We start from the raw sequence: 115,343 nt of genomic DNA, 5'->3' as shown, positions 1-115,343 counted from the left end.
AATTATTTTCTATAAAATTAACAATCCTCAAGAATTCCGGTTCTAATGACTCTAACTTAATATTGTTGAACTTATCACTATTGATAACTTTCAAAATTTTTAGTGCGGATAACTTAATTTCAAAATTTTCATTATGAATATGTTCCAATAGGAAAGGTTCATCGCTATTCTCATATAAATTTTCCATCATTTTAAAAAAAGCAATTTGTTCTTCTTGACTTCGCATATCAAAATTGTTTTTTAAAACTTCTTTGGCTTCCAAGACAATTAAATGGCTTAACACAAAAATTACGTCTATTCTTATATCTTTATTTTTATGCTCTAACATATTAATAAGCTCATCTTTTGCTTCAAATTGATTGTAAATTTTAGCAAGTTTTAGAGCGAATACAACAACTGAGTCATTTGATGATTTCAACCATGGTTTAATATCAGGAATTTTTTGATTATCAAATCTTTGAAGCACTTCCAGTAATTGAATTTGATCCCATTCTGACAAGGGAGTTTCTAAAACATTCAAAAAATCGAGTCCTTCGAAATAAAATAAATTAACCATATACAATTGCATTTCTTTACGAACCTCTCTTTTTGGATGGTTTATGTAAATAATCACTTCATCGTGAGCTTCTTTTACTTGAAATTGTCTAAGTTCTCTGATTCCTTTAGCAAGACTATACCATTTTTTACTTCTCAGTTTAGGTAAAGTATAATCTATAAGTCCGGTTTGAAAATAGAGTTTTTGAATAGATTCTGCCATTTCTCCAGATATTTCATTTTTTAACTTCAATAACGTTGAAATTACAATCTTTCTTTTGAACGGTTCAACTATGCATTTTTTTAATTTGTTAATGATTAATTGTTGGTCTGAGCTGATTTCCTCTTCTTCATTTCCAGTATATAAATAGGTTACTAGATATTGTTCATATTCATTTTGATATTTTGCCACAATCTTTTCATTTTCTCTCAAATGGCCTCTTAAATATTTCAGGTAAAATATTAGAGGAACTATAGATACAAAAAAAACACCACTTATAATCCATGCTAATTGGATAATGAATGGAGATTGTTTAAAGTATTCAATCAAATGTTGAGTTTCGTTCATCTTATTTACCTGTGGTAATTTGTTTAAAAAATTAGCGTAATAATTTTTTTATTCTGATTACCAGTTCGTTAGGGCTTAAAGGTTTACTCATGAAATCAGTAGCTCCCATGTCAAAAGCTTTAAGAACCATTTCCTCTTGACCGGCTGAAGAAAAAACGATTATTGGAGTTTTCATATTTAATTTATTTCTCACGTGACTGATTACCTCTAGTCCGCTAATAAAAGGCATCATAATGTCGGTCAGAATCAAATCAGGATTGTGTTCTTCTATTAAGTCGACTGCTTCCTTTCCGTTCACTGCGATTAATAGTTTATATCCTTCTTTTTCTAATTGGTACTTCAGTAGCAATAAAAGAATAGAATTATCTTCAGCCAAAACAATTTTTTTAGCAGTATTCATCGTCTAATTGTTTTATTTGGGTTAATAATTAAGATTTAACATGTTTAATTTTTTTACAGGAATTATGAAACTCTTCAATATGAATTAGCAATTTTTCTTCACCAAATTTCTTTACCGTTGAAGTTTAATAACCGCCATTTTTTTTCAAAAAGAATTTCTTTCTTGAATTGATTGATATCAGATTTGATACCTTCTTGGTCTAAAGAGGAGAATAAAAACGATGTTAAAAAAACATTCGTTTTAGTTTTTGAGAATTTTATTCCAGACTTGTATAATTCATATCTCAACTGATTTGTAATTAATGGAATAATTAAAATCAGAATAAGAAGAATCAAAAAGAGTAAAATAAAATGAATTAAATGGGGCGGGTTTAAATTCATTCTATGAGTAAAGTTATAACATTGTGGTATTTAAAATTGTAACGAACGACAAAAATAGTTAATTTTAATTAATTTTTACTACAAAGAAAAAGTTAAATGAGTGACTCTTTTTTAGTTTATTATAGTAATAAATAGATAAATTAAAAATCCTCAAAAACACCTAATCCAAATAAAGCAAAATCATATTTTACAGGGTCATTTGCATCGAATTCCCGGAGTTTTAAATCCAATTCAGCTAATGCTTTTCCATCATTTTGTTTTCGTGTCAGTATTCCCAATTTTCGCGCGACATTTCCGGAATGTACATCCAAAGGACAGGACAATGAAGCTGGAGAAATAGTTTTCCAGATTCCTAAATCCACTCCTTTATTGTCTTTACGCACCATCCACCGGAGAAACATGTTGACAAGGGTAATTAGCGTAGCTAAGTAAAATTATCTTTCAGATATATCTTCATTAATAGTCCAACCAAGATATGTCGCACCATTTAATTGAACTCGGACTTCAATATATTTTCCTTTGGAAGCTCCAATTATAATAAAAGTTGATTCTGGAATATCACAAATAACTTTGCCATTCCCATGTGGTTTTGATAATATTGTTTTACTATTTTTTGTTATAGCATTTATAGATATTTTAGTCAAACTGTGTTTTTCATTTGGGCTTTTGATTTTGTCATAAACAAATGCACCGACACAACCGATAAAAATATTTACAAAAAACCAGTTCATAGCTGAAAAATTTGCTGAATTAAAATCAGTGGTTTGAAGTAAACTTTTTATTACATCATTACTAATTTCACCAACTTTGATAAAATTCTCAATTATCTCGTTATAGTTATTAATAATAAATTCGAAGGTGTATAATGAAATAGGTGTTGCAACTGCAACTGCAATTTCCTGTTTTAATGCTTCATCAAATTGTGCTTGGATATTAATTAAATCTTCATCTTCAACCTCTCCAATCTCAGTCATTATTTTGCTAACATTTGCAACAAATCTATCTTTAGATTTATTCAAAATTGCTTTTTCGTGAATAAATTCAGAAGATTTAAAGACTTCATTATTTTGAGACACCCCCAAAGCATTAATTGTAGAATCAACTATATTCGATTGATTTGCATAATTATACCAGTTCGTACCAAAAACACTAATTATTGAATCTGGAATCTTTGGTCTATTATTAAATGCAGCTAACATTGAAGCAGTATTTCCCATTACTGCGTTTAATATGGATGAGTTTTGATTATTTTTTTCCATCCATTGTTGCTGTAGAGTAACCATTGGACTTGCTAAAGAACTAAGATTAAAAGCAAGATTGGCTTTTGGAAAATTATTTATATAATGGCTTATAGCCATCGTTATTGGCATTCCAACATAGCCAGGAGTTTTTGGTGGTTTATTTAGAGTTTCCCAAAGCTGTAATGAGTTTCCAGTAATAGCTTTTAACATAAGGTCTTCATTACTTTTTTGAGCCCAACTGGCAATATGGAGTTGACTTGATAATGCCGTAATAGAATTCATATTACCACTGTGTGACATTAGTTTTTTATAATTACCGTACCCACCAAAAAGTTTATAAAAATCATCCATTATTTGAAAGTTAATTATTCAAATTTACGATTAATCGATTAGACAAGCAATTTATAAATAATAGTTTCTATATATGAATTAAAAAGCATATCCACAATTTTATATAAGTCCAACGATAAGTCTCTTTTATTGACAATAAGGTCAATTAAAAAACATTAACAAAAGCACAATGGATTATATTTGCAAGGAAATAATACCTTAAAGCTTTCTATTATGGTTGTCCCAGAAAATGAGTTAAAAGATTTTCTCGATTCTAAAGTACTCCAATATAATACAATTGACTTCATTGAACCAGACCCAATAAGTGTTCCTCATCGTTACTCTTTAAAAGAAGATATAGAAATTTCAGGATTTCTTGCTTCAACTATTGCATGGGGAAATCGAAAAATGATTACTAAAAATGGTCATAGGATGATGGATTTATTAGGTAATTCACCGTATGATTTTGTTATGAGCCATGATGATTATCAATTGGAAAGATTAGATGGATTTGTTCATAGAACATTTAACTCGGATGATTTTAAACATTTTATCAATGCATTAAAACACATTTATACTAACAAAGGTGGCTTAGAAAATATATTTACTCAAAATCAAACAGAAATTTCACTTCAACCAGCTATACATGCCCTTAATGAAGCTTTTTTTGAAATACCACATTTATCCAGAACAAGAAAACATGTTGCTGACCCTAATAAGGGTTCCGTTGCAAAAAGAATTAATATGTGTCTTAGGTGGTTTGTTAGAAATGATAATTCTGGAGTTGATTTAGGGATTTGGAAAAACATATCCCCTTCAAAGCTCTCTTGTCCGTTAGATGTACATTCAGGGAATGTGGCTCGAAAACTAGACTTGCTTACCCGAAAACAAAATGATGGGAAAGCCTTAAATGAACTCGATGACTCATTAAGATTATTAGACCCAAATGACCCAGTCAAGTACGATTTTGCTTTATTTGGGTTGGGTATTTTTGAAGGTTTTTAACAAACCTTCTGTTGAGCTTCTTTTGAAATACACAATAGTATATAAAAAAAATCTTTAAACCACTTTTGTACCAACAAACAAAATCACTATCAATCAAAAATATAATATGACACAAAACGAATTAGATAGAGCTATATTTGAATATGATATAGTTAAAACAAATATCCAACAAACAAAAGTATTTGGTTATGAAATACAATTATCCTCTTTTAATTTTATGTGTGCTAGAACCGATAGACATAAAGAAACTGACAAACTGGGTGTGAATTTTCAAACTGATTTTCTTAATGAAACTTATAAAGACTTTTTAGAAAACGAAAGACCAATTAAACCAACTTTAAATAAAATTAAAAAATGGTTTGATGAATTGCTAATCACTCAAAAAGAAACTATTGACTGGGATGGAATGTTTTCGTCAAACACTGAAAACCTTGGCGAAGTATTGAGAACCCATTACGATACAATGCCCCACAATATCTATTGGAAAATGGTAGCAAATTGTTATGTAAGTTCAAGTTTCGCTCATACAAACAGTGCTTTGATTTTAAGATATCTTAATGATACTCGCCCTGAAAAAGAGCATTTGATGGATGAAGAAGAAAGAGAATTTTTCAATAACCTACCTGATGAAGTAACCATTTATAGAGGCTGTACAAAAAAAGAAATTAAATCAGGTAAATTCCGTATTAGCTGGACGCTTGATAAGAAGGTTGCCGAATTTTTCGCATTTGAATATATAAATCTATCACATGAAAATTCTTTAGACAAAGACAAGTCATTATGTGATGTCATTGAAAAGACAGTAAGTAAAAAAGATTTACTTTGCTACTTTGGCGGTCGTGAAGAAGCTGAGGTTTTATACATACCAAATAAATAATACATAATATTAGTGAACTAATACAAATGCAAATAGACAACTTGAAAAGTGAAATTGCAGTATGGAATAACTTTTCAAATACAGTTTCAAAACTAGAATACGTTTAATGTGAATTTTGATACGTTCACTAATTCAATTTTCAGAATTAACTAAAATATTTCTACATTTATCAAATGATTAGAACCATTATAATTGATGATGAATTTAACGCTAGAGAGTTTCTGGGAAAACTTTTGATTCGTTATTTTCCTGATAAATTTTTAATTCTTGATAAATGCGAAAGTGTTGATGAAGCAATTGTTTCTATTGAAAAGTATAATCCAGAATTAGTTTTTCTTGATGTTCAGATGCCTAATAAAAATGGTTTTCAACTTTTTAAAGAGTTGAATAAAGTTCAATTTGAAGTGATTTTCACTACAGCACATTCAGAATTTGCCATTGATGCTATAAAATGTAGCGCATTGGATTATTTGCTAAAACCAATCAATTATATTGATTTATTGGAGACTATAAAAAAATATGATGACAAACAAAATAAGGCATCGCAAGAAGAAAAATTAAGATTGCTTTTAGAAAATATTGATACTGGTGGCTCGGAGTTTAATAGGATAGCATTACCAACGGAAAACGGATTTGAGTTACTTAAGACTAACTCAATTCTTTATTGTGAAGCCGATAGTAATTATTGTAAAATTGTTTGCTTAGACGGTAGAAATCTTGTCTTATCTAAAACTTTAAAATATATTGAAGAACTACTTCCAAGTTCTATTTTTCAAAGAATCCATAAATCCTATTTAGTAAATCTTAATTACGTTACTCGATTTAATAAAACGAATGAACTTCTTGTAGAACTATGCAATGGAGAAACATTACCAGTATCAGTTAGAAAAAAAGAAGAATTTATAAATGCTATTATTCAAAAGAAATAAAATACTGCTTATAGTACTTCTTTTTGTTGAGATAGCTTTTGCTCAACAATTTCCGTCAACCAATTTTTCTACAATTGATGGATTGTCCAATAATAGCGTTTATTCCATATACAAAGATAGTCGTGGTGTTCTTTGGGTCGGAACAGCAAATGGATTATCAGCTATTCAAAACGGTTCGGCAAAGAATTATTTTACTTCCGATGGATTGGCTCATAATAGTTGTTGGGCAATAATTGAAGATGCAAATCATAACATGTGGTTTGGTAGCCATGGTGGAGGTTTAACCTTTTATGATGGTCAAAATTTTGTGGTCATAAATCAAAAGAATGGACTGATTCATGATAAAATCAGACGGTTATTTATTCACAATAATCTTCTTTATGTAGGAACTGAATTTGGAGTTTCTGTTTTAGATATTAAAACACATAGAATCATTTTTAGCAAGAAAATAGTTGGTTGTAGAAGCCTATTTCAAGTTATGGATTTTGTTGAAATAAATTCTAAAATCTATTTTGGGACTTTTAATGATGGATTTTGGAGAATTGATTTAGGGACGAAAAGTATAAAGCTTATAAATCACAAACAACCTGATATATTTTCACTTCACAAGAAAGATGATAGTCTATTTATTTGTCGTGGAGATGGAATTGATAAAGCTATAAGTAAAATAAGTATTAAAGATTACTTAGCGGATAAGGATTCCAATATCAATTTTGGGAGTAGTATTTTCTGGAATTTTGCAACCGATAAAAGAGGTGTCACTTATTTAGCTGCCAATGCAATTAATTTTGCTACTGGAGGAATCTTTAAAACTGTCAACAATAAAATCATCAATCTCAACAATGAGTTCGGAGTTGAAACTTCAGAGGTTTGGAGTCTGTATTACGATTCCCAAACAGATAATCTTTATGTAGGGACAAATAATAAAGGTTTGTATAAGATTGATTTAAAAGAACAAATCAAATATTATCCAGCTTCGTTTTATAAAAAAACAAAATTAAATGTTGTAAGTCTCGAAAATAAGCAAAATCAAAATCTCATTCTACATGATGATGGATTGCTTTTTTTAAAGGGAGAAAAAATCACTAAAGAAATCACGAAATCAATGTTTTGTGATTTTATGCGTAATTGGCTTCGAAGAAATGATGTTTATCTGAATTTTGACCAAAATGTAAATCTTAATGAAAAAAGATTGAAAGATTTGGAATTAAAAGATGTTCAAGTAATTAATTCCGTTATATGGGTAAATTCTACGATTGGATTGTTTGGAATAAACAATGAAGGACTAATAAAGATATATTATCCATTTTCTGTTAGTGCTTTTGGCTTTATAAACTCCAATAAAATAATTTACCAAATAGCTTACGGTAAATTCTATAAGTCAGATGATTATAAAGACAATAAAGGTTTCGAAATATATGAATTAACAGACGAAAATACTCCAAGAGATGTCTTTTCGATTTTGCCTTTAAATGGTAAGCATTATATGTTTTCATCATCTGGAGGATTATATACTTTTCAAAACGATAAACCTTATTCCTATTGCTTTAATAAAATTTGGAACGAGAAAGAACTTGTTCAAGCCAAAATCAATAATAAAAAAGAACTTGTAATTGCAAATTCATTTGGAGATGTTTTTATTATAGATGTTTCAAAAGGATTCAAAATAATCAAGAAAATCGACCGTAAACAATTAATTGGAAATTCAATTTCATTTTTAGAATGTTACAAAGACTGTTTATTTATTGGGACAGAAAAAGGACTGAATGTCTATAAAAATGGTACAGTTCGTTTAATTGATAAGGAACAAGGATTGGTAGCTAAGACTTTTACTTCTTCAAATATTAATGGGACAGTTTTGACAATGGGAACGCAAGACGGTTATTATGATTTTGATTTTAAAAATTATATTTCTACCAAAAACATTCCGAGAAAAATAAAAATTACAGGAATTGAAGTCAATTTTGAAGCAATTAATCAAAAGCGTTTTAAATGGTTTGGCTATGATTCTAACCGTATTAGACTTCCTTATAATGAAAATACAATATCAATAGCTTTCGAACCTCAAAATGCTCAATACCCAAATAAGTTAGAATACCGCTACAGAGTAATAGGATTGACAAATTCGAATTGGAGCAAATGGACAAAAGATAAAAATGTTAATCTTACCTATTTGCCAAATGGGAACTATAAAATAAGATTAGAAACTAAAGATTTATTTTCTGGAGCAATATCTTCCAATGATATTTTGAAGATTCAAATCACACCTCCTTTCTGGAAAACATGGTGGTTTTTGTTAGGAAGTTTTGTTTTTATTTGCATAGGTCTTTATGTGATTTACAGGAATCGTATTCGTACAATTAAAAATCAGGAACGAGCAAAGGCAGAAGTACAAAAACGTCTTGCTGAAACCAAAATGGAAGCCTTACAAAGCCAAATGAACCCACATTTTATCTTTAACGCTATGAATTCTATTCAGAACTATATCATCGATAATAACACCGATGATGCGTTAATGTATATGGGAGAGTTTTCAAAAATAATTCGTCAAACACTTAATAATTCATCGGCTCAACGAATTGCATTGTCCAATGAAATTGAATACTTGCAGTCGTATATTAAACTAGAAAATATGCGTTTTAAAAATCAAGTTGAATTTGAGTTGATTATTGATGAAGAACTGGATTTGTTTGAAACCGAAATTCCTCCAATGTTGATTCAACCATTTATCGAAAATGTATTTGTTCATGCCTTTGATTCTCATTCTGTAAATCCAAAATTGATACTTTGGTTCAAACAGCGTGATAATTATCTTTTTTGCGAGATTATCGATAACGGAAAAGGTATGATGTCGGGAGGCTTAAATAAACTTCATGCTTCAAAAGGAATTGATTTAGCCAAAGAACGTATTGCTTTATTTCAAGAGGATAATGAGAATCCAATATCTATTTCTTCAAATCCAAATGAAGGGACTACAGTAGTTTTGAAACTTCAAAATTGACTAATTCTCAACGGTTAATCATAAAATCTTTACGGAAACTAATTCTTTATTTCTTTCTTTTTTGTTAGGTGTATTTTTGAAAAAACATTAACATATAAAACAAAATAAAAATGAAAAAAAAATTTCTACTCTTATCCATTCTTTTAATGACTTTTTTGTCTTGTTCAAAGGATGATTCAGATTCAAATACAAATAATTCTGAAAAACCGTCATTAAGCTTTACACTAAATAATGCACAATACGAACATGATTCCGCAATTTCTGAAATGTATTGGGAAAAAAGTACTACTACAACTACGAATGTCAATGAATTTATAATAGTTACATCACCAAAAATAAAAGGTGTTCCTTGTGATTTTTTAGAAATGCTTACTTTGGAAATTAGAACGACTGATAATGTATTAGTTGTAAATAAAACTTACGGTTTATACACAGATAACATGGCTGCATTTATACCGCTAAATGACCCAGCACTCTGTTATAAAGAGGTGAATTTATGGAGCAAAAGTGGAACATCTGGTAAAGTAAAAATAACAAGTTTTGACGGAACAGTTTTAAAAGGAGAATTCAGTATAAGTAATTTAACCAATGACGGTGGATATCCATTGGGCTACTGTAACAATACTAAAATAGTAGAGAAAATATTCAATATTACAAATGGTACATTTACGGCTGTTCCGTAGTTTTTTTAGTACTGATAAAAAAAACATAGAATTCTGTGGATTTTTATTTGTTTAGATGTCTATAAAAAAGAGTATTGCTAATTTAAGTAATACTCTTTTTTTTGCTTTTACTAGTTTCTTGCAAAGGTTAAAAAACACCCAAAACTTTAACATTATATAGAAAAACAAAACTTCGGAAGTGTTTTCAAAAGTCAAGCAGTTCACTTACAGTTATTTCAAGTCCTTTGCTTATTTCAAGTAGATAGAGATATGTAGGATTGAATTCTCCAGCTTCGACTTTGTGAATAGATTGCTGGTCTTTTAAAATACTCAAACCAAGTTTTGCTTGTGATAATCCACGAGCCGTCCTCAATTGCTTAATACGCAATCCCAAACGCTTCAATTCACAAGTATTATCCATAGCTTCTATTTCAAGCCAATTTGGGGATAATGCTTAATTTTTTTAACATACTATAATATGTTAATTGAATTTTTAATTATGTTTGTGAAAACTTTAAAACCTAACGTTAAATCAAGAAAATTAGACGATAACTAATTCTTAATTATTTGACAATTAATTTGGTGTAGGTTTGAGATGAATTATAAAATTTCATTATAGAAAAAATATCAATGTAGTGTGTCAAGTTAGCTAGTCGTAACCCATTAAACCCAGATGAAACAATCAAACTTTGAGTTTCCTTTCGTAAAAATCCCTTCACCGATGGACAAAAATATTATGTATATAGCTAAATTAAAAAAAATGAAAACAAGTTTATTATCAGTTCTTTTTATCTTTTTATTATGGAGTTGTAAAAACGAAACAAAGATAAAAGAGCCATCGTTTAAAATGGAAGCTCCTTTGAGTAAAAAAGTTTTTCCGCTATCAAAACCAATCAAATTAATTCAGAGTGAAGCTTTTGTCAAAAAATTATTTATTGATGAGTTTTCAAATTTATCCTTAAAAAAATACAAATGTAGACCTCAACCAAACGGCATAATATACGGTGATATAAATGGGGATAATAACAGAGATGTCTTGGTTAGATATAGTGTTGAAGATGACGAACAAAAAACATGGGTTGCTTGTGGATGGTTAATAGCTTTTTCAAATGATAAAAAGGAATTAGATAAATTTATTTACTTCGATTGGAGTAGCGGTCAAGGTGCAAGAAATGATTCTGATTTAGGATTTCCAGAATCAATTATCGATGGCGAAATAAAATCTACTCTTGATGTATATGCGTCGGAAGATGCTAGTTGTTGTCCTTCAATTAAAAGAGAGATTACTTATCGATTGGATAAAGAATTATACACCTTGGATTCTCATTTTGTTGATACTAAGGAAGCCTTCTCAACTGATGAGTAAATACTTTTAAAAGTCTCTAAATATGATTAATACACAAGAACATGCAAAAGTTGTAAAAATAACTATTTAACGAACAAAAAAACAAATTATGGAAAGTAAAAAAAATGATTAAAAAAAAATTAAGAGATAGTTTGTTGGAAAATGGAAACCAAAATGATGCCGAATTAATTTCACAAGCCCAAGCCCAAGAGGAAAGTGAAAAGGATATTGTTTCTAAATCAGAGGATAATTCAATAATGTCAAAAGAAGAGGAATAATCACTAAAAAAATGAATTATGTGTATATACTATGAAAGAATAGAAAATATTGAACAACCCAACTCTCCTTTTCCCTTAATTACGGTTGAACACAAATGCAGTAAAGTATTTGTTAATGAACTAGGACAAGAAGTGAGAATTGTAGATTGTACTTGTTTTAAGTCATTTACAGATTGTGAGTATTTTGAAAATAAAAATAACGAACAAAAATAATCTCTAAAATAAATAACGAAATTAAAGAAAACCTTTTGGCTATGAGCAAGCAAAAAATTTCAGAATTAACTAAAAAGCTAAATGATGAAATTGTTCATATTCAAATAGCAACAAGTCCTGACGATTTAACTAAAATTCAAGTTAATTGTAAGGTTTTTATTAAATACTTAAATAAGAAACTTGCAAAAATGACAAATTAAGTCTTTATTTTCAATGGAGACTAGAAACCATTTTAAAAACGGGGCGATACCGAAAAGCCAAACGAGTAGGACTTTTTAATGATAATTAATAAAAAAAATGAAAAATACAATTATAATTTTCATTACAATAATCTTGTCTGCTACTTTGGTGACAAGTTGCAAAAACAAATATTCGGAAGAAATTGAAAAAAGTTGTTTAGACTGTTCCGAAACTATAATTCGTAAATCAGATTTTATTTTGGTTACAAATAAAAATGGCGAAAGCAATGTATTCTCAAAAAACCAAATGAGTTTTGTTTTGTCTAAATGGTATCTAGCAGAATATGATGAAGGTTCTTTTTATGATGATATTACTTTTACTATTGATGGAAGAAGTGTAAGTTGCAGTGATAATAATTATACAAAACTTTCCGATGATTTTCTTTTGACCGAATTAAATAGTTCATCGTATTCAGGGAGTAGCTCATCATCAAGCAGTAGTTCATCATCATCTAGCAGTAAAACTTGCTCGTGGTGTGGTAAATCTTTCAGTGGAGAGCATTATACACATCTTGGAAAAATGACTGATTGCTATAGCACTAATTCTTCATCTTCAATAGGAAAATATTGTTCTATGAAATGTTGTAGCGAAGCTAGAAGAAGCTCTTGCCCAACTTGTAGGTGATTTTATAAAGCATTATCCTATTTATTATTTTATTTTTTTATACAAATATTTTAAATTATTAAAAAAAAATCATTATACCAATAAACCTCCAAGAATACATGTCTATCATAGTGAAAATCAAATTAAAGACAAAAGCTTTTTTTGACTACAGTAATTCTTAAAAAGAAAATTAAGGAATTAGATTGTCTCGAATTATGGTAAAAACAACACAAAAATTAATTATTTAAAATTGAAATGAAAAATAAAATAAGCTCAAAACAATTATTCTTTGTTTTGTTATTACATTTTTTGAACATATCTAGTTCAATAGGACAAACTGTTAATACTAATGGTAAAACTGATTTCTCAATCCATGAAGTAAAACCAAAAGAGACCATATATAGTGTTTCAAATATGTTTAATATAAGTGCTGATGAATTGATAGAACTTAATCCTGAACTTAAAAAAGAGGGAATTCAGTTGGGGATGTCTTTAAAAGTACCTGTTGCTAATAAAGAGGGGGCAAATCAAGTTAAAAAGGAAACCTTTAATAAGGTACTTGATGTTTCGAGTTCTGTTAATAGTCAGAATCAGAACACACAGTCAAGTTTTATTGGAGAATTAAATCCATCTATACAAATCGCTAAAGTAAACAGTGAAACTGAAATTTTAGATTTTGATAAAGGAATAATGATTTTATATTCAGTAGAAAGTTCCAATACGCTAAAAAGGGGAACAATTGCAATATCTCTCGTTGATTTGTCATCTAAGCAATTTGGAAAAATTTCGGTTAAACAAAAACTGTATATACCTATAAATCTCGGTATAGAATGGAATGAAAGAAAAACATATAATCTTTCCACTTTCAATTATAAAGTTATTGACTTTGGAAGTTATTTGGTATTTATTGATTATGAAAACATGAAAATATCATCATTCGAAGCAGGAACTAATCCTCCTATTTCTGTTGTGTTTGATAAAAATTATTATCGACCAACAAAACAAGTTTTTTCGAATGAAAAAGGAGAGTTTATTATTGAATATGAAGGATATGTGGGAAATAAAAAAATATTTCAAAAATTTAACAAATCAGGAGAACAAACAGATATTATTAAAAAAAATAAAAACTTCATTCCAGTTTGTTCTTATTATAGAGGAATAGGAGGGCAAAGAACTTATATTGAACAAAACCCAGATTGTGCTTTTAATAACACAATTCTTCATGCTTATGCAAGACTGCCAATATTATTTGATTCAATGGGAAAAAACTTGTCTGAAAAAATAAGGGAAAATGAGAATACTGCTTTTATCCAGTTTTATAAAGGGTATTATAGGGATAGTGAGAGAGATAATTCTTTTGTTTATACGTATAATTTTGTATTTGACAAAGAAAGGATTCATACTGCTTTTATTTCATCAGATTTAAAACATATTTTAATCAATAATACATTTATTTATTCATTACCCGAAATTGAAATAACGCAATGAGACTATTTTTATTATTATTTATTTTACCAATAATAGGTCATACTCAAATAAAAATAGATTTGAGAGAAAAATCAATTAATGATTTAACTAATGATGTCAATTATGAAAATATATCTGCTCCTCCAGAAGGATATAAAATTTCTCAATCTTATTCTGAAAACAATGGATATTATGAAGAAAATACTCGTTTATTCAAGTTAGGATGTCCTATAATCATTACATGTAAAAACAAAACAAAATTAATTACAACAAATTTTGCTGGTGATTTGTTTTTTTATGACTTACCAACTGGCAGATTGGAAAAAACTATAGCATTTTCGAAACTTGGAATTGCAATGTTAAACACAACAGGCTCTAACAAGAACTCAATAATTACAAGTTTATCTTTAACTGACAATGAGCAATATTTAGTCATAAAAACATATAATTTTAATGGGACAAAAGATAAATTTATTGATTATTACATTTTAGATTTAAACAATACAGAATCAACAACATCCTCTCGACTAACTGGATTATATTCGCTTTATTCATTTCCAAAAATGGAATTATTAAATGAAGCAAAAATCTTAAATACTAATCCAAAATATTTTCAAGAAAAAGCAATATCAAAAATACAAGAATTAAGTAGTTCAAAGAAAAAATTCAAAATGAATAAACGATTTGATGGGATTTATTTTACTGCCAATAATTTTGTCCCTCTGAAATTTATTAATTTGGGAGACAAAACACACTTTGACGCTATTGATTTTTTTACTAACCCCCAAGGTCGTTTTAAACGAAATACAACAATTAACAATTTTTCAGATTTTACAGAGACTGTTTCAAATAATTATTTATTGAATGACTTAATTCAAAATTCAAAAGGAACATTCGCTTTATTCGGTACTAGTTATGGCTCTAAAAATAATGCAGTCTTAACAAAAATTGACGACCTATTAAACAATGTTGACGGATTATACGATAAGGCAATCTCAGAAATAAATTCATTTTTCAAAGCAAATGTAATTGGAAACAATTCAAAAGTAGTTGAATATAAAAAAGACAAATTATATCTTAAATATGAAGATGATAAATATTATTTTATTAGTCCATGGCTAGACCAAACTAACAAATGCGATAAAGTGTTAAATATTTGGGGAAATAGTTATGAATGGAAATATTATAAAGCAATAACCGAATTGAATAGTTTAAGTTTAAATTTTCCAATATTTTTTGATAATAATGCAATTGGCAAATATACTTTTATGGGTTGGATAGAGAATAAATTATCTATTTATAATTTATCTCTTAGTCAAATAAATAATTTTGAAAATCCACTTACTGAAAATCAATTAACATTTCAAAAAACATTTGCAAATATGATTGATTTCAATCCATTACTTCCACAAAACAATAATTCGGAAACAGTAGTTGAAAAACAGCCATCAAAAGACATTGGAGAAAGGCATTGTGAGGTTTGTGCTGGAACTGGTATTGTGCCAGACAAAGTTCGTAACGGATATATTAGAACATTTCAAAGAAATCCCTTAACTGGTAGCCCTGTAAAATGTTTTAATTGTAATGGGACTGGGAAATACACATTAGTAACGGGTGATTATGAAAAGAAAAAAATCATACAATTTGATAAATGGGCATTAAAAGATGTCAACGTATGCAATTCAAACAAAATTATAATTGTATTTGAAACTAATAAAAGGACTTTTTTTCAGGAAAGCAGAGGAGGATATTTGACAAAAGGTAAATTAGTTAGTGACGAAAAATTAAATTATAGTTTCATTATAGATAAAAGTGGTAAAATAATTTTATCAAATAGTTCTGATTTAAACATTGCAGAAAAATGCAGTAATTACGCCCCAATTTATATTGGACAATAATTGTATTTCAAAAGCATATAATTACAAATAAAACCAATAAATTTTAAATATGAAAAAACTCATAATATTTATTACTCTTTCATTTTTATTCATTTCCTCAGGTTGTCGAAATGATAAAAATACTAAAAATGAAGTGAAAACAAATTTTTCAAGTTGTCAGGAGGTAATTTCTTATGTTAAATATAGAGGATACCAATCTTTACAAAAAGAATGGGGTGAAGCTGAATTAGGACATATTGGACTAGATAATGAAGGAGAATTTCAAATTGATATAAAATGGAATAAAGTTAGAGTAAATGGAAAAACAGTTGAGTTTACTTTTACAAAAGACGAAACATCAAATACACCATTAACTTTTGTGAGTGCATATTGTGAAAATTCCGATTCAGAAAATTTAAATAGTGAATATTCAACATCCAATAGTAACAATAATGTAAGAGAAACTGATAGTCAACAAGTGACCTCAAATACTAATTCAGAGCCTATTGAAGATGATAATGATATGAGTAGCAATATAAAATCAGCAGAAGAACTTGAAGTTGTTGATAAAAAATTAAACGTTGTATATAAACAAGTTATGGCAGTTTTAAGCGAAACTGAAAAAACTGCATTAAGACTTAAGCAGAGAAAATGGATAAAATATAGAGATATTTCTTGTGAAGAAGAAACAAAAGACATGAATGGTAGTTTGTACAATGCTTTTTTAAATAATTGTGAAAAAGAGAAAACAGAGAAAAGAATTGAAGAATTAAATGAAATTCTTGAATCTAAAGGATAGCATAAAACCAAAAATTAAAGTTGACTTTTATAATAAAAGAAATTACCTAAAACGAAAAAAAATAAAAAACATGAAAAAAAGATTTAGCCTTTTAATTATGGTAATAGTTATTATTGCTTCCTGCAATAATTCCAAAAACGATAATTTAACAAGTAAAAAAAAGGAAGCAACAATTTCCAACAATCCCAACGAGAAGAAGATTGATAGTAAATATATTACTTATCTTCAAAAATATGAAGACCCAGATTCACAAGGGTCACATGAAATTAATTTACAAAAAATCGGCAAAAATGTTTTTTGGGTTACTTATTATCATGAAGCTGGCACTAGACAAGAATATTATTGGAAAAATGAAAATAATTTATTAGTTCCTTGTTTCATATTTGAATATGGTGGAATGGATTGGGATTCTAGTTTAGAATATTATTTTGAAGATATTAAAACAGGTAAAAAGAAAGAAGGAACTGCTTCTGAAGCAGATATTCTTAAATTGAAAGAAAATTTTATCAAAGAGAATTTTAAAAGTAATTAGAGAAGTAAAAATCATAGATTCCCCACTTTCTTAACCTTTGCAACAGTTCCAAGAGACACATCATACAATTTCACACATTCTCTTACACTATAGCCTCGTTTAAGACCAAATACAACTTTTTGATATTTTGATAAAAATTGGTCGTTTTTTTCAGAGCTATTTTTGGGTCTCCCGCAATGGATATTATTTGCTTTGGCTTGTTGCATCCCTGAGCGAATTCTTGAAATTAAGGTTTGTCGCTCGTTTTTCGCAAATAAGCTAAGTAAGTTGGTTAAAATTTCAGTTTGGAATGACACCTCTCCTTTTTCGTTTAAAGTCTCAGAATTTAGGTCTTGAAAATAAATGCTAATTCCTAGTTGATGAAGTTCATCCAGTAAACAAAGAGTTTGTGTATTTGACCTTCCTAATCTCGAAATTTCAGTACAAAGGATTTTTTTAAATTTTCCTTGTCTAGCTTCTTCTAATAATTGTTGAACTCCTAAACGTTCTTTATTTGATTTCGCTCCAGATATTTTTTCTGTAATTATACTCACAACTTCATAGTCGAGTTTATCGGCTACTTTTTTTAAATCGCTTATTTGTCTTTGGAAATCCATCGAGTCTAAACTTACTCTTCCGAAAATTGCAACTGGTGTTTTCATATTTTACTGTTATAAAAAAAGGGTTACTGAATTTTGAGGTTGTTTTACTGGTCTCAAAGGTTATTTTTTGTGCTTTTGCTGTTATACAAAAAGGTAAACCTTTATTTATAACACTTTGCAAAGATTCCAGGGATTTTTTTAATATGCAAGTAAAAGCTTGATTTTCCTGGGTTTGTGATATTTATATTAAAAGATAGATATGGAAATTAAATTAAAAACAGGAAGAATAGTTGAGGTCGAAGCTTTCAATATGAGCAAAACTTATGGAGGGCTATTAGTAGGCGAACCAAATGAAGCCATGAATGATAGCATTATTGGTTTAATAAGTTATTCTAAAGACTGGGGGAATCGAAAAGCCGTATTAAATAAGGAGGATATGTATGTTTCGAAAAACATTTTGAAACCAATAATCTATTCTGTTTGGCTTACTTCCGATGTTGTACCAGATGAATCAGAAATAAATGATGCTAGTTCTATTGTTTTATTATGGTTTGGTATTGAGTCAGAAAATAAATCAATTCGAGATATTATTACAGATGGTATTGATAATATTGACTGGGATAAAAATGCTGAAAATATTCAATATTAGTAGTTTTTAAAAGAATTACTAGAAAAGTAGTGAATAAATGCGTTTCACATTAATGAAAATAAGCAACTCGCTTTCGGAACATTTGGATTGATGTTACTATGTATAGGAACATATTTTTTGGCTGAAAAAATTTAAAAAATATTTTTTAAAATATGTGTCATCTTGAATATTATATCCAATTTTTGGCTGGGAAATTTTTATCGAAAACCTCCGTACCCTATGTTTTCGTATCATGGGGGGAGGACTTAAGAGGCGGATAACGGGGGAAGGAAGGGATAAAAAATGAAAAATACTAAATTAAATATCGAAGTTGAATTATTTGATTATGATAAATTTACAGTAAACTATCAAATCTAATAAAGTATTTATTCTATCAAAATGATTGTTATCATGGTATAAAAGCTTGTGTTTTTCAGTATCTGTTTTGTTAAATAGCTTTTGAAGCAATCGATAGATTTCTTTGATTTTAGCATAAAAAAGAGGTGTTTTGAAATTAGGTTAACTAGTAAATGCAGGAGCATCTAGTGCATTTTGGTACATCATAAAAATAGGGTCTTTTTTATGTACGAAAAAGCTTTAAATTTTAATAAAAGTAAGGATTTTTCAATTTAGCACTTGACAATATCAGGAGTTATTCGTATAATTATGAGTATTTGGTTTTTATCTCATTTGAAGCCAATTTTAGTCATTAAATGATAAAAATTGTATTTCGATAAATCTTCAGATATTTATAAAAGTAGTCAGAAATGATTGCCTTGGGTGCTGGGATAAAAGATAGGCATATCTCCCAGCTTCTCTCACCAAGTAAAAATGAGAGAACAATAACGAGAGAATAATATTAACTTTTAATGCTAACTATTAACAAGTTTAAAAATGGTAAAAACCCTTTTATAGACAAAAACGTAACGATTGATGAAGCCCTTTCAACAATCAAACATGGTGATTCTAATTTACAAACAATCTTAGACATCAGAAAACTTGGTAAATCATCTCCAGTTTACCAAAACATAAAAACAAGTAAGCTCCCAACATTCCGCTTTAACTTTAAATTCATCGGTAAAGCTTCCAACGAAACAATACACGTGCCTACTGGGCTAATATACATTGACGTTGATGATACTACTGATATTGATTTAACTAATCCATACATATTTGCTTGTTGGAAATCACTTTCAGAAACAGGATTAGGAATATTAGTCAAAGTTGATGGTTTATCTCTTACTAACTTTAAAGATACATATCTAGCCATTAGTAATATACTAGGTATCCAGACTGATAAAGGGGCTTGCAAAGCTACTCAACAGAACATATTGTCTTATGATGCTAATCTCTACCAGAACAAAGATTCACTTACTTTTCAAGCAATTAATAAAAAGGTATCATTTACTCCTATACTGGAGGGAGAGAAGAGAGAAAGACTTATAACAGTAGATGACACCTTTTTACCATCAGATAAAATAAGATTCAATAATATTGATGATTACTTTAAAGGTACTGATGGTGATTATATTGTATTTGATGAGAAGAAAAATTTATGTATCCCATTTATACCAAAAAGAATTGAAGTTGGTCAACGAAACAGAACCATGTTTGGTGTAATATCTCAATACGCACTTTTGAACCCAACTAAGGAAATTGGTTTTTTAATGGCATGTGCCAACGAAATCAATAAGCATTTTACTCAAAAATATGAGCAAGATAAAATCAAATCAATAGTAGCTGGTGTTATTAAAAAACGTAGTGAAGGAACACTTTTGTCATATTTGAATAAAGAAAGAAGAATCATCTTCAATCCAAATAAAAAAATAACTAAAGAAGAAAAACAAAAAACTACTGCTGTATTAATGGGAAAAATTAAAACTGATAAGACACAAAAATCTATCAATGACACTATTGAGGACTGGGATTTTCAAAGTGATGGTAAAATAACCCAAGAAAAAATCAGTAAAAAGCTTAACAAAAGTCTAGCTACCATTAAGCGTAACTGGTCTCCATTTAAAGAATTAGTTTCAGAATTAAATAACAGCTCTAAAGAAGATTTGATACATTAAAAAAAGACCTAAAAGAAATTTGGAATCTGAAATTCATGAATGAAGTTACTGAAGAAATTAGAAATTATATTAACTCGCAGATTGACTATTCAAATGAAAATGGCTCTTACATAAAATTACAGCTATTAAAATAATGAAATTAAAAAGATAAAAAAATGAACTCAAAATTATTAAAACTTAAAACTATTGGGAGTACTGAAAAATTAGTGCTTATGCTCATACTGGATTTTCCTTCTATTGGAATATTCAATCTAAGAGCTGGGGACATGGCAAAAGAACTTGGAACTACCAGAAAAATAATTCTTGAAGCAGTAGATAAATTACTTGTAGTTGGATATATCAAAACCAAAGTAGTTTCAGAATGTTATTCAAGAACAACCGAATTAACGCCAGAATTTATGTTGTTGATTAATGATGATGAATAAAAGTCAACACAACCTTTGACCATTTGAACAAAGGTTTAAAAGTTGGATAAAAAGTTTAGATTCAAAGTCAATTCAATAAGAATTATAATTTTATATTTGAAAAAAATGTAATTTATGGCTGAATCAAATATAGAGTGGACGGACGTTTCGTGGAATCCGACCACTGGGTGTACTCATTATAGTAGTTCAAAGAACGGTGGTAATGAGTGTCTAAACTGTTATGCTGAAACATTGACAAAACGATTGAAGGCTATGGGGCAAGATAGGTATAAAATGGGGTTTGATGTCGTGGTTGAACATGAAGACGCATTAAAAGAACCTTATTCATGGAAATCCCCCACTACAGTTTTTGTCAATTCTATGAGTGATTTGTTTCATCGTGATATTTCTGATAATTTTCTTAGAAAAGTTTTTAAAGTAATGAATGAAACGCCACAACATACGTATCAGATATTAACCAAAAGACATACTAGATTTGAAAAATTACCAGATGATTTAATTTGGTCTGAAAATATTTGGATGGGTGTATCTTGCGGAACACAGTATTCTACTAGAAGAATTCCTGCATTAGTTAAATCCAAAGCAAAGCATAAATTTTTATCAATTGAGCCATTTATTCAAGAGATTTCAGAAATCGACTTGACTGGCATAGATTGGGTTATTGTTGGCGGGGAGAGTGGAAATAATTCCTATGAACGTGAAAAGAATGAAAAAGGCGAAGACAAATTTCAAGTTATTGACGGGAAGGTTGTTTATACTAATGTATTAGACGACAATGGTAACAAAATAATTGAAAAGGTAATTCGTCCAATGAAAGAAGAATGGGTTAGAATTATAAAAGATAAATGTGAAAATCAGAATGTGCCTTTTTTCTTTAAGCAATGGGGGAAAACTAAAAATAATCCAAATCCAAATGACCCTACTCTTAATAAAGAACATCGTTATTACGCAAAAGCTGGATGTCAATTAGATGGAAAACTTTTTCTAGCAAATCCAACAATAAAAAATGATTCAATTCCTAAGATAAATATCTTCGGTGATGAGTTTTACGTCATGGATGAGTTTGAAGAATTGAATTCAATTTGGGAATTAAAATCATATCTACCATTGATGAATAAAGAACTTTACTCACAGTTAAAAGATAATATTAAGAAAAATGGTTTAAATGACCCTATTTTATACATGATAACTTCAGAAGGAAAAAAACTTGTTATTGAAGGACATACAAGATTAAAAGCATGTATTGAATTAAATAAAAAGAATATCCCAGTCAAAGAGATAAAGGAAGATTTCAAAAATCTTGATGATATAAAACTTTGGATGGTCAAGCATCAGTTTCAAAGAAGAAATCTTTCTAGTATTGAGAAAATACAATTGGCTTACTTATCTAAAGATACTATTGAAGCTACTGCTAAAATGAATTTGTCTAAAGGCGGAAAAAACACTGAAGTAACCGACCATGTTGATACAAATGCAGAAATAGCAAAAATTGCTGGGGTTGGAAGAACGACTGTTATAAGATATTCAAGTGTTCTTGACAAAGGCTCAAAAGCAATTATTGATAAGTTAAATAAAGGAGAAATCAGTATATCATCAGCATACAATTCAGTTAAAAATACTCCAGAAAAAACGATTAAACCAAAGATTAAAGTTGAAAGAGAACCTACTGATATTAAACATTATATGTCAATTGATGTTGCTACGGAGCATTTAAATTCTGGATTTATTGAAGGAATAGTTATTCTGAAAAATAAGGAACAAATTAATTTAATGAATAATATACAGAAGTCAAAATTTGGTGTTATTATAGTCGATTAAATTGATAATTAAAAATAATTTCATAAACCTTTGTTCAATTGAGCAAAGGTTTTTTTTGGCAAAACAATTAATCTTATAAAATAATTTCACACTACCTTAATTACCCTTAATAAACTATTTAATATATTTGTGAAAAAGGAACAACATGTTAGGAATATATACTCGTATTTCGGGAACTAAAGCTATTGGCAAAGATACTTCTATTGAAATTCAGACTACTGAAGGTATTAAAGTTGCTATCAGACTTGGAATGAAATATAAAATTTATTCTGATGTTGGTATCTCTGGAACTACAGAAGAGATTGAAGGAAGACCCTCATTTGCAGAAATGATGAAAGATATTGATAAGGACAAAATAACAGCTGTTTATGTGTTTGACCAATCAAGACTTGAAAGAAACTCTAATATTTGGCAAATATTCCAGTATCAAGTTAATAAAAAAGACGTAAAATTTTATCCTAAGGGTGTTGAAACAGATTTAACAGACCCTGCAATAAAATTTGTTACAGGTATTCAATCTTTAGCCAATCAGCTATTTGCCGAACAGACAAGAGAAAAAGTTAATCTTACATTTGACAAACGTGCATCTGAAGGTAAAACACACGGTGGTTTACCGTATGGATATGAAAAAGGTGCCGATGGAATGTATCAAATAATTCCAACAGAAGCTGATGTTGTCCGTAGAATATTTAATTTAAGTCTTGCTGGAAATGGTTCTTATACTATAGCTAATATATTGAATGCTGATAACATACCAACCAAGTTTCAGAATGTAAGTAAGAAAGATTCTTTTATTCGTTTAGATGCTTATACTGGTGAAGAAATTGTATTTAAAAAATCTTCAATACAATGGCGAGGGAATGTGATATATGATATGTTGAAAAACACAGTTTATAAGGGAACTCGTGTTTGGAATCGAAAGCCAAAAGGGAACAAACAGCGAATCGAAGCAAGTGTTCCATCAATTATATCTGAAGATTTATTTGATAAGGTTAATCGAAATCTTGCTAAAAACAAACAAAAGGTAGGTAAACGGAGCGAGTTTAAATATCTATTAAATGGTTTGATTGTTTGTGGACATTGTGGAAAAGAATATCGTGGTAAAAAAAGAATTGTTAATAAAGATTCAGCATACAAATGCATTCATCAAGGAAAATGTCCAGAGTCAAGAGGCATATCAATTGTAAGATTTGAAAATTTCATTATTCAGCATTTATTTGTAAACAAAAACTTGAAAGACTTGTTGCTAAACCTGCCTATTAATAACGACAATGGAGTTGTTTTAAAGGATAAATTAGGTAAGTATGAAGAAGAGCTTAAAAAGAAAATTAAGCTAAAGCAAAAACATTTAAGCTGGTTGGATGATGAAGATTTAGAAGATGATGAATCAATTAGAGAACAGTATAAAAAAAATTTAAAGGTTATTGATAATTTAAAAAACAATATTGAAATTTTAAAATCAGAAATACTTGAATCTGATTCAAATTTTGCTAAATTAAAAGTTGAAAGTGCTGTTAGTGAATATAAACTTACATCTGGTTTCGATGATACTAAACGATTAATACATAGTTTAGTAGAAAGAATAACAGTTAATCATACTAAGCTGGAAAAAGGAGGGTATTTTTATATACTTATCAAATACAAAGGTTTCGAGGAATACTCAGCTTTTACTACGGATTGGTTTTCTGTAAAATGGGATTGGATGTATTATGCACGTGGAAAAGCGACTAATGAAGCACAACGATTACAAGACATTGAAGACCAAAAGGCTGTTTACGATTTCAAGGGAATTGAATATACAGATGAAGATTTTATTGATTTTGAAGCAAGTGAATCCGTTACAAGAATGGTGGATGAAATAGTTCTTGACAATAATAATCTGGTCACATTTAATTAAAACTACAGACTACCATAATTAACCGCTTAGATATGTTAATTCGCTTGGCTGCTGAATTATTCAAGGGATCCGAAATGTGTTTTTGGGTTCTATACTGATGTGGAATTTCGAAGAATGTTTTTTTGAATTCTGAGATGCTTTTTTGCATAGTTGCTAATTCTTGGTTTTTAGCATATACGGATTCTAAGCCATTATGGTTTTGATAAATGTTTTTTAGGCTTCTAATAAAACTGGCAAAATCCTGTCCGTTAAAAGTTCTATGAACGAAATTTTCTAGTCGTTCCAAGTCATTTTCGGTATGTGACATAACAAAATCATAAGGAGCATTTCCCATTAAATCCATCATTTTATGAGAATTTTTGATAATCATTTTACGATTTCCCCAAGCAATTGTTGCACTTAGAAAACCAGCGATTTCAATATCTTCTTTTTGTGAAAATAAATGCGGAATTTGGACAGGATCACTTTCTATGAAGTCAAGCGTGTTATATTGTACAACTTTTTCATCGAGGAAAGATTTGAGTTCGGAGAAATTCATAATTTGGACATGGATGACGCGGATTGAACAGATTTGAACAGATTTGAACAGATTTTGTTTTTATCTTAATACTGATTAACAAACTCTCACAGCTGTTTAATCAGCCTATTTATATTATTTTGATAGTAAAATAGTAATTATTGAACTTATAGGACTACATAAAACGAATAAAAAATAATCAATTTTTTTGAAATTTTTAAAGTTGGTTAAATAAGCAATTATTATTATTATTATTGTAATTATTGATAAAGCAAAATAGCAAAGGATGTAAATACCTCCTCCAAGAGCACTTGAAGTATTTTTTGTTTGATTATTTATATGCCAGACAAAATAATTAATTAACAAAAAAAATAGTACCATAAAGGTTCTAAGAAATATCATCGTTCTATTTTTTTGACCACTAAATTACTACAAACTGAACACTGATTACTGACCACTAATTTGTCCATCAACCATTACTAATTTTCTATCGGCCATATTGGCTAGTTCTTCATTGTGGGTTACAATGACGAATGTTTGTCCCAATTCATCACGCAATTTAAAAAATAATTGGTGCAGGTTTTCAGCAGATGCTGTGTCAAGATTTCCCGAAGGTTCATCGGCAAAAATGATTGCGGGTTTGTTGATTAATGCTCTTGCGACTGCCACACGTTGTTGTTCTCCACCGGAAAGTTCATTGGGTTTGTGGTCCATACGGTGGGAAAGACCGAGGTAGGTTAGTAGTTTTTCGGCTTCTATTTCTGTTTCTACTTTGGATTTATTGGCAATAAAAGCGGGAATGCAAACATTTTCCAACGCCGTAAATTCAGGTAATAATTGATGAAATTGGAATATAAAACCCAAATTTAAATTTCTGAATTTGGACAAGTTTTTGTCGTTCATAGTCAGAATATCTTCATCATTAATGCGCAATTCAATTCCGTTTTCAACGGTAGGTTTATCTAAAGTTCCAAGGATTTGCAAAAGTGTTGTTTTCCCAGCACCCGAAGCACCCACGATAGAGACAATCTCTCCTTTTTGAATATGTAAATCAACTCCTTTCAACACATGCAGTTGATCGTAATATTTATGTAGATTTTTGACTTGTATCATTTTCAAACTATTTTCACAAAGAAACAAAGATTTTAATGATTATTAAATGGTTCACAATATATTTTCCCTTCACAAATTATAAACTTTAGTTAATAGGGATTAATCACTTCCAATTATTAGATTAAATTTGGTTTTAGATTACGTTACTAATAACCCAAAATCAGATTTTTTGTAAACGAAATAAACTTATAAATGGAAATTGAAGAAGGAATGGAAGTTGTCACTTTTGCCGGCGGTTGTTTTTGGTGTACCGAAGCAGTTTTTTTAGAATTGAATGGCGTGAAAACGGTGGTTTCGGGATATATAGGCGGAGATACAATTAATCCCACCTATGCGGCTATTTGCAATGGCGATACCGGTCACGCAGAGGCGATTCAAATTACTTTTGATCCCAATAAAATAAGTTTTGGGGAATTGTTGGAAATATTTTTTGCAACGCATGATCCCACTACTTTGAACCGTCAAGGAAATGATATTGGTACACAATACCGCAGCGAAATATTTTATAATAATGAAAATCAGAAAGATTTAGCCGAAGCGTATATTGCTTTAATGACGAGAGAAAATACGTTTGGGGAACCCATTGTTACTGTAGTTTCACCGGCTGCATTATTTTATGAAGCCGAGGATTATCATCAGAATTATTACAATCAGAATAAATTGCAAGGGTATTGTAGTTATGTAATTACGCCAAAAGTCGAAAAATTAAAGAAAATATTTAAAGACAAACTTAAAAATTAATTGGCATTAGATTTGTATGTTTTGTAATAAACAATTCTAAAAAAATAATGATAAAAAAAGTACAAGTTGACCAAATAGATAATAAAAACAGAAATCTTTTTCTGGGTTTGTTATTTGATGCAATAGGGATGTTATCGTTTGCTGTTCCTTTCGTTGGAGAATTCTCTGATGTGGTTTGGGCGCCAATTGCAGGTTATTTAATGACTACAATGTATAAAGGAAATGTTGGTAAAGTAGGCGGAGTAGTTACCTTTCTAGAAGAAATTTTGCCATTTTCAGATCTTATTCCCACATTTACGTTGACATGGATTTATAATTATCTGATAAAAAATAGAAACGCCCAGTAATTGATGCGTTTTTTTATTCTTTGAAAAGAAATCCAAATCCCATTCGTTTCAGCATCTTTTTCTCGAATGCCCAAAAGAATTTGAATTGCCCAAAAATAAATCCTATTAAGACTAAAAGCACTTGATATATTGGGAAAATTAATACTAATCGGACAGGAGTGAGCCAATAACCTAAGTCTGATTTTGTAATTCCCAACCAAAAACAAAATGGCTTTGATAACCAGGCTGAAGCTGAACCCGTAATTGCAAAAACAATAAATATAATTGTGAGTTGGAAATTGGTTTCAATTCCCCAACGTTTTTTTAAATCGCTCATCTTTATTTATAATGATTACAAATATAGTAACATTATCTTGAGGGAACATTACCAAAGAGTTTTTGTTTGTAAGTATTTTGAAAATAAATAAAGTAATTATATATCAAATAATTCACTTCATAACCATAATCAATGTTAGAATCATAGTTAATAGTCATTCCATAAAGATTAGGGTCATATCGTTGTGGTTGCAAAACACGGATGTTCCACTCGCTAACGTAAAATTGATTTCTGTTTTCTAAGTAGGTTTGAGAATGATACCCTCGCGGTAAAGCTCTTGAATTAATCCAAGTGCTAAAGCCTGGGTCAATTATTATAACTTCATATTGCAGCTCGTCATTGGCAATTCTGACCGTGTCGTTTTGAGTAATAGTTGATTCATCTTTACCTGAGATTATAGGTTTTGAAGTAGTGCAACCAATGATAGAACAAAAAATCAAAAGTAATATGTAAAAACTATTTTTCATGATGAAAGAATGATTCATAAAGTTACAAAAAATAAATAATCCCTTCTGATTTTTATTTTAAAAATTTAATTTTCAGATAGTTGTGATTGGTGATTTGTTGTTTTTTAAATTCGATATAGTATGAATTAGAAAAACTAAATTTCATAAAAAAGGGATTCATTAAACACTGTTAATGAATCCCTTTTTACTATTTAATACAAAAATACTAGCCTAATATGCTGATAATTTGTGAAGCTAATTCAGTACCAATTCTATCTTGTGCTTCTCCTGTTGCAGCTCCAATATGAGGAGTCATTGAGATTTTATGGTTCATCAAAATAGTCATTTCAGGAGTTGGTTCGTTTTCAAAAACATCCAATCCAGCGAATAATACTTTTCCGCTGTCTAATGCTTTTACTAATGCAACTTCATCAATAACACCACCACGAGCACAGTTTACAATACCTACGCCGTCTTTCATGATAGCTAATTCTTTCTCTCCAATGATGTAACCATCTTGAGCAGGAACGTGTAATGTTATGAAATCAGCTTCTTTGAATAAAGATTCCAATGATTGAGAAACGATAGTTGTCGTGATAGATTGACCGTCAAAAAATTCAACTTTAACGTCAACTTGTGGAATAAACATATCAGCAGCAATCACTTTCATGCCTAAACCTAATGCCATTTTAGCAGTAGCTTGACCAATACGTCCAATTCCTACAACACCAAGAGTTTTTCCTCTTAATTCGATTCCGTTAGCATATGCTTTTTTCAAACCTTCAAAGTTTGTATCTCCTTCAAGAGGCATATTTCTGTTAGAATCATGTAAAAAACGTACACCAGAAAATAAATGTGCAAAAACCAATTCTGCAACTGATTCTGATGAAGAAGCAGGAGTATTGATTACGTGAATTCCTTTGCTTTTAGCATAGTCAACATCAATATTATCCATACCTACACCACCACGACCAATAATTTTTAATCCTGGGCAAGCATCTATAATGTCTTTACGAACTTTGGTAGCACTACGTACCAAAACAACGCTCACATTGTTTTCATTTACAAAGTTAGCCACTTGTTCTTGCGCTACTTTTGTAGTTATAACTTCAAATCCACCTTTTTCTAAAGCTAGAATTCCACTTTTAGAAATTCCGTCATTGGCTAATACTTTCATTTTTTATGTCATTGCGAGGAACGAAGTAATCTCGTCCTCATATTTAATTTATTATTTTATTTTTCTGGAGCTATTTCCCGCTATTCGTTGCAATCTTTCCAGTCCTGAACTTGTTTCAGGATCCTGAAACAAGTTCAGGACTGGAAAGGATTTTCACTGCTATCGGGGCTAGAATTTCCAGTAAATCAACATTGTTTTAATTTCAATTAATTTGGTTATTTCGATTAAACAAATAACCAAATAACCAAATTAACGATTAAACTTTTGCTTCCAATTCTTTCATTACGTCAACCAATACTTGAACGCTTTCTAATGGAAGCGCATTGTACATAGAAGCTCTGTAACCACCTACTGAACGGTGTCCAGGTAATCCTGATATTCCCGCAGCTTTCCACATTGCATCAAATGTTTCTGCATGAGCAGCATCATTCAATAAGAAAGTAGCATTCATGTTAGAACGATCTTCAATAGCTGCAGCTCCTTTGAATAATGGGTTTCTGTCAATTTCTCCGTAAAGTAATGCTGCTTTAGCATTGTTTATTTTTTCAATTGCAGCAACACCTCCAAGGTTTTTCAACCATTGTAATGTCAATAACGATGCGTAAACAGGGAAAACAGGTGGAGTATTATACATACTTTCTGCTTTGATATGTTTCGTATAATCCAACATGCTTGGGATTATTCTGCCATTTTTACCTAAAATTTCCTCTTTCACAACAACTAGAGTAGTTCCTGCCGGACCCATGTTTTTTTGAGCTCCTGCATAAATCAAATCAAATTTAGAAAAATCCAATTCTCTTGAAAATATATCAGAACTCATATCACATACAATTGGCATATCAAGTGATGGAAATTCCTTCATTTGTGTACCAAATATAGTGTTGTTACTGGTGCAATGGAAATAATCAGCATCTGAAGGGACAGTGTATCCTTTTGGAACGTGATTGTAATTTTGTTCTTTTGATGAAGCGACAATAACAGTATCACCAAAAAGTTTTGCTTCTTTTATAGCTGCTGATGCCCATGTTCCTGAATCAAGATAAGCAGATTTTCCACCTTCTTTCATTAAGTTATAAGGAGCCATAATAAATTCTAAACTAGCTCCGCCAGCAAGAAATAATGCTTGGTATCCTTTTCCTTCTAGGCCTAAAAGTTCAATAACAAGAGCTCTTGCCTCATCCATAACGGCAACGAAGTCTTTGCTTCTGTGTGAAATTTCTAAAATGGATAAACCAGAATTGTTGAAGTTTAAAATAGCTTGTGCTGATTTTTCAAAAACTTCTTGTGGTAAAATACAAGGTCCTGCGCTGTAGTTGTGTTTTTTCATGGTGTAGTTTAAGTCCAAAAAATTAAAGTGCAAATTTCGGCAATAGGAGTTTAAAAAGCGTTAAATAATTCGAAAAAATTAAACATTTTTACACTATATTGTTATCAAAAATGAAATAGTATCGATATTATCTGCATAATTCCACAATTTAGGTTTTTGCGTTTGTCCAAAATCAATGCTGTTTTCTATCAGATTATTACTTACAATACACTGAATTTGCTCATTTTCTGACTGCAATCGTATTTGTAAATCTTTGATGTTATCGTAAAATTCATAAAAAGCACTAGAAATAGGGGAGGCATGACTTTTATCTTCTTTTATGGTTAAAAAACCATTGTCCAATAATTTGAAGTTGCTCATTAGGAAAACGGCTTTGTTGTAATCATAATTGTTTGCATATTTTTCATAGTGAATAACATCCTGGTATTCAAATATGGCTTCAAAAAAGGCATCGAAAGTATACCCTTTTGGAACAAAAATTTTAGAGACATTACGACAACCTAAACCAAAATATCGGAATATATCTTCACCTAAAGCACTTAATTGTTCTTTGGTTTCTTTTCCATTCAAAACAGCAATTGAATTCCTGCTTTTTCTTATTATGGAAGGTTTGTTTTTAAAGTAATATTCAAAATAACGAGCGGTATTGTTACTTCCCGTTGCTATTACGGCATCAAAGTTTTCTAATTTGCCCTCAACGAAAGTTATTTTATCAGCCAGTTCAGGGTCAACGGCTATGATGTATTTAGCTAAAAAAGGCAATAAATGTTGGTCATTTGAAGATGTTTTTATCAATACATTATGTCCTGTGATTAAAACCGACAAGAAATCATGAAACCCTACCAGCGGAATATTTCCGGCAAGAATTAAAGCAATGTTTTTAGGTTCGTTTATTTGAAAATCATAAGCAGAAAGCCATTGATTTAAATTTTCTTCAGTTAATGCTTCAGCCCAAGATTGAATAGAAAAATAAACTTGTTCAGGTGTATACCATCCATTATGGGATTGTGATAATTTTATTAAATCGATAAAATCATCAAAAAATAAATCGTTATTCAAAACAGTTGGTTCCTTGGAAGTATTATTTTCGGAAAATTGGTTTAAAAATTTTCCTAATTCGATAAAACTTCTCTTTTTTTCGTTTTGTAACATAAGTAACTTGTATATGAATAGTTTTGATTGTAATTTTGCACAAAAATAAGCTATAATAAGTTATAAGTCAAAAGAGAAAAAATCTTAAATGGTTTTGTATCCAAAGGCATAGCTTTTAACTCATAAAAATATAAAGATGGCAATTATAATAACAGATGAATGTATCAATTGCGGTGCTTGTGAGCCAGAATGCCCAAATACTGCAATATACGAAGGTGCCGATGACTGGAGATATAAAGATGGTACAAAATTAAAGGGAAAAGTGGTTTTGCCTGATGGTACTGAAGTAGATTCGGATGAAGCTCAAACTCCAATTTCTGACGAAGTATACTATATTGTTCCAGGAAAATGTACAGAATGTAAAGGTTTTCATGATGAGCCACAGTGTGCGGCAGTATGTCCTGTCGACTGTTGTATTCCGGATGAAAATCATGTAGAAAGCGAAGAAACGTTGCTAAACAGACAAGCATTTTTACATAATGAATAGATTTGTATAAATTATAAAAAAAATCCTGAGTTCATACTCAGGATTTTTTTTGTAATTTATTATTAGTTGTTATTCTTTAACAATAAAGTATGTTGTAACAGTAATTTTATCCGTTTTGTAGTCATAAGATTCCAAAATTAGATTGCCATTAGCATCAAAATAACCGTAGGAAGTTTTGTTTTTTGCATTATATATATAATTGTTATTTGATGTCTTTCTTAAAATAGCGGCTTTTTTACCGTCAGGAAAGTACATGTTATAACCACTATTGTCAGTTGAAACCTGATATTTTTTGCCATTTAAATTGTAATAAGCAGATCTGTCAACATCAATTACTTTAGTAATTCCATTTGTTGTAACTTCAGTAGTTGCGGTAACTTGAATGGGAGTTTGTTTCATTTCTTTATTCAAAACATTAGAATCTGCATCTTTTAATTCAATATTTTGAACTTCTTTGACTTCCTGAGTTTTGATTGACTTTTTTTCTCCTTCTGAGTCTTTAATTGTTGTGATGGTAGTTTTAACTTCTGACTTTATGTTTTCATTTTGCGCTTGAACAGTTAATGATAATAAAAAAGCGGACATTCCTAAAATTATAGTTTTCATGATATTTTATTTAATAATTTGTATATAACAAAACTACAATTATCTGATTGTAAATTTGTTGCATAATTATTGTGAAAAATTACATTATTTACTTAAAAACGTTAAGCGATTTATTTTGAAATGGGCTTAATTTTTTTGCAACTATAACATACGTATCGTAAGCATAGGTTTTTCTGTCAATTATTTTAATGATTTCAAAATTATTTAAATATAAAAACAACTGAATTTCATTTAAGGTGAACACACGAACTGTTGAAAAATCATCTGCAATAATTTCTTTTTCGCCATCTTTCATGGTGTAATATTGCGCAGTCCATTCCAGCATGAAATTATCTGATAAAGTTGTTTTCCAGTTGCTGTTTCTGTAATATTTTATTTCTTCATATTCGGCTTCATGAATTATAACTTCGTTTTCTTTGAGAAAAGGAATAAAACGATTGGCATCTATAAAGTCAAAAATGAGAATTCCATCCTTATTAAGATTTTTATAAATAGAATCAAAAGTGCTGTTTACATCATCATTGGATATCAAATAGCTGGTGGAACGTCCCGTGATGATTATCGAATCAACTGGTTTTTCCAATTCAAATTCCCTCATATCTCCATGAATGAAAATGCAGTTTTCATTCCTTTTCTTAGCAATAGCAATCATACTCTGACTATAATCCAAGCCAATATATTCTTGATGATTTTCCTGAAATCGTTTGGCAAGATTGCCCGTGCCGCTCCCAATTTCCAGAATAGTTTTACAATGGTATTCTTGTATTAGACTATTGTAAAACTGATATTCCTCATCATAATCAATGAAGGTTTGGTACATGGCATCAAAAATTGCCGCCATTTGTCCGTCATAAAGATGTGTCATGATATTTGTTTATATAAGTACTAAATTTAAGGAAAATAAACGAAATAAAAAAAAGGACTATCTTTCGATAGTCCTTTTTAAATTATTCAATATCTTAATTAGAATTTATAGTTTAAAGATAAATTAAACATTGTTCCTAATTGGCTAAAGTGAGATCCATCGTACGTCATTTGAGAATAACGACCGTTAAATGTTAAATCATTAATTTGATTTTTCAATGTAGCAGGATTGTTTAGAATAGCCTCTGCACCTGCAGAACCATCAGATTTTAATTTCCATTCTGGTAACACGTTAAACAAATTGTTTACGTTTAAATTTAAAGTAACTTTTTCTGTGGCTTTATAAGAAACACCTAAATCTGTAACCATCTTAGTTAAGAACTCTACAGTAAGTGCTTTGTCATATAAATCAGCATTTTTGAATTTTGCAGGTCCAAAAACAGTATTGTTTAAAGAGAATGAGAATTTGTCAATCTCGTAATCTCCACCAATAATGTATTTGAATTTAGGACGAGAAGTAAGCAATAAAGCTTCTTGTGTAGCGCCAAAAACGGATTGATTAACAGCTTCAACACTAGCGATATTACGTACAGGACCATCTAATTTGTTTTCTAATGTATAATTTCCTGAAAGATTTACGGTTAATTTACCAGAACCTAATTCAATGTTTCTATAATTTGCAACAAGGTCTAAACCAGATGTTTTTGTATCAATTGCATTTGTAAACCAAGATTGAATGTTACCTGGACTGTAAGTAATTTTATCACCTAAAACGATACGGTCTTTAACACTGATGTTGTAATAATCTAAAGTAGCACTAAAGTTTCTAGATGGTTTTACTCCAATTCCAATCGTGTAATTAGTAGAACTTTCAGCTTTTAAATTTTCAACACCATTTTGTCTTGCTGCAGAAGAAACATTGTTTATAATTCCTTCTAACTGAATCCCACCACCACCAAATGATGATTGTACTTTTTGAGTGTATATTTGATGTAAAGTTGGTGCTCTGAAACCAGTGGAAGCAGACCCTCTTAAAGTTACTTTATCATCTGCGAACTTGTATCTTGAACTTAACTTCCAAACTGCTTTACTTCCAAAATCGCTATAATCTTCATAACGAATAGTACCTTCCGCTAACCAATCTTTGGTTATATCTAAAGAAGCACTCGCATAAAAACCAATATTGTAGCGATTAAATTTACCTGAATTTTCAGGCATATTTCCTTGGTAAGAATCTGCTCCAAGACCTACATAAGATGCTTCTTCACCTGCTCTAACTTCAAATATTTCTGTTCTAAATTCAGAACCAAATGCAATACTGAAATTATCAAAAACTTGTTTGCTAATGTCTATGTTTCCAACATAATGTGTAAATCCTACACCACCTGGGTTAAAACGAAGTGGTCCACTATAAAAAGTTGGGTCTGATGCGTATATAAAATCTCCGTTTGCATCTTGTGAACGGTTGTGTGAATTTGAAACAGTATAATTCTGTTGATTTCCACCAGTTGTAATACTGGCATCACCATTCCAACCATCTTTATTAAATTTATACCCAATTGTAGCGTTATAATCATTTAATTCACCCTCAAATGTTGGCACATACCCTTGATAAGAAGCAAGTGAGCCATCACCATATAACGATGGTAGATATGGAAAATCAGTAGCAGTTCTCCAATATGGTGTTCTATAATTTGCGAATGAATTTACTTTTTTATAAACATAGGCAGCGTTATAATATAATTGCGCATTTTCACTTAGGTCTTTTCCACCATTTACAAGGAATTTAGCTGCAGCAGTTTCAGGGGCTCCATTAATATTTCCCGCATCAGGATGTCTAGATAAAAAGTTTTGGATGTCTGTCATTGTGTTTACCCCAGCAGTAGTTCCTCCCCAATAATTAAATTCTCCAGCGGCATCTACTTTACCTGGGCGATTTGACATTTCTGTTTTAGAAAAATCTATAGTATAATTTACAAATCCTTTATCGCCTACAGTTGTTCCATTGTTTATGCTTAAACCGTACGTTTCTCCATCCCCTTCACCGGTAACTCCAGTTCTAAGAGTTACAGACCCACCGCTTGTATTCTTTTTTAAGATAATATTCATAACACCTGCAATAGCATCAGAGCCGTATTGAGCAGATGCTCCATCACGAAGTATCTCTACTCTTTCGATAGCATCTGTAGGAATAGCAGAGATGTCAGCCCCAGTTTCCCCACGTCCTGGAGATGTTTGAACATAAACTAATGCACTCAAGTTTTTACGTTTACCGTTGATAAGAATTAAAGTTCTGCTTGGTCCCATATTTCTAATTTCATAAGGGTCCAATAATGAAGTTGCGTCATTTACGGGTGTATTTACAGTGTTAAATGATGGAATTCTGTACTGTAAAGCTTTGTCAAATGTTGCTTGACCCGTGGACATCATGTCTTTTGATGATAATACATCAATTGGTAGCGCTGAAGTAGTATTAGTTCTAGGAGCAGTTCTTGTTCCTGTAACTACAATCTCATCTAAGGCTTGTCCACCTTCTTCCGCTAGTATTACATCTATAGTAGAACTAGTAGCCGCTTTTTCTACTTTATTGAATCCAACATAACTGAAAACTAAAGTAGCTCCTTCTTTAACTTTTATTTTATACGCTCCATCCATATCAGTCGAGACGCCGTTGTTCGTCCCTTTTTCTATAATATTAACGCCTGGTAATCCAGCACCGGCATTGTCTTTTACCGCGCCAGAAATTTCTTTTTGTGCAAAAAGAAACGTGACGTTTAGTAAGAATAATAATAATGTAAACTTTTTCATAAATAGTTAATTTTGGTTTTTGTTTGGTTTGAAATCTTTTGCAATATAATTTTTTTTTAACAAAATATTAATATTTAGTTTGATTTTTTATAAACATTTATTGATGTTCTAAAATCAATAGATAAAATTATTATACCAATCAATTGTTATTATGAATACTATTGAATTGATAAAAAAGTAAAAAAATATAATGTAAATGCATAAATGTATTGTTTATGCTATCAAACATTTATTAAATCTTATATTTGCAGACTTTTAAAGTGAATTCTAAAACTTTTAGCGGGAGACCGTTATCTGTAAACAAAAATAGCATGAAGAATGGCTTTGCCATATTTCATTAAAATCAAATATTATCTACACATGAAAGCAGGAATTGTAGGATTACCAAATGTTGGAAAATCAACATTATTCAATTGTTTATCTAATGCCAAAGCGCAAAGTGCGAATTTTCCTTTTTGTACTATCGAACCTAATATAGGTGTTGTAAATGTTCCGGATTCCAGAATAGAAAAACTGGAAGAATTAGTGAAACCAGAGCGCGTGCAAATGGCAACTGTTGATATCGTTGATATCGCAGGATTGGTAAAAGGAGCCAGTAAAGGAGAGGGTTTAGGAAATCAGTTTTTAGGAAACATTAGAGAGTGTAATGCTATTATTCACGTTTTGCGTTGTTTTGATAATGATAATATTGTTCATGTTGACGGAAATGTAAATCCAATTCGTGACAAAGAAACAATTGATATTGAGTTGCAGTTGAAAGATTTAGAGAATGTTGAAAAACGGTTGGAAAAAGTAAAACGTGCCGCTAAAACTGGAAATAAAGAAGCAATTGTCGAAGAAGCGTTGTTGAACAGAATTAGAGAGACTTTACTTCAGGCTAAATCAGCCAGAACGATAACGCCACAAAATAATGACGAAGAAGTTTTGATGGAAGGTTTCCAATTGATTACCGCAAAACCAGTATTGTATGTTTGTAATGTTGACGAAAATTCGGCAGTTAACGGAAACAAATATGTAGATCAAGTTCGTGAATTGGTAAAAGATGAAGATGCTGAAGTTATCGTACTTTCAGTAGGTGCTGAAGCTGATATTACCGAATTGGAAAGCTACGAAGAGCGTCAAGTTTTCTTAGAAGACATGGGGTTAAGTGAACCAGGTGCATCAGTATTGATTCGTGCAGCTTACAAATTATTGAAACAACAAACTTATTTTACGGCAGGAGTTAAAGAAGTTCGTGCATGGACCATCAATATTGGAGCTACTGCACCACAAGCTGCAGGAGTTATTCACACTGATTTCGAAAAAGGCTTTATTCGTGCCGAAGTTATTGCTTATGAAGATTTCGTTCATTACGGTTCAGAGTCTAAATGTAAAGAAGCAGGAAAGTTCAAAGTAGAAGGAAAAGAATACATTGTTAAAGATGGTGATGTGATGCATTTTAGATTCAACGTCTAAAAAAGTTATAAAATCGAAAATCATAAAGTCGAAAGTTAGTAATAGCTTTCGACTTTTTTTATGCACCTAATCCAGCTTTACACTTCAAGATTTTTCCATCAATCTCTTTTTTCTAAGACAAAAAAGGAGCTTCCTCTGGTCGCTCTTTTTTATCAAGAAAAAATAAGATTGATCTGAAAAATGCTTTCCGTTGTAATCTGGGGTAAAATAGATTTTGGTGAATATCAGATTTCATAGTTTTATATTCGTTTTCAAAATGGGTGAATCTGTGGCTAATTATTTTGCATCAGAGCCAATTTTTACTACTTTTAGTAAAAATAAAGTATCATGAAAATAATCGCTTTTGGCGCAAGCCCCAGCAAAAACTCTATCAATAAAAAATTAGCAACGTACGCAGCAAATCTTTTTGGAAATGCCGAAGTGGAGGTATTGGACTTGAATGATTTCCAAATGCCAATATTTACTGTTGATATAGAAAAAGAAATTGGTCAACACGAGCTGGCAAAAGCATTTCTGGCTAAAATTGCCACCGCTGATATTCTAGTGGTTTCCCTTGCTGAAAATAACGGAAATTATTCAGCAGCTTTCAAAAATGTTTTTGATTGGTGTTCCAGAATTACAGGGAAAGTTTTTCAGGAAAAACCTATGCTGTTGATGGCAACTTCTCCGGGAGCCAGAGGTGGTGGTAGCGTTTTGGGAATTGCAAAAAATGCTTTTCCTTTTTATGGAGGAAATATAAAAGCAAGTTTCTCATTGCCTAGTTTTGATGCTAATTTTGATGCTGTAAACGGTAAAATTTCTAATCCTGAATTAGACAATCAATTGAAAGAGATTATCAAGAATTTTTAAACTAATTTATATTAGAATGCAATTGAAAAATTTGTTATTACTTTTTTTATGCCTTTCGTTTTTAAATACGACTTATTCTCAAAAATATAATATAGTAGATTCTATTGTTGATGCTTATCCTAAAAGTATAATCAGTACCGATCAATTAGTGGGATTAATTAATAGCGATTTTTCCAAGCAGGATGAGAAAGCAAGGGCTGTTTTTAAATGGGTTGCAACTAATATAAGTTATGATGTTGATTTAGCTAAAACTATGGAATTTAAATCCATGAACGCATTTTCTTATAAAACCGAAAAAGAAAAAGAAATTAAAGAAAGGAAATTTAAATTAGATATAGTCACTGGTGCTATGGTTTCTAGAAAAGCCGTTTGTCATTCGTACGCTGCTTTGGTAGAATATTTATGTTTAAAATTGGGGATAGAAGCTAAGATTATAATCGGAAATTTAAAATCTAATCCATCACAAATTGGAATTTTACCTATAGATATAAATCATGCTTGGAATGTGATTAGAATAGGTAATGATTGGAAATTCATTGATGCGACATTAGCTGCAGGATTTATTTCTGTTAAAACAAATTCATTTAAGTTTTATTTCAATGATAGTTATTTTTTTACAAATCCAGATAGTTTCTTTCTAAATCATTATCCATTAGATGAAAACTGGCTTTTAACGAAAAAAAATAAAAATGACTTCGCAAAACTACCTTTGTTTTTTGGAAATTATTTTCAAAATAATTATCAATTAATTAAGCCTAAATCAGGATTGCATTCAACATCTGAATCGGGAAATTTTATTTTTGCAATTCAAGGATTGGATGAATATGATACTGTTGAATATTCTTCTAGTATCGATAATAAAATTATCTATTTAGATCAAAAAAATGATTTAGACTATGAAATCTCCTTGGTGGGTAAAAAAAACTCTTTTGTTTCTGTTTTTGTGAATGGAAAAATAATTGCGATTTATAAAATTATTTAGGAGTTCATTTTAGTTTTCAATCTTTCAATAGAAAATGTCAATATCATTCTTAATAACTTTGATGACTTCCTATTTTAAATTTTATCGAATTACACTACATTAGCACAAAATCCACAAATTTTACAATGTCCGAACAAAATCAATATACCGAAGATAATATTCGGTCGCTCGACTGGAAAGAACATATTCGTATGCGTCCCGGAATGTACATCGGGAAATTGGGCGACGGATCTTCCCCAGATGATGGTATTTATATTCTTCTAAAAGAGGTACTCGATAACTGTATCGATGAATTTGTCATGGGTGCCGGTAAAACTATCGAGGTAACGATCAAAGACAAAACGGTTACTGTTCGAGATTACGGACGTGGAATTCCATTAGGAAAAGTGATTGATGTGGTTTCTAAAATGAATACTGGAGGAAAATACGATTCCTTGGCATTTAAGAAATCTGTAGGTTTGAACGGAGTAGGGACAAAAGCCGTGAATGCTTTGTCTAATTATTTTCGTGTGGAATCTGTTCGAGACGAAAAACAAAAAGCTGCGGAATTCTCTGCGGGAAATTTGGTTCTCGAAGAAGATGTAATTGATACCACTAAGCGAAAAGGAACTAAAGTAACTTTTATTCCAGATGAAGCGATTTTCAAAAATTATAAATTCCGATATGAATATGTAATCAAAATGCTTAAAAACTATTGTTACTTGAACAATGGTTTGGCTATTTTATTCAATGGAGAAAAATATTTTTCGGAGAATGGTCTGAAAGATTTATTGGAAGAAACCATTCACGCCGATGATTTGGAATATCCAATCATCCATTTGAAAGGCGATGATATCGAAGTTGCTTTAACACACAGTAAAACACAATACAGCGAAGAATACCATTCCTTCGTAAACGGACAAAATACCACGCAAGGTGGAACGCACTTAGCGGCTTATAGAGAAGCGATTGTAAAAACCATTCGGGAATTTTATAACAAAAGTTTCGAAGCTTCGGATGTTAGAAAATCCATTGTAAGTGCAGTAAGTATAAAGGTTATGGAGCCCGTTTTTGAGTCGCAAACCAAAACTAAATTAGGTTCGACTGATATGGGTTCAGAGCCAGGAATGCCATCAGTACGTACCTTCATAAATGATTTTGTGAAAACGAAATTAGATAATTATTTGCATAAAAATACAGCAACTGCTGATGCATTATTACGTAAAATTCTTCAAGCCGAAAGAGAGCGAAAAGAATTATCAGGGATTCGAAAATTAGCTACTGATCGTGCCAAAAAAGCAAATCTTCACAATAAAAAATTAAGGGATTGTAGAGCCCATCTTACAGACACCAAGAATCCTAAAAGTTTAGAGAGTACTCTTTTTATCACTGAGGGAGATTCCGCTTCTGGGTCGATTACCAAATCACGTGATGTGAATACACAAGCAGTTTTTAGTTTGCGTGGTAAGCCTTTGAATTCGTATGGAATGAGCAAGAAAATTGTTTATGAAAATGAAGAATTCAATTTACTGCAAGCGGCTTTGGATATTGAAGACGGATTGGAAAAATTGCGTTACAATAATATCGTAATTGCAACGGATGCTGATGTCGATGGAATGCACATTCGATTATTGTTGATTACTTTTTTCTTGCAGTTTTTTCCTGAATTGATAAAAGAAGGACATTTGTATATTTTGCAAACGCCACTTTTTAGGGTTCGAAATAAAAAAGAAACCATTTACTGCTATTCTGATGAAGAACGCAAAGATGCTATTGAAAAACTAAAGCCAAAACCAGAAATCACCCGATTTAAAGGATTAGGAGAAATTTCTCCGGATGAGTTCAAAAATTTCATTGGAGAAACCATTCGTTTAGATCCTATTATGATGGACAAAAACACTTCGATTGAGCAATTATTGTCTTTCTATATGGGTAAAAATACTCCAGACAGGCAAGAATTTATCATCAAGAATTTGAAAGTGGAATTAGACGTAATCGAGAAAATTTAAATAGTTATAAAATGCCTACAAAAAGAACACTAATTTTTATCGCTTTACTATTTGTGATTAGTTTTTCAACTACCTTTTTTATTATAAGGAGTAATGATCATAAAGAATGTGATACACTTGTAAAAAAAGAGTTGGATAAAAATGGAACTGAAATTACAAAGGAAGAGCATGTTTGTAAAGAAAAATATTCTTTTTAGAGTTTTTAGAACAAAATTAGAATTGATTACTATTCAATAGAATATATTTAATGAAAGACGAAGAAGACGAAAATACAATTCCAGAAGGTCAGGAAGAAGATAATTCGATTGATGATAATCAATCTGAAGATAAATCTTTTGAAGGTCAACATTTTTACGATAATCAAGAAGACGGAAACGATACCATTACCAAAGTTACGGGAATGTATAAGGACTGGTTTCTGGATTATGCTTCGTATGTAATTCTGGAACGTGCCGTTCCGGCGATTGAAGATGGTTTTAAACCGGTTCAACGTCGTATCATGCACTCTCTGAAAGAATTAGATGACGGTCGTTATAATAAAGTTGCCAATGTTGTTGGACACACCATGCAGTATCATCCTCACGGAGATCAGAGTATTGGTGATGCGATGGTGCAAATTGGACAAAAAGAATTACTGATTGACTGTCAGGGAAACTGGGGAAATATCCTAACAGGTGATGGTGCTGCAGCTTCTCGTTACATCGAAGCACGATTGTCTAAATTCGCTTTGGAGGTTATTTACAGTCCAAAAATTACCGATTGGGGCGTTTCTTATGATGGAAGACGAGCTGAGCCGAACAATCTTCCGGTGAAGTTTCCGTTGCTTTTGGCACAAGGAGCCGAAGGTATTGCTGTTGGTCTTTCGACGAAAGTGTTGCCTCATAATTTCAATGAATTAATCGATTCTTCGATAAAAATATTAAAAGGAAAACCTTTTACACTGTATCCGGATTTCATGACGCAAGGTATTGCCGATGTGTCTAATTATAATGATGGATTGCGTGGCGGACGTATTCGTGTTCGTGCCAAAATTGGTCAGCTTGACAAAAATACTTTGGTGATTACCCAAATTCCGTTTTCAACTAATACGACGACTTTGATTGACAGTATTTTGAAAGCGAATGATAAAGGGAAAATCAAAATCAAGAAAATTGAGGACAATACCGCTGCTGAGGTAGAGATATTAATTCACCTTTTCCCTGGTGTTTCTCCAGATAAAACCATTGATGCGTTGTTCGCATTTACGGCTTGTGAAACTTCTGTAGCGCCATTGGGTTGTGTGATTGAAGACAACAAACCGTTGTTTATTGGGGTTTCTGCGATGTTGAAAATTTCAACGAACAGAACCGTCCAATTACTGAAAAGTGAACTCGAAATCCAATTGAGCGAATTTGAGGAACAATGGCATTTTCTTTCTTTGGAACGTATTTTCATCGAAAATAAAATCTATCGTGACATTGAAGAAATGACGACCAGAGAAACGGTAATTAAGGCCGTTGATGATGGTTTGAAACCACATACAAAACACTTAAAACGTGCTGTTACAGAAGAAGATATTCTGCGTTTATTGGATATCCGAATCATGCGTATTTCCAAATTTGACAGCAATAAAGCGCAAGACAAAATCGAAGCGTTGGAAGGCGATATCGAACAAGTAAAACACAATTTAGAGCATCTGATTGATTTTGCCATTGCCTATTTTACCAAATTAAAAGAGAAGTACGGAAAAGGACGGGAACGCCAAACCGAACTACGTATTTTTGATGATATCGAAGCCACGAAAGTAGTTTTAAGAAACACTAAATTATACGTCAATAAAGAAGAAGGATTTGTAGGTACGAGTTTGAAAAAAGATGAATACGTTACGGATTGTTCTGATATTGATGATGTCATTGTTTTTCTGCGTGATGGAAAAATGATGATTACCAAAGTAGATGCTAAAACGTTTGTGGGTAAGGATATTATTCACATTGCTATTTTTGACAAAAGCGACAAGCGTACCATTTATAACATGATTTACCGTGATGGAAAATCGGGGCCTTCTTACATTAAACGATTCAATGTTTCAGGAGTTACCCGAGACAAAGCGTATGATTTAACCAATGAAACTTCTGGTTCTCAGGTATTGTATTTTTCTTGCAATCCAAATGGTGAAGCAGAAGTAATTACGATATTATTGCGTCAGGTAGGAAGTGTCAAAAAGCTGAAATTCGATATTGATTTTGCCAGTTTAGCGATAAAAGGACGCGCTTCCAAAGGAAATTTGGTTACTAAATATCCAATCAAAAAAATAGAATTGAAGGAGAAAGGAATTTCGACTTTATTGCCAAGAAAAGTTTGGTTTGATGATACTGTTCAACGATTAAACGTTGATGCAAGGGGCGAATTATTAGGTGAGTTCAGACCCAATGATAAAATTTTGGTCATATCGCAATCTGGAAAAATAAAAGTAATTACACCAGAATTATCGACTCATTTTGATGAAGATATGGTGGTTTTGGAGAAATGGATTCCTAAGAAACCAATTTCAGCTATTTATTATGATGGAGAAAAAGAACGGTATTACATCAAACGTTTCTTAGTGGAAACCGAAAACAAAGAAGAAAGTTTTATCACAGAGCATCCTAATTCTCAATTAGAGATTGTATCAACGGATTACCGTCCAGTGGCTGAATTGATTTTTACAAAAGTAAAAGGAGTTCAAAAAGAGGCTATGACGGTAGATATAGAATCATTTATTTCCGTGAAAGGATTTAAAGCTTTAGGAAATCAGTTGACAACCGATAAGTTGAAACAAGTAAACCTGCTGGAACCTTTGCCGTATGAAATTCCTGTTGAGGTTATCCCTGAGGATTTAGAAGTAAAAGGTGAAACGGATGCTGATGATTCTGATATTCAATTGGAAGATGACGGACAGATTACTTTGTCCTTAGAATAAATATAAAGCTCCTGAAAAGGGGCTTTTTTTATGCGTTTTGCCAATTTTTATAAGCTTATTTAAACAATTGTCTTAAGGTAATTTCTTTTTTCTCTCTCAATTTGTTTAGAATTTTTAAAAAAGCAATTGCAGTAATATAGGCATCTCCCATTGCGGTATGTCTGTCTTTTTTGGAAATATCAAATTTATCGGCAAGCTCGTCTAAACTATAACTTTCTTTACGTTCCAATAAATTAGAAACGAGTAGCGTTTTTTTATACAAAACAGCCGTATCCAAAGTCCTGTTTTTTAATTCTGGCAATCCGTTTCTTTCGAGTGCTTTGTTAATCATAGTAACGTCAAATATGGTATGGTGCGCAATGATAATTGAATCTCCTAAAAATTCTAAAAATTGTTGTAAAGCTTCAAATTCAGAAGGACGGTCTATGACAAATTCTTTTAGAATTCCATGAATTTTTGCGGTTACCTGATCGTAATGTTCTTGCTGAATAAAAACTTCAAAACTATCATGAATGGGAATCATATTGTTTTGCAACACAATGGCTCCAATACAAAGTATCCGGTCATTTGTGTAATCAAATCCAGTGGTTTCTGTGTCTAATACAACAAAACGTACTGCATCAATATTGTTTGATAGTTCGTCATCAGATGATTTTTCGGGTTTGTCCCAAAAATCAAATAAAATTGCTTTACTTTTTTCTAGAAAGTTCATCATCATAATATGTTTGAAGGATTAAATCGGATGGTAATGAGTTCTTGGAGTTTCTTAATGGTTTTGAAAGTTCGCTTTAGCTTAATCTTTTCTAATTTAGATAACGCTTCGAGAGCAATAAACTGCCCGGAATCATTATGCAAAAGACCTTGTTTGGTTCTGAACTTCAATAATGCTTTATAGGAATATGAACATGCTAAATACAATTCACTGTTGTTGGGTTCTAATTCTGCTAATTTTTCAAAACGTTCGGGAGTATTGCTGATCGATTTTACAGAATGAGAGAGAATTAAAACCCTTGCGGCATCGGTTAGTGGCATTAAAGCGCGTCTTTTTATATCGAAAAAATCTTTGTGTGCGCCATCTTGTTCTACCAAAAATTGTCTAAAGAATCCCGTTGGAGAAGGACTTTGTAACGCACCACTTACCAAGTGAATATAAAAAACAGGATTGGCTTTTATGTTTTCAAAAATGAACTCAGAAAGCTTGTTTACCAGTTCGCTGTCTCCATAAGACAGGCTGTAATCAAAAAATATAAAGGACAATAAAACTTCATTTTTTCCTGGATTGGTTATCCAATGATGAACCTGACTTTCCCATTCGCCAAGACTTAAGCACCATTTTGGGTTAGACGCCATCATTTCTGCCGGACAGTAATCATAGCCAATATCAAAAAGTCCTTTATTGACATGAGTAGCCAATTCTAAAAAATAGTTCTTGGTCTTTTCTTTTAATTCTTCGGGAACATCCTCATAGACTAAAGCATTGTCTTGGTCAGTATGTAGTAACTGTTCGCTTCTTCCTTGACTTCCCAACGCAAGCCATCCAAATTTTACAGGAGGAGGCGTTTTCATTTTCTTCAAGGCGATTTCAATGACTTGCTTGATACAGGCATCATTTAGTTCTGTAATTATTTTAGAAGTCAGTGTCATCGGAATATTTTGGTCTAAATATCCTTGTAACAATTGCATTATACTGGCGCGTATTGGTTTTATCTGTTTGGCTTTTTTAGCTCTTTTTACGGCTTTAATCAATACTGCTGGATTATTGCCAAGTTCTACCATAACATCATGTTTGGATAGGATTCCAACAGCTTTGGAATTTGGCGTGCCATCTTTCGTAAGGCATAAATGGCTGATATTGCTTTTCATCATGGCCATTTGAGCTTGCGTAACGGTCATTTTCTTTGGATAAGTAATAACAGGAGTTGTCATTATTGTGGCCGCTGTTGTTGTGATTGGGAATTCTCCGGTCACGATTTTGTTTCTTAAATCCTTATCTGTAATGATACCAATGGGGAGCGAATCCTCGACAACAAGAATAGCACCCACATTTTTTTTGGTCATGGTCTCTGCAATATTTTTTACAGTAGTATTTGAATAACAGGTAATTAGTTTTTTAGAATATTTTACAGGCTGTAAGTCTAATAGTTTTCTACCTGTATCTAGGCCTTCTATTCCTATTACTTCGCCATATAGTTTTCCGCTGTGGCTTTTGGAATAAGGATTGTGCGTATTAGAAGCAAAGCTTTCTATTAAAAAATTTCCCACAGCCCTGTTTTCTAAAGCATAAGGTTTGAAAATACCGATTGGAATCGCATAAAGAATGCTTTCTTCATGGGCTCTGGCTTCCATTTTATAGTTTTCATTGGCTATAAGTGGTCTCAGTCCAAAAATATCACCTTCGTCACACATATCCAAAATATCATTTTCCAGACTTGTTCTAAGCGCCACTGCACCTTTGTGTACTACATAAAAACAAGAGTGTGTTTCTTCGTTTTCGGCAAAGATGATACTATCCTTTTCTTTATAAATAATGGAGATTTGTTCAGAAATAACTTCGATGTCTTTTTGATGCAAAAAAGAAAAAGGAGGGAAGTTTTTTAAAAAGTCAGCAACTCTATGGGAGATGGTATTTTTCATGGTGCTTATTTGTGTCTAAGGTAATTTATAAAAAATAAAATAAAAAGAAAAAAGACCAAATTGGGGTCTTTTTAGCGTTTCCCTATTTAAGGAGGGAATATATTTTCAGAATAAAAAAAAAGCTCCCAAAAGGAGCTTCTTTATCAAAAAATAGTTTGATTATTTATTTTTCTTCATTTTCATATTCAGTACTTCAACTAATAATGAGAAAGATATGGCAAAATACAAGTACCCTTTTGGTACCGGTGTAACATGATTTCCAAAGATTAAAGCATTCGATAAATGAGCACTTTCAGTAAGCAACATCATTCCAATTAGAATCAAAAAGGATAAACCAAGTATCTGAATAGAAGGATGTTTGTTGACAAAGTTTCCAACAGGAACAGCAAATTGCATCATAATTAATACGGAAATAACTACTGCAGTAATCATAATATACAAAGCACCTTCAACTCCGTTTGTCATACCTACCGCGGTAAGAATACTATCGAAAGAGAAAACTAAATCAATCATAATAATTTGTAATAGTACATTTTGAAATGATTTTGTAGCAGCTTTTCCTAATTCTTTTTCTTCATGACCTTTCTCATCTACTTTTTCGCGAATTTCATTCGTACTCTTATAAATTAAGAATAATCCTCCGCCCAGTAAAATAAGACTTTGGCCAGTAATTCCCGCTGAAAACCAACTAAAATCAATATGAAACCAAGGTTCTTTCATTTGAATCAATAAATTGATACCAAACAAAAGCGCAATTCTCATGAACATGGCAAGGAACATTCCTATTTTTGTCGCTCTCTTACGTTGTTCAGCAGGTAATTTCCCTGTGGCAATTGATATGAAAATAATATTGTCGATTCCTAATACAATTTCCAAAAAAGTCAATGTTAAAAGGGCAATCCAAGCATCCGGATTTAAAAATACTTCCATGTTTAGTTCGTTATTATTTATAATTAATTTGAGTTTGTAAGCTTAATCGGAAATCTTAGTAACGGTTCCTCTTTGTTTTTCATCAACACCAACCATTCCAAATTCAAAGGTATAGGAATTTTTTGAGGTTGTCAAAATTTTCATACCTATAGCCTTTTCCTCAGCCATGTTTTTTGGATGCAATTTCAGTAAAATATATTCACAATCATTTACCCATCGTATCGAAGCGGTATCAGTCTTTCCTTCAAAAGTTTCTATTTCAATACTGTCATTACGTTCAAAAAGGGCAGTTTTTTTTATGCCGTTAACTTCATATTCAAACTTGAATTTACCAGTTTTAAAATCTTTGCAATTGCGCTCCGCATCATAGCATGACATTAGTAATAGTATTGGGAGGAGGAATAGTATTTTTTTCATTATTAAGGTGTTTTTTTACTTTTTTTAAGGCCTAATCCAGCAGTCCGTTACAACTCCTCGGTCTAAAATCTTTTTTTCTAATGACAAAAAAGGAGCTTCCTTTGGTCGCTCTTTTCTGTCAAGAAAAAATTGCTTTTAGCCCATCGGGGTTTTCACTTCCGTCTGGGGCAATTATAATTACACAATTTTGATATCGTATTTGTCCAGAAGTCCAATGATTCCTTGTGTCGAAAATTTTGCTTTTTTCATGGGATTGAATTCGGGATCAATTTTAAAATTAGATGCTTTTGAAAAATCGGCTCCGGCTAATTGCGTATTGTTAAAAATAGCACCATCCAAATTACTGTTATCAAAAACGGAACTCGTAAGATTGGTTCCAACAAAACTTACCTCTCTTAACGAGCAGGAATTGAATTTTGTCTTTGGCATTTTTTTATTGGCAAACGAGGAATAATCCAAAACGCATTCCTGGAAATTGACATTAAACAAGAAATCATCGCATTCCTCAAATTGAATGCCCAGTAATTTACAGTTTTTAAATTGTACCCCTTTCAAGCTTGTTCCTGATAATTTGGTCATAGCCAAATTGCAATCAATGAACTCGCAATCCATAAAAGTGCTATAGGAGAAATCACTATTAGATAAATCACAGTTTTTAAAAACGCAATCCTCAAATTCTCGGTTGTTTACTTTTTTATCGACGTAAACAATTTTTTCAAATGTTTTTTGAACGTGAATTAGGTTTTCCATTAGTCGTTAAATAAGCTTTTCATAATTATTTTTAACCCCAAATACATCAAATACATGGCAGCAATACAAGCAATTATTCCTATTGCTAAAACCAAATAATGCCACACATTCTGTTGATTCATAAAGGCATTATAAATCACTGCCGGCCCCAAGAATAATAATGGTAAAGCTCCGGCTAAATATTTAATTCCTTTAGATAATAGTTCTTTGTTGGTTGCCATAATTTAATAATTAAAATTCATAATCCACACAATATCTCAAATCTCTAATTTTACCTATCCATTCGGCAACAATATTATGTGTTGGATGATTTTGGTATTTTTCTAATGTTTCAAACGAATTAAAATAGGAATGTAGAACGGCATCAAAGTTTGAATATTCACTTTCAATATTAATTCCTACCCGTATTTCAACTATTTCAGGAATATCCTTTTTTAAACCTTCAAGTCTCTCTTTTAGAATAATTGCATTTTCGGCTTTGCTTTTGCCTTCTGCAAAATCTTTTAATTTCCACATTACTATATGGTGAATCATCGTTGTTTATTTTTTAAAATTATCAACGGCTTTCCTTACACTGCCGTGTTTTTTCAATAATTCGGCACCTTCTTCATAGGAAACGGGAATTTCTCCCATAATCATTTTTACACCGCGATCGACCAGTTTGCTGTTGCTCAATTGCATATCGACCATTTTGTTTCCTTTTACTTTACCCAGTTGAATCATGGTGGCGGTAGTAATCATATTCAGTACCAGTTTCTGTGCTGTTCCGGCTTTCATTCTAGAGCTTCCAGTTACAAATTCCGGTCCTACAACTACTTCAATAGGGAATTTTGCCGTTTGCGAAAGCGGACTTCCTGCATTACAAGAAATACTTCCTGTGGTTATATTGTTCTCGTTGCATGTTTGTAACCCTCCAATAACATAAGGTGTTGTTCCCGAAGCAGCAATCCCAACAACAACATCATTTTCATTTACATCGAAAGCTTTCAAGTCAATCCAGGCTTGTGTTGCGTTGTCTTCGGCATTTTCTACAGCTCTTCGGATTGCAGCGTCACCTCCGGCAATAATCCCAATTACTAAATCGAAAGGAACGCCAAATGTTGGAGGACATTCCGAAGCGTCAAGAATTCCCAAACGTCCTGAAGTTCCTGCGCCAATGTAAAATAATCGTCCGCCGAGTTTCATTTTGGCAACGATTTCAGTTACTAAACTTTCTATTTGGGGCAACGCTTTTTCTACGGTAAGCGGAACAGTTTTGTCTTCCTGATTGATATTGGAAAGTAATTCTTGAACCGACATTTTTTCTAAATGTTCGTACTTTGAGGATTGTTCGGTAGTTTTAGTAAATTCCATAGTTATGTTTTTTTGAAGGGACAATTTACGATTTGTCCTAACTACAATGTTTTTTTGCGTGAGGGATAATAGCGGAAATCCTTTTTATTTTTTCTTTAAAAATAAAAAGATTGCAGCGAATAGCCCGACCGCCTTTTCGGCGGACACGCCCAAATTATAAATTTATATAAAATATGCCAACGCAATTCCTATCACAATCATTGAAACTTTGGCGATATTGAACTTGTGTCCTTCGCTGCTTTCGAAAATAATGGTAGACGAAATATGAAATAATATTCCTATTACAATGGCTGTAATTTCAGTATAATACACGTTTAATATTGGCAAATAATCAGATAAAATAGTTCCTAGCGGTGTCATGACTGCAAAGGTGACCATGAAGAAAAAAATGGCTTTTTTATTCAGACTTGCATTGATGAAAAAAGTAGTCAGAATTATGGCAATAGGCAAATGATGTATGGCAATTCCTATGGCTAAATCATGATGATGGCTTACGGGAAATCCTTCTAAAAATGCATGTATACAAAGGCTGATGAATAATAACCACGGGATTTGTGTCATTATTTCATGTCCGTGAACGTGCCCGTGTTCAGCTCCTTTTGAGAAAAATTCCAATATAATCTGGAACAAGATTCCCAGCATGATAAAGAGTCCAATATTTGGGTTTGCACTTTCATAAATTTCAGGTAATAAATGCATTACCGTTAATGAAAGTAAAAAAGAACCACTGAAAGCCAATAGCAATTTTAGGTTGGTTTTGTTCTTTGGGCGTATAATCAATGCGACGATATATCCTATGATTACGGAAAGTAATGGTAAAAGGTAATTCATTTATTTAAAAATCATGATTAGGCGTTCACTATCTGTTTTATGGAATTTTTTTAATTTGTAATCGCCAAAAATATCCAATAAATAAATTCCAGCTTCTTCCATTAATTCCTCAAAATCTTTTAGGGTAAGGGCTTTTACTTTTTCGGTAAAATGAAATTTTTGACCTTTGTCTTCAAAGTCAATTTCTTTGTAAATATGACCTTCTTTCAAATAGCGTTTGATATGAAAATGGATGCCTTCGACCGTTTTTGTTTCTTCGGGAACTAATGTTTCGAGGACTTGAGCAACATTCATGAAGTCAATCACGGCAAAACCATATTCCGAAAGGCTTTCTTTGATGGCTTTTAACGTAGTTAGATTGTCTTCGTCATTTTCGAAATAACCAAAGCTGGTAAATAAATTGAAAATGGCATCGAATTTTTCTTCAAAAGGTTCACGCATATCGTGTACTTTAAAATGAAGGGTTTCATTCTTGTTTTTATTGGCTTCGGCAATGCTGTTTTCAGATAAATCAGCCCCAAGAACCGTAAAGCCTAATTGGTTCAAATAAATAGAATGGCGGCCTTTGCCACACGCTAAATCCAATACTTTTGCCTTTTCAGGAAGATTAAGATAATGGGTAAGATTATCCATGAAAACCTGTGCTTCTCTATAGTTTCTGTCTTTGTAAAGGATGTGATAATACGGAGTGTCAAACCAAGAGGTATACCAGTTTCCAGTTGATTTCAGTTGATTTTCAGTTGGTGGATTTTGTGCTGCAGACATTTATTCTTTTTCAATTAATTCGATTGATGCAAATTTAGTGTATTTTTGCACCGAATACTTGATTTTACAATGGAAAATAATTATAAAATGATTGCCAAAACCTTTTTTGGTTTTGAAGAAATACTAGCGAAAGAATTGCAAATGCTGGGCGCACAAAACGTGGAGCAAGGGGTAAGAATGGTGAGTTTTAAAGGAGATAAAGGCTTTATGTACAAAGCGAATTTAGCGTTGCGTACGGCTTTGAAAATCTTGAAACCTATTTACTTTTTCAAGGCTAATAATGAACAGGCTCTATACAAAGGCATTTCGAGTATGAATTGGTCTAAATTACTGAATGCCAATCAGACTTTTGTGATTGATACAACAGTGCATTCGGAATATTTTAATCACTCGGAATTTGTTTCCCAAAAATGTAAAGATGCGATTGTCGATCAGTTCAGAGAAAGAACCGGGCAACGACCAAGTATTGATAAAGTACATCCTGATTTAAGAATCAACATCCATATCGATAAAGACCAGGTTTCAGTAGCACTGGATACTTCAGGAAATGCATTGAATCAACGTGGGTATAGAACCGCAACCAATATTGCTCCTATAAACGAAGTTTTGGCAGCAGGAATTCTATTGCTTTCCGGTTGGGACGGTCAAACGGATTTTTTGGATCCAATGTGTGGTTCGGGAACATTCTTAGCCGAAGCAGCAATGATTGCTTGCAATATTCCGGCAAACATCAACCGTAAAGAATTTGCTTTCGAAAAATGGAACGATTGGGACAATGATTTGTTTGATAGTATTTCAGACAGTTTATTGAAACGTGTTCGGGAGTTTCATTACACGATAAAAGGGTTTGATAAAGCACCAAGTGCGGTTCAAAAAGCCAAAGACAATATCAAAAACGCCAATCTTGACGAGTATATTTCTATTGAAGAAAAGAACTTTTTTGATACTGAAAAAACTTCAGAAGGAAAATTGCACATAGTTTTCAATCCGCCGTATGATGAGCGTTTGGATATTCACATGGAAGAATTCTACAAAAGCATTGGTGATACTTTGAAGAAAAATTATCCGGGAACTAATGCTTGGATGATTACAGCAAATCTGGAAGCATTGAAGTTTGTAGGATTAAAACCTTCGAGAAAAATCAAGCTTTTTAACGCTGGTTTAGAAGCACGTTTGGTAAAATACGAAATGTACGAAGGGAGTAAGAGAACGAAGTTTCAGATTGTTCAGGATTCAGATAACACGGATCAGATTTCAGACAGCAATCAGCTATAATTAAGATTAAAAAACACATAATGCATAATTTATTATGACCAAATTACAAGTACGAGCATTTCTTTTTCAACTCGGTTGTTTTGCAATATTATTTACCTCATTCCGATATTTAGTGGATCAATATACCAATTTAACCGGTTATTGGGTTCCGTTGACCGCTTTTGCAGTAGGGACGCTTTTATCACCTAAATTTCAGGCGGTGAAGACCAAAGACGGTGAGAAATTATTTATGAAATGGATTTTTATAAAAGAAATAAAGGAAATAGGATAGTTTTAAAAATCACGAATTACGAGTTGAAAATTATGATATAGTTGGCTTAATGTTTAATTCGTTTTACTCAAAACAAAAAAATATCGCAAAGGGAACTATAATTTTCTTTGCGATATTTTTTTATCCTAATTCGTAATTATTTTTTAATCTCCACTTTTTTAGGAGTAACTTTCTTTTTGTAAATAGGAACAAAATAGGTAACAGTATAGTTGAATCCTACTCCAAAATCACCATCATAAGTCCTGTTAAATCCAGGGATATATAAATTTTTGAAATTATCGGGTTCTTTATTGGTTACTAATCGGTTCAAGCGAAGGCTGAAACCCATAAACACATTATTGAATACTTTGGCTTTTACACCAGCAACGACTTCAATCCAACTTGCGGTTAAACCGTTATATTTATTATCGGATGTAATTACAGGTACTTCGCCAAAATAGGGATTAGCATTATAAATTTTATAAGTGTTTAATTGTTGGCTAAAAGTACTTAAACCATAGCGCATACCTATGGAAATGATGTTTTCCATATCCAACCAGTTTTCATAGCCATTGTAATCGAAACCGACTTTTAGATAAGAACCTTTGGTTGTGGTATTCAATCGGTCATCATCCGTTGTTTTATTTTCATTTCCAACTTCGGCAGCCAAGAAATATTTTTTCGTCAAGCGATAATCACCTACTAATTCTAGACCTTTATAATCTTTATCATATAGGGCACGAGTCAATTTGTATAAATCAATACCCACGCGCACACCATAACGATCCGTTTTAACAGGAACAGGAATAATAGAATCCTTCTTTTTTTCTGTTAAGTCAACTGTTTTTAAAGGTTCAGGAGTTTCAGGAGTTTCAGGAATTACACTATCCGTTTTGCTAGTTTGAGTAGTACTCTTGGTTGATGTAGTTTGCTTCGTCAGTTCGCCTTTTGGGCTCGTGTCTTGTGCTTGTGCCAAAAATAGAGACAACATGAGGCAGGAACTAAAAAAATATTTTAATGTGTGTGTCATTTTCGTTATCTATATTACTTTTTTCAACCGAGATATATTTGATCCATTTTTCATCTGGAACCGCTGCGTCAGTATGGGTGTAAGGATTTGAAGTGTTTAACGTAAAAAGGGTCTTAAAACCACAGGCTCTTGATACAAATACGTCATTTCTAGTGTAATCGAACTTTATATTATCTTCGTTTACAAATACTGGATTAGCATTTCCGGAATTTAATGTAAAGCTATAACTAGTGGTATTTTCATTTGTTTTCAATGGAATCGAAATCGTGTTTCCGCTAGTCAGGTATTTTGAATCATCTGTCGCACTGGCATTAAAAATAATTCCATCCGTCATTCCTGCACCAACTACTTTCAGATTCGTAACGGTTTTTAAAACGGAGGGATTGTCGTAATCATAAAATTCAATTACAAGTCGGGGTGTTGTAGGAGTATTTGCATCGCAAATGTCATCTTTCTCACAACTGGAGAACGATAATGCTAAAACGAATGCCAATAAAATTATTTTTTTCATTTACAATTTATTTTTGTGTAAACATGTACGTAATATAAAATCCAAAATAGGAACTCTCTCCTTATCTTCTTTCCAAAAGTACAACATTCTCCACGTGATGCGTTTGCGGAAACATATCAACCGGTCGCACTCGTGTTACTTTATATTTCTCGTCCATTAAAGCTAAATCACGCGCTTGTGTAGCCGAATTACAACTTACATAAACCACTTTTTCAGGAGCAATTTTCATAATTTGTTCAATTACAGCTGCGTGCATTCCGTCTCTTGGCGGATCGGTGATAATCACATCAGGATGTCCGTGTTGAGCGATGAAACTATCGTTGAAAACAACTTTCATATCTCCTACAAAGAACTCACAATTGTTGATTTCATTGCGTTCAGCATTTAATTTAGCATCTTTAATGGCTTCAGGAACACTTTCCACACCAATTACTTTTTTTGCTTTTTTCGAAACAAACTGTGCAATAGTTCCAGTACCGGTATATAAATCATAAACAATTTCATTACCGGTAAGACCAGCAAAATCACGTGTTATTTTATACAATTCGTAGGCTTGGTCGGAATTGGTCTGGTAAAAAGATTTTGCATTAATGCTGAATTTCAAACCTTCCATTTCTTCCAAAATGTAATCTCTTCCTTTGTATAATTTTATATCAGTGTCGTATAAAGTATCGTTGGCTTTATTATTCACCACGTATTGCAGTGAAGTAATTTGCGGGAATTTCTCGTAAAGATGGTCTAAAAGCAATTCTCTGTTGGCTTTGTCATTTTCAAAAAACTGAATCAAAACCATGATTTCACCAGTGGAAGCCGTACGCAACATCAAAGTTCTAAGCAAACCTTCGTGCGCTCTTGGATTAAAGAAAGTCAACCCATGTTCATTCGCAAAAGCTCTCACTTCGTTTCTAATTGCATTCGATGGATCTTCCTGCAAATGACATTTATTAATATCAAGGATTTTATCCCACATTTTCGGAATGTGAAAACCAAGCGCATTTCTGTTTCCTAAATCTTCGGTGCTGTCAATTTCTTTTTCGGTCAACCAACGGCTGTTCGAAAACGAAAATTCCATTTTGTTTCTGTAAAAAAACTGTTTTTCTGAACCAAGAATCGGTTCAAATTCCGGAAGTTCTATTTTTCCTATGCGTTGCAAATGATTTTTTACCTCATTTTGCTTGTAATACAACTGTTGGCTGTATTTCATATTCTGCCATTTACAACCGCCACAAACACCAAAGTGTTCGCAAATAGGTTCTACACGATGCTCAGAATATTCATGAAAATGAACTGCTTTTCCTTCGTAATAAGCCTTGCGCTTCTTGAAAGTCTGCACATCAACCACATCACCCGGAACCACATTCGGGATAAAAACTACTTTACCATCCGGAGCCTTTGCTACCGAAACGCCTTTTGCACCAGCATCAAGGACTTTTATTTGATGAAAGACAACTTTGTCTGTATTTTTCTTTGCCATAGCGCAAAAATAAGCGTTTGAATGGTTTTATAAATTCAAATTAGGAAATATTTTCACTCTTAGGTGTTTTTTATTTGAGCACATTCCCGCTTTCCGCTACAACCCCGACGCTTCGGGGCTCTTCCGCAAGCAGCAGCACTACGCTCGTAAAGGAGCTTTTTTGCTACCCTCTCTTTTGGAGAGGGGCTGGGGGTGAGGAGTCGCTCTTTACCGGCAAGTGTTTCAAAGCTTTCGCAACTGCGGGTTTTTCGCTGTAATCGGGGGCAGTGGATTTGTGATAACACTGAAAATTTTGTATTGTTTTTTATGCCGTCTTTTTACCCAAAAGATGCATTCTAAAAAAATACCGCCAAGGCATAGCCACGATTGGAAACACAACCCATATAAATACACGAGCCATACCTTCAGCTGACGAACCAATTAATTCGTTTTTCATCCACAAAGGATAGGCAACGACAAAAAGCCATGCAGTTTTGTATACAATCTCAAACAACACGATGGGTAACATCTTGAGCGGACGGATTATTCCAATAAAGGATATAGCAGAATACGAACCCCACATGCACCAAGCTGCGGCATTGCCATTTTCCCAAGGACCAGTATGATTTAGAATATGTTTCCAGGATTCATAGGTAAGAAACAGAAACATCAGCGTAAAAAGTAGTCTCAATAGGTAGATGTTCATTAGTGAAACTCCTTCATAATGTGCATAATCCCGCTTGAATATATTAAATACACTAAAGCGTGACGAACGATGAACGGTATCTTCAGTTTCCGTGGATGAATTGAATGGTTGCACGGTTATTAATTTTAGTTAAAAATATACATTTTGCAAGCAGAAATAGGTCGGTGATTTAGATCTAACTACTTGTAAATATAGCGATTTGCTTAGTAAAGATACCGTTTTTTGGGATTCGATTAACAACTTTAGAGAGGAGAAAAGCCACAACTTGCAAAATACCGCTGTTAGAACCTCCAAAATGGAAAGCCAGTACTTTTAAATATTGTTTCAATAGATTTTAGTCAATTAAATTGAAAATTAGGTGCATCTAAATAATCACGAAGCCACGTAAGTTCTTAAAATCGTTGGTAGTTATTTGATGATTTTAAAACAAAAAAATTATGCGTTGCTTTCACATAAGACCAGTTACCATTACAATTCTATTTTCAAAGTCAATGTGGGTTGCGTTCTTGAAACAAAAGCGTTTTGTTGGGGGAATGCAACCCTTTGGTTATTAAAACTAACGGTTGTTGTCATCCCTTTTCTTTTGTTACGTCCAGAAATAATGAATAAGGGTATACTGCCGAGGGCAGATATACCTCCCGTGATGAAAAAAGCGCTCTTGATTCCATCATTTTTATGTTCTTCAGTACCGTAAGGAAGACTATACCGATCAGTTAATTCTCCTTCAGGAATTATTGCGCCGGCAATAATGAATGCCGCTCCTCCGCCAAGTAATACCCATGCAATAGTCTTTTGTTTTTTACTTTTTGTTAGGTAATCTTCCTGTATTAATGATTGTGTAGGCTTTATCTGCTGGCAGAAAGAATTTGATGCTATTGCCAATAGCATGGCACAAAGGATAGTTTTTTTCATGATATTTAAGGTTTAAATAATGGTAAATTCTATTTGCTAGGTAGGAAATGTTATTGAACATAAACGAGTTACGTAAATTTAGCATTTAATTCCCCAAGTTCAAGGTAACTTTTGAAAAAAAGTAGTTTTTTGGAAGTTAACCAAGTCCAGCAATCTCATGAAACGGCTGTTATAAACGGTCCTTCTGCCTTTCAATTTAAAAGCATCTTAATTTTTTCATTCAATAACTTCTTTTCTTTGTCTGATTTTGTAAGCTGAATTGCTTTTTCAAAATGGGAATTATTTTTCAAAATAGTAATTAAACATTTAATTAAGTATTTTTTTTAACAAAATTAATTGTAAGAATTTTAGACTGTCATTTTTAACTCCTATATTTACAGGAATAACAAACACAGTACTTTATGGATTTGTATCGTAAATTATCAAAAATTAGTTTTCTTAAAAACAGTTATGCATACAAATTTCTTTTTGTTACGTTTATAGGCATTCACATTCCATTGATTGGATTGCTGTTTTTTATTTTATATGGAAAACAGACGGTTTCGCCTAATTCGATTGTTGTTTTTACTTTAATAATGACTTTATTGGCTACGGGAAGTACTTTGTGGGTATTAAAAAAATTAATAAAACCCATTGAAGTGGCCTCAAAAGCATTAGATAATTACAGGAATACCAGAGTGGTATCTGAATTGCCAACTGGATTTAAAGACGAGGCTGGATTGTTAATGGCGAATATTCAGGAATCAATCGCCGAGAACGAAAAATACATCAATGACAAGCAGGATTTAGTGTATTTGCTTTCACATGATTTGAGAAATTTTGCGGGGAATTCCCTTGGGTTAGCCAGGCTTATTTTAGAAGAAAATCCATCAGAATCTATAATAGAATACGTGGATTTGATTTGCGAATCAACTAATCAACAGTTTGTTTTCATTGAAACGTTTATCAAACTGATTAAGGATGAAGATGAAATTTTAAAAAAAGCAATTGATGCACAAAACATTCAATTATTAGCTGTTTTATCTGTTGTAGGTGAGCAAGTCGCACAAAAACTGGCAAGAAAACAAATTAAATTGATTACAGCAATTGAAGTTGAGGAGGCTTGTCTTAAAATAGACGAAGACTTATTGATTCGGGTTTTAGTTAATTTAATTGATAACGCCATAAAATTCTCCTTCCCAAACAGCGAAATTAATGTTCGTGTTCATTTGGAAAAAGGAGAATTGGCTTTTGTTGTTACTGATTCGGGAATAGGTTTCAATTCAAATTATAAAGAAGAACTTTTTAAAAAATTCACCAATCGAAGCAGGTTAGGAACGGCTAACGAACCCTCAACCGGAATTGGATTGTATTTGTGTAGAAAAATAGTCGAAAAATACCACGGAATGCTATCGGCTGAAAGCGAAGGAGTAAACAAAGGCGCGGCATTTTCAATTTTTTTTGAAAATGTAAATTGATTCCTGTTGAACTTTAAATTTTCGTTAAAAAATGCTCTGTTTGAAAGTGTTTTTTAATAAATAAAGTAAATTTGAGAAAACTAAAAAGCTTATTATTATGAAAAGAAATGCAACCGCAGTTTGGATTGGTTCACTAAAAGAAGGAGCCGGGAAACTTACCACACAAAGTAGTACATTAAAAGATACGCAATATTCTTTCAAATCCCGTTTTGAAGAAGGAGTAGGGACTAATCCAGAAGAACTGGTTGCTGCAGCGCACTCTGGTTGTTTTACGATGCAACTTTCTGCTTATATTACCGAAGCCGGTTTTGAAATTGAAAGTATCGAAACTAAATGCGATATTGATTTGGTGGAAGGAACGATTATAACGTCACACTTAACTGTAAATGCAAAAGTGAAAGGAATAACGGATGCAGTTTTTCAGGAATTGGTTACAAAAGCAGAGAAAAATTGTCCCATTTCTAAACTATTGAATGCAGCAATTTCTACTACAGCTACATTAGTGTAAAAATAAGAATTCATAAAAAGGCTCGATTTACAATTAAATCGAGCCTTTTTATGTTACAGCTTTTTTCGGTCGTTTAATTATAGTTATTCACTTCCTCTTCTTTGAAATACTTATACAACATCGCCATTAATTCGTCCTTCTTGACAGGTTTTGAGATATAATCATTACATCCTGCTGTTATTGCCTTTTCTTTATCGCCAGTTAGCGCATAGGCTGTTTGTGCAATAATGATTACATCTTTATTAAATTTTCGTATTTTTTTGGTGGCTTCATAACCGTCCATTACGGGCATTTGAATATCCATCAATACCAAATCGATATCAGGGTTATTATGACAGATTTCAACCGCTCCAATTCCGGTTTTTGCCTTTAAAATTTCTTTACCAAATTTCTTTATTGTTTGTGTAAGTAATTTTCCTGATATTTCGTCGTCTTCGGTAATTAATATTTTCAGGCTTTTAATTTGCTTTTCTTCATCACGCACCAAATCAGTAATTTTTACCACCTCTTTTACTTCCTGTTCACAATTGTAAGGAATGGTGAAATAAAATATGGAACCTTTTCCAATTTCGCTTTCTACCCAAATTTTCCCGCCTAACATTTCCACAAAAGCTTTTGAGATGGATAAGCCTAATCCGGCTCCTTCATAATTTCGGGTTAGCGATTCACTACCTTGTCTGAACCTTTCAAAAACGATTTCCAATTGTTCCTGCCGAATGCCAGTACCTGTATCCTTTACAAAAAATTCCAGTTCAAAGGGTTCAAAAAGATAGCCAGACATGCCCGCTGCCCTTGGTTTGGCAGGCTTTAAGTTATAGCCAAATTCAATAGAACCGCTATGGGTAAATTTTATAGCATTTTTAACCAGATTGGTAAGAATGGCATAGATTTTCTCACGGTCTGTTTTAATCAGGGCCTCTTTTGATGGTAATGTGTTTTTAAAGGAAAGCTGCATGTTTTTAGCATCAATCTCTGGCTTAAAGAAGGTATAGATGTATTCAATCTGCTGGTTGATATTTGTTTCTGAAATTAAAATTTTCATCGATCCAGATTCTATCTTCGAAATATCAATAATATCGTTGATGATATTGAGCATACGCGTACCACTTCTCTCTATAATGCCAATATACTCTTGCTGTTCTTCACCCGTTAAGCTAGGTTCTTTAAGCAATTCAGCAAAGCCCAGAATACCGTTCATAGGAGTACGGATCTCATGGCTCATATTGGAAAGGAATGCCGATTTTAGACGGTCGCTTTCTTCGGCTTTTTCTTTGGCGATTATAAGTTCCTCTTCAATCCGCTTACGCTCGGTAATATCTTGAATGGTACCAATCATTTTTATTGGCTGATTTTTTTCATTATAGAGTACTTCACCTAATGCGTGAACCCATCGTTCTTGTTTATCGTTTTTTCGGATAATTTTATATTCTTTATCAAATTTGCATTGATGTGCAATTACTTCATTCCTAAAATAATCCAGTATTATTTGTAGCCATTCCGGATGAACAATCGAATTCCAATCCTGTAATGTTTTATCATAAGTAGCATTAATTCCCAAAATAGCATCTAAAATATCTGAACTTGTCCAAGTACCATTTTCAATGTTTATAATATAAGTGCCAAGACGTGCAATTGTTTGTGTTTCTTTTAAAAACATTTCGCTGTTCTTTAACTTCTCTTCAGCCTGTTTGCGTTCGGTAATGTTACGGGTGTGGGCGAGGTGTACCATCTTGCCGTGGTACTGCAAAGGCACAGCGTTGGTTTCTAGCCAGTGACGCGCACCCTTAAGACCCATCAATTCAAATTCCATTTGTACGGATTCGCCGGCAATTACCCGTTTATGCATTTTGATAAAGGCGCTGCGATATTCAGCTGTGATGAGACCAAAGACCTCTTGCCCAGCTACCTGTTCCATCGAATCAGCCTCGATTATCGCCAAACCGGCTGGGTTCATCAGTAACAATCGACCCTCTGCATCCACTATCTTGATGCATTCCGGCTCCGCTTCGATTATAGTTCGCAGGTGGTATTCGCTTTCGATGAGCTTCTTCTTAGCATGTTTGCGCTCGGTGATATCCCGTATTGCCCCATCGATATGGTTTGGATTACCATTGGCATCGAAAACTAAACGAGCATTAATTGAGACATGCTTTATTGTGCCGGTTTTTGTCTTAAGTTTTAATTCATAATCCCGGAGTTCTCCATTTTTCATTATTACGTTAAGCAGTATAATTCTGTCGTCAGGGTTATAATAGAGATTATGCACGGGGGTGCCTATGATTTCATCCTTGACGAATTCAGAGAAATATTTAATTGATGGACTTATTTCGAGAACAATCCCTGCAAGGTCAGTTTGATAGAATACGTCTTGTATATTTTCGAAAATGGTGCGGTATTTTTTCTCGCTTTCTCTTAACTCATTTTCAGTGAGTCTGTGTTTTGTGTTGTCAGACTTAAGCATTTCATTTTTAGCATTTATTATAAATAAAAAAAGGAATGCCAATAGCAATGACACAATTAACGCACCGGATTCAATTATTTTGAATAATAAGATAGTATCCCATGCTTTTGCGTTAAAATCCATTGCAAATACGGCAATGGTCTTTCCTGTAACTTCATCTTTTATAGGAATAAGCACGCTTATCCATGTTCCCCATCTGTCGGTAACGGAACCTGTAACAAATTCTTTTCCATTGTCAAAAGGTAGGCTATAAGCCAAGTCAGCTTCCGTATATTCCTGTCCGGGAGGTGAATAATTTTTTGATTCAGCGGGTTCGGAATCTGCAATAAAGTATATTTTTCCGTTTTGTTTGGTATATATATAAGCAAATCGGGCTTTGGTATTGACGCTAATTATTGCTTTCAAGGTATTTTTTATAACCTTATACTGCGGGGTATCAATATCGCTTGGTTTTCCTTTAAGTGTTTTTAAATTCTCTTTTGGCAACATTATTTCAATGGATCTTGCAATTTGCAATACTTCGTCAGCCTGGTCATTTTTAAATTGTTTCCAAGTGTAATGGAAATATATAACACTTAAAATTAGAATTAGAAATAACACTATTTTTTGTAAGGGTACATTTTTTAGTTTAATTTTTTTCATAAACACCTAAGATTATCGTTTATTTAATAATACGGTACTGTTACAATTGTCCCGATAGCGTTGGAACTGATTGTATATTTGTGCGAATGGGTTTTAGCATTCCAACAAATATAATGATTTTACTTACTAAAATCAATCGTAAATTATTAACAAAATAATGCTTATATTTATTTAACAATTTGCTAAAGAACAAGAAACGATATTTGAGATAAAATATATTTTCCATCATTTGCTTAGTAAACTGTTTTCCGAAATTTGATGATTTATTGTCTTTTTTTGAATCTAACTATGAATTTTATTTTATAACGATGTTTTTTGGTGTGTCGCTATTTTCGTATAGTTAATTCATAAAAAAGGCTCGATTTATTGTAAATCGAGCCTTTTTTATAAATAATATCAAAATGAATTACCAAAGCTGATGTACTTCGGGTTTGATATAACGTTCGTAAATTTCGTTCATCGCTGTAATTTTTTCATAAGTTAATTTTGACAAATCGTAAACCGATAAATTGGACAATACATGACTTTCGTTTGATGCGCCAGGAATAATGCAGCTCACTTCATCAAAACTCAAAATCCACTGCAAGGCAATAGGAGCCAGATTTGTTGCTTCAGGAAATAATGCTTTCAATTCTTCTACGGCTTTTAATCCCAGTTCGTAATTAATTCCAGAGAATGTTTCGCCTTTGTCAAAAGCGTCCCCGTTCCGATTAAAATTACGATGATCTTGAGCGTCAAAAGTTGTTTTAGCATTAAATTTTCCTGTTAGAAGTCCGCTGGCTAGTGGCACTCTTGCAATGATGCCTACATCGTGCTTTAGTGCTTCTTTGAAAAATAATTCGGATGGACGCTGACGGAAAAGGTTGAAAATAATCTGAACCGTTGTTACATTTGGGAATTCAATAGCTTTTAATCCTTCTTCCACTTTTTCGACACTAACGCCAAGATTTAAAATCTTTCCCTGTTCTTTCAAACGATCAAACATTTCAAAGATTTCCGGACGGTAAAATACTTCGGTCGGGGGGCAGTGCAATTGTATTAAATCCAATGTTTCCAATCCGGTTCTTCTCAGACTGTCTTCTACGAATTTTTGTAGCACTTTTGGTTGGTAGCCTTCATTGACATGCGGATTGATGTGTCGGCCACATTTTGTAGCTACATAGATTCGTTCCGAACGGGAACGAACTACGCGACCTACAGCAGTTTCACTCAGTCCATTTTCATAAACATCAGCGGTATCAATAAAATTCACACCATTATCGATGGCGGTATTGATTAGCTCGTCTGCGGTTTTATCATTAAAAGGAGAACCCCATTTCCCGCCCACTTGCCAAGTACCAAGTGATATTTCGGAGATTTCAAAATCTGTTTTACCCAGTCTGCGATAGTTCATTTTTTGTTTCTTTTTAAAGTAATAATTTATTTCTGCGATAAAACTTTGGTTATTGCTTCTTCGGCAAGTGGCGCCATTACTTGATATCCTTTTTTATTGGGATGCACTTCATCATTAGAATACAAAGCAGGTAAACCTTTTCGTTCATCTGCCATAGCCGAAAAGTAATCAAGATATAGAATGCCATTGGCATCAGCATAATTTTTTATCATTTCATTTAGAGCCATCACTTTTTCAGCAGGATTTTGATTGGGTTTCCAAGAGAAATCATAAGCTGGTAATACAGAACAAAGAATTACTTTAATCTGGTTTGCTTTTGCCAATTCGGCCATCGAGAAAATATTATTTGCTATCATCTCCAATGTTGCAGGACCGGTATTGCCGGCAATGTCATTTATTCCAGCCAAAATAACTACTGCGGCTGGTTTTAAAGCTATAACATCAGCTCTAAAACGAACTAGCATCTGAGGCGTAGTTTGGCCGCTTATTCCGCGATTTACATACGGTTTTCCTGAAAAGTATTCCGAATTTACCGTTGACCAAAATTCGGTAATCGAATCGCCCATAAATACAATCCTTTTTTGTCCTGCTGCTGCCGGTTTGAGATTCGCATTTTCGTTCTGATATTTATTTAAATTTGGCCAGTCTTGTGCCTGTGCTTTTCCTCCCATAAATAGTGATAAAAATAGAATGCAGTAAATTAATGTTATGTTTTTCATTTGTAACGAAATTATAAAGTTGTAATTCAGAAGAAGAGTTTTGTTGGATTAAAATAAAAAAATGCTCTTGTTGAAATTGAATCAGCCTTCCTTTTATATCGGAAAGATACTTAAAAGGAAGGCTTTTTATAAGGTCAAAATGATTTAATCAAACAAATCCGAAGATAAATAACGATCACCACGGTCACAGATAATAGCGACAATCACACCCGATTCTAGAGTGTCAGCTATTTTTATGGCTGCTGCTACGGAACCACCACTGCTCATTCCTGCAAAAACGCCTTCTTCCAGAGCCAAACGTTTGGTCATGTCTCGTGCTTCTTGTTCGGTGACTTCAATAATTGTATCTACTTTTGAGGCATCAAAAATTTTAGGTAAATATTCTTGAGGCCATTTTCTGATTCCCGGAATTTGAGAGCCATCACTTGGTTGTGCACCTACGATTTGGATTGCCGGATTTTTCTCTTTCAAATAAGTAGAAGTTCCTATGATCGTTCCCGTAGTCCCCATAGCAGAAACGAAATGGGTTACAGTTCCCTCAGTGTCATTCCATATTTCTGGGCCTGTCGTTTTATAATGTGCTTTCCAGTTGTCATCATTTGCAAACTGATTCAACATAATGTAACCGCCTTCGGCCACTTTTTTATCTGCATAATCTCTGGAGCCAATAATTCCGGTTGCTGCAGGTGTTAAAATCACGGTTGCACCATAAGCACGCATGGTTTGAGTGCGTTCTTTGGTAGAATCTTCCGGAAGTACCAATTCAATTTCGATATTAAATAGTTGGGCAATCATCGCCAAAGCAATTCCGGTATTTCCACTGGTCGCTTCAATGAGTTTGTCCCCTTTTTTGATTTCGCCTCTTTCCAGTGCGGATTTAATCATATTGTAAGCCGCTCTGTCTTTTACGCTGCCTCCGGGATTATTTCCTTCGAGCTTTAATAAAAGTTTTACGTTTTTATTTTTTACCAAATTGACAGTCTCCACCAAAGGGGTATTTCCAATCAGGTCTAATAATTTTTGTGGCTTCATGCTAATTTATTTCTTTTATTTTTACTTCTGTAGTTGTGGTGTTGAGTACAATAGATTTTTCAGGAATAGATTTGGTAACCCAAGCATTTCCTCCAATAATACTGTTTTTACCTATGACGGTTTCTCCGCCAAGAATAGTTGCATTGGCATAAATGCAAACATTTTTCTCCACGGTAGGATGTCTTTTTGCATTTTTCATGTCTTTGCTTACACTTAATGCTCCTAAAGTGACACCTTGGTAAATTTTTACGTGTTTTTCAATTACAGTAGTTTCACCAATTACAATTCCGGTGGCGTGATCTATAAAAAAAGGCGACGCAATTGTTGCACCTGCGTGAATGTCTGTACCCGTGATGCGATGCGCGTATTCGCTCATCAATCTGGAGAAAAGTAATAAGTCTAATAAATACAATTCATGGCTTAATCTGTAAATGGCAATTGCGTAGAATCCTGGGTATGCCAAATAAACTTCTTCAATACTGTTTGAAGCAGGATCGTTTTCTAAAATGTAGGCAGCGTCCTGATTCAGTTTTTCAAGTACTGAAGGTAAGGTTTCAAGATATTTGTCCCAAATAGAATCGCACAACGCATGTGGTTTTTTACAGGCAATTGCTGAGATTTCTTTAAATAGTAATTCCAGCTCATCGATACTTTCATTCAAAGGAGCATTAGCATCAAATAGCGTATAGAATAGTTTCTCAGTAAAGGCTTCCGTTTTTGTCTTAATTCCGTAGTTGATGGAAAAATGGCTTTTTAAAGCGTTAATGTTTTTGATAATCAGATCTTTTGTCACGATTATTAGGTTTGAATTGTTAATTTAAAAGGATAAAAGTAAGGTGTTTTTTAGAAACAGTTGCAACAATGAAGCAAAGAAATTAGCAGATTGGATGAGAATGGAATATTTTTTTTGATTGGTAACATTTTTCAACAAATTCTAAAAAAATATAACAAAATACGAAGCTATCTGGAGTTTTTCTACTTCTTGTTTTGATTGTCTGCAAAAAGCTGAAATCTATTAAAGTATCGTTTTTGGTTTTTTAGGAATGGTAAAAATAAAACTGCTACCATTCTTTCCGTCAGATTCAATATGAATACTTCCTGATTTTCCTTCGACTATTTTTTTTACAATAGATAACCCAATACCGGTACTTTCTTTAATATCCCGGGCTAAAATAGTTTGAAAAACGCCAAATACTTTTTCATGGTATTTTTCAGGTATTCCAGGTCCATTATCTTTTATGGTAAATTGATGAAAATCAGGTAATGATAGATAAGTGCATTCAATTTTTCCAATTGGTTTGTCGTTGTATTTCACCGCATTGCTTATCAGATTACTGAAAACCTGATGCATTAATATTTTTTCGGTAATAATAACTGGGAAATTATTACCAATGCTAATTTCGAATCCTTCATTGGGGACAATAGTTTCAACTATTTCATCTAGCATTTTATGTAGATCTACCCTCTCCAATTCGATATTTGTTGATCCAATACGGGAATATTCCAGGATACCATTAATTAAGTTTTCCATTCTTTGAATTCTCCCTTGTAATAGTTTGAAATTTGAATTTGTCTCGTCAGAAACATCATTTAAATCTTCAATAATCCATTCCGAAAGACTGTAAATTGCTCTCAATGGAGCCTTCAAATCATGAGAAACGATATAGGCAAATTGATTTAATTCGTCATTCTTTTTTTTAAGGACTAATAAGGCATCATGTAATTTCTTTTCTTCTATTTTTCGATTAATAATGTCATAGTTAAGGATTTTATTTTTATCCATTATTTTAAACAAAAATAAGGCAGTTATTAGAAATAATAGTATTAATAGACCAGATTCCATTACTTCAAATAGTAAAGCGTTATCCCATGATTTCGCATCAAAATCCATTCCATATACGGCAATAGTTTTACCGGTAGCTTCATCTTTTATGGGGATGTAAGCGCTTACCCAAGTACCCCATCTGTCAGCAGAAGGTTCTGTGATTATATCATTTCCGTTAGTTATGGCTTTAAAGGTAGGTTCGTCTGCTTCAGTGTATTCTTGTCCCGGAGGAGAGTAGTCTTCAGAATTCTCAGGTTCTGAATCGACCATGAAGTATATTTTACCATTTCTTTTTGTGTATAAATAGGCAAAGCTTGCTTTGGGATTCACACTGACTATCGCTTTTAGACTATTTTTTAAAGCCAAATATTCGGGCTTGTTGATATCGGTTGGATTTACTTCAAGAGTTTTTAAAGCTACTTTTGGTAAGGATACTTCAATGGATTTTGCGATTTGTAATACTGTTTCGGTCCTATGATCTTTAAAGCGAATCCAAGTAAAATAAAGATAAATTATGCCTAAAAGGAGAATTATAAAAAAGACAGTTTTTTGTATTGGTATTTTTTTGAGGTTGATTTTTTTCATAAAGGCTGAAATCAAAATAGAGGCGTGTACATTTTTGTTTTTGATAGATAACTTCAAAGTAATTTATAGCCAAATTAATCTGATGTAGTCAGATCTCAAAAATAATGATTTTTATGACTTAGGGAGAATTTAAATGGTTTAATTTATTAGTTACTTTTTTTTAGAATTCAAAACCGATTTTTTGATTTTCGATTCTCTAATTTAGAAACAAAATCATCGCTTAATAGTGTTTGTAAAAATAACCAACAATCATAAACAGTCCATTGATGATTGCCATTCCAATAATGTATTTTTGATAATTATTTCGTTTATCAATGAAATGCAAACCAACAATTCCTAAAAATAATAGTGTTGTAAATAGGGCAGGATACATCTTGAAAGCAGCAGTAAAATTACCGTGTAAAAGTAGTATTAATCCTCTTTGAAAACCACAGCCTAAACACTCTATTCCGAAGAGTGTTTTACTTAAACAAGGGAGCATATATTTCTCTAAATCCAATGGTTTTATTTTTTACAATTTTACGAAAAAAAAAGAAACGGTTGAGATAATAAATGGAGCAATTTTAAATTCATTACTTTTGAAAACTGATACTTAAAGAGATGAGAAAATTTATAATACCAATAATGGTTATTGCCATAACTGTCGCATTATATGAGCAGGTTAGTGCAGAAAAAAATGTTTATATAATGGTAATTGCGATTGTTATTTTTATGATGGGAATGATGCAATTGAGTGCCAAAACGCCAAGTAAAAATCAAGATAAAGAAGACGAAAATGTTTAATAAAGGAGATAAAGTTTCAGTGCTTGATGAAGCCATGAACGGAGTAGTGCTTTCAGTGAAAGATAACCAAGTAACGATTGAAACAGAGGATGGTTTTACGATGACATTTTTTGTCAATGAGTTGCTTAAAATAAACGATTCCAGTAATTTAATGGATTCTATTAGAAGAATTAATGTAGATGAAATATCGAAAGAGAAAGAGATCCCAAAACCACGTAGTTTTGTCAAAGAACGCAAAGATAAACACGAAATTTCAGCTCCGGAGTTCGATTTGCATATCGAAAAATTAGTTCCTAATAAACGCGGAATGTCTAATTATGATATTCTGACCTTGCAAACAGAAACGGCAAAACGGCACATAGAATTTGCGATTCGAAATCGCATTCCGAAGATTGTTTTTATTCATGGTGTGGGCGAAGGAATTCTAAAAGCGGAGTTGGATTTTTTATTGGGACGTTATGATAACATCGCTTTTCAAGAAGGGAATTATCAAAAATACGGTCAAGGCGCAACAGAGGTTTTTATAAAGCAAAGTGTTAAGTAAGGTCTTTTTTTGAGTTTGTAATAACAAAAAAGCGTCCCGTTTTAAGTCAAATTTTCTAATGAAAATCGACTAAAAACGGGACGCTTTTTGAATGTAAAATAAAGCCGATTTCAGACTTATAATAGCGTTTAATTTGTAGTTAAAAGTTCACCAAAAATGAAGCTGTCTCCAAGTTTGAAATCATTATTTCCTTTCTTCATCGTAACATTTTTAAGTATGATGGTATGTTTAAAACCGTTCGCAAATGAGGTTGAAGTTACTTCAACAATTCCACTCACATTTGCAACGCCTGCTACAGCAATCCATTCCTCGCTTACTGCAGGAGTTGTTGGAAAAGTAGTATTGCAAAAATAACTTGATGTAAGCAAACCTGAAAATAATCGATAGGTAAGCTTGTTAACTGTTGCGCTTATAAGTCCGGTTCTTGGAGTATTTAGTGGTGTTGCGGTGTTAACAATCAAAGCAGGGTCAATGTCTAGTATAAGTGCTTCGCTACTGGTATAATTATAAATTTGTTTTGAAGTACTGCATTGTTCTACTGTTTCATCAAATAGAAAAGGCAATGAGTTTGCTGAAGTGACATAATCTCCAAATGCAAACGTTTCATATACCTGAGTACCGCTACTTTTTGCAAAAGTGATATTTTTGAAAACGATATTATGATTGTAGCCAGTAATTTTGGTGCTATTATCCGTAGTATTTGTAGTTTTTACAGCGGTAGTAAATATTTGAATTTTACCGTCTGTAGCGGTCCATTGGTCTGTTACAACAGGAGTTGCCGGTGGAATAGATTCACAAATGGTTGAAGAGGAAACCGTCCCGTCATAAAAACGATATACAACTCTATTGGTAGCGCTAATGTCTACTATCGTTGGTGTATCAGCCAAACTGGGTTCGTTATTAAAAGAACTTTCGGGAATTTCGAGAAGCAGCGATTCCTTATCTTTTAGTTTATAGATGATGTTTTTTGTAGTACAGCTTTCTGTTGTGACATCTTCAAAACTAATGGTTTCCAAAGTTAAATCACCATCATCACAACCGTTTAACAGTAATGTAAAAACCAATAATCCCAGTAATCGTTTCATGTTTATAATATTTGAAACAAAAATAGAATTTTTAATTTGTTCCAAATACATTCCTATTCAAAATCATCGAATTTAACAACATATTGGGTTTTTAAATTTCAAAGAATAAATTAAAAATAGACCTTAATCCTTTGTTTAAATGGAAGACGTCTGCAATTCAAAGCGAATAGAAATCATTATCTTTGCTTGAATTTAATACTGAATATGAGAATTAATAAATATTATTTAGCCGCTTTTTCTGCCTTTTTTATCTGGGGGTTTTTCAGTTTGGCATTAAAACCGTTACATAATTACCCGTCTTTAGACATTTTATTTTACCGTGTTTTTTTTAGTGTTATTGTGATGGTACTCATTAATGTTGCTTTCCGACGAAATGTAATGAAACAAAATTGGAATCATTTTAAAAATATGACTCTAAAAAAGCGGAAAAGTGTTGTTGTTTTGACTTTGGGAGGTGGACTGTTTTTATCTTCCAACTGGTTTGTTTTTATTTATGTGATGAATCATGTTAGTGTAAAAACGGCATCGTTAGCCTATTTAATTTGCCCAATTCTTACGACAGTTTTTGCGTTTTTTATACTAAAGGAAAAATTAAGTAAATGGCATTGGATTGCAGTAACAATAAGTGTTTTTAGCTGTGTTTTATTATCATTCAATCATTTTGAAGACATTTTTTATAGTCTTATTACGGCAGCCACTTATGCTTTGTATTTAGTGAGTCAGCGAAAAAATAGTGAACTGGATAAATTCCTGATTTTGAACATACAATTGCTGTTTACCGCAATAATTCTTCTGCCGTTTTATCCGGATTATAGTGGAGTAATTCCTGTTGAGCCTTTGTTTTATGCCTGTTTGCTGGTTATTGTTGTGTTTTTTACTATTATCCCGTTATTTTTAAACTTGTATGCGCTAAATGGAATTAATTCATCAGCAGTTGGAATTATGATTTATATTAACCCAATTATTGGTTTTTTACTGGCCATCTTTTATTATAATGAAGAAGCTACTTCCCTTCAATTATTTTCGTATTTCCTGATTTTGGTTTCGATAGCAGTTTTTAATAAAAAACTGATTTTTCCCAGAAAATCAAAAGGGATACCATCAAAATTGGAAGGCTTAAAATAATTTATAATTTTCAAAAAATGAAAAAAGTATATCTCGATAACGCTTCTACAACTGCTATTCGTTCTGAAGTAATCCAGGAAATGACCAAAGTAATGACGGAAGATTATGGAAATCCATCGTCAACGCATAGTTTTGGACGTAATGCCAAAAGTATTTTAGAACTTTCCAGAAAGTCAATTGCGAAACATTTGAATGGGACTGCACAGGAAATAATTTTTACTTCCTGCGGTACCGAAGCCAATAATTGGATTCTTCGTTCTGCCGTTAAAGATTTGAAAGTAGAGCGAATCATTACCAGTAAAATAGAGCATCATGCCGTTTTATACACGATTTTAGTTTTGCAAAGCGAATACGGTATTCAGGTTGATTATGTGGCTGTTAAACCAAATGGCGAAATTGATATCACTGATTTAGTAGAACTGCTTTCTCAGGAAACCCACATCAAAAAAGAATTTTCTTCCGATGAAATAAAAAAGTGGGTTCCTGACAACCAAAACTTAAATACTTTTTCGGAAGAAAAGAAAACGTTGGTAAGCTTAATGCATGTGAATAACGAAACTGGAACCATTTTGGATTTGGATAGAGTCGGACTGATTTGCCAAGAACATAATGTATTGTTTCATTCTGATACGGTACAGTCCGTTGGAAAAACAGCAATTGATTTACAAGCGTTACCTATTAATTTTATTGTAGCAAGTGCTCATAAATTTCACGGTCCCAAAGGTGTTGGGTTTGCTTTTATTCGAAAAAACTCCGGTTTGCAACCTTTATTTTTTGGTGGTGAACAGGAAAAAGGATTACGAGCAGGAACGGAAGCTTTGCACCAAATTGCAGGAATGGCAAAAGCACTGGAACTTTCCTATACTAATTTAGAAACAGAAAGAAAGTATATCTCTGAATTGAAAAACTATTTGATTACCCAACTCGAAATTGAATTTCCAGCTTTTGTAATCAACGGAAGTGTCGATGGATTTTATAATATATTGAATATTTTATTGCCTTTTTCAGAAGATAAAACCGGTATGATTTTATTCCATTTAGATATGAAAGGAATTGCAGTTTCTCGCGGAAGTGCCTGTCAAAGCGGAAGCATAAAACCCTCACATGTATTAGCGGAAATGCTTTCGAATGAAGATTTAAAAAAACCAAGTTTACGCATTTCTTTAAGTCATTATAACTCAAAAGAAGACATTGATTTGCTTATTGAAGCGTTGAAAAGTATTTAATAAAGATCAAAATGAAGGATAATTTTAAAACGCTGGTCCTTAGAGAAGCAAAATTGCTCTTTGAATTAAAAAAGACAGAACGACTTTGGCATTTTCCAGTTTTAGCATCGTTTTGTGTTGGATTTCCCTTGTTGCTTGGTTTTTATTTTGACAGACTGGATTACGGAATATTATCCTGTATGGGAGGATTGGTAATTTTATATTTACCAGCAACTACAGTGGCACGACGAATGATTACGCTATTAACCTGTTCATTTGGTTTTATGATATCCTTTGTTATTGGACTTTGTTTTAGTTTTAATCCAATACTTTCTTCTGTGGTTTTGGGTTTCTTTGCCATCAGTGTGCATTGGGTCGTTAATTACTTTAGCATGAAGCCTCCCGGAAGTTTCTTTTTTATCATGATTGCTTCCCTTGCCAGTTGTATGCCATTTGATTTAGAAAAGATTCCAATTCGTGTTGGGCTGATTGGGATGGGAGCGATGCTTGCCTGTTTATTGGCCTTGTTTTATAGTTTGTATAGTGTCAAGAAACATCTGCCAAAAACAGCATTAATCGTAGTAAAAAAAAGTAATTATACGACTTTATTTGAATCGGGTATTGTAGGCTTTTTTATATTTTTCTCGCTGCTTATAGGACATTTGCTTAAATTAGCTAATCCATATTGGTTGCCTATTTCGTGTTTAGCGGTAATGCAGGGTGCTAGTTTGCAGCATGTGTGGCAAAGGAGTTTTCAACGTATTTTAGGAACGTTTATAGGATTAGGACTGGCATGGCTGTTGTTATTGCTAAAAATGACTCCTTTAACAATTTGTATTTTTATTATAGTGTTGCAGTTTATAATTGAAATGCTGGTAGTGAGACATTATGGATTGGCAGTTATTTTTATTACGCCATTAACCCTGTTTTTGGCTGAGGCGGGTAGTGCCATGACCATTGATGCGAATACTTTAATTTCGGTCCGATTTGTTGATATTCTTCTGGGAAGTGTTATTGGAGCTATTGGAGGATGGTTTTTGCATCATGAACAATTGCGTCACAATACCGAAAGACAAATTCGTAAAACCAGAGTTCATATACTTAGGAAGTAAAACCAGAGCATTATTAAATAGTTTTTGAAGGTTAGTTTTCGGAATATTTTTCCATAATTAATCTCGCCTTGAAATAGCATAAGGTAGATTCCGCACTTTGATTAATGTTGATGTGTTTGTCTTCTAATCCATCATAGGATGCGCCATTTTCAGGATTATACAGGATTTGTTTCAAATGATTGTTCCCTAAAAACCAGATGAAAACCAGTTTTAATTGATCTTTGTACTTTTTGTTTTTGGTTACTTCAATGGGTTGTTTCCCGTAGAAGACTCTTTCGTTTTCTTTTTTAAACCATCCTCTGTTTGAGATTACTTTTAACTGTCCTTTCATGAAATAGTGGGAAAGTAAAAAATCAAATGTTATTGCGGCTATTTTTTTATATTTTGGTTTTCCTGTGACTAAATAACTATACATCATCTTTTTCAGTGGGGCTAAGAATTATTCCAAGTTTTTCTATTGAAACCATGATTTGATGTTTCTAATGAATTTCTAATTCAATATTAATCTCATGAATCTATTTTTTCTGCTCTTTCAATTTTGCTTTTTCTTGTTTTCTAAAATAGCCTCGAAATAAGAAATTGTGTTTCAAAGCTTCCATATTTTCATTTAGACGAAAACTGGCTTCATTAATGTTAGTCATCGTAGAATCTATTTTTCGTACTAATTCAGGGTCATTTGAAAGGTAATTTATTGTTCCTTTTCCATCTTTAATATTTGTTATTGTCGAGTTGAGATTGGTTATTACTCCATCAATTTTATAGCTTGATTCATCTAAATTTTGAACAATTGTTTTCATATTATTGGCTACAGCCGTATCTTTCAAAACACCTATCACATTGTCTTTATTATCCAATGAAGAAATGATTCGGTTTAATCTTGTAACAGACTCAGAGGTTCCTTTTCCCGTAATTTTTAAATAAAGCACAGTTTCTTTCAGGTCTTTTGCCAAAATGGAATCTTTAATCAATAAACCCACAGTTCCTTTTCCCTCGGTGATTTCCTTTGTGATTTTAAGTAAATCAGCGGTAAGAAGCGCTGCGTTTTTATTGGTCACCCCAAGTGTATTAAGCATGTCATCCGTACGAACGCGATTCACGGATTTAATCTCATCTCCGGGAGTCACAGGTGGAAATTTGCCTTTTCCCGGGAGAATGTTTATAATCATGTTTCCTACCAGACCATCGGAACCTATAATGGCAACTGCATCTTTTTTGATATAGGAAAAAATAGTTTTTTCAATAAGCATATCCACTCGAATGATAGTGTCATTGACCATTTCAATTCCTTGAACGGTTCCTACGTTTATCCCTGAATAGCGTACGTTATTGCCTATTTGTAAGCCATTTACGTTGTTGAAGATAGCTTTTAAGTGGTAGGTTTTTCCAAACATTTGTTGCTTATCGCCAATGAAATAAACGGCTAGTATAAAAATTATTAACCCGATTATTACAAAAAGTCCAAGACGTATTTTTTGTGATGTCGTTTTTTCCATTTTTATTCTTATTTAAAAAAAGCTTGTACTTTAGGATCAGTTGAGATTGATAATTCCTCAAAAGTGCCTTCGATATAGTTGATACCATCTACCAATAAAATCATTCTGTTTGAAATCATTCTGGCGCAATCCACATCATGTGTGATGATGATTGCCGAAGTGTTGTATTTTTTCTGGATGGACATCATTAACAGTAAAATTTCCTTTGCTGTGATGGGGTCTAATCCAGTAGTTGGTTCGTCATAAAGAATAATTTTAGGTTGGAGAATTAAAGTTCTTGCCAAAGCAATCCTTCGTTTCATTCCTCCCGAAAGTTCTTCGGGCATTAAATTCAAAGTATGAGCCAAACCCACATTTTCCAATGCTTCCATAACCAATGGAGTGGTGTCTTTTATTTTTCCGAATTTTTTTTTATGACGTCTTAGCGGGAATTCCAGATTTTCTCTGACCGTCATCGAATCATAAAGTGCGCTTCCTTGAAAAAGAAAACCAACTTCTGTCCGAAGTTCGTCTAATTCTTCGTGGTCGAGTTCACTAATGTCTTTTCCCATCACTAGGATAGAGCCACTGTCATGCTCTTCTAATCCAATTAGACATTTAATCATTACTGACTTTCCGGAACCTGATTTTCCCATGATAACTAAATTTTCACCTTCATACAAGATCATGTTAAAATCATCCAAAACATGATTATCACCATAGCTTTTTTTTAAGCCTTTGATTTCTATAATGGGGTTTTTATTTTGTATTGGTGTACTCATAATCAGTTATAAATCATAAAAAATATCGGTAACAAAAACAGCAATAAAGTCAATAATAAAAAGCAGCATCGAGGTGAAAACGACTGCAGAGTTGGCCGCTAAACCGACACCTGCAGTACCTTTTTTACAATTGTATCCTTTAAAACAACCTACTAGCCCTATAGCAAATCCAAAAAAGAAGGTTTTAATCGTTGCAGGGATTAAATCACCAAATTCCAACGCATCAAAAACCTGATTGTAATACAATAAAAAAGACACATTTCCCTTGATGTTTTCCACTAGAAAAGAGCCGAAAATGGCGATAGCATCTCCAAAAAAAACCAGAATGGGCAGCATAAAAGTGGTCGCTAATATTCGTGTAACCACTAAATATTTAAAAGGGTTTGTGCCTGAAACTTCCATGGCATCAATTTGTTCCGTAACCCTCATGGAACCTAGCTCAGCACCAATTCCGGAACCAATGCGTCCCGCACAAATCAGGGCCGTTATGATAGGTCCAATTTCTCTAATAAGCGAAATACTCACCATAGATGGCATCCAAGAAACAGCGCCAAATTCCTGTAAAGTGGGACGGGATTGTAAAGTAAAAACCAAACCAATGATAAATCCTGTAACAGCAACTAGCAGTAGGGAACGATTTCCCATATAAAAGCATTGGCGAAGAAATTCCTTGAATTCTGAAGGACGTTTAAACGCTTCTTTAAAAAAACGGCCTGCAAAATAGGAGAGTTCACCAATTTCAAGTAAAAAAACTTTGAACAATTCGATTATTTTAAAAATACTATTCATAAGCGAATGAATTAATTTTTAACAGAAAATGGCTACTCAAATATACGATTATTTATCTGATTGTCAGATGTTTTACGTGTTGTTCGTCTGTTTTTTTGATGATTTTGTCGAGAAAAAAAACAGATTTAAGAAAAATTAGGGCGTTTCTTGAATGGTTCTTTATATTATTCAAAAAATAGTATCTGGAAAAGGATATAATCTATTACCCGAATATTTTATACTAAAATGGAATAAAGAATTAAAAGATGATTGTAGTTTATTTATTTCTGCTTTTTATCCATTTCTCAAGTTCACCAGACCAAAATATAATACTTGATGCCGCTAAGGTTAGCAGCAACTCATAAATAGTTAGAGGTTGTGTTTTAAAAATCTCGTTAAAGAATGGCGTGTAAATAATCATAAATTGTAGAATAATAGTGATCGATAATGCACCCAACATGGGTTTGTTAGAAAAAAATCCTATTTTAAATATAGACTGACTTCCGGAACGAATGACAATAACATGTCCTAACTGACTGAAACAAAGAACTGTGAATGCCATGGTTTGCCAGTGGCTGTTTGCATTATATATTGCCCATGCCTGCATCCCAATGGTTACTGTACCCATTAAAAATCCTACCCACAAAATATGTATTGCCATGCCATTTGAAAAAATATTTTCCTTTGGATTTCTTGGAGGTCGTTTCATTATGTTTGCTTCAGATGGTTCTGAGGCAAGCGCTAATCCGGGTAAACCATCGGTTACTAAATTAATCCAAAGAATGTGTATGGCTAACAGTGGAATGGGTAATCCGAAAAAAGGGGCTAAAAATATCGCCCATATTTCGCCAGAATTTCCGGTCATGATATACTTAATAAATTTGAGGATATTATCGAATATTTTTCTGCCGTGCTTTACTGCAACCACAATGGTGGCAAAATTATCATCAAGCAAAATCATGTGTGAGGCCTCTTTGGAAACTTCTGTTCCGTTAATCCCCATTGCGATACCGATGTCGGCATTTTTAAGCGCAGGAGCATCATTCACGCCATCGCCTGTCATGGCGACAAAGTGGTTTTTTGATTGCAAGGCGTTAATGATTCTTAATTTCTGTTCCGGATTTACACGTGCATATACTTTTACTTTTTCGACGATATTAATAAACTCACTCTGCGTTAATCGGGTTAGTTCTGAACCTGTCAGCACGAGATCTTCATCACTGGAAATGATTCCCAGTTTTTCGGCAATGGCTTTGGCGGTTAGCTTATGATCGCCCGTAATCATCACAGGAATAATACCTGCGTCTTTGCATTCAGAAACAGCTTGTCTTGCTTCCTCTCGCGGAGGGTCAATCATTCCGGCAAAACCAATAAGAGTTAATTCCGTTTCAATTTCATCAGCATCCAAATTTTCAGGTAAGAAGGGAATTGTTTTTATAGCATATCCCAACACGCGATATCCTTGCTCGGCCATCTCGTTGACTTTGAGCTCAAATTCAGGAATAAGCAATTTTTGATCGACATTCAGTTTGTTAAAAAGTACGTCTACAGCACCTTTTGTAATTACAATAACACTAGCGTTTTGACCAGCGTCAGCATTTTTGATTTGATGGATTGTAGTCATGCATTTTCTTTTAGAATCGAAAGGCAATTCTGCAATTCGGGGAAATATTAATTCTAAATCAGCTCGATTCAAATTTTTATCGAAGGCGTATTGGACTAAGGCTACTTCAGTTGAATCTCCAATCCATTTTCCTTTTTCACCATCTGAAACATCGTTGTTTAAGGCCATTGTATGGAGTAACGTATTGTTTTCTCCAAAAATGGCATTGTATTTTGTGTCTGACGTTTCAAAAATTTCCTGTACGGTCATTTTATTCAGCGTCAGAGTTCCCGTTTTATCAGAACAGATGTAAGTAACAGAACCCAAAGTCTCTACGGCCGGTAATTTTCGGATAAGTGCATTGCTTTTCGCTAATTTTTTGGCACCAAAGGCCAATGCAATGGTCACCAATGCCGGTAAGGCTTCGGGAATGGCGGCAACAGCAAGTGAAATGGAAGTAATCAACATCGTTAAAACCGATTCTCCGCGCAACCATCCGATAAAGAAGATTACGGTACAGATTATAAGAATACCTACTGATAATCTTTTGCCGAAAGCGGTTAATCTTTTTTGTAACGGAGTAGTGATTTCATCGGTCTGAATCATTTTTGCAATTTGGCCTAGTTCAGTATTCATTCCTGTTGCCACCACATAAGCAAGTCCTCGTCCGTTGGTGATAGATGTTCCTTTATAGCCCATGTTTACCCGGTCGCCAAGCGGATATTCGCTTCCGAAAAGTTCTTCTGGAATTTTTTCCACGTTATGGGATTCTCCTGTAAGGGCTGATTCATCCACTTTTACCTGATGCGTTTCAAAAAAACGGACATCAGCAGGAATGATATTTCCTGCTTCAAGTATAACGACATCTCCCGGCACTAAATTAAAAGCAGGAATATCAATCCTCTTTCCTTCACGTAAAATAAGTGCATGGTTAGCAGCCATGTTTTTTAATGCTTCCATTGCTTTTTCTGCGCGGTATTCCTGTATGAACCCTACTAAAGCGTTAATCACAACAATGGCAAGAATAATCACTGTATCAGTTACATCGCCCAATATGCCAGAAATAATTGCCGCTACAATAAGGATGAGTATCATAAAGTCCAATAGCTGATGTAGTAACATCTGCAAAATAGTCTTCTTTTTTTTGTCCTCAATTTGATTTTTACCGTGTTCATACAAGCGTTGTGATGCCGTCACTGCATCAATGCCAGATGGATTTGTACTCAACAAATGGGCTATTTCCGAAAGAGGGAGTAAATGCCAGTTCATCGCTTTAGTTTTTTATTTTATATAATACAGTAAACCCATCATTAATACATATACCAATACTATTAAAGCAGTATCGATTGCCAGTTTCCATTTTTTTTCTTCTTTAAAAACGATACCCACAACCCCTATTGCCGTAATGATAATAGTGCCAAGTACCGGTACTATGTGATTGGGACTTGTATGCTGAAAAATAGGCCCCTTCGTATATAGGATATCATCAATTGCCAGAATCGCAATATTAAAAATATTGCTTCCAAAAATATTTCCTATGGCAAGGTCGATAGTGCCCATCCGGATAGCAGCAACAGATACGACAACTTCCGGCAGAGAAGTAGAAGCGGCAATAAATAAAGTACCAAAAAAGCTTTGACCCAATCCGCTTGCTTTTGCAAGGTGTTCCCCAAAATAAGGCAATAGCATAGCAGCAGTCATCAAAATAATAGCATTCATCGAATATCTAAGAACCACTTGTTTTAGGGTCAGGGAATAGGATTGCTTCTTTTCTTCCCGATGATTATTGTCTTTTTTATTGTAGAGAAAAATAACTCGAATCGCAATGAAATATAAAAGGAGAAATAATAGGCTGAATTCTCCAATCCAAATAATATTTCCGAAAATATCAGGCATTAAAATAGCAAACGCAACCAAGCTCATCAATATAATTCCGAATGATGCTGCAATTATGTGCCCAGTTTGTGCAACGGATGTTAAAGGTTTTTTATGATCATAAAACAAATCCATTATGGAAATAATAAGGATATTGAAAGCGCAACTTCCCACGATATCGCCAACGGCAAGATCTGGAGCATCCAAAATAACTACGGAGCTTATTCCATTCATCAATTCAGGCATAGAAGTCACTGATGCCATCAGGATAATACCCATAAACATTTTTCCCCAGCCCAGCATATCAGCCATTAGATTTCCATATTTAGAAAGTCTTGAGCCAGTTACTACAATTATCGCTGTTGCAATTAGAAACCCTATAATATCTAGATACAAAGCATTCATATTGTGATAATTATTCCGTTAGTGTCTTTGTTTATAACTTGTACTATTGCTACTCTTGCTCGATAAAAAAAGACGAACATTAATGTCCAAAAGAAATAATCAGTTTCGCTTTATTGTTCGTTTGGGCAACAAAAATAAATTTATTTAGTAGGCACTTTATCTGATGCTTATTCTAATAATGGGGATTTGATTTAGAAGTGACTTGGGATTGAACTTGTGAGGCGTTGATTACCAAAAAAGTATCGATTTTTAGATTTTTTTTAAAGGATTAGTTCAATTTTCCAAAGGAATAAAAATAGCTTTTGTTAATTCAGTTTCTCTTTTTTTTATTAAAAAGAAGTAGCTAATATTCAACTTTCGTACAACCGCAATCTGTTTTTGACAGAAATCAACTCATTTTGTAAATCATCTATTTTTTGTAATAGATTCAATACCACATCAATTCCTTCGATATTAACGGCTAATTCCTGATGCATCCGAATCATTTTTTCGATTTCATAGATAGCGTCAGGGTGAATATATTTGGTTTCATCGATGGTAAGAATCTCGATTAGCCCCATTTCATTTAAATTGAAAAAGAATGACATTTCTACATTATAATGATTGTATAATGATGATAAAGGGATGAATTTTTCTATATTCATGACGTTCTTAGCTTAGCAAGTTCCGTAAATAATTCTTTTTCTTTTTCGGAAAGATCAGTAGGAATTTTTACTTGATAAGTAATGTATAAATCACCAAATTCCCCTTCTTTTTTGTAAATAGGAAATCCTTTTCCTTTCAGTTTTACTTTAGTTCCGTTTTGGGTTCCGGGTTTTACTGTCAGTTTTACTTTTCCGTCAAAAGTGTCTGCAGTGATATCACGACCTAATAGGGCGGTATATAAATCTAAATCCACGGTGGAGTATAAATTGTGTTTGTCCAGCTTAAAATTAGTATGATTTTCAACAGTGAAAGTGATGTATAAATCTCCTTTTGGTCCACCATCAGAACCTTCACCGCCCATACCGCTAATTTTTATTTGCTGACCGTTCTCTACTCCGGCAGGAATGGTAATTCGGATGCTTTTGCCGTTGATGGTTAAGGTTCGCTTGTGGGTTGTGTACACGTCTTTTAAATCAAGATGTAATTCAGTAGCGAAATCTTGTCCTTTGAATTGGGCGCTGCGTCCTCTTTGTCTCCCTGATGTACGACCACCAAACATTGATTCAAAAAAGTCTGAATAATCTCCGCCACCGCCAAATCCGCCAAATCCACCCTGTTGTCCGCTACCCTGATATTGCCCTTGCTGTTTTGCTTTTTCATACTGCTCAGCATGTTGCCAATTTTCACCATATTCATCGTATTTTTTACGATTCTCGGCATGGCTTAATACTTCATTAGCTTCATTAATTTCCTTGAATTTTCTTTCGGCTTCCTTATCGTTTGGGTTTAAGTCGGGATGGTATTTTCTGGCAAGTTTTCGGTACGCCTTTTTTATCTCGGCTTCCGTTGCTTTTTTGTCCACTTCAAGGATTTTGTAATAGTCTATAAATGCCATCGTAGATTATTTTAATAATTGCTATTTCTATGATTAGTTTTATATGCTTATGACTGTATGAAGTACCAAAATTCATACTGTTTAATGGAGTATTACTATTATCAAATTTAATCAATTTTTAGTTGTTAAAACGGAATAAAACAGATTATTTCATTGATTTGTAAATGATTAGTCCTAAAAAAAACGGGTCTTTTTTAGGACTAATCAAGATAAGAAACGTGTTCTTTTGTAATTATTTTATCCTGTGTCAATGACAGGGTTTATATAATCCATTATGAAAAAAATTATTGTTTTATAAATTCACTATTTACTTTAATTTTTACTTCATCACTAATCATTGACGGAGGAAATTTTGGACCAATATCAAAATCAGAACGTTTTAGAGTTCCGCTAAACTGAAAACCGGCTGTGATTGCTTTTGATTGTGGATTTTCTATAGTGCCTCTGTACCACATATTGATGGTTACTGGCTTTGTTATTCCATGTAATGTGAGGTTGCCCATTAATTTGTATTTGTCTTTTCCAGTTTTTTCTATTGATGTGCTTTTGAAAGTCATTTTCGGATATTTTTCTACTTCAAAGAATTCAGCACTTCGTAAATGTTTATCCCGCATTTCTACTTCGGTATCGAGTGATGCCACTTCCGTTGAAAGTTCAAAGGCGGCGTCACTAAAATCGGTTTCTTTGGTTGTAGCGGTTATCTCAAATGTTTTGAATAATCCGGCAATATCAGAAATGCCATGATGTACGGTGCTAAAAGATAATTTAGAATGCATTGGGTCTGCTTTCCATGTTGTTTGTGCAAATAAAAAAGTAGAGAAAAACAGTGTGGCGAGAATTGTTGTTATTTTTTTCATGGCTTTTTACTTTTTTAGACTATAAAGATATTCAGAAGCTTTAGATCGGACTTTATAAAATCGTTTTTCTGATATCCAAATAGATCCTTATCTTGAGTACAAATGATTATAAATTTAAGGTTTTTTTGTCTATCAAATTTAATCAATTATTCAATGTAAAAACATGGTAAATTATTTTATTTCAATTAGTTGTAAAATTTTAAAGCTCCAATTTGGAGCCTTTATATAATTTTTGTTCAATCAGCCTGTAAATAAAAGAAGGATTTAATTTGTCACTGATTTTATATTTTTTTTTTTTGAATTTCCAAAAGGATTAGAAAGATCCATATTTATTTATGATGGCCATTTGTCCCGCATGATAAGCTGTATGCGATACAATTCGTCCAAAGGCTTCGGCTTTTGTTTTTGTACCAAATTCTTTTGTTGAGACCATTGTTTCCCAGTCCGTTTCTGATTGTTTTTCGACAATTGATTGTAAGCTTTCAAATGAAAATGCTACATATTCTTTTAATTCTGGAAGATTAGTCCACTCGCCAGTATCTTTTTGTGCAATTACAGTTTTGGCAATTACTTTTATTTCACTGGAGCCAAAGACATTTTTTGCAAAAAGTAATTCAACATCCCCAATATGACGTATTAGAAAACCAAGGCTGTTAGGAGCTGGAGTTAATGTCTTTTTTAAATCATTTTCAGTGAGTTGTAACAATTGATTTGAAAACCGTGTTCGGGCTTCGTGCCAAAGTTCGATAAATAATTGTGTATTTGACTTCATGTTTTATGAGGCTTACAATAGCTGGGTTGGTACTATTATGGGATGAAAATCTAGAAATTTATTCTATCAAATTTAATCATTTTTCCGTTGTTAGAATGGAAAAATTTTTTACTCCAGTGTTTTGTTAGAATTAAAAAAGCCTCAAATAGTGTTTTAATTTATCTGTTTTTTAATAATTCAAAATTATCGATTTTTAAATTGGTAACAATTCGTCTTCCAATGCTTTTAAATCTTGTTTCTTTTTTAGGTTAATCAGTATCGATTTATACCCAATAAATTCGGTGTCTTTTGGATTGATTTGCAATACAAAATTCACCTTTCCCAGCAAATGTTCCAAGTAATTCTTCTGATCAATTTCTTTGTATTCGCGGTGTTCCTCAAAACCAAATTTCTTAATGTAATACATGGCCTGTCTTAACTCATTGCGTTTATGAAAAACTACCTGTGGTTTTTCATTGACTACAATGCCTGTAACGGTTTGGCGTGTATTGTACGTCATGAGTCTGGTTTTGTTTTTATTGATATGAAGGTTTAATTTTTCAACGATTTCCGTTACTTTAAGGAGTAGTTCATTCTCATCAAAATCACCGGAGAAACTCATGTCATCGGCATAACGAGTGTATCGTATTTTTTGCTCTTTGCAATACGCAGCAATTTCAGCATCAGCATCTTTAAAAATTAAATTCGAAAGATACGGGCTCGTAGGTGCGCCTTGTGGTAAAGTTTTGTCACGGGTGCATAATTTAGAAAGCAATCTGGATACCATCTTAGAATACCCCAATTGATGAAACTCTTTTTCAACCGCCTCAATGGTAATTGATGGAAAGAAATGCTCCAAATCCAGGGTGAAAACTTTGGGTTGGTTTTTATGGAATCTTAGGTTTTCCAATAGTGTTACATTGGGTCTGTATGCTTTCGCAAAAGGACTAATGGGTGCTTTATAAAGAATGTTTCTTAGAATCCAGATTTGGATTTCTTTCAAACTGGGAAGTGGCTCAGAAATAAGTCGTTTGGTACCATTTTTTTTGGTAATATCAAAGTCACGATAAAAATACCTAGGGAAAAGAGACGCTTTTTTTAGGTATTCTTTTTTGTATCCTACATGAGCTGATAAGTGGGCAGGATTGTAAATTACAGGTATATCATGTGAAAATAAAATTTCAGCATAATCCAGACAGCGTTGGATATTAGGCAGGGAATATCCTATTTTACGGGCTTCCTTGATAAAGGCTTCTTTGTATTGGGCAAAATCCATAGGGTTTAAATCGTTAATGGAGTAGGGACTATTCTGTCCCTAACCCCGATTAAGAATACCGGTTTAAAAGTTCGGAGCTCTGCGGAGAATCTTTTAAACCTGGTGCTTGAAAGAGCATTCAATTACAGAACAGTGACTCACGGTTCCGTCGCTAACCTGGGCTAACAAAGTTCTTTGAGAAAGGAACTAGAAAAACAATTCATCCTGACTTGGAACAAATATTGTTTTTCGGTCTAATTTCGAGATTTTATTCTTTAAATCCTTTTGAATCCAGTCCTCTTTTTTTTTAGTTTTTATTCGATGCGGTTCCATTTTTTTAAATTCTAAATTAGTATTTTAAAAATATGTAAAATGCTTATTTATAATGATTTATCAGTTAAAGTTACAAAAAATATTTAATTAACAATACTTATTGTCATAATTTTTTTGCCTTAACGAAATAGAATTATCCTTTTTCTGTTTTTGGGATAAAAGCTGCTATTGCCATGGAACAGTGTTAATTATTGAATCGTTTATAGGGTGTGTACGTGACGATTATTTCTATCATTCTGGTAAATAAATACGAAAGCAGATTAATGATTTTTGTAAATAAACTAGTTTTAATTCTTAGTGATTCTGGAGTTACCCTTTGGCATTGTGCAATAATTTGGTTGAGGTGGGATTGATAAATTTTTGAAAATAGAATAGAATTTATTTCAACATTCATTTCTACACTTCCATAAGAACTTAAATTATTCAGGTTAAAAGAACCTATAGTTGTCCAGCAACCATCTATTACTGCTGTTTTTCCATGCAAAATAGATTTGTCCCACTCGTATAATTCGATGTTGTATTTAAGCAGTTTGCCATAGAGAAAGCAAGTAGCGCGTCTTGTCATTGGTAAATCTGATATTCCGGACAGAATTAATTTAATCTCCACTTTATTTTTGGATGCTTTTTTCAAGGCTCGAATGATTCGTATGCCGGGAAGAAAATAGCTTCCCACTATAATTATTTCTTTTTTTGCGTTTCGAATGGACTTTATATATCCATCACAAATTTCATTTTTCCTTTTTAGCCAGTCATTCTGAATAATACGTACCAAAGCATCCTCTTGAAGATGAAAGACGGACTTAATTTTTTTGCTGCCCAAACGTCTTTTCTTAAAATAGATATCTCTGCAAAGTTCCTGAAGTGGTTCGGCAATTTCACCATTTAATTGAACCGCATAGTCAAGCCAAGGCGCTTCCGTGGACGTGCCATGGTATTTATCGGCTATATTTATTCCACCTATTAGTGTAATTTTTGCATCAGCAACAACTACTTTATGATGCAATCTTCTGCCAAGATAAAAGGTGTATGCTGAAAATAAAGGGGCAAAAAAACGAATGTTAATACCAGATTGCTTTAGTTCGTTTATTATTTCTGAGGGGAAGGATAATGAGCCTAATCCGTCTAAAAGGATGTAAATTTTAACATGGCGTGCAGCAGCTTCTTTTAATGCGGTAATAATTCTTCTTCCTATTAAATCGTTTTCAAAAATATACATCTGAATATCGATTTCAAATTGGGAATTATGGATAATAGCTTCTAATCGAGAAAAATAATCTTCGCCACTATAAACAAGTTCCAGACTTTTAGAGGTATGAACGCTATTTTTTCTTTTCGTCATGGGCATTATTTATTTTTACCTCATTAATTAAAATGAATTCCATAAGATTTTCTACATCCAAAGTACCTAGAAGTTCATTGTTTTCCATTACCAGCATTAATCTTGATTTATTGAGTTGTATGAGCTCAAAGATGTTTTCCAAAAGGGAACTACTGTCAAGATAAACTAAATTTCGATCCATGACATTATAAATGAATTCATCACCTCCTTTTTCAGACAGTGCCATTATAATTTCGTCCCGATTAAGTGTACCAACAGGAATGGTATCTTCTATAATTAAAAAATTCTTGTTTTGGCTGTCCAAAACTAATGCCACTGCTATTTTTATTTTTTCATTCGCATCTATCGTTGGGTAATTTTTCATTACAACATCATGTACTTTAAAACCCTTCAGCATAAATTTCGATTCGGTATAATCAGCTTCAACTTGAGCACCAATAATAACAAATATACCTATAAAAATCAAAAAAGGAGAAGTGAAAAAACCAAAAAGAATAAAAGCCATTGCTAATAATTGACCTATTCGGGCCGAGATTCTTGTGGCAACATGTCTTTGTAGTTTAAAGGATAAAAGCGCGCGTAAAATTCTGCCGCCGTCCATAGGAAAAGCCGGAATTAAATTAAAAAGGGCCAGCCAAAAATTGACTAAAAAGAAATTGAGAAAGAAATTATCGGCATTAATACCAGGAGATAATTCAGCCATCAATTGCTCCGAAGTATCTGGAATCGTAATAAAAATTCCCGTTACTAATGCCAAAGTGATATTTACCAAAGGCCCCGCAAAAGCGACTATTAATTCCTCTGCAGGCTTTTCAGGGATTCGTTCAAGTCGGGCTAAACCGCCAATAGGTAAAAGCGTGATGTCTTTGGTTGTTATGTTATAATTTTTTGCTGCTAAAGCATGCCCCAGTTCGTGTAGCAAAACAGTAATGAAAATAGATAAAATAAATGCAACAGACCATATTATTTGCTCCGTATTTTGGCCTGCTCTGTAGTTAATGAAAATGATAAACAGAATAAGTAAAGAGAAGGTCCAGTGAATAAATATCCCAATACCTGCTATTTTTCCAAGTTTAAATGATCCTTTCATTTTTTGAATTTTTAATACTATTAACCATAGTATGATTAGAAAAAAATAGGCAAATAATAAAAATCAATATATTGTATTCGTTTAGAAATGAACACAAAGTTTCACTCAGTGTACTTCATTTTCAGAAATACCATTGTATGCCCAAGCATTTAAGTTCGCAATGGTTGTATGGGCAACTGCCTCTAATGCTTCATTTGTTAAAAAACCCTGATGTCCGGTAATTAATACATTAGGATAGGAGCGGAGTTTTAGAAATAAAGTGTCAGTTATGGGAGCATCAGTATGTTCCTGAAAAAATATCGGCTTCTCCTTTTCATAAACGTCCAAACCAACTGCAGCTATGGTTTTGTTTTCTACAGCTTCTAATAAATCCGCTGTATTTAAGAGGCTTCCATGAGCCGTGTTAATAAAGATTACTCCTTTTTTCATTATCGAAAAAATGGATTTGTTGAACAAATGCTCTGTTGTACTGTTATGCATATAATGGACAGATAGCACATCAGAATTTTTGCATACATCTTCCAACGAAGCATAGGCAATAGGGATTTCATTCATTAGTTCCTTGTTTTCCTCAATATCAAATGCCAGAATATTACATCCAAAACCATGCATAATTCTAGCAAAAGCGGCACCAATTTTTCCGGTCCCTACAATGCCTACTGTTTTTCCATACAAATCAAAACCTACTAAATGATCTAAACGATAATCGCCTATTTGCATTAACGTCTGACCGAAAACCAGTTTTCTGTTTAATGCCAATAATAAAGCTACTGCAAGTTCAGCAATGGCATGAGGGGAATAAGTCGGCACATTTGCCACTTTTATTGCCAAAGATTTTGCTCTTGGCAAATCAACATGATCATACGCTACTGAACGCAGGGCAATGTACTTAACGCCATAGCTGTATAATTTTTCCAATACAGCTTCAGATGCATCATCAGAAGTAAAAAGCGAAACGGCATCAAAGCCTTTGGCAAAATTTACGGTACTTTTATTCAAAGACTGCCCTGTAAAAACTAATTCGTGATTGCCATGGGCTGCTTTTTTCAGGAAAGGTTTATCAAATCCCAATATACTATATACTAATACTTTCATTTTTTGAATTTTTTAATATCAATAAACTAAAACGCATTCGTAAAAAAGTGGGGCATTCAAATGATTAAAAATCAATAAATTGTAGTTTCTTTTGTCAAGAAAGGGCTTATGTAAAGTTACATCAATTTAAGCCAAAAAAATGATGTATCGGAATAATTTGAGTTTGAAAATATAAAATAGGTATTCTAATTTCAGATTGGTTTACAACAAAATACAATCTGTTAAAAGGAACCAGTTTTTAGATTTTTTCCAGCTATTCATTTTTTAACTTTCGATCCAGTCTTTTCCTTTTTACGGCAAAATAAATGCTCATAAAAAACGCTGTAAAAAAGACAATTCCTGTTGAGCCGTCAACAAAACTTTCCGAAAAATTAATCCCTGTAATTTTTAGAATTAAAAAATGGATATAAGAATTACTGGTATCAGTATAGCCCAAAAGTTCACGTATTTTCCAATGCCAATCTGTAAACGGACAATAACCAAAGCCGTACCAAATCCCCAGTATAAACCACGAAAAGGCAGTAAGTGATAAAGTGATTATATGTGCAAATCGCCATCGTGGAACAATCCATCCAAATATATTGAACAAGATGAGAACGGTATGAAACACTATAAAAAAATAATCAATAAAATGCAGAATAAATTTACTCATAATAGTGCTTTTATTGTGCCGTTGCTGCTCTTTTATTCAAAATATAAGATACTAAATCTTTTAGTGTTGTGATTTTTCCATAATCCTGTTCCGGAATTTCTATTCCTAATTTGTCATTCAGTGCAACGATGAATTGTAACGTATCAAAGGAATCAATAGTTAGGGTTTCTCTAATATTTTCATAGGGTTTCAATTCAGAAGGTTCCGTATCGGGAGCAATCTTTTTTAGCAATTGAAAAATAATTTTTTTAATTTCTTCTTCGGTCATAATAATTCAGGTGTTTGTAAATGTTTGTTTAAAGAAAATAAAAATCGACTACCGGTCAGTCCGTCAGTGGCGCGATGATCACCGGCTAGTGTAACGTCCACGCAAGACCTGATACCAATCATTCCTTCCGTTGCAAAAGGTTGTTCCTGAATATTTCCAAAACCAATAAGGGCCACTTGCGGCGGATAAATTACACCAAAAACCAAATCGGCTCCACCATCGCCTATACTTGTTATTGTTATGGTCGGATCGCTCAATTCCGAACTTCGTAATCGCAATGCTCGAGCTCTCGGAATAATATCATTTAATGCATCCATGATTTCATCAACATTTTTTAAATTAACCTGATGAAGAGCAGGAACAATAATGCCTCCAGTACGCAACGACACCACAAAACCAATATTAATATCTTTTTTTAGGTGTAAACCATTATCCCAAATAGCATTCAACTCCGGAAATTCAGTGAGCGATTTCGCTGTTGCTTTTATCAATAGGGTAACAGGAAGCAACCGTTTTTTTACGCTACGGTGCTCGTTTGCTATCTGCAACCATGTCAATGCATTTTTCATATCAATCCTTTTCTCTAGATAGTAGTGTGGAATTTCCCTATTGGATTTACTCATGGCAGCCGCCACAGCTGAACGAATTGCTTCAGCAGGAGTTCCTCGTTTTTCTATTTCAACAGGTGTTTTTTCTATTTCAATTTTTTCTCGTTCGGCTATCGCATTCTCCACATCCTCTTTTGTAATGGCTCCATCGGGACCGGTTCCCGTTATTTTCGAAAGGTCAATATGGTTATCGTCAGCAATTCTCTTCGCTAATGGTGAGGCTTTGATATGTATTTCTACGACTTTTTTTGCGGTGATCGGTTCTATTCTTTTTTCTTCTATCGGTTGTAATACTATTGATTCTTTCTCAGGAATTTTTTCTTCTTTTGTTTCTAAAGGAACTCCACTTGGATTAATTAATGCCATGACGGTTCCTACCGGCACTTTCGTCCCTTCCTGAATTAGTAATTCTCCGATAGTTCCTTCGTCAAAAACTTCGATTTCTATCAGTCCTTTTTGCGTTTCCACCTCGGCAATAATATCACCACGTTTCACTGTATCACCTGGTTTTTTTTTCCATTCGATCAAAGTACCGTCTTCCATATCAGCGCCTAAACTGGGCATTAGAAATTCAATCATGGCGTATCATTTTTTTTACCGCATTAACAATATCATTTTTCTGGGGAACCGCGGCATCTTCCAGATGAGCAGGATAGGGAATAGGAACTTCAACGCCGCACAATCGTTGTACGGGTGCGTCTAAGTCATAAAACCCTTTTTCCATAATTCGTGCGCTAATTTCCGAAGAAATGCTTCCCGAACGCCACGCATCTTCCACAATCAGTGTCCGGTGTGTTTTGGCTACCGAAGCCAGGAACGTTTTTTCATCTAAGGGGCGTAACACCCGTAAATTAATAACTTCCGCTTCAATACCAACAGCGGCTAATTCGGCGGCAGCCTCCAGACTTTTATAAACGCCTGTTCCGTAAGTAATAATCGAAATGTCTTTTCCTTCTCGTACTACTTTGGCTTTAGTAATATCAATAATGCCTAAATCAGCTGCTATTTCTTTTTCGATATTGAGCATTGAAGTATATTCAAAAATAATAATCGGATCTAAACTTTGCAGTGCCGTGAGCAACATCCCTCGCGCATCTTCATGTGTTCCCACAGATAAAACAATCAATCCCGGAACGTGGGCATAAAACGGTTCCCAGCTATGCGAATGTTGCGCTGCCGATTGTCGGCTAACACCGCAGCTCATTCTTATGACAATTGGAACGTTCAATTGGCCTCCCGTCATGTGCTGAAACGTCGCTGCATTATTAACAATCTGATCCATGGCGAGCAATCCAAAATTGACGGTCATCAATTCAACAATAGGCCTCATACCTGCTATTGCAGCGCCTATTCCAGCTCCCACAAAACCAGCTTCGGAAAGTGGTACATCCATAATGCGTTCCTCTCCAAATTCCTGTAATAGTCCTCTACTTACGGCAAAAGCTCCTCCATAGCGTCCCACATCTTCTCCCATCAAAAAAACACGTTCGTCATTTTGCAATGCTTGGCGAATGCCTTGTTTCAAAGCCTCTCGATAGGTGATCGTTATTTTGCCGTTACTGTTCTCCATTTTTTCATATTGTTTATAAAAACCTATTAGCTGTTTTTCCAGCGCTTTAATACAGGTAAAATATTGATTGCCCTCTGAATTGTATACACAGGAAGGTTCAATTTCTTCATTTGAGTTTCTACTGTATTCTTCATGTCTTCCAATTTCATTTCCGGCTTTTTAAAAGTACCGTCCTCGTAACAGTACTTGCAATATTCATTATTTTTCAGGCCATTTTGTTCTGTTCCTTTTGCAGCTTCGGAGTCAAGCGGCATACCGCAACTTTGACAAAATATTATATTTTCCATGGTTTTTATTTTTAAAAAAGTTAGTTGATGTGCCATAAATTAGTATTGCTTTTTTCTCTATAAAATTTAATTTTCAGTGTAAACAAATTTTGTCAATTGGTTCAAGGGTTCCCAAGTTCCTGCTTCAGCAAAGTCTACTGCTTTTTGTATTTTCGCTTCTATTTTGTGTTCCATTTCGGTAATTTCATCTGGAGTAATCCATTTTTGTTGCAATAGAAATTCCTCAAATTGCGGAATGGGATCCCGTTTTTTCCATTCCTCGACTTCCTTTTTATCACGGTATAATTCGGCATCAGCCATAGAATGTGCCCGAAATCGATAGGCATTGCAAACCAATAAATAAGGTTTTCCAGTACTCCTGACTTTTTGGACTGCAGTAGTAGCAGCGTTAACAACGGACATTAAATTCATGCCATCAACTGCAGCAGATTCTATTCCATAAGCAGTGCCTTTTTTTTCAATCTCTGTCATGGAATGGGTGTATCTGATGGCAGTTCCCATGGCATACAGATTGTTTTCACAGACAAATAGAACGGGAACTTTCCAAAGTGCGGCCAAATTCAGGGCTTCATGAAATTCCCCTTCAGCTGCGGCACCTTCGCCAAAAAAACAACAGGTGATATTGGTTTTCTTTTGTTTTTTGGAAGCCAATGCCATTCCAACGGCTATGGGAAGATGAGCGGACACAATAGCATTACCACCGTAAAATTTTTTTGATATATCAAATAAATGCATGGAACCACCTCTACCTCGACTACAGCCTTGCTGTTTACCATATAATTCGGCCATTATAATATCAGCGTCAATTTTTCGTGACAAAGCATGGCCATGATCCCTATAAGTGCTTAACACATTGTCTTCGTCATCCAAAGCCTGACTTACACCCACGGCTACGGCTTCTTCGCCAATATATAAATGCAGGAAACCATGAATTTTGGCCTTCGCATATTGTTCTGCAGCTTTCTCTTCAAACCGTCGGATGAGCAACATTTGATACAAAAGTAAAAGGCCTTTTTTTGCATCCATAGGTTTTTGTATTGTGGCTGATTGTACCATGTTATAATTATTTTAGATTGATTTATTCATCCAAATTGTGAGCTTTAATTCATCTATAGTTTATTTTACATGCCAAAAGCATAATAATAGTAAGATGGGTCATCTGCATATTTTCCTTCTAGCATGATACCGCCTCTTTGCGCTGCAACAGCTTCCATAAATGACTTAATAGTAGAAATGGTTCTATTGTTGATGGAGGTAATTACAAATCCTTCACGTATGTCAGTGTATCTTTTCAGTTTTCCGTCATAAAGGTTTGTCACTTTTAGTCCGTTTCTAACATTGTAATTTTTTTGGTCTTCGTTGGTAATCTCAACCAGTTCAACCCCCAAATCCTTTAGCAAATCCAAACTTTTAGTTTTTATGATTTTAGTGCTGCTTTCCTGTTTTTTGAGCGTAGCAGTAAGTTCTTTTTTTTCTTTACCGTTTCTAATCAGTACGATTTTTACTTTTTCTCCCGGACGTTTTCGCATAATAACCTCCTGTAATTTAGATGTAGTAATTGTTTCAATATTATCAATACTGATTATAACATCTTTCGCTTTGACACCGGCTTCTTTCGCGGCTCCGCTTACCATCACACTGTCAACATAAACACCATTGGCACGGTCAATATGTATTTCCTTTGCAATTGTGCTGTTCAAGTCTCGGATACTTATTCCTAAAATGCCTCTCTGAACGGATCCAAAATTCATCAGATCATTGGCGACTTTTTTTACAATGTCTACAGGAATGGCAAAAGCATATCCTGCATAGACTCCTGTAGGTGTCGCTATGGCAGTATTGATTCCAATGAGTTTTCCTTCTAATGTTACCAAAGCACCACCGCTATTGCCAGGATTCACTGCAGCATCAGTTTGTATGAATGATTCGATAGCACCCTGATCACTTAAGATGTTTATATTTCGGGCTTTGGCACTTACAATTCCTGCCGTAACGGTTGAGGCAAGATTAAAGGGATTCCCTACGGCAACCACCCATTCTCCTACTTCTATGCTGTCACTATCACCGTACATAATGAATGAAAGGTTCTTTTCATCAATTTTGAGAAGTGCGAGATCTGTTTGTGGATCAGTACCAATAACTTTGGCAGGATAGGAGCGTCCGTCAAATAGAGTGATATTAATTTCATATGCATTTTTTATCAGATGGTTGTTCGTAATTATGTATCCGTCAGGAGTCAGTATTACTCCAGATCCGCTTCCAATCAAAGGCTCAGAATCATATTGTGGGGATTGGGGAAGTTGGAATTTAAATTGTCTAAAAAAAGGATCATCTCTAAAAAAATCTTTTAAATGGTCAGGCATATTATGAAATTCATCTTTATCTTCATTTTGATTCTGTTGGGTTTGTGATTTGAAATAACATTTGATGTGTACTACTCCGGGTGTGGCTATTTTGGCGGCTAATCTGAAATCTACATTGTTCGTATAAGAAACTTTATCCGGAATGGAAGTAGCACTTTTCTGGATTGCTTCTATATCTTTTTCATTTTTCTTATCTTGTGCCTGACATCCTTGAAATAGTAGAAAAATAATGAACAAATAAATCATTTGACTTTTCGAATTCATTTTTTTTGATGGTGTCATGGCTGAAATTGATTTTAGTTGAAAATTAGTTTTTCGTATCTAAAAATATTTTAGGATTGTTCCAATGTTGAAATATCTCCTTCTGGTAATCCGAGCTCTCGGGCTTTTAGTAACCGTCGCAAAATTTTTCCACTTCGGGTTTTGGGAATGCTTTCCACAAATTCAATTTCTTTAGGAGCAACGGCCGGTCCCATTTCCTTTCGAGCAAAACCCATAATATCCATTTTGGTTTCCTCATTGGGCTCTTTTCCAGTTTTCAATACCACAAAAGCTTTTACTAATTCACCAATAGTAGGTTCTGGTTTTCCAATGACTGCTGCTTCTGCCACTGCCGGATGTCGCATCAGGCTACTTTCGACTTCAAAAGGTCCCACCATATGTCCCGAAGTTTTGATGATATCATCGGCACGACTGATAAACCAAAAATAACCATCGGTATCTTTTTTGGCTAAGTCACCGCTGAGGTACCAGTCGCCAATAAAGCATTTGTTATAGCGTTCGTTTTCATGTAAATACCCTCTAAAAAGAGACGGAAATCTTTTTTTTAAAACCAAATGTCCTTGAACATTAGGTTCTGTAATAAGTTTTAGTTGTTTGTCATTTATTGCTGCAATGGCAATTTCCACTCCGGGTAACGGTTTTCCCATCGAACCGGGTTTTACTTTCATCGAAGGATAATTAGCAATCATAATACCGCCAGTTTCGGTTTGCCACCAATTGTCCAGAATTGGAATACCAAAATTTTCTTCACCCCAAATCACGGCTTCGGCATGAAGCGGTTCTCCCACACTCAAAATCAGGCGAAGATTTTCAAGATTATATTCTATACAGGGTTTTATCTCCATACGCATCAATCGTCTGATGGCAGTGGGAGCGGTGTACCAAATGTTTACTTTGTGTTCTTCGAGAATGGAATACCACCTTGCGGCATCAAATTCTTCTTCATCAACAATACAGGTAACACCGTTAACTAAAGGCGCAATAATTCCGTAGGAAGTACCGGTAACCCAACCTGGATCTGCAGTACACCAATACCTATCTCCTTCGTGAAAATCGAGTACATATTTGCCTGTTATATAATGCGTAAGCACGGCTTGGTGCACATGTAAAACACCTTTTGGCATTCCAGTGGTTCCGCTTGTAAAATGGAGCAATGCTGCATCTTCCGGATTGGTTTTCGGAATAACGAAGTTGTCTTTGGCCTGTTCTATAAGTTTGGAAAAGGACAATATTTTTTCTGAAACATGCTCGGTTATATCACTAATAATAATGTATCGAAGCAAAGGAAGTCTTTCGAGGATTTGTTTTATAGTCTTGTCAAATAAAGCGGATGTTGTCATTAAAACCGATGCATCGCCTCTGCTGAGTCTTTGAAAAACAGGCTCAGGGCCAAAAACCGAGAACAACGGGCAAAATACCGCGGTGTATTTTAATGTTCCCAAAGCGGTAGTATATAATTCGGGAATTCTTCCTGCCAAAGAGAAAACGCGTTCCCCTTTTTGGACACCCAAATTCTGAAGTACATTGGCAAATTTTGAGGTCTGTTTTTGCAATTCGGCATAAGTGAAGTCCTGAAAGTTTCTGTCTTTTCGAATAAAACGAAATGCCACTGTATCTTTCAGAGGACTGTGAGCATGACAATCAATGGCTTCATGAGATATATTTAATCCTTTTCCATCAGGAAGACCACTTAATTCTCTGGCAATAGTGTCCCATGAAAAAGAAGCTTGTACTTTTTCATAATCCAAAAGGTGGTGTTCTATTTTATTTTTGATGGAAATCATACTTTTCCTATTTTCAAATGAGACCGATTAGAACATAAATAACTCTTTATTTTTTGACGATACTTTTATAGGCTAGAATGAATTGCCAACCGGAACAAGATTATGCTCAATAATTATTTCTGGCTCTAATCGAATGTTAGCTTTAATGGCACCGGAAATTATACAGGCCTTTTCACTCATCTCCAAAATATGTCTTGCCCTTTCCGGTTTTTGGGAATAGGGGATTACAAGTTTTGGTTGTAGAATAATTTCGGTGATCGTGTACTTACCATCGATCATATCAACATTGCAAATGGATTTACTGTCAAAACTTATAAATTGCAGTTTTGAATTTTCGGCAATCGATAGAAAAGTAGTCAATAAGCAACTGTTTATTGATGCAATAAACAGATGTTCAGGTGACCAAATTTCTTCTATTCCTTTAGGGAATTCGGGAGGTGTGGCCACTTCAATATTTTGCGGCAAAACGGGGGAACTTAAAAGTCCTTTTCTTTTGCCTTTCCATTTCAGATTTACTTCGTAAGTATACATTTTAGAAGGTTTTTAGTGAGAATTTCAATTCAGAAAAATTATTGTGCCACAAAGCCGCCATCCACCGCCATGGCATGGCCGGTTACAAAAGAGGCTTCGTCTGAGCACATCCAAACGACCGCGTTAGCGATTTCTTCAGGTTGACCAAAACGCCCAACAGGTTCCAGACCTGTAAATTGTTCTATTGCTTCTTTCGTTTTTCCGGTAAGGCGATCGATCATTGGTGTTTGTATTACGCCGGGACAAACGACATTCACTCGGATTCCGAGTTTAGCGCATTCTAAAGCTGCAGTTTTTGTTAATCCAATTACACCATGTTTTGATGCTACATAAGCAGGCAAACCAGCGAATCCAACCAGTCCGGCTACCGAAGCACAGTTTACAATAACGCCTTTACCTTGTTTCAGGATTTCAGGGATTTCATATTTCATACAAAGCCAAATCCCTTTTAGGTTTATACCAATGATCTTGTCCCAGTTCTCTTCTGTACATTCGGAAGTAGGTGCGGATACTCCTTCAATACCGGCATTGTTATAGGCATAATCCAATCGGCCAAAAGCGGCAATAGTTTTTTCTACCATTGCTTTTACGTCTGTGGTTTTCGAAACATCACATTTGATAAATATCGCTTCACCTCCCAAGTCTTTGATGAGGTTTACCGTTTCATTGCTTTCTATCCAATCCACTACAGCTACTTTAGCTCCTTTTTTGGCGAAAGCAATTGCCGTGGCTCTACCAATCCCAGATGTGCCACCAGTCACAATGGCCACTTTATTTTTGAATATTGTTTCCATGATTATTTTTTTACATTAGAATTTTTCTTTTTGTTTTCTTTTCTGCTTCCAAAATATTTTCGATTCCCTTTATCAATGCATCGGGATTAAACGAGATGCTGTCAATGCCTTCGTTCACTAAAAATTTAGCAAATTCTGGGATGTCACTGGGCGCCTGTCCGCACAATCCCACTTTTATTTTAAAACGTTTGGCAACCCGAATCGTTTCTTTAATCAAATATTTTATAGCTGGATTTTCTTCATCAAACAAATAACTTACTAATGCGGAGTCGCGATCTAAACCTAATGTGAGTTGCGTTAAATCATTGGAACCAATAGAGAAACCGTCAAAGAGTTTTGCATATTCATCGGCCATTAATACATTGCTTGGGATTTCAATCATGACATATACTTCCAGTCCGTTGATGCCTTGTACTAATCCGTTTTTAGCCATTTCATTAAGAACTTTTTCTCCTTCTTCGAATGTTCTGCAAAAAGGAATCATCAGTTTTACATTATGAAGTCCCATTTCATTTCGTACTTGTTTCATGGCTTCACATTCTAGAGCAAACCCTTTTCGATAAAAATCGCTGTAATAACGGGAAGCGCCACGAAAGCCAATCATGGGATTTTCCTCATCAGGTTCATAATATTTTCCACCAATCAGGTTGGCATATTCATTACTTTTAAAATCACTCATCCGCACAATCACATCTTTAGGGTAGAATGCAGCAGCTACGATGGATACCGCTTCGGCCAGTTTGTCAATGAAATAATTTTTAGGATCTGCATAACCTTTGGTTAACGCGGCGATTTCGGCAACAATGTTCTCATCGGTTATTTTTTCAGGTTCGCACAATGCCAGCGGATGAATTTTGATGGTATTGGAAATGGCAAATTCCATTCGCATTAAACCCACTCCTTGATTGGGATAATGGCTTAATTCAAAGGCTCTTTCGGGATCGGAAAGAATAAGCATTGGGTCCGTTTTTGGCATTTCAAGTTTACTGAAATCTTGTTCCGTTATTTCCCATTTCAATAATCCGTCGTATATATTTCCTGCTGCACCCTCGGCACAGGAAACGGTGATTTCCTGACCATTTTTTATCGTTGAGGTTGCATCTCCACAACCAACCACGGCTACGGTTCCTAATTCCCGAGCTACAATAGCGGCATGGCTGGTGCGTCCTCCTTTATTGGTAATAATTGCCGAAGCCCTTTTCATGATGGGATCCCAATCGGGATTGGTTAAATCTGTCACTATGATTTCCCCTGTTTGCAATAAATGACCTTCTTGTGGACTATTTAGAATTCGGGCTTTTCCCGAAGCAATTTTATCTCCAAGAGCAATTCCTTGGGCTAAAAGTGTACTTTTCTCTTTGAGTTTATAGATTTCGCGGATTTGCTTATTTACTTTTCCATGAACAGTTTCCGGACGTGCTTGTACGATATAAAGTTGGTCATTCAAACCATCTTTTGCCCATTCAATATCCATTGCTTTTTTATAATGTTTTTCGATGCTATAGCACCATTGGGAAAGCTGAACCACTTCTTTATCGTTTAATGAAAACTGGTTTTGTTTTTCCAAAGGAGTTTCGGTATTTATAATAGTATTTTCTGCGGATAGACTTTCGGATGTACCCGCATAAATCATCGTGAACTCTTTTCTTCCACATTGCCTTTTTAGAATCGGATTCAATTCCGGATTTTCTAAAGTGGGTTTAAAAACGATCCATTCATCTGGTGTAACGGTGCCCTGAACAATATTTTCACCTAATCCCCAACAACTATTAATGATGATGGTGTTTTCAAATCCACTGTCCGGATCAATGGTAAATGCCACACCTGATGCAGCCTTATCACTTCGGACCATTTGCTGTACGCCAACAGAAATAGCAATGTCTAATTTGGCGAAGCCCATATCATGGCGGTATTTGATAGCACGATCCGTAAATAAGGACACAAAACAGCGGTGTACGGCATCCACCAATTGGACTGAACCACTGATGTTTAAAAAGGATTGCATCTGACCTGCAAAACTGGCGGTTGGCAAATCTTCGGAAGTGGCGCTGCTTCGTACCGCCACATCAAGATTATCAATGCCACATTGTTTACCAAGTGATTGGTAGGCGAGATGAATTTCATCACGAATTTCATCAGGAATGGTTGCTGATAAAATTAGGTTTCTTGCTTTTTCTCCAATGGAAGAAAGATTGGAATACTGTTTTGTATCCAATGAAAACAACAAATCTTCCAGAGGTTGCTCCAGATTATTTGCTTTTCGGAATAGTCGATAGGCTTCTGCGGTAAGGGCAAATCCGTTGGGAATGTTAATACCAATTGGATTGAGTTGATTGTACATTTCGCCAAGAGAAGCATTTTTGCCACCAACTTTACCAATGGCTTCAATGCCAATTTGGTCGAAAAAAAGGATGTGTTTGTACTTTGCCATTTCGTATTTTTTTTTTAAATCGAAACAGACCATTATTAGTCTATTAGAATAGTAACAATAGAAAAATATTTGAGGCAGAATGTTTTAGTTAATCCAATAGTAAATTTTTGTAATTCAGAAGTAGGTTTGAAATTTACGTATTATTTTTTGGCCTAAAAAAGAGTGTAGTAGGTGTTCCCGCTTGTTAAAACCAATACTGTAAATTTAAACAAATAATTATTTTATTGGTACAAAAAAAATATTTTTTTTAAATATTTTTTTATTTAAGTAATTAAAAAACAGTAGTTTGTGTTTTGGTTTGTTGAAAATAATACCGATAGAAACTTAGTGGTGAACACTATTTTTTTTCGGGATAAAGTTTTAAATATTTTTTGGAGTTATTTAGCAAATAAGGAGTAAGAAAAATAAATGTAATTCTTTGGGATATTAAGTTTAGAAAAAGATTTATAATTCAAAAATAATTTTATTTTTGTAGGGATACCAAATTTGTAAGTTTAGTATAAATATAGTGAGCACAACTATAAAAATTTCGAATGAATATTTTTCGAAGGCTTTAAATTTACAGCTTTTGGAGTCTAAATCGATTTAAAGAAAGCCCCCAAATGAAAATAAATCCGAAACCGGAAAATGAAATAGAAAGACTCAAAGCGCTGGAAGAGTATTTAATTATGGATTCTTTACCGGAAAAAGAATATGATTCGATTACTCAACTGGCATCTTACATTTGTGGAACTCCAATTGCTTTGGTAAGTTTGATTGATGATGAAAGACAGTGGTTTAAATCAAGTATTGGGTTAGATGCAACTGAAACTTCAAGAGACTTGTCTTTTTGCCAATATGCCATTATGGGTGAAGACGTTTATGAAGTCAATAATGCTCTGGAAAATGAGTTGTTTGCTAAAAATCCTTTAGTGACAGGAAATCCTAATATTCGATTTTATGCAGGAGCGCCACTTAAGGATGCAAATGGTTTTAATTTAGGTTCACTATGTGTAATAGACACGGAATCCAGAATACTAAGCATTGAACAGAAAAATGCTTTAAAATTGCTTGCCAATCAAGTCGTTTTATTATTGGATTCCCGAAAAAAAAATGCGGATTTTCTTAATTCTCAGAAAGAATTGCAGAATTTTATTGAACTTTCAAAGGATTTGGTTTGTATTGCGAACGTGGATGGTTTTTTTTATAAAGTTAATCCAGCCTTTACAGATGTATTGGGGTATTCTAAAGAGGAATTAGAAGGTAAGCCATTTATAGATTTTATTCATCCGGATGATTTAGAAAAAACATTTAAGGAAGTTGAAAAATTATCAAATGGACATAAGACTATCAGTTTTGAAAATCGTTACCGTTGTAAAAATGGAAATTATATTTTATTGAGTTGGAATACATCTCCAGATCCTGTTACAGGCTATTTATATTGTATTGCCCGTGACATTACTCTAGAAAAACAACAACAGGAGGAACTTGTAAATATTGCAACTGATTTAACATCCATTCTAAATGCTACAGAATTTGCAATAATATCTTCAGATTTAGACGGAACAATTAAACAATTCAATAGAGGTGCCGAAAAATTACTTGGATATAAATCAGAAGAAGTTATTGGAAAGATAACTCCATCGATTTTTCATGTATGGGATGAAGTTGTTAAACATACGGAGGATTTAATAAAAGAATTTGGAGAAAATCTAGTTCCTGGATATGATACGTTTGTTTTAAAGGCAAGAGAGCTGGGGATTGCCGATTCTAATGAATGGACTTATGTGAGAAAAGATGGAAGTTTAATCCCAATAGTTTTATCAATTACTGCGATTAAAAATAATTTAGGAGAATTAACGGGGTATTTAGGAATATCCAAGGATATTACAAATGAAAAAGAAGCAGAGCTAAATTTAATTAGCAGTAATAAATTATTAGATGAATCTCAAAGTATTGCGAAAATTGGAAGCTGGAAATTTGATTTAATGACCAATGATCTTATTTGGTCTAAAGGACATTATCAAATTTTTGATTTAGAGGAATTGCCTTCGGATGAACTATTTTTAGCGTACCGAGGCAAAATTCATCCCGATGATTTATCGAATCTTGACAAAGTAATTGAAAACACATTAATTACAGGGGGCGACTTACTCTATAATCATAGAATTTTATTTTCTGATGGAACTTTAAAGTATGTTGTAGGAATAGGGAAACCTTATAAAAATGAAAAAGGGGAGGTTGTTGGAATTCAAGGAACCGTTCAGGATATTACTGACAAAACATTAGCTGAACAAAAAATAGAAGAAAAAGCAAAAGAAATAAACGATATTAAATCGGCATTGGACGAATCAGCAATCGTAGCCATTACGGATCAGAAAGGCATTTTCTCTTATGTTAATGAAAATTTTTGTGCGGTTTCTAAATACTCTAAAGAAGAACTAATAGGACATGATCAACAAATTATTAGTACGGGCTATCATTCAATAGAATTTAGAAGAGATGTATTTGTGACCATTGCTAATGGAAATATTTGGAAAGGAGAAGTAATGAATAAAGCAAAAGACGGCTCTTATTATTGGGAAAGCGCCACAATAGTCCCTTTTTTAAATGAAAAAGGAAAACCGTATCAATATGTAGCCATCAGTACTGATATTACCCAAGAAAAATTAGCAAAGGAAAATTTAAATAATGCCCTAAAAGATCTTGAAAAAAAGAATGCAGAACTAGATCAGTTTGCTTATGTGGTGTCTCATGACCTCAAAGCGCCATTGAGAGCCATAAATAATCTTGCAGAATGGATTGTTGAAGATATGCCTGAAATGCCGGATGAAGTTAGGTCAAATTTTGGATTATTGCGAGGGAGAATATTGCGAATGGAAAATCTGATTAATGGCGTTTTGGAATATTCCCGCATTGGACGGACAAAAATTGAGAAAGAAACAACTGATTTGAAAAAGATGCTGAATCAGATTGTTGATTTTGTTGTTCCTGTTGAAGGATTTGAAATTTCAATTGCTGATAATATGCCTATTATTGAAACTGAAAAAATACTTTTGCAACAGGTTTTTAGTAATCTGATCAGCAATTCAGTGAAGTATAATGATAAACCTATTGGAGAAATAGAATGTTTATACGAATCATTGGATGATTTTCATCAGTTTACCGTAAAAGATAATGGTCCCGGTATCGCTGAAGAATACCGCAAAAAGGTATTTGAAGTTTTCCAAACCATTGAAGCACGTGATAAAAAAGAAAGTACGGGTATTGGTTTGTCTATTGTTAAAAAGATAATTGAAGAGAAAGCCGGTCGGATCTATATTGAATCTGAAAATGATAATGGAACAAGTTTTATTTTTACCCTTCCTAAATAAATAGATATGACAGAGTCAGAAAAAAAATGTCAGGAGGAATTAGTTGCTCTCAAAAATGAATTTGAGGAGTTTGTTTACATTGTATCGCATGATATAAAAACACCAATGCGAGCCATTTCAAACATAACCACTTGGATTGAAGATGATTTAGGGAGTAATGCAGACAAAGAGATTCTAGACAATTTTAGGTTATTAAAAAATAGAGTGGAACGTCTAGAAAATATGATGAATGCATTGCTTGAACTTTCACGTGTCAACAGAAGTGAGATGGAGCTTTATGAAGTGAATATTCCAAAACTAGTTATGGATTCCATTGAAATGATAGAGGATAAGTCAAATGTTGAATTTCATTTTACCTATCATCTAAAAAATGAAAAGGCTGTTACGTTGGGTAAAAAAATGCAAAAAGTACTATTCAGTTTACTGGATAATGCGGTTCGATTTCATGATAAAGAGAAAAAGAATGTATTTGTTGAAGTAAGTGAAAATGAAACGGATTATGAAATAAAAGTAAGCGATGATGGCCCAGGAATACCGGAAGGAGTAAGAGATAAAATTTTTTCCATTTTCTATACGGTAAATTCAAAAGATATTGTAGATTCGACCGGTGCAGGATTAGCAATAAGCAGTAAAATAATCAAAATGGTAGGAGGAGCATTTCAATACGCTCCAGGGTTAAATAGCGGTTCAATTTTTAAATTTAATTGGCCTAAACAAATAAGAATAAAAAATTAAAATTATGACACAAAGATTGGTAAACATTTTATTAGTTGAGGACGATGAGGTTGATGTGATGAATGTTAAAAGAGCATTCTCTAAAAATAATATTAAAAACCCACTTTTTGTGGCAGGAAATGGGGTTGAAGCTTTAGAAATGCTTAATGATAAGATTATCCCTTTACCCAAAATTATTATTTTGGATATTAATATGCCTAAAATGAACGGAATAGAATTCTTGAAGGCTTTAAGGGAAAATGAAAGGCTTAAAAATATTTCTGTCTTTGTCATGACTACTTCAAATGAAGACAGTGACAAAATTAAAGCCTATAATTTGAATGTAGCCGGATATATTTTAAAACCATTGTCTTTTGAAAAATTTGTTTCATCAGTTTCCACGCTTAATAATTTTTGGCAATTATGTGAATTGTAAATTTTTTTCTTAAATTTACTTTATGACGAATTCAAATATCTTATTAGTAGACAATTGTAGCGCTGACGTTGAAAGTGTGAAAAAAGCATTTTCTGAAATTGGTATTAAATCTACGTTACATTTGGCTCAAAATGATGCTGAAGCTTGGCTAATGTTGCAGGGAGAAAATAAGATATCACCCATTCCAAAAATTGTATTAATAGATATTAATGAGGAAAGTGTAAACGGAATACATTTATTAAATAAGATACGAGTTCATCCGGATTTAAAATCAATTTTAGTGTTTGTAATCACAAGAACTGATAATGATAAAAATAAAGCAGCAGCATTAAATTTAAATATTGCCGGATATATGCACAAACCAGATGAAAGCGAAAAAATAACAGATTTTTTTTCAATACTTAATGACTATTGGAACATCATTGAATTTTCAAGTGAAAAAAAATAAAATAATATGGCTGTTGCTCTAAAAATACTGATAATCGATGATGATAGAGTTGATTCGATTACCATAATTCGTTCCATATCCCACTCCGGAATTATTGCGGATGTCGAAAGTGCTTTTTCTGCCAAAGAAGGAATCGAAAAGATAAAATCATTTTATTATGACTTGATTTTTTTAGACTACATGATGCCCGATAGTGATGGAATTTCCTTTTTAAAAAAATTAAGAGATTTAGGGTTTGAAACTCCGGTTATTTTTGTCACTTCACAAGGAGATGAGAAAATTGCCAGTCAGGCTATTTTAGGTGGCGCGTCGGATTATATTCCCAAAACTTTATTGACTCCAGACGGTGTTTCCCAAAGCATCAGAAATGCCATTAAACTCCATCAGAGCCTTGAACTGCGCAAGAAAACCGAATTAGAATTAAAAATTAATGCCAACAGACTTTATGAAGCTCAAAAATTGGCCAAGATTGGGAGCTGGGAAATAAATCTAAATGATGGCGGAGTTTTTTTCTCGGAAGAAGTTTTTAATATTTTTGAAATTGATAAAAATAGTATTCCCTCTATAGCGCTCATTAAATCATGTTTAATTAATTCAGATGATATTGAACTTTTTGAAAGTAACCTAGATTATGTCAAAAATAGTAATTCAGAAGTACAGTTTAGCCATAGTTTATTGTGTGAAAATGGAACGATTAAGTACATCAATGAGTTTATAAAATGTTTGAACGATGAACATAATATACCATTCAAAATTTTAGGTACTATTCAAGATATTAGCGATCAAAAACGTATTGAAAAGGAATTAATAAATGCTAAAGATATAGCGGAACAATCCGTTAGGGTAAAAGAACAGTTTCTAACTAATATGAGTCATGAAATCAGGACTCCAATGAATGGAATAATAGGATTCGCAAGAATTCTGGAAGGTACAAATTTAGACAGCGATCAGAAGCAAAGTGTAGAAGCCATAAAAAGAGCCAGTAAAAACTTATTGGTTATTATTAATGATATCCTAGACTTTTCTAAAATAGACGCCGATAAAATGACATTTGAAGATGTGAACTTCTCTTTGTCGAAAAATATAAATTCAGTAATTGAGCTGCTTTCTCCAATTTCAAAAGAGAAAAAAATAAAATTATTGTATGAAATTGATCCTCAAATAAGTGATTTCTTGATTGGAGACCCAACACGGTTATCGCAAATATTGATTAATCTGGTTGGAAATGCTTTGAAATTTACGGAGAAAGGATACGTTGAGCTGACCGTTTCACAAGAAAAAGAATCTGAATTTGATACTTCTCTCCGATTTACGGTGATTGATACTGGCATTGGTATTCCAAAAGATAAGATTGATTCTATTTTCGAAAGTTTTAATCAGGCATCAAATGAAACAACAAGAAAATTCGGTGGGACTGGTTTAGGACTCACCATTACCCGTAAACTTATTGAATTGCAAGGCGGAACAGTAACTGTGGAAAGTGAGGTTTCAAAAGGGAGTGCGTTTTCCTTTTTAATACAATATAAAAAAGTCCAAAAAGGGATTGTCGAACCTATAAAAGTTAAAAAAGAAGAATTATCATCTAATTTCTTAAAAGGCATAAAAATACTTTTAGTTGAAGACAATGAACTGAACCAACTTTTAGCAATCAAAGTATTTGCAAGATGGGAAAAAGAAATTGATATTGCCGATAACGGAAAAATTGCCATCAAAAAAATAAAGAAGAATGATTACGATATTATTCTGATGGATATTCAAATGCCGGAAATGGATGGAAATGAAGTTGCAAAATACATACGAACCAATATGGGATCTAAATCAAATATCCCGATAATAGCATTAACTGCGCATGCTACATTAGTTGAAGAAAAAAGAAGTTTAGAAAGTGGTATGAATGATTATCTCTCTAAACCTTTCGATTTTAATGTATTGCTTGAAAAATTACACCACAATTTAATGAATGTAGATAAAATTAAATCTTTTGATTTATCAGAAGAAGAAGTAATAACAGAAAAATTAATAGATTTTAAATATTTAAATGAATTTGCCGACGGAGATACCTCCTTTATTGAAAAAATGGTGTCCTTGTTTTTACATAATGCTCCACCAGCTTTGGAAGCCATAAATGAGGCAAACGAGATTGATAATATAGTAGTTTTAAAAGCTGAAGTGCATAAATTAAAATCTTCCATCAGTTTGTTAGGTATTACAAAAGCTTCAAAATGTATTGAAATTATTGAAAACGAAATTGAAATAAATCCTTTGGGAAAAAAGCGCAAAGAAGAAGTTGAACTTTTTTATGAAATCTGTCAGCTTGTTTTCAACGAATTAGTAACAAGTCATGGTTTTTCTAAAATGTAGCAATATGTAAAAACCAAATCGGTTAAAAAAACGTAAATTATATTATAAATAGGAATAGTTTTTATATAATATGATTTTTGTTTTACAAAGTAATTTCACAACAAATCCCTAATATATTGATACTATAAACCATCTAAAAAGTTTATTTTTGAGGAAAGCTTATGTGTTTTTAAGAACGATGAAACACAATGTTTTCAAAGATTTAATTTTCATACCAATAATTAATGATAATAGAATGAAAATACTAATAGCCGAAGATGATGAGATGATGTTAAAAACGATGGAGTTTAAGCTTATTCGTGAAGGATATGAAGTTATTTCTTGTCCAGATGGTAATGTTGCATTAGACAAAATAGTTTCTGAGAATCCAGATTTAATACTTTCTGATATAGAAATGCCTTTTTTTTCAGGATTAGATATTGTTAATAAAGTAAAAGTGGAGTTGAAACTCAATATCCCAATAATTATATTATCCTCTTTAGGTTTAGAAAAAACCGTCTTAAAGGCTTTTGAATTAGGTGCTGATGATTTTATTACAAAACCCTTTAGTCCCAATGAGTTGATCGTTAGAATCAAGCGCCTTTTGTTAAAATAATAATTTTTAGTCGTTTCTTGTTTTGTGAATGGGGAAAGATTTTAAAAGTAATTAGACTATGGTTCATTATATGATTGACATTATTTGTTTTATTTAGGTTTGTAAATATGTATGGACTGTCCCACTAATTTCCATTGCCCTTCTATTTTTTCTAATAGCCTGATTTCATAAGAGAATGTTTTTTTGCCATCTTTTGCAGTTGATTCTTCGTTATGGCTTACCCAAGCATTATTGTCTTGGATACTCATTTTGTAGTTGGTATTCACCGAAAAACCTCCGTTGCCCATTGCATTGGAATTTGTATTGATCATCGCAGTTGGAGGCACATCTATTGTGACACCTTCTGGGGTCGAAACCAAAATTCTGCTGTACGGCTGAATGTACCAACACTCCGTATGGCCTTTACTATCAGCAGCTCTCCATGTGGCCGATTCTTTTTCAAGTAGTCGTTTTATGGATTCGGATTCATCAATTTTTTGACTGTAACCTAAAATACTGATACTTATAATTAAGAAAAATGATAATTTCCATTTCATAGTAATGCTGTTTGTATAATTCTATTAAAAAATATTCTAGACGAATGACAGTATTCTTCCCTGATTTATAATTCACTTGGGCTAAAAAACTCAAATAGAGCCTTTAAGATTTAATTTAAAGTAAATATATGCGATTTAATGGATATAAAAATACTTAAAAAAAAAATAAACCTTCCTTTAAAGTTCTGAAACTTCGGTATAAAAGAGGTTTTTTTTTCTGTTCATCTCAAATTTTGAAAGAAATTGTGCAACAGCTAGCCCAGTTGTTTACAGGCTTATTCATTTACGGTTTTGCTATTATTGTATTTTGGTCAAGCGTTAATAACCATTTCTCTTCTTAAGCATACAGAAATTCAATGAGTATCAAAGTTTTTTAAAGGTTTTTTAATACAAAAAAGTTAACAGGAGGAAAATAGGTTATTAGACAGTTTGACGTCCCTCGGCTTCGTGGGCTTTGGGACCGAATTAAGACTTATTTTTCAGTTAAACACAAATTTTCAAATACAAGACCAACTTTAAATCAAGCCTAAAACTCAAACCTTGTCAAACCGATGTTGTTACCTGCCGTTTTTTTTGTCGGAATGCTTTTTAAAGTGTTGGTACGGCTCCAATTTGTTGTAACAATGCAAGAAAATCAGGTTGTCCGTGTTCTTCAATAATTTGTCCGTCCGACAAACAATAGAAATTCATTGCTTGAACAACAATAGATTTTCCAGTCGGTGGAGCACCAAAGAAACTACCTTGATGTGTACCTCTCATAATAAAACGGGCAGCAACCTTGTCGCTTTCAGCAACTATGTCTTCAAGTGCCCATTGAATGTCGGGAAATCCGCTACGCATCATATTAATAATTGTAAGATAACCAACAGGACCCCTCATAGGTTCAGGTTGTCCCGGAACGTAAAATATTGCGTTTTGGCAGATAAGTTCTTCTGCAAGTTTTTCATCGGCAGTATTAATGAACTCTACAAAACGGTTCATAACAATTTTGTTCGCTTCTTCTATTTTTTTCATTTCTAATGTTATTTAAATATTGAATTATCTTTTAAAAGTTTAAAACATTTTCCAAATGTTTTGGATAATTTTCCAAATCTTCGACTATTTTTTCGTTTTTGAAAATGTCGAAGCAATTGTAGTCAGGTAAAATGTCATAACCGCAAAAACGATAATTGCTTGAAATATGTAAAAATAAATCTGCTGTTGTTTTTCCTTGAAATAATTTATAGTCAGGATTGCCAAATGCTTCTGCTGGTGCGTTCCAAGTGGCAGAAATCATAAACTTTTTATCTTGCAGTTTTCCACCTGAACCGTATTGTTTCGTCGCATCTTCTCTTGTTCTACCATCGCCTGAAAGAAACTTTTGGCTATTAAGTCCACTATTAAATACTTCATCTACATATTTTTTGTAAATCCATGGTGCACCAAACCAATTTACTGGTGTTTGAAGAATCACAATGTCTACCTGTAAATGTTTTTCTACTTCTTCGTCTGCATTGTAACCGTCTTCAATTTTTGTTTCTAAAACTTCAAATCCTTTTGCTTCAAAAAAATCTTTTGCTTTTTGAATAAATGAACTATTTAAAGTTCCTTCTGTCCAATTTGGATACGTTAAATGTGTATTGATTAGCAATACTTTTTTTGATTTTTCCATTTTTAAAATGTTGCTAATTCTTATAAATTTTTTTCAAAAAAGGCAGTCATATTTTCTGCAACTTGCTTTACGTATTTTGGAATGTCATATAAATCCATATGAGTTGCACCGTCTATAATCACTAATTCTTTTGGACTTGTTATCTTTTTATATACTTCTTCTCCTTGCCAACGAGAACCTGCTTTGTTACCAACAATTATTAGGGTTGGTTGGGTTAGAAAAGTTTCGATGTTTGCAAATGCTTCAAATGCCATCATTTTATCTAAACTTGTAAACAACAAAAGATTAGTAGAATTAGGATGTTGTGCTCTAGGTGTTCTGTAATAATCGTATGCTTCAACCAAATCATTTGGCGTATTTGCATCTGGTTTTTCAGGTACATAATTTACATACATTGGTTCTGCTCCGTTTGCCTCTGCGGTACGTTGTTGTGCAACTACTTCTAGTGTTTTTAACGACTCCAAAACAGGTGTTTTTCCGTCCCAACCTTTTTTGTTTCCTGTACTTACAGGACTAGCTATTGCAACTGCTTTTATACGATGTTCTGTTTGTGCTGCATTTATAGAATAACCGCCACCTGCACAAATGCCTATTAATCCAATTTTTTCAGTATCTACAAATTTCAGTGTAGTTACATAATCAACTGCGCTTCTAATATCTTCAACTCTTTCGGTTGGGTCTTCCAAAAATCTTGGCAAGCCTTCACTTTCGCCTTGGTGCGATGCGTCAAATGCTAATGCAACATAACCTTGTTCTGCCATTTTTTGAGCATACAATCCTGAAGTTTGTTCTTTAACGCCACCGCCTGGATGAACCGTAATGATTACGGGATGTTTTTTGTTTTCATTAAAATCTTTGGGCAAGTATAGATTTCCTGCCATTTTTAGATTGTTGTTGTTGAATGTAACCTTTGAAAAGGTTGATGTTTGTGCTGTTAATTTTGTGCCGAATGATAACATCGTTAGTAATGTTATAAGAATAATTTTTGTTTTCATTGTTTTATATTTGAAAATGATAGGACAAAAGTAGAACCTTGAAGAACAGCCAAAGGAAACAGACTACTACAAAAAAAGAAACAAATTACTGATTATAAAAAAAAACGCCTTGTTAAAGGCGTTTTCATTGTGTTAATTTTTGTCGATTGCTTGCAATCGGTATTCTTTTGGGGTGAGATTTACCTGTTTTTTGAAGAATTTTGAAAAGTAATTCGGATACTCAAAACCTAATTCGTAAGCTACTTCTGTGGTGTTTAGTTTTTTGTTTTCTACTAATAATTCTTTTGCTCTTTTAATTACAAAATCGTGAATATTTTCGAGTGCAGTTTTTTGGGTAAAATGTTTTACGATGTCACCCAAATAATTGGCTGTTAAACCCAATTTATCGGCAAAATACTGAACGTTTGGAAGTTGCGAAACAGGTTGGTTGTAATAGTCGATAATGCTTTGTTGAAAATCGGTAACTATATGATTGTATTGTTTTGGGTCGGTTGAAAATTGTCTTTTGTAAAACGCTTCCACCAACGAAATCAAAACATTTATGTATGATAACAATACATTAAAATTTCGTTTTTCACTTTCGTAATACTTCATCATCAATTGAAAAACCGCACTAATTTCTTGAACTTCTTCTTCTGTCAAATATAATGCTTCGTGTTGTCCGTAGTCAAGATAAGTTTTGAATAAATAACGATGTTCTTCGATGATTTTCTTTGAAAGTTGTAAATACATTCCTTGATAAGTTGGTTCAACATCCCAACCTGTCGGAACTATCAAATTCGGACTATTGAAAAACACCGCTGTAATCGGTTCTTTGTTGAGTGTTGTTTTGTCTACAACATTAATTTTTATAGAAATTCTGTAAAAGTCAACCGTTATAGTTTCAGATTTAGACAACATATTTGGCGGGTCATAATAACCAACGTCAATATCATTGTCCAATGGTTTGTCCAATCCAAGATATTCGTTATAAGATTTAAAGTCTGTGAAATTTTTCATTTTGTTGTCTGTTTCTGTTTTTGCAGGGTTGTCTGGTAAAATGGTAGGTGACTTGCATATACCAGCTACAAAAATGGCTCCAATCTACCCAAATTAGGTTGGCTTTGTGCCATAAATGGCTTTTTATTGTTTTGTAAATTTATAAAAAAACATTACAAATCATCAAGTGGGCTTTTAATTTGTCGAATGTTTTTTGTTTGCATGAGAAATTTTTTAAGGTTCATAAATTATTTCAATCGAATAAAATGAATTGCTAATCTTTATTTTGGTACAGATACCCTTTTCATAATAGAAGCTATTGCTGTTACCATCCGGAAGCTTAATTTTATATCCTCCATCATGCATTTTCGTTATTTTGATAAAGCATTGTTGTTTGTCACAATACACTGATTTTGTAACTGTAGGCTCTAGAAAATACAGGCTTAACAGGTTTGTGCCAATAAAAGGGAAGCTTAGTTTCTCCTTTTCACCATTTTCCATTACTTCGTATTTATCCATTACAAAGCTTGTTTGTTTATCCAGTTTTGTCATGCCGTTGGTTTTTCGGAATTGAGAAGAATAAATGAGTTTTCCATTTTCAAAAGTTGCGGATTCTTTTACCGATATGTTAATCAAAAAAATAAGATGGGTTTTTATTTCAGAAATCAATAGTAGATTTGATTTATTGCCGACTATTTTTTTTTCAAGTTGCAACCTGCCAATAGTATTTCCGCTCCGTACTATTTTATAATTCAATTGAAGATTTTGGGCTTTTGATACTATTGGACCAAGGAATAGAATAATGAATAGAAACGCAGAAAAATTCCTATGGATATTCGCTTTCAAAAACTTACTTATTTGTAAAATTTTCTTTACCCAATTTTGGTTATGGTATTTTATTAATAAAATAGAAATTAGAAACGGTATCATGATTGCTATTTTAAGTTGAGGAATGATGTCTTACTTTTTAGCAAGTGTTAAGGGAGTAACAATCGTTACAATTTCATTCACTACAGGTGCTTTTGAGCCTACAGCAATTCATATTCCCAATGTATCTAATAATTGGGATGATGATCATATTTTATTGGGGCGAATTCAAATTTTATAATTCAGTAACCTTGTTATCAGGGACGGCCATTAATACATTTTTGAAACTGTTTGAGCAGAAATAGTTAAATTATTAGTATTCTTTAATTGGATTTAATCCATTCAATTCCGCTCTGTTTTCAAGCGGATATAAGGACTGCCAGTCTTGCTAATCGACCTATTTTTGAATAAGAAAGGACAAAGTAACTAGACTACTAATTTACAAAAAATAAGTTTAAAAATCTGAAATAGAATTTTTTTAAATGTTTAAAATATTGTTTATTAGCGTTTTATGTTTTTTAAAGTAAATAGTCTACTACCAAAAAGTTGCATTCACCAAAAATCCG

Annotated in this window: 111 protein-coding genes and 2 pseudogenes (1 of these 113 only partly in view); 43 read left to right on the top strand and 70 right to left on the bottom strand. The window is 33.1% G+C overall.

Features of this window, described 5'->3' with window-relative positions; genetic code table 11:
- From ACM55F_RS09455 to ACM55F_RS09440, 4 genes and pseudogenes are all read right to left on the bottom strand, one after another.
- Positions 1-1,102 carry the 5' portion of a HEAT repeat domain-containing protein gene (locus ACM55F_RS09455; protein WP_416853554.1) on the bottom strand. The gene continues 2 nt to the left of window position 1, outside the view, so the window shows 1,102 of its 1,104 coding nt (coding positions 1-1,102); the start codon lies at positions 1,100-1,102; its stop codon straddles the left edge of the window (only 1 of its three bases is visible, at position 1).
- A 31-nt stretch (positions 1,103-1,133) separates the two neighbouring features.
- Positions 1,134-1,502 (bottom strand): response regulator transcription factor, encoded by a 369-nt coding sequence (locus ACM55F_RS09450; protein ID WP_416853553.1) that lies wholly within the window; start codon positions 1,500-1,502, stop codon positions 1,134-1,136.
- 520 nt (positions 1,503-2,022) lie between these two features.
- Positions 2,023-2,289, bottom strand: a pseudogene (locus tag ACM55F_RS09445) (DUF2400 family protein); the annotation flags it as partial.
- A 27-nt stretch (positions 2,290-2,316) separates the two neighbouring features.
- Positions 2,317-3,474: a hypothetical protein gene (locus ACM55F_RS09440; protein ID WP_416853552.1), complete on the bottom strand. Its 1,158-nt coding sequence runs from the start codon at positions 3,472-3,474 to the stop codon at positions 2,317-2,319.
- Between the two features lie 213 nt (positions 3,475-3,687).
- Between ACM55F_RS09440 and ACM55F_RS09435 the strand changes: the two genes are divergently transcribed.
- The 5 genes from ACM55F_RS09435 to ACM55F_RS09415 all read left to right on the top strand — a co-directional run bounded on the left by ACM55F_RS09435 (position 3,688) and on the right by ACM55F_RS09415 (position 9,948).
- Positions 3,688-4,458 carry a TIGR02757 family protein gene (locus ACM55F_RS09435; protein WP_416853551.1) on the top strand — a complete coding sequence of 257 codons (771 nt, stop codon included), beginning with the start codon at positions 3,688-3,690 and terminating at the stop codon, positions 4,456-4,458.
- 106 nt (positions 4,459-4,564) lie between these two features.
- Positions 4,565-5,335 (top strand): hypothetical protein, encoded by a 771-nt coding sequence (locus tag ACM55F_RS09430; RefSeq protein ID WP_416853550.1) that lies wholly within the window; start codon positions 4,565-4,567, stop codon positions 5,333-5,335.
- A gap of 173 nt (positions 5,336-5,508) precedes the next feature.
- A complete protein-coding gene (locus ACM55F_RS09425) occupies positions 5,509-6,264 on the top strand; it encodes a LytR/AlgR family response regulator transcription factor (RefSeq protein ID WP_416853549.1) in 756 nt (251 codons plus the stop codon).
- Positions 6,242-9,265, top strand: coding sequence for a sensor histidine kinase (locus ACM55F_RS09420; protein ID WP_416853548.1), 3,024 nt, complete (start codon positions 6,242-6,244; stop codon positions 9,263-9,265). Before ACM55F_RS09425 ends, ACM55F_RS09420 begins: the two co-directional genes overlap by 23 nt.
- Before the next feature lie 110 nt (positions 9,266-9,375).
- Positions 9,376-9,948, top strand: a complete 573-nt coding sequence (locus ACM55F_RS09415; RefSeq protein ID WP_416853547.1) for a hypothetical protein — start codon at positions 9,376-9,378, stop codon at positions 9,946-9,948.
- Between the two features lie 184 nt (positions 9,949-10,132).
- Here the strand turns inward: ACM55F_RS09415 and ACM55F_RS09410 are convergent, their stop codons facing one another.
- Positions 10,133-10,348, bottom strand: coding sequence for a helix-turn-helix transcriptional regulator (locus ACM55F_RS09410; protein WP_416853546.1), 216 nt, complete (start codon positions 10,346-10,348; stop codon positions 10,133-10,135).
- A gap of 252 nt (positions 10,349-10,600) precedes the next feature.
- Between ACM55F_RS09410 and ACM55F_RS09405 the strand changes: the two genes are divergently transcribed.
- The 9 genes from ACM55F_RS09405 (at position 10,601) to ACM55F_RS09365 (ending at position 17,281) form a co-directional block, all read left to right on the top strand.
- Positions 10,601-11,293 (top strand): hypothetical protein, encoded by a 693-nt coding sequence (locus tag ACM55F_RS09405; RefSeq protein ID WP_416853545.1) that lies wholly within the window; start codon positions 10,601-10,603, stop codon positions 11,291-11,293.
- 104 nt (positions 11,294-11,397) lie between these two features.
- Positions 11,398-11,550: a hypothetical protein gene (locus ACM55F_RS09400; protein WP_416853544.1), complete on the top strand. Its 153-nt coding sequence runs from the start codon at positions 11,398-11,400 to the stop codon at positions 11,548-11,550.
- An 18-nt stretch (positions 11,551-11,568) separates the two neighbouring features.
- Complete coding sequence (locus ACM55F_RS09395) at positions 11,569-11,763, top strand: hypothetical protein (protein WP_416853543.1); 195 nt, start codon at positions 11,569-11,571, stop codon at positions 11,761-11,763.
- A 41-nt stretch (positions 11,764-11,804) separates the two neighbouring features.
- Positions 11,805-11,963, top strand: coding sequence for a hypothetical protein (locus ACM55F_RS09390; protein WP_416853542.1), 159 nt, complete (start codon positions 11,805-11,807; stop codon positions 11,961-11,963).
- Positions 11,964-12,060: 97 nt separating this feature from the next.
- Positions 12,061-12,627 (top strand): hypothetical protein, encoded by a 567-nt coding sequence (locus ACM55F_RS09385; protein ID WP_416853541.1) that lies wholly within the window; start codon positions 12,061-12,063, stop codon positions 12,625-12,627.
- A 234-nt stretch (positions 12,628-12,861) separates the two neighbouring features.
- Entirely contained in the window at positions 12,862-14,094 is a 1,233-nt protein-coding gene (locus ACM55F_RS09380; protein WP_416853540.1) for a LysM peptidoglycan-binding domain-containing protein, read from the top strand.
- Positions 14,091-15,971: a hypothetical protein gene (locus ACM55F_RS09375; protein ID WP_416853539.1), complete on the top strand. Its 1,881-nt coding sequence runs from the start codon at positions 14,091-14,093 to the stop codon at positions 15,969-15,971. The genes ACM55F_RS09380 and ACM55F_RS09375 overlap by 4 nt, the downstream gene beginning before the upstream one ends.
- Before the next feature lie 49 nt (positions 15,972-16,020).
- The gene (locus tag ACM55F_RS09370; protein ID WP_416853538.1) at positions 16,021-16,749 is read left to right on the top strand and encodes a lysozyme inhibitor LprI family protein; all 729 of its coding nucleotides are present in this window, start codon (positions 16,021-16,023) and stop codon (positions 16,747-16,749) included.
- 70 nt (positions 16,750-16,819) lie between these two features.
- Entirely contained in the window at positions 16,820-17,281 is a 462-nt protein-coding gene (locus tag ACM55F_RS09365) for a hypothetical protein (protein ID WP_416853537.1), read from the top strand.
- Between the two features lie 11 nt (positions 17,282-17,292).
- On the opposite strand, the gene ACM55F_RS09360 is transcribed toward ACM55F_RS09365, so the two are convergent.
- Positions 17,293-17,922, bottom strand: coding sequence for a recombinase family protein (locus ACM55F_RS09360; RefSeq protein WP_416853536.1), 630 nt, complete (start codon positions 17,920-17,922; stop codon positions 17,293-17,295).
- A 199-nt stretch (positions 17,923-18,121) separates the two neighbouring features.
- On the opposite strand from ACM55F_RS09360, the gene ACM55F_RS09355 reads away from it, so the two are divergent.
- The 5 genes from ACM55F_RS09355 to ACM55F_RS09335 all read left to right on the top strand — a co-directional run bounded on the left by ACM55F_RS09355 (position 18,122) and on the right by ACM55F_RS09335 (position 24,702).
- On the top strand, positions 18,122-18,511 hold the full coding sequence (locus ACM55F_RS09355; RefSeq protein WP_416853535.1) for a hypothetical protein: 390 nt from the start codon (positions 18,122-18,124) through the stop codon (positions 18,509-18,511).
- An 848-nt stretch (positions 18,512-19,359) separates the two neighbouring features.
- Positions 19,360-20,562 (top strand): hypothetical protein, encoded by a 1,203-nt coding sequence (locus ACM55F_RS09350; protein ID WP_416853534.1) that lies wholly within the window; start codon positions 19,360-19,362, stop codon positions 20,560-20,562.
- Between the two features lie 155 nt (positions 20,563-20,717).
- On the top strand, positions 20,718-20,987 hold the full coding sequence (locus ACM55F_RS09345) for a hypothetical protein (protein ID WP_416853533.1): 270 nt from the start codon (positions 20,718-20,720) through the stop codon (positions 20,985-20,987).
- 114 nt (positions 20,988-21,101) lie between these two features.
- Positions 21,102-22,805 (top strand): DUF5131 family protein, encoded by a 1,704-nt coding sequence (locus ACM55F_RS09340; RefSeq protein WP_416853532.1) that lies wholly within the window; start codon positions 21,102-21,104, stop codon positions 22,803-22,805.
- A 145-nt stretch (positions 22,806-22,950) separates the two neighbouring features.
- Entirely contained in the window at positions 22,951-24,702 is a 1,752-nt protein-coding gene (locus tag ACM55F_RS09335) for a recombinase family protein (protein WP_416853531.1), read from the top strand.
- A 22-nt stretch (positions 24,703-24,724) separates the two neighbouring features.
- Here ACM55F_RS09335 and ACM55F_RS09330 read toward each other — a convergent pair.
- Both ACM55F_RS09330 and ACM55F_RS09325 read right to left on the bottom strand, forming a co-directional pair.
- A pseudogene (locus ACM55F_RS09330) lies at positions 24,725-25,240 on the bottom strand (DUF2400 domain-containing protein); the annotation flags it as partial.
- Between the two features lie 426 nt (positions 25,241-25,666).
- Positions 25,667-26,332 (bottom strand): ABC transporter ATP-binding protein, encoded by a 666-nt coding sequence (locus ACM55F_RS09325; RefSeq protein ID WP_416853530.1) that lies wholly within the window; start codon positions 26,330-26,332, stop codon positions 25,667-25,669.
- 192 nt (positions 26,333-26,524) lie between these two features.
- Here ACM55F_RS09325 and msrA point away from each other — a divergent pair, with 192 nt between their 5' ends.
- Complete coding sequence (gene msrA / locus ACM55F_RS09320; protein ID WP_416853529.1) at positions 26,525-27,073, top strand: peptide-methionine (S)-S-oxide reductase MsrA; 549 nt, start codon at positions 26,525-26,527, stop codon at positions 27,071-27,073.
- Positions 27,074-27,120: 47 nt separating this feature from the next.
- Positions 27,121-27,420 (top strand): hypothetical protein, encoded by a 300-nt coding sequence (locus ACM55F_RS09315; protein WP_416853528.1) that lies wholly within the window; start codon positions 27,121-27,123, stop codon positions 27,418-27,420.
- A gap of 13 nt (positions 27,421-27,433) precedes the next feature.
- On the opposite strand, the gene ACM55F_RS09310 is transcribed toward ACM55F_RS09315, so the two are convergent.
- The 5 genes from ACM55F_RS09310 to ACM55F_RS09290 form a co-directional block, all read right to left on the bottom strand.
- A complete protein-coding gene (locus tag ACM55F_RS09310) occupies positions 27,434-27,736 on the bottom strand; it encodes a DUF6787 family protein (RefSeq protein ID WP_416853527.1) in 303 nt (100 codons plus the stop codon).
- A 32-nt stretch (positions 27,737-27,768) separates the two neighbouring features.
- Positions 27,769-28,203: a DUF6146 family protein gene (locus tag ACM55F_RS09305; protein WP_416853526.1), complete on the bottom strand. Its 435-nt coding sequence runs from the start codon at positions 28,201-28,203 to the stop codon at positions 27,769-27,771.
- Between the two features lie 205 nt (positions 28,204-28,408).
- Entirely contained in the window at positions 28,409-29,359 is a 951-nt protein-coding gene (locus ACM55F_RS09300) for a D-2-hydroxyacid dehydrogenase (protein WP_039107595.1), read from the bottom strand.
- A 256-nt stretch (positions 29,360-29,615) separates the two neighbouring features.
- Positions 29,616-30,686, bottom strand: coding sequence for a 3-phosphoserine/phosphohydroxythreonine transaminase (gene serC, locus ACM55F_RS09295; protein ID WP_416853525.1), 1,071 nt, complete (start codon positions 30,684-30,686; stop codon positions 29,616-29,618).
- 93 nt (positions 30,687-30,779) lie between these two features.
- The gene (locus ACM55F_RS09290) at positions 30,780-31,838 is read right to left on the bottom strand and encodes an acyl-CoA reductase (RefSeq protein ID WP_416853524.1); all 1,059 of its coding nucleotides are present in this window, start codon (positions 31,836-31,838) and stop codon (positions 30,780-30,782) included.
- 136 nt (positions 31,839-31,974) lie between these two features.
- On the opposite strand from ACM55F_RS09290, the gene ACM55F_RS09285 reads away from it, so the two are divergent.
- Positions 31,975-32,325, top strand: coding sequence for a 4Fe-4S dicluster domain-containing protein (locus tag ACM55F_RS09285; RefSeq protein WP_416853523.1), 351 nt, complete (start codon positions 31,975-31,977; stop codon positions 32,323-32,325).
- Between the two features lie 69 nt (positions 32,326-32,394).
- On the opposite strand, the gene ACM55F_RS09280 is transcribed toward ACM55F_RS09285, so the two are convergent.
- From ACM55F_RS09280 to ACM55F_RS09270, 3 genes are all read right to left on the bottom strand, one after another.
- Complete coding sequence (locus ACM55F_RS09280) at positions 32,395-32,931, bottom strand: hypothetical protein (RefSeq protein WP_416853522.1); 537 nt, start codon at positions 32,929-32,931, stop codon at positions 32,395-32,397.
- An 88-nt stretch (positions 32,932-33,019) separates the two neighbouring features.
- Entirely contained in the window at positions 33,020-33,796 is a 777-nt protein-coding gene (locus tag ACM55F_RS09275) for a class I SAM-dependent DNA methyltransferase (protein ID WP_416853521.1), read from the bottom strand.
- A 98-nt stretch (positions 33,797-33,894) separates the two neighbouring features.
- Entirely contained in the window at positions 33,895-36,603 is a 2,709-nt protein-coding gene (locus tag ACM55F_RS09270) for a TonB-dependent receptor (protein ID WP_416853520.1), read from the bottom strand.
- 360 nt (positions 36,604-36,963) lie between these two features.
- On the opposite strand from ACM55F_RS09270, the gene ychF reads away from it, so the two are divergent.
- The 6 genes from ychF to ACM55F_RS09240 all read left to right on the top strand — a co-directional run bounded on the left by ychF (position 36,964) and on the right by ACM55F_RS09240 (position 44,815).
- Positions 36,964-38,058, top strand: a complete 1,095-nt coding sequence (gene ychF / locus ACM55F_RS09265) for a redox-regulated ATPase YchF (protein WP_416853519.1) — start codon at positions 36,964-36,966, stop codon at positions 38,056-38,058.
- 327 nt (positions 38,059-38,385) lie between these two features.
- Positions 38,386-38,907 (top strand): NADPH-dependent FMN reductase, encoded by a 522-nt coding sequence (locus ACM55F_RS09260; protein ID WP_416853518.1) that lies wholly within the window; start codon positions 38,386-38,388, stop codon positions 38,905-38,907.
- A 16-nt stretch (positions 38,908-38,923) separates the two neighbouring features.
- A complete protein-coding gene (locus ACM55F_RS09255) occupies positions 38,924-39,889 on the top strand; it encodes a transglutaminase domain-containing protein (RefSeq protein ID WP_416853517.1) in 966 nt (321 codons plus the stop codon).
- A 125-nt stretch (positions 39,890-40,014) separates the two neighbouring features.
- A complete protein-coding gene (locus tag ACM55F_RS09250; RefSeq protein WP_416853516.1) occupies positions 40,015-41,877 on the top strand; it encodes a DNA topoisomerase IV subunit B in 1,863 nt (620 codons plus the stop codon).
- A gap of 11 nt (positions 41,878-41,888) precedes the next feature.
- Positions 41,889-42,074: a hypothetical protein gene (locus ACM55F_RS09245; protein WP_416853515.1), complete on the top strand. Its 186-nt coding sequence runs from the start codon at positions 41,889-41,891 to the stop codon at positions 42,072-42,074.
- Positions 42,075-42,124: 50 nt separating this feature from the next.
- Positions 42,125-44,815 carry a DNA gyrase/topoisomerase IV subunit A gene (locus ACM55F_RS09240; protein ID WP_416853514.1) on the top strand — a complete coding sequence of 897 codons (2,691 nt, stop codon included), beginning with the start codon at positions 42,125-42,127 and terminating at the stop codon, positions 44,813-44,815.
- Positions 44,816-44,870: 55 nt separating this feature from the next.
- Here the strand turns inward: ACM55F_RS09240 and ACM55F_RS09235 are convergent, their stop codons facing one another.
- The 10 genes from ACM55F_RS09235 to ACM55F_RS09190 form a co-directional block, all read right to left on the bottom strand.
- Positions 44,871-45,530: a 3'-5' exonuclease gene (locus ACM55F_RS09235; protein WP_416853513.1), complete on the bottom strand. Its 660-nt coding sequence runs from the start codon at positions 45,528-45,530 to the stop codon at positions 44,871-44,873.
- Positions 45,530-47,449, bottom strand: coding sequence for a DUF294 nucleotidyltransferase-like domain-containing protein (locus ACM55F_RS09230; RefSeq protein WP_416853512.1), 1,920 nt, complete (start codon positions 47,447-47,449; stop codon positions 45,530-45,532). Before ACM55F_RS09230 ends, ACM55F_RS09235 begins: the two co-directional genes overlap by 1 nt.
- Positions 47,450-47,608: 159 nt before the next feature.
- Positions 47,609-48,379: a TerC family protein gene (locus ACM55F_RS09225; protein WP_416853511.1), complete on the bottom strand. Its 771-nt coding sequence runs from the start codon at positions 48,377-48,379 to the stop codon at positions 47,609-47,611.
- A 42-nt stretch (positions 48,380-48,421) separates the two neighbouring features.
- Positions 48,422-48,796: a DNA topoisomerase IV gene (locus ACM55F_RS09220; RefSeq protein WP_416853510.1), complete on the bottom strand. Its 375-nt coding sequence runs from the start codon at positions 48,794-48,796 to the stop codon at positions 48,422-48,424.
- A gap of 177 nt (positions 48,797-48,973) precedes the next feature.
- Positions 48,974-49,546, bottom strand: a complete 573-nt coding sequence (locus ACM55F_RS09215; protein WP_416853509.1) for a pentapeptide repeat-containing protein — start codon at positions 49,544-49,546, stop codon at positions 48,974-48,976.
- Complete coding sequence (locus ACM55F_RS09210) at positions 49,546-49,767, bottom strand: DUF6095 family protein (RefSeq protein WP_416853508.1); 222 nt, start codon at positions 49,765-49,767, stop codon at positions 49,546-49,548. The genes ACM55F_RS09215 and ACM55F_RS09210 overlap by 1 nt, the downstream gene beginning before the upstream one ends.
- Before the next feature lie 10 nt (positions 49,768-49,777).
- A complete protein-coding gene (locus ACM55F_RS09205; RefSeq protein WP_416853507.1) occupies positions 49,778-50,080 on the bottom strand; it encodes a Dabb family protein in 303 nt (100 codons plus the stop codon).
- Between the two features lie 6 nt (positions 50,081-50,086).
- A complete protein-coding gene (gene murQ, locus ACM55F_RS09200) occupies positions 50,087-50,899 on the bottom strand; it encodes an N-acetylmuramic acid 6-phosphate etherase (protein ID WP_416853506.1) in 813 nt (270 codons plus the stop codon).
- Between the two features lie 162 nt (positions 50,900-51,061).
- Positions 51,062-51,730 carry a ZIP family metal transporter gene (locus ACM55F_RS09195; protein WP_416853505.1) on the bottom strand — a complete coding sequence of 223 codons (669 nt, stop codon included), beginning with the start codon at positions 51,728-51,730 and terminating at the stop codon, positions 51,062-51,064.
- Positions 51,731-52,495 (bottom strand): class I SAM-dependent methyltransferase, encoded by a 765-nt coding sequence (locus ACM55F_RS09190; protein WP_416853504.1) that lies wholly within the window; start codon positions 52,493-52,495, stop codon positions 51,731-51,733.
- 69 nt (positions 52,496-52,564) lie between these two features.
- On the opposite strand from ACM55F_RS09190, the gene ACM55F_RS09185 reads away from it, so the two are divergent.
- The gene (locus ACM55F_RS09185; protein ID WP_416853503.1) at positions 52,565-53,770 is read left to right on the top strand and encodes a THUMP domain-containing class I SAM-dependent RNA methyltransferase; all 1,206 of its coding nucleotides are present in this window, start codon (positions 52,565-52,567) and stop codon (positions 53,768-53,770) included.
- A gap of 34 nt (positions 53,771-53,804) precedes the next feature.
- Positions 53,805-54,041, top strand: a complete 237-nt coding sequence (locus ACM55F_RS09180) for a hypothetical protein (RefSeq protein ID WP_416853502.1) — start codon at positions 53,805-53,807, stop codon at positions 54,039-54,041.
- A gap of 136 nt (positions 54,042-54,177) precedes the next feature.
- Here the strand turns inward: ACM55F_RS09180 and ACM55F_RS09175 are convergent, their stop codons facing one another.
- The 5 genes from ACM55F_RS09175 to ACM55F_RS09155 form a co-directional block, all read right to left on the bottom strand.
- A complete protein-coding gene (locus ACM55F_RS09175; protein WP_416853501.1) occupies positions 54,178-55,050 on the bottom strand; it encodes a DUF6048 family protein in 873 nt (290 codons plus the stop codon).
- Complete coding sequence (locus ACM55F_RS09170) at positions 55,022-55,561, bottom strand: DUF6452 family protein (protein ID WP_416853500.1); 540 nt, start codon at positions 55,559-55,561, stop codon at positions 55,022-55,024. Before ACM55F_RS09170 ends, ACM55F_RS09175 begins: the two co-directional genes overlap by 29 nt.
- 61 nt (positions 55,562-55,622) lie before the next feature.
- Positions 55,623-57,035 (bottom strand): 23S rRNA (uracil(1939)-C(5))-methyltransferase RlmD, encoded by a 1,413-nt coding sequence (gene rlmD / locus ACM55F_RS09165; RefSeq protein WP_416853499.1) that lies wholly within the window; start codon positions 57,033-57,035, stop codon positions 55,623-55,625.
- A 304-nt stretch (positions 57,036-57,339) separates the two neighbouring features.
- Positions 57,340-57,720: a hypothetical protein gene (locus tag ACM55F_RS09160; RefSeq protein WP_416853498.1), complete on the bottom strand. Its 381-nt coding sequence runs from the start codon at positions 57,718-57,720 to the stop codon at positions 57,340-57,342.
- A gap of 468 nt (positions 57,721-58,188) precedes the next feature.
- The gene (locus ACM55F_RS09155) at positions 58,189-58,632 is read right to left on the bottom strand and encodes a hypothetical protein (RefSeq protein ID WP_416853497.1); all 444 of its coding nucleotides are present in this window, start codon (positions 58,630-58,632) and stop codon (positions 58,189-58,191) included.
- A gap of 401 nt (positions 58,633-59,033) precedes the next feature.
- Here ACM55F_RS09155 and ACM55F_RS09150 point away from each other — a divergent pair, with 401 nt between their 5' ends.
- Both ACM55F_RS09150 and ACM55F_RS09145 read left to right on the top strand, forming a co-directional pair.
- Positions 59,034-60,089, top strand: coding sequence for a sensor histidine kinase (locus ACM55F_RS09150; protein WP_416853496.1), 1,056 nt, complete (start codon positions 59,034-59,036; stop codon positions 60,087-60,089).
- A 97-nt stretch (positions 60,090-60,186) separates the two neighbouring features.
- The gene (locus tag ACM55F_RS09145; RefSeq protein WP_416853495.1) at positions 60,187-60,597 is read left to right on the top strand and encodes an OsmC family protein; all 411 of its coding nucleotides are present in this window, start codon (positions 60,187-60,189) and stop codon (positions 60,595-60,597) included.
- Between the two features lie 73 nt (positions 60,598-60,670).
- On the opposite strand, the gene ACM55F_RS09140 is transcribed toward ACM55F_RS09145, so the two are convergent.
- The 7 genes from ACM55F_RS09140 to ACM55F_RS09110 all read right to left on the bottom strand — a co-directional run bounded on the left by ACM55F_RS09140 (position 60,671) and on the right by ACM55F_RS09110 (position 69,753).
- Positions 60,671-63,658, bottom strand: a complete 2,988-nt coding sequence (locus ACM55F_RS09140) for a PAS domain S-box protein (RefSeq protein WP_416853494.1) — start codon at positions 63,656-63,658, stop codon at positions 60,671-60,673.
- A 448-nt stretch (positions 63,659-64,106) separates the two neighbouring features.
- A complete protein-coding gene (locus ACM55F_RS09135; protein ID WP_416853493.1) occupies positions 64,107-65,093 on the bottom strand; it encodes an aldo/keto reductase in 987 nt (328 codons plus the stop codon).
- 26 nt (positions 65,094-65,119) lie between these two features.
- Positions 65,120-65,812, bottom strand: a complete 693-nt coding sequence (locus ACM55F_RS09130; RefSeq protein WP_416853492.1) for an SGNH/GDSL hydrolase family protein — start codon at positions 65,810-65,812, stop codon at positions 65,120-65,122.
- Positions 65,813-65,956: 144 nt separating this feature from the next.
- A complete protein-coding gene (cysM, locus tag ACM55F_RS09125) occupies positions 65,957-66,844 on the bottom strand; it encodes a cysteine synthase CysM (RefSeq protein ID WP_416853491.1) in 888 nt (295 codons plus the stop codon).
- 1 nt (position 66,845) lies between these two features.
- Entirely contained in the window at positions 66,846-67,637 is a 792-nt protein-coding gene (gene epsC / locus ACM55F_RS09120; protein ID WP_416853490.1) for a serine O-acetyltransferase EpsC, read from the bottom strand.
- Positions 67,638-67,859: 222 nt separating this feature from the next.
- Positions 67,860-69,254: an ATP-binding protein gene (locus ACM55F_RS09115; protein WP_416853489.1), complete on the bottom strand. Its 1,395-nt coding sequence runs from the start codon at positions 69,252-69,254 to the stop codon at positions 67,860-67,862.
- Between the two features lie 220 nt (positions 69,255-69,474).
- Entirely contained in the window at positions 69,475-69,753 is a 279-nt protein-coding gene (locus ACM55F_RS09110) for a DUF2752 domain-containing protein (RefSeq protein ID WP_416853488.1), read from the bottom strand.
- A 101-nt stretch (positions 69,754-69,854) separates the two neighbouring features.
- On the opposite strand from ACM55F_RS09110, the gene ACM55F_RS09105 reads away from it, so the two are divergent.
- Positions 69,855-70,037 (top strand): hypothetical protein, encoded by a 183-nt coding sequence (locus ACM55F_RS09105; protein ID WP_416853487.1) that lies wholly within the window; start codon positions 69,855-69,857, stop codon positions 70,035-70,037.
- Positions 70,030-70,581, top strand: coding sequence for a Smr/MutS family protein (locus ACM55F_RS09100; protein ID WP_416853486.1), 552 nt, complete (start codon positions 70,030-70,032; stop codon positions 70,579-70,581). The genes ACM55F_RS09105 and ACM55F_RS09100 overlap by 8 nt, the downstream gene beginning before the upstream one ends.
- Positions 70,582-70,709: 128 nt before the next feature.
- On the opposite strand, the gene ACM55F_RS09095 is transcribed toward ACM55F_RS09100, so the two are convergent.
- Positions 70,710-71,666, bottom strand: a complete 957-nt coding sequence (locus tag ACM55F_RS09095) for a hypothetical protein (RefSeq protein WP_416853485.1) — start codon at positions 71,664-71,666, stop codon at positions 70,710-70,712.
- Positions 71,667-71,870: 204 nt separating this feature from the next.
- Here ACM55F_RS09095 and ACM55F_RS09090 point away from each other — a divergent pair, with 204 nt between their 5' ends.
- The 3 genes from ACM55F_RS09090 to ACM55F_RS09080 are packed head-to-tail and all read left to right on the top strand — an operon-like array spanning position 71,871 to position 75,108.
- Positions 71,871-72,791: an EamA family transporter gene (locus tag ACM55F_RS09090; protein ID WP_416853484.1), complete on the top strand. Its 921-nt coding sequence runs from the start codon at positions 71,871-71,873 to the stop codon at positions 72,789-72,791.
- Between the two features lie 17 nt (positions 72,792-72,808).
- Positions 72,809-74,017 (top strand): cysteine desulfurase family protein, encoded by a 1,209-nt coding sequence (locus ACM55F_RS09085; protein ID WP_416853483.1) that lies wholly within the window; start codon positions 72,809-72,811, stop codon positions 74,015-74,017.
- An 11-nt stretch (positions 74,018-74,028) separates the two neighbouring features.
- Positions 74,029-75,108, top strand: a complete 1,080-nt coding sequence (locus ACM55F_RS09080; RefSeq protein ID WP_416853482.1) for an FUSC family protein — start codon at positions 74,029-74,031, stop codon at positions 75,106-75,108.
- 31 nt (positions 75,109-75,139) lie between these two features.
- Here the strand turns inward: ACM55F_RS09080 and ACM55F_RS09075 are convergent, their stop codons facing one another.
- The 25 genes from ACM55F_RS09075 to ppsA form a co-directional block, all read right to left on the bottom strand.
- Entirely contained in the window at positions 75,140-75,526 is a 387-nt protein-coding gene (locus ACM55F_RS09075; protein ID WP_416853481.1) for a hypothetical protein, read from the bottom strand.
- A 97-nt stretch (positions 75,527-75,623) separates the two neighbouring features.
- Entirely contained in the window at positions 75,624-76,601 is a 978-nt protein-coding gene (locus tag ACM55F_RS09070; RefSeq protein ID WP_416853480.1) for an MlaD family protein, read from the bottom strand.
- Positions 76,602-76,609: 8 nt separating this feature from the next.
- Positions 76,610-77,362, bottom strand: coding sequence for an ABC transporter ATP-binding protein (locus ACM55F_RS09065; RefSeq protein WP_416853479.1), 753 nt, complete (start codon positions 77,360-77,362; stop codon positions 76,610-76,612).
- A gap of 6 nt (positions 77,363-77,368) precedes the next feature.
- Positions 77,369-78,151 (bottom strand): MlaE family ABC transporter permease, encoded by a 783-nt coding sequence (locus tag ACM55F_RS09060; RefSeq protein WP_416853478.1) that lies wholly within the window; start codon positions 78,149-78,151, stop codon positions 77,369-77,371.
- 256 nt (positions 78,152-78,407) lie between these two features.
- The gene (locus ACM55F_RS09055) at positions 78,408-81,002 is read right to left on the bottom strand and encodes a cation-translocating P-type ATPase (protein WP_416853477.1); all 2,595 of its coding nucleotides are present in this window, start codon (positions 81,000-81,002) and stop codon (positions 78,408-78,410) included.
- Positions 81,003-81,014: 12 nt separating this feature from the next.
- On the bottom strand, positions 81,015-82,013 hold the full coding sequence (locus ACM55F_RS09050; RefSeq protein WP_416853476.1) for a sodium:calcium antiporter: 999 nt from the start codon (positions 82,011-82,013) through the stop codon (positions 81,015-81,017).
- Positions 82,014-82,363: 350 nt separating this feature from the next.
- Positions 82,364-82,657 carry a chaperone modulator CbpM gene (locus ACM55F_RS09045; RefSeq protein WP_416853475.1) on the bottom strand — a complete coding sequence of 98 codons (294 nt, stop codon included), beginning with the start codon at positions 82,655-82,657 and terminating at the stop codon, positions 82,364-82,366.
- Positions 82,654-83,553: a DnaJ C-terminal domain-containing protein gene (locus ACM55F_RS09040; protein ID WP_416853474.1), complete on the bottom strand. Its 900-nt coding sequence runs from the start codon at positions 83,551-83,553 to the stop codon at positions 82,654-82,656. Before ACM55F_RS09040 ends, ACM55F_RS09045 begins: the two co-directional genes overlap by 4 nt.
- 284 nt (positions 83,554-83,837) lie before the next feature.
- A complete protein-coding gene (locus ACM55F_RS09035; protein ID WP_416853473.1) occupies positions 83,838-84,410 on the bottom strand; it encodes a YceI family protein in 573 nt (190 codons plus the stop codon).
- A 313-nt stretch (positions 84,411-84,723) separates the two neighbouring features.
- The gene (locus ACM55F_RS09030; RefSeq protein ID WP_416853472.1) at positions 84,724-85,182 is read right to left on the bottom strand and encodes a DinB family protein; all 459 of its coding nucleotides are present in this window, start codon (positions 85,180-85,182) and stop codon (positions 84,724-84,726) included.
- 193 nt (positions 85,183-85,375) lie between these two features.
- Positions 85,376-86,437 carry a reverse transcriptase domain-containing protein gene (locus tag ACM55F_RS09025; RefSeq protein ID WP_416853471.1) on the bottom strand — a complete coding sequence of 354 codons (1,062 nt, stop codon included), beginning with the start codon at positions 86,435-86,437 and terminating at the stop codon, positions 85,376-85,378.
- Positions 86,438-86,933: 496 nt separating this feature from the next.
- Entirely contained in the window at positions 86,934-88,088 is a 1,155-nt protein-coding gene (locus ACM55F_RS09020; protein ID WP_416853470.1) for a phospholipase D-like domain-containing protein, read from the bottom strand.
- Positions 88,069-89,178 (bottom strand): site-2 protease family protein, encoded by a 1,110-nt coding sequence (locus ACM55F_RS09015; protein WP_416853469.1) that lies wholly within the window; start codon positions 89,176-89,178, stop codon positions 88,069-88,071. The genes ACM55F_RS09020 and ACM55F_RS09015 overlap by 20 nt, the downstream gene beginning before the upstream one ends.
- A 105-nt stretch (positions 89,179-89,283) precedes the next feature.
- Positions 89,284-90,273 carry an NAD(P)-dependent oxidoreductase gene (locus ACM55F_RS09010; protein ID WP_416853468.1) on the bottom strand — a complete coding sequence of 330 codons (990 nt, stop codon included), beginning with the start codon at positions 90,271-90,273 and terminating at the stop codon, positions 89,284-89,286.
- Positions 90,274-90,526: 253 nt separating this feature from the next.
- Positions 90,527-90,925, bottom strand: a complete 399-nt coding sequence (locus ACM55F_RS09005; RefSeq protein ID WP_416853467.1) for a DUF2784 domain-containing protein — start codon at positions 90,923-90,925, stop codon at positions 90,527-90,529.
- 10 nt (positions 90,926-90,935) lie between these two features.
- On the bottom strand, positions 90,936-91,193 hold the full coding sequence (locus ACM55F_RS09000; RefSeq protein WP_416853466.1) for an acyl carrier protein: 258 nt from the start codon (positions 91,191-91,193) through the stop codon (positions 90,936-90,938).
- The gene (locus ACM55F_RS08995) at positions 91,190-92,380 is read right to left on the bottom strand and encodes a dihydrolipoamide acetyltransferase family protein (RefSeq protein ID WP_416853465.1); all 1,191 of its coding nucleotides are present in this window, start codon (positions 92,378-92,380) and stop codon (positions 91,190-91,192) included. The genes ACM55F_RS09000 and ACM55F_RS08995 overlap by 4 nt, the downstream gene beginning before the upstream one ends.
- Positions 92,373-93,371 (bottom strand): alpha-ketoacid dehydrogenase subunit beta, encoded by a 999-nt coding sequence (locus ACM55F_RS08990; RefSeq protein WP_416853464.1) that lies wholly within the window; start codon positions 93,369-93,371, stop codon positions 92,373-92,375. The genes ACM55F_RS08995 and ACM55F_RS08990 overlap by 8 nt, the downstream gene beginning before the upstream one ends.
- Positions 93,372-93,397: 26 nt before the next feature.
- On the bottom strand, positions 93,398-93,658 hold the full coding sequence (locus ACM55F_RS08985) for a zinc ribbon domain-containing protein (RefSeq protein WP_416853463.1): 261 nt from the start codon (positions 93,656-93,658) through the stop codon (positions 93,398-93,400).
- Between the two features lie 66 nt (positions 93,659-93,724).
- Positions 93,725-94,714: a pyruvate dehydrogenase (acetyl-transferring) E1 component subunit alpha gene (gene pdhA / locus ACM55F_RS08980; protein WP_416853462.1), complete on the bottom strand. Its 990-nt coding sequence runs from the start codon at positions 94,712-94,714 to the stop codon at positions 93,725-93,727.
- A 65-nt stretch (positions 94,715-94,779) separates the two neighbouring features.
- Positions 94,780-96,303, bottom strand: coding sequence for a trypsin-like peptidase domain-containing protein (locus ACM55F_RS08975; RefSeq protein ID WP_416853461.1), 1,524 nt, complete (start codon positions 96,301-96,303; stop codon positions 94,780-94,782).
- Between the two features lie 50 nt (positions 96,304-96,353).
- Positions 96,354-98,087, bottom strand: a complete 1,734-nt coding sequence (gene acsA / locus ACM55F_RS08970; RefSeq protein ID WP_416853460.1) for an acetate--CoA ligase — start codon at positions 98,085-98,087, stop codon at positions 96,354-96,356.
- A 72-nt stretch (positions 98,088-98,159) separates the two neighbouring features.
- On the bottom strand, positions 98,160-98,618 hold the full coding sequence (locus ACM55F_RS08965) for an OsmC family protein (RefSeq protein WP_416853459.1): 459 nt from the start codon (positions 98,616-98,618) through the stop codon (positions 98,160-98,162).
- 38 nt (positions 98,619-98,656) lie between these two features.
- The gene (locus tag ACM55F_RS08960; protein WP_416853458.1) at positions 98,657-99,412 is read right to left on the bottom strand and encodes an SDR family oxidoreductase; all 756 of its coding nucleotides are present in this window, start codon (positions 99,410-99,412) and stop codon (positions 98,657-98,659) included.
- 10 nt (positions 99,413-99,422) lie between these two features.
- The gene (gene ppsA, locus ACM55F_RS08955) at positions 99,423-101,843 is read right to left on the bottom strand and encodes a phosphoenolpyruvate synthase (RefSeq protein ID WP_416853457.1); all 2,421 of its coding nucleotides are present in this window, start codon (positions 101,841-101,843) and stop codon (positions 99,423-99,425) included.
- A gap of 602 nt (positions 101,844-102,445) precedes the next feature.
- Here ppsA and ACM55F_RS08950 point away from each other — a divergent pair.
- The 6 genes from ACM55F_RS08950 to ACM55F_RS08925 all read left to right on the top strand — a co-directional run bounded on the left by ACM55F_RS08950 (position 102,446) and on the right by ACM55F_RS08925 (position 109,750).
- On the top strand, positions 102,446-105,196 hold the full coding sequence (locus ACM55F_RS08950; RefSeq protein WP_416853456.1) for a PAS domain S-box protein: 2,751 nt from the start codon (positions 102,446-102,448) through the stop codon (positions 105,194-105,196).
- Positions 105,197-105,202: 6 nt separating this feature from the next.
- Positions 105,203-105,931, top strand: coding sequence for a sensor histidine kinase (locus tag ACM55F_RS08945; RefSeq protein ID WP_416853455.1), 729 nt, complete (start codon positions 105,203-105,205; stop codon positions 105,929-105,931).
- A 4-nt stretch (positions 105,932-105,935) separates the two neighbouring features.
- On the top strand, positions 105,936-106,346 hold the full coding sequence (locus tag ACM55F_RS08940; protein ID WP_416853454.1) for a response regulator: 411 nt from the start codon (positions 105,936-105,938) through the stop codon (positions 106,344-106,346).
- 22 nt (positions 106,347-106,368) lie between these two features.
- Positions 106,369-106,794, top strand: coding sequence for a response regulator (locus ACM55F_RS08935; RefSeq protein ID WP_416853453.1), 426 nt, complete (start codon positions 106,369-106,371; stop codon positions 106,792-106,794).
- Between the two features lie 6 nt (positions 106,795-106,800).
- Positions 106,801-109,155 (top strand): hybrid sensor histidine kinase/response regulator, encoded by a 2,355-nt coding sequence (locus tag ACM55F_RS08930; protein ID WP_416853452.1) that lies wholly within the window; start codon positions 106,801-106,803, stop codon positions 109,153-109,155.
- 235 nt (positions 109,156-109,390) lie between these two features.
- Positions 109,391-109,750, top strand: coding sequence for a response regulator transcription factor (locus ACM55F_RS08925; RefSeq protein WP_416853451.1), 360 nt, complete (start codon positions 109,391-109,393; stop codon positions 109,748-109,750).
- 89 nt (positions 109,751-109,839) lie between these two features.
- Here ACM55F_RS08925 and ACM55F_RS08920 read toward each other — a convergent pair whose 3' ends face one another.
- From ACM55F_RS08920 to ACM55F_RS08895, 6 genes are all read right to left on the bottom strand, one after another.
- Complete coding sequence (locus tag ACM55F_RS08920; protein WP_416853450.1) at positions 109,840-110,286, bottom strand: endo-arabinase; 447 nt, start codon at positions 110,284-110,286, stop codon at positions 109,840-109,842.
- A 588-nt stretch (positions 110,287-110,874) separates the two neighbouring features.
- Entirely contained in the window at positions 110,875-111,300 is a 426-nt protein-coding gene (locus ACM55F_RS08915) for an ester cyclase (protein WP_416853449.1), read from the bottom strand.
- A gap of 31 nt (positions 111,301-111,331) precedes the next feature.
- Complete coding sequence (locus tag ACM55F_RS08910) at positions 111,332-111,937, bottom strand: NAD(P)H-dependent oxidoreductase (protein WP_416853448.1); 606 nt, start codon at positions 111,935-111,937, stop codon at positions 111,332-111,334.
- A 20-nt stretch (positions 111,938-111,957) separates the two neighbouring features.
- A complete protein-coding gene (locus ACM55F_RS08905; protein ID WP_416853447.1) occupies positions 111,958-112,932 on the bottom strand; it encodes an alpha/beta hydrolase in 975 nt (324 codons plus the stop codon).
- A gap of 132 nt (positions 112,933-113,064) precedes the next feature.
- Positions 113,065-113,931 (bottom strand): helix-turn-helix domain-containing protein, encoded by an 867-nt coding sequence (locus ACM55F_RS08900; RefSeq protein ID WP_416853446.1) that lies wholly within the window; start codon positions 113,929-113,931, stop codon positions 113,065-113,067.
- 213 nt (positions 113,932-114,144) lie between these two features.
- Entirely contained in the window at positions 114,145-114,840 is a 696-nt protein-coding gene (locus ACM55F_RS08895; RefSeq protein WP_416853445.1) for a DUF6134 family protein, read from the bottom strand.
- Positions 114,841-115,343: the final 503 nt, after the last annotated feature.

Source organism: Flavobacterium melibiosi (genome assembly GCF_048158545.1).
GTDB classification, from domain to species: domain Bacteria; phylum Bacteroidota; class Bacteroidia; order Flavobacteriales; family Flavobacteriaceae; genus Flavobacterium; species Flavobacterium melibiosi.
The sequence above is the reverse complement of the archived record's forward strand: the minus strand, read 5'-3'. Positions and strand labels throughout refer to the sequence as shown.

Excerpts from the sequence above, each read along its gene's own strand:
- ACM55F_RS09450 (WP_416853553.1), bottom strand. The coding sequence starts at position 1,502 with ATGAATACTGCTAAAAAAATTGTTTTGGCTGAAGATAATTCTATTCTT.
- ACM55F_RS09440 (WP_416853552.1), bottom strand. The coding sequence starts at position 3,474 with ATGGATGATTTTTATAAACTTTTTGGTGGGTACGGTAATTATAAAAAA.
- ACM55F_RS09435 (WP_416853551.1), top strand. The coding sequence starts at position 3,688 with ATGGTTGTCCCAGAAAATGAGTTAAAAGATTTTCTCGATTCTAAAGTA.
- ACM55F_RS09430 (WP_416853550.1), top strand. The coding sequence starts at position 4,565 with ATGACACAAAACGAATTAGATAGAGCTATATTTGAATATGATATAGTT.
- ACM55F_RS09425 (WP_416853549.1), top strand. The coding sequence starts at position 5,509 with ATGATTAGAACCATTATAATTGATGATGAATTTAACGCTAGAGAGTTT.
- ACM55F_RS09420 (WP_416853548.1), top strand. The coding sequence starts at position 6,242 with ATGCTATTATTCAAAAGAAATAAAATACTGCTTATAGTACTTCTTTTT.
- ACM55F_RS09415 (WP_416853547.1), top strand. The coding sequence starts at position 9,376 with ATGAAAAAAAAATTTCTACTCTTATCCATTCTTTTAATGACTTTTTTG.
- ACM55F_RS09410 (WP_416853546.1), bottom strand. The coding sequence starts at position 10,348 with ATGGATAATACTTGTGAATTGAAGCGTTTGGGATTGCGTATTAAGCAA.
- ACM55F_RS09405 (WP_416853545.1), top strand. The coding sequence starts at position 10,601 with ATGAAACAATCAAACTTTGAGTTTCCTTTCGTAAAAATCCCTTCACCG.
- ACM55F_RS09400 (WP_416853544.1), top strand. The coding sequence starts at position 11,398 with ATGATTAAAAAAAAATTAAGAGATAGTTTGTTGGAAAATGGAAACCAA.
- ACM55F_RS09395 (WP_416853543.1), top strand. The coding sequence starts at position 11,569 with ATGTGTATATACTATGAAAGAATAGAAAATATTGAACAACCCAACTCT.
- ACM55F_RS09390 (WP_416853542.1), top strand. The coding sequence starts at position 11,805 with ATGAGCAAGCAAAAAATTTCAGAATTAACTAAAAAGCTAAATGATGAA.
- ACM55F_RS09385 (WP_416853541.1), top strand. The coding sequence starts at position 12,061 with ATGAAAAATACAATTATAATTTTCATTACAATAATCTTGTCTGCTACT.
- ACM55F_RS09380 (WP_416853540.1), top strand. The coding sequence starts at position 12,862 with ATGAAAAATAAAATAAGCTCAAAACAATTATTCTTTGTTTTGTTATTA.
- ACM55F_RS09375 (WP_416853539.1), top strand. The coding sequence starts at position 14,091 with ATGAGACTATTTTTATTATTATTTATTTTACCAATAATAGGTCATACT.
- ACM55F_RS09370 (WP_416853538.1), top strand. The coding sequence starts at position 16,021 with ATGAAAAAACTCATAATATTTATTACTCTTTCATTTTTATTCATTTCC.
- ACM55F_RS09365 (WP_416853537.1), top strand. The coding sequence starts at position 16,820 with ATGAAAAAAAGATTTAGCCTTTTAATTATGGTAATAGTTATTATTGCT.
- ACM55F_RS09360 (WP_416853536.1), bottom strand. The coding sequence starts at position 17,922 with ATGAAAACACCAGTTGCAATTTTCGGAAGAGTAAGTTTAGACTCGATG.
- ACM55F_RS09355 (WP_416853535.1), top strand. The coding sequence starts at position 18,122 with ATGGAAATTAAATTAAAAACAGGAAGAATAGTTGAGGTCGAAGCTTTC.
- ACM55F_RS09350 (WP_416853534.1), top strand. The coding sequence starts at position 19,360 with ATGCTAACTATTAACAAGTTTAAAAATGGTAAAAACCCTTTTATAGAC.
- ACM55F_RS09345 (WP_416853533.1), top strand. The coding sequence starts at position 20,718 with ATGAACTCAAAATTATTAAAACTTAAAACTATTGGGAGTACTGAAAAA.
- ACM55F_RS09340 (WP_416853532.1), top strand. The coding sequence starts at position 21,102 with ATGGCTGAATCAAATATAGAGTGGACGGACGTTTCGTGGAATCCGACC.
- ACM55F_RS09335 (WP_416853531.1), top strand. The coding sequence starts at position 22,951 with ATGTTAGGAATATATACTCGTATTTCGGGAACTAAAGCTATTGGCAAA.
- ACM55F_RS09325 (WP_416853530.1), bottom strand. The coding sequence starts at position 26,332 with ATGATACAAGTCAAAAATCTACATAAATATTACGATCAACTGCATGTG.
- msrA (WP_416853529.1), top strand. The coding sequence starts at position 26,525 with ATGGAAATTGAAGAAGGAATGGAAGTTGTCACTTTTGCCGGCGGTTGT.
- ACM55F_RS09315 (WP_416853528.1), top strand. The coding sequence starts at position 27,121 with ATGATAAAAAAAGTACAAGTTGACCAAATAGATAATAAAAACAGAAAT.
- ACM55F_RS09310 (WP_416853527.1), bottom strand. The coding sequence starts at position 27,736 with ATGAGCGATTTAAAAAAACGTTGGGGAATTGAAACCAATTTCCAACTC.
- ACM55F_RS09305 (WP_416853526.1), bottom strand. The coding sequence starts at position 28,203 with ATGAAAAATAGTTTTTACATATTACTTTTGATTTTTTGTTCTATCATT.
- ACM55F_RS09300 (WP_039107595.1), bottom strand. The coding sequence starts at position 29,359 with ATGAAAGTATTAGCCAATGACGGAATTTCTAAAAGTGGAATTCTAGCT.
- serC (WP_416853525.1), bottom strand. The coding sequence starts at position 30,686 with ATGAAAAAACACAACTACAGCGCAGGACCTTGTATTTTACCACAAGAA.
- ACM55F_RS09290 (WP_416853524.1), bottom strand. The coding sequence starts at position 31,838 with ATGTTACAAAACGAAAAAAAGAGAAGTTTTATCGAATTAGGAAAATTT.
- ACM55F_RS09285 (WP_416853523.1), top strand. The coding sequence starts at position 31,975 with ATGGCAATTATAATAACAGATGAATGTATCAATTGCGGTGCTTGTGAG.
- ACM55F_RS09280 (WP_416853522.1), bottom strand. The coding sequence starts at position 32,931 with ATGAAAACTATAATTTTAGGAATGTCCGCTTTTTTATTATCATTAACT.
- ACM55F_RS09275 (WP_416853521.1), bottom strand. The coding sequence starts at position 33,796 with ATGACACATCTTTATGACGGACAAATGGCGGCAATTTTTGATGCCATG.
- ACM55F_RS09270 (WP_416853520.1), bottom strand. The coding sequence starts at position 36,603 with ATGAAAAAGTTTACATTATTATTATTCTTACTAAACGTCACGTTTCTT.
- ychF (WP_416853519.1), top strand. The coding sequence starts at position 36,964 with ATGAAAGCAGGAATTGTAGGATTACCAAATGTTGGAAAATCAACATTA.
- ACM55F_RS09260 (WP_416853518.1), top strand. The coding sequence starts at position 38,386 with ATGAAAATAATCGCTTTTGGCGCAAGCCCCAGCAAAAACTCTATCAAT.
- ACM55F_RS09255 (WP_416853517.1), top strand. The coding sequence starts at position 38,924 with ATGCAATTGAAAAATTTGTTATTACTTTTTTTATGCCTTTCGTTTTTA.
- ACM55F_RS09250 (WP_416853516.1), top strand. The coding sequence starts at position 40,015 with ATGTCCGAACAAAATCAATATACCGAAGATAATATTCGGTCGCTCGAC.
- ACM55F_RS09245 (WP_416853515.1), top strand. The coding sequence starts at position 41,889 with ATGCCTACAAAAAGAACACTAATTTTTATCGCTTTACTATTTGTGATT.
- ACM55F_RS09240 (WP_416853514.1), top strand. The coding sequence starts at position 42,125 with ATGAAAGACGAAGAAGACGAAAATACAATTCCAGAAGGTCAGGAAGAA.
- ACM55F_RS09235 (WP_416853513.1), bottom strand. The coding sequence starts at position 45,530 with ATGATGAACTTTCTAGAAAAAAGTAAAGCAATTTTATTTGATTTTTGG.
- ACM55F_RS09230 (WP_416853512.1), bottom strand. The coding sequence starts at position 47,449 with ATGAAAAATACCATCTCCCATAGAGTTGCTGACTTTTTAAAAAACTTC.
- ACM55F_RS09225 (WP_416853511.1), bottom strand. The coding sequence starts at position 48,379 with ATGGAAGTATTTTTAAATCCGGATGCTTGGATTGCCCTTTTAACATTG.
- ACM55F_RS09220 (WP_416853510.1), bottom strand. The coding sequence starts at position 48,796 with ATGAAAAAAATACTATTCCTCCTCCCAATACTATTACTAATGTCATGC.
- ACM55F_RS09215 (WP_416853509.1), bottom strand. The coding sequence starts at position 49,546 with ATGGAAAACCTAATTCACGTTCAAAAAACATTTGAAAAAATTGTTTAC.
- ACM55F_RS09210 (WP_416853508.1), bottom strand. The coding sequence starts at position 49,767 with ATGGCAACCAACAAAGAACTATTATCTAAAGGAATTAAATATTTAGCC.
- ACM55F_RS09205 (WP_416853507.1), bottom strand. The coding sequence starts at position 50,080 with ATGATTCACCATATAGTAATGTGGAAATTAAAAGATTTTGCAGAAGGC.
- murQ (WP_416853506.1), bottom strand. The coding sequence starts at position 50,899 with ATGGAATTTACTAAAACTACCGAACAATCCTCAAAGTACGAACATTTA.
- ACM55F_RS09195 (WP_416853505.1), bottom strand. The coding sequence starts at position 51,730 with ATGAATTACCTTTTACCATTACTTTCCGTAATCATAGGATATATCGTC.
- ACM55F_RS09190 (WP_416853504.1), bottom strand. The coding sequence starts at position 52,495 with ATGTCTGCAGCACAAAATCCACCAACTGAAAATCAACTGAAATCAACT.
- ACM55F_RS09185 (WP_416853503.1), top strand. The coding sequence starts at position 52,565 with ATGGAAAATAATTATAAAATGATTGCCAAAACCTTTTTTGGTTTTGAA.
- ACM55F_RS09180 (WP_416853502.1), top strand. The coding sequence starts at position 53,805 with ATGACCAAATTACAAGTACGAGCATTTCTTTTTCAACTCGGTTGTTTT.
- ACM55F_RS09175 (WP_416853501.1), bottom strand. The coding sequence starts at position 55,050 with ATGACACACACATTAAAATATTTTTTTAGTTCCTGCCTCATGTTGTCT.
- ACM55F_RS09170 (WP_416853500.1), bottom strand. The coding sequence starts at position 55,561 with ATGAAAAAAATAATTTTATTGGCATTCGTTTTAGCATTATCGTTCTCC.
- rlmD (WP_416853499.1), bottom strand. The coding sequence starts at position 57,035 with ATGGCAAAGAAAAATACAGACAAAGTTGTCTTTCATCAAATAAAAGTC.
- ACM55F_RS09160 (WP_416853498.1), bottom strand. The coding sequence starts at position 57,720 with ATGAACATCTACCTATTGAGACTACTTTTTACGCTGATGTTTCTGTTT.
- ACM55F_RS09155 (WP_416853497.1), bottom strand. The coding sequence starts at position 58,632 with ATGAAAAAAACTATCCTTTGTGCCATGCTATTGGCAATAGCATCAAAT.
- ACM55F_RS09150 (WP_416853496.1), top strand. The coding sequence starts at position 59,034 with ATGGATTTGTATCGTAAATTATCAAAAATTAGTTTTCTTAAAAACAGT.
- ACM55F_RS09145 (WP_416853495.1), top strand. The coding sequence starts at position 60,187 with ATGAAAAGAAATGCAACCGCAGTTTGGATTGGTTCACTAAAAGAAGGA.
- ACM55F_RS09135 (WP_416853493.1), bottom strand. The coding sequence starts at position 65,093 with ATGAACTATCGCAGACTGGGTAAAACAGATTTTGAAATCTCCGAAATA.
- ACM55F_RS09130 (WP_416853492.1), bottom strand. The coding sequence starts at position 65,812 with ATGAAAAACATAACATTAATTTACTGCATTCTATTTTTATCACTATTT.
- cysM (WP_416853491.1), bottom strand. The coding sequence starts at position 66,844 with ATGAAGCCACAAAAATTATTAGACCTGATTGGAAATACCCCTTTGGTG.
- ACM55F_RS09115 (WP_416853489.1), bottom strand. The coding sequence starts at position 69,254 with ATGAAAAAAATCAACCTCAAAAAAATACCAATACAAAAAACTGTCTTT.
- ACM55F_RS09105 (WP_416853487.1), top strand. The coding sequence starts at position 69,855 with ATGAGAAAATTTATAATACCAATAATGGTTATTGCCATAACTGTCGCA.
- ACM55F_RS09100 (WP_416853486.1), top strand. The coding sequence starts at position 70,030 with ATGTTTAATAAAGGAGATAAAGTTTCAGTGCTTGATGAAGCCATGAAC.
- ACM55F_RS09095 (WP_416853485.1), bottom strand. The coding sequence starts at position 71,666 with ATGAAACGATTACTGGGATTATTGGTTTTTACATTACTGTTAAACGGT.
- ACM55F_RS09090 (WP_416853484.1), top strand. The coding sequence starts at position 71,871 with ATGAGAATTAATAAATATTATTTAGCCGCTTTTTCTGCCTTTTTTATC.
- ACM55F_RS09085 (WP_416853483.1), top strand. The coding sequence starts at position 72,809 with ATGAAAAAAGTATATCTCGATAACGCTTCTACAACTGCTATTCGTTCT.
- ACM55F_RS09080 (WP_416853482.1), top strand. The coding sequence starts at position 74,029 with ATGAAGGATAATTTTAAAACGCTGGTCCTTAGAGAAGCAAAATTGCTC.
- ACM55F_RS09075 (WP_416853481.1), bottom strand. The coding sequence starts at position 75,526 with ATGATGTATAGTTATTTAGTCACAGGAAAACCAAAATATAAAAAAATA.
- ACM55F_RS09070 (WP_416853480.1), bottom strand. The coding sequence starts at position 76,601 with ATGGAAAAAACGACATCACAAAAAATACGTCTTGGACTTTTTGTAATA.
- ACM55F_RS09065 (WP_416853479.1), bottom strand. The coding sequence starts at position 77,362 with ATGAGTACACCAATACAAAATAAAAACCCCATTATAGAAATCAAAGGC.
- ACM55F_RS09060 (WP_416853478.1), bottom strand. The coding sequence starts at position 78,151 with ATGAATAGTATTTTTAAAATAATCGAATTGTTCAAAGTTTTTTTACTT.
- ACM55F_RS09055 (WP_416853477.1), bottom strand. The coding sequence starts at position 81,002 with ATGAACTGGCATTTACTCCCTCTTTCGGAAATAGCCCATTTGTTGAGT.
- ACM55F_RS09050 (WP_416853476.1), bottom strand. The coding sequence starts at position 82,013 with ATGAATGCTTTGTATCTAGATATTATAGGGTTTCTAATTGCAACAGCG.
- ACM55F_RS09045 (WP_416853475.1), bottom strand. The coding sequence starts at position 82,657 with ATGAATATAGAAAAATTCATCCCTTTATCATCATTATACAATCATTAT.
- ACM55F_RS09040 (WP_416853474.1), bottom strand. The coding sequence starts at position 83,553 with ATGGCATTTATAGACTATTACAAAATCCTTGAAGTGGACAAAAAAGCA.
- ACM55F_RS09035 (WP_416853473.1), bottom strand. The coding sequence starts at position 84,410 with ATGAAAAAAATAACAACAATTCTCGCCACACTGTTTTTCTCTACTTTT.
- ACM55F_RS09030 (WP_416853472.1), bottom strand. The coding sequence starts at position 85,182 with ATGAAGTCAAATACACAATTATTTATCGAACTTTGGCACGAAGCCCGA.
- ACM55F_RS09025 (WP_416853471.1), bottom strand. The coding sequence starts at position 86,437 with ATGGATTTTGCCCAATACAAAGAAGCCTTTATCAAGGAAGCCCGTAAA.
- ACM55F_RS09020 (WP_416853470.1), bottom strand. The coding sequence starts at position 88,088 with ATGACGAAAAGAAAAAATAGCGTTCATACCTCTAAAAGTCTGGAACTT.
- ACM55F_RS09015 (WP_416853469.1), bottom strand. The coding sequence starts at position 89,178 with ATGAAAGGATCATTTAAACTTGGAAAAATAGCAGGTATTGGGATATTT.
- ACM55F_RS09010 (WP_416853468.1), bottom strand. The coding sequence starts at position 90,273 with ATGAAAGTATTAGTATATAGTATATTGGGATTTGATAAACCTTTCCTG.
- ACM55F_RS09005 (WP_416853467.1), bottom strand. The coding sequence starts at position 90,925 with ATGAGTAAATTTATTCTGCATTTTATTGATTATTTTTTTATAGTGTTT.
- ACM55F_RS09000 (WP_416853466.1), bottom strand. The coding sequence starts at position 91,193 with ATGACCGAAGAAGAAATTAAAAAAATTATTTTTCAATTGCTAAAAAAG.
- ACM55F_RS08995 (WP_416853465.1), bottom strand. The coding sequence starts at position 92,380 with ATGATTGAATTTCTAATGCCCAGTTTAGGCGCTGATATGGAAGACGGT.
- ACM55F_RS08990 (WP_416853464.1), bottom strand. The coding sequence starts at position 93,371 with ATGGAGAACAGTAACGGCAAAATAACGATCACCTATCGAGAGGCTTTG.
- ACM55F_RS08985 (WP_416853463.1), bottom strand. The coding sequence starts at position 93,658 with ATGGAAAATATAATATTTTGTCAAAGTTGCGGTATGCCGCTTGACTCC.
- pdhA (WP_416853462.1), bottom strand. The coding sequence starts at position 94,714 with ATGGTACAATCAGCCACAATACAAAAACCTATGGATGCAAAAAAAGGC.
- ACM55F_RS08975 (WP_416853461.1), bottom strand. The coding sequence starts at position 96,303 with ATGACACCATCAAAAAAAATGAATTCGAAAAGTCAAATGATTTATTTG.
- acsA (WP_416853460.1), bottom strand. The coding sequence starts at position 98,087 with ATGATTTCCATCAAAAATAAAATAGAACACCACCTTTTGGATTATGAA.
- ACM55F_RS08965 (WP_416853459.1), bottom strand. The coding sequence starts at position 98,618 with ATGTATACTTACGAAGTAAATCTGAAATGGAAAGGCAAAAGAAAAGGA.
- ACM55F_RS08960 (WP_416853458.1), bottom strand. The coding sequence starts at position 99,412 with ATGGAAACAATATTCAAAAATAAAGTGGCCATTGTGACTGGTGGCACA.
- ppsA (WP_416853457.1), bottom strand. The coding sequence starts at position 101,843 with ATGGCAAAGTACAAACACATCCTTTTTTTCGACCAAATTGGCATTGAA.
- ACM55F_RS08950 (WP_416853456.1), top strand. The coding sequence starts at position 102,446 with ATGAAAATAAATCCGAAACCGGAAAATGAAATAGAAAGACTCAAAGCG.
- ACM55F_RS08945 (WP_416853455.1), top strand. The coding sequence starts at position 105,203 with ATGACAGAGTCAGAAAAAAAATGTCAGGAGGAATTAGTTGCTCTCAAA.
- ACM55F_RS08940 (WP_416853454.1), top strand. The coding sequence starts at position 105,936 with ATGACACAAAGATTGGTAAACATTTTATTAGTTGAGGACGATGAGGTT.
- ACM55F_RS08935 (WP_416853453.1), top strand. The coding sequence starts at position 106,369 with ATGACGAATTCAAATATCTTATTAGTAGACAATTGTAGCGCTGACGTT.
- ACM55F_RS08930 (WP_416853452.1), top strand. The coding sequence starts at position 106,801 with ATGGCTGTTGCTCTAAAAATACTGATAATCGATGATGATAGAGTTGAT.
- ACM55F_RS08925 (WP_416853451.1), top strand. The coding sequence starts at position 109,391 with ATGAAAATACTAATAGCCGAAGATGATGAGATGATGTTAAAAACGATG.
- ACM55F_RS08920 (WP_416853450.1), bottom strand. The coding sequence starts at position 110,286 with ATGAAATGGAAATTATCATTTTTCTTAATTATAAGTATCAGTATTTTA.
- ACM55F_RS08915 (WP_416853449.1), bottom strand. The coding sequence starts at position 111,300 with ATGAAAAAAATAGAAGAAGCGAACAAAATTGTTATGAACCGTTTTGTA.
- ACM55F_RS08910 (WP_416853448.1), bottom strand. The coding sequence starts at position 111,937 with ATGGAAAAATCAAAAAAAGTATTGCTAATCAATACACATTTAACGTAT.
- ACM55F_RS08905 (WP_416853447.1), bottom strand. The coding sequence starts at position 112,932 with ATGAAAACAAAAATTATTCTTATAACATTACTAACGATGTTATCATTC.
- ACM55F_RS08900 (WP_416853446.1), bottom strand. The coding sequence starts at position 113,931 with ATGAAAAATTTCACAGACTTTAAATCTTATAACGAATATCTTGGATTG.
- ACM55F_RS08895 (WP_416853445.1), bottom strand. The coding sequence starts at position 114,840 with ATGATACCGTTTCTAATTTCTATTTTATTAATAAAATACCATAACCAA.